The sequence below is a fragment of the Aequorivita xiaoshiensis genome, from assembly GCF_022008395.1.
Classification (GTDB): Bacteria; Bacteroidota; Bacteroidia; order Flavobacteriales; family Flavobacteriaceae; genus Aequorivita; species Aequorivita xiaoshiensis.
In genome coordinates this window covers 288,357-403,699 of sequence record NZ_JAIRBB010000001.1, presented here as the reverse complement: position 1 = coordinate 403,699, position 115,343 = coordinate 288,357, and the positions used below count along the sequence as shown (strand labels likewise).

Annotated in this window: 100 protein-coding genes, 1 tRNA gene and 1 pseudogene (2 of these 102 cut by a window edge); 55 read left to right on the top strand and 47 right to left on the bottom strand. The window is 34.5% G+C overall.

Translation table 11 applies throughout. The features are described from left to right. Positions 1-1,262 carry the 5' portion of a patatin-like phospholipase family protein gene (locus K8344_RS01840; protein ID WP_237606591.1) on the bottom strand. Its footprint begins 973 nt before the window's first position, so the window shows 1,262 of its 2,235 coding nt (coding positions 1-1,262); the start codon lies at positions 1,260-1,262; the stop codon falls past the left edge of the window. 30 nt (positions 1,263-1,292) lie between these two features. Continuing rightward, positions 1,293-3,095: an excinuclease ABC subunit UvrC gene (gene uvrC / locus K8344_RS01835; protein ID WP_237606590.1), complete on the bottom strand. Its 1,803-nt coding sequence runs from the start codon at positions 3,093-3,095 to the stop codon at positions 1,293-1,295. Positions 3,096-3,226: 131 nt separating this feature from the next. Between uvrC and K8344_RS01830 the strand changes: the two genes are divergently transcribed. From K8344_RS01830 to K8344_RS14280, 8 genes are all read left to right on the top strand, one after another. Beyond that, positions 3,227-4,111 (top strand): ATP-grasp domain-containing protein, encoded by an 885-nt coding sequence (locus K8344_RS01830; RefSeq protein ID WP_237606589.1) that lies wholly within the window; start codon positions 3,227-3,229, stop codon positions 4,109-4,111. Between the two features lie 133 nt (positions 4,112-4,244). Then, positions 4,245-4,670, top strand: coding sequence for an ATP-dependent zinc protease family protein (locus K8344_RS01825; RefSeq protein WP_139854078.1), 426 nt, complete (start codon positions 4,245-4,247; stop codon positions 4,668-4,670). Then, positions 4,667-5,539 carry a 30S ribosomal protein S6--L-glutamate ligase gene (rimK, locus tag K8344_RS01820; protein ID WP_237606588.1) on the top strand — a complete coding sequence of 291 codons (873 nt, stop codon included), beginning with the start codon at positions 4,667-4,669 and terminating at the stop codon, positions 5,537-5,539. Before K8344_RS01825 ends, rimK begins: the two co-directional genes overlap by 4 nt. 2 nt (positions 5,540-5,541) lie before the next feature. Next, a complete protein-coding gene (locus K8344_RS01815) occupies positions 5,542-6,555 on the top strand; it encodes a succinylglutamate desuccinylase/aspartoacylase family protein (RefSeq protein ID WP_237606587.1) in 1,014 nt (337 codons plus the stop codon). 228 nt (positions 6,556-6,783) lie between these two features. After that, positions 6,784-7,239, top strand: coding sequence for a DUF4168 domain-containing protein (locus K8344_RS01810; RefSeq protein WP_237606585.1), 456 nt, complete (start codon positions 6,784-6,786; stop codon positions 7,237-7,239). A 187-nt stretch (positions 7,240-7,426) separates the two neighbouring features. Then, complete coding sequence (locus K8344_RS01805) at positions 7,427-7,996, top strand: 5-formyltetrahydrofolate cyclo-ligase (protein WP_237606583.1); 570 nt, start codon at positions 7,427-7,429, stop codon at positions 7,994-7,996. A 51-nt stretch (positions 7,997-8,047) separates the two neighbouring features. Beyond that, entirely contained in the window at positions 8,048-8,332 is a 285-nt protein-coding gene (locus tag K8344_RS01800; RefSeq protein ID WP_237606582.1) for a CD225/dispanin family protein, read from the top strand. Continuing rightward, entirely contained in the window at positions 8,313-8,735 is a 423-nt protein-coding gene (locus tag K8344_RS14280; RefSeq protein WP_420908342.1) for a DUF2752 domain-containing protein, read from the top strand. The genes K8344_RS01800 and K8344_RS14280 overlap by 20 nt, the downstream gene beginning before the upstream one ends. 30 nt (positions 8,736-8,765) lie before the next feature. Here the strand turns inward: K8344_RS14280 and K8344_RS01795 are convergent, their stop codons facing one another. The 4 genes from K8344_RS01795 to K8344_RS01780 all read right to left on the bottom strand — a co-directional run bounded on the left by K8344_RS01795 (position 8,766) and on the right by K8344_RS01780 (position 14,223). Then, positions 8,766-9,365 carry a lipoprotein signal peptidase gene (locus tag K8344_RS01795; protein WP_139854073.1) on the bottom strand — a complete coding sequence of 200 codons (600 nt, stop codon included), beginning with the start codon at positions 9,363-9,365 and terminating at the stop codon, positions 8,766-8,768. A 302-nt stretch (positions 9,366-9,667) separates the two neighbouring features. Next, positions 9,668-10,051, bottom strand: coding sequence for a TraR/DksA family transcriptional regulator (locus tag K8344_RS01790; protein WP_139854072.1), 384 nt, complete (start codon positions 10,049-10,051; stop codon positions 9,668-9,670). A 3-nt stretch (positions 10,052-10,054) separates the two neighbouring features. Next, a complete protein-coding gene (ileS, locus tag K8344_RS01785; RefSeq protein ID WP_237606580.1) occupies positions 10,055-13,486 on the bottom strand; it encodes an isoleucine--tRNA ligase in 3,432 nt (1,143 codons plus the stop codon). Positions 13,487-13,704: 218 nt separating this feature from the next. After that, positions 13,705-14,223, bottom strand: a complete 519-nt coding sequence (locus tag K8344_RS01780) for a hypothetical protein (RefSeq protein ID WP_237606578.1) — start codon at positions 14,221-14,223, stop codon at positions 13,705-13,707. A gap of 404 nt (positions 14,224-14,627) precedes the next feature. On the opposite strand from K8344_RS01780, the gene K8344_RS01775 reads away from it, so the two are divergent. The 13 genes from K8344_RS01775 (at position 14,628) to K8344_RS01715 (ending at position 28,499) form a co-directional block, all read left to right on the top strand. Then, entirely contained in the window at positions 14,628-16,721 is a 2,094-nt protein-coding gene (locus K8344_RS01775) for a protein-disulfide reductase DsbD family protein (protein ID WP_237606576.1), read from the top strand. A gap of 20 nt (positions 16,722-16,741) precedes the next feature. Continuing rightward, positions 16,742-18,232 (top strand): aminotransferase class V-fold PLP-dependent enzyme, encoded by a 1,491-nt coding sequence (locus K8344_RS01770; RefSeq protein ID WP_237606575.1) that lies wholly within the window; start codon positions 16,742-16,744, stop codon positions 18,230-18,232. Positions 18,233-18,290: 58 nt separating this feature from the next. Then, on the top strand, positions 18,291-19,181 hold the full coding sequence (locus K8344_RS01765; protein WP_237606573.1) for a DUF6268 family outer membrane beta-barrel protein: 891 nt from the start codon (positions 18,291-18,293) through the stop codon (positions 19,179-19,181). Positions 19,182-19,288: 107 nt separating this feature from the next. After that, positions 19,289-19,642, top strand: coding sequence for a DNA gyrase inhibitor YacG (locus tag K8344_RS01760; protein WP_237606571.1), 354 nt, complete (start codon positions 19,289-19,291; stop codon positions 19,640-19,642). Between the two features lie 129 nt (positions 19,643-19,771). Then, positions 19,772-20,305: a lipid-binding SYLF domain-containing protein gene (locus K8344_RS01755; protein WP_237606570.1), complete on the top strand. Its 534-nt coding sequence runs from the start codon at positions 19,772-19,774 to the stop codon at positions 20,303-20,305. Positions 20,306-20,470: 165 nt separating this feature from the next. Further along, complete coding sequence (locus K8344_RS01750) at positions 20,471-21,559, top strand: sensor histidine kinase (protein ID WP_237606569.1); 1,089 nt, start codon at positions 20,471-20,473, stop codon at positions 21,557-21,559. 7 nt (positions 21,560-21,566) lie between these two features. Further along, on the top strand, positions 21,567-22,883 hold the full coding sequence (locus K8344_RS01745) for a sigma-54-dependent transcriptional regulator (RefSeq protein WP_237606568.1): 1,317 nt from the start codon (positions 21,567-21,569) through the stop codon (positions 22,881-22,883). Positions 22,884-23,281: 398 nt separating this feature from the next. Next, positions 23,282-24,577, top strand: a complete 1,296-nt coding sequence (locus K8344_RS01740; protein ID WP_237606567.1) for a Glu/Leu/Phe/Val family dehydrogenase — start codon at positions 23,282-23,284, stop codon at positions 24,575-24,577. Between the two features lie 99 nt (positions 24,578-24,676). Continuing rightward, the gene (locus K8344_RS01735; RefSeq protein WP_237606566.1) at positions 24,677-25,093 is read left to right on the top strand and encodes a GreA/GreB family elongation factor; all 417 of its coding nucleotides are present in this window, start codon (positions 24,677-24,679) and stop codon (positions 25,091-25,093) included. A gap of 94 nt (positions 25,094-25,187) precedes the next feature. Further along, on the top strand, positions 25,188-25,568 hold the full coding sequence (locus K8344_RS01730; RefSeq protein ID WP_237606565.1) for a hypothetical protein: 381 nt from the start codon (positions 25,188-25,190) through the stop codon (positions 25,566-25,568). Positions 25,569-25,597: 29 nt separating this feature from the next. Continuing rightward, positions 25,598-26,731: an NAD(P) transhydrogenase subunit alpha gene (locus tag K8344_RS01725; protein ID WP_237606564.1), complete on the top strand. Its 1,134-nt coding sequence runs from the start codon at positions 25,598-25,600 to the stop codon at positions 26,729-26,731. 3 nt (positions 26,732-26,734) lie between these two features. Further along, entirely contained in the window at positions 26,735-27,043 is a 309-nt protein-coding gene (locus K8344_RS01720; RefSeq protein WP_237606563.1) for an NAD(P) transhydrogenase subunit alpha part 2, read from the top strand. A gap of 67 nt (positions 27,044-27,110) precedes the next feature. Next, positions 27,111-28,499 carry an NAD(P)(+) transhydrogenase (Re/Si-specific) subunit beta gene (locus K8344_RS01715; RefSeq protein WP_237606561.1) on the top strand — a complete coding sequence of 463 codons (1,389 nt, stop codon included), beginning with the start codon at positions 27,111-27,113 and terminating at the stop codon, positions 28,497-28,499. Positions 28,500-28,590: 91 nt separating this feature from the next. Here the strand turns inward: K8344_RS01715 and K8344_RS01710 are convergent, their stop codons facing one another. Then, entirely contained in the window at positions 28,591-29,532 is a 942-nt protein-coding gene (locus K8344_RS01710; protein WP_237606559.1) for a YeiH family protein, read from the bottom strand. Between the two features lie 53 nt (positions 29,533-29,585). Further along, on the bottom strand, positions 29,586-30,692 hold the full coding sequence (locus K8344_RS01705; RefSeq protein WP_237606558.1) for a mechanosensitive ion channel family protein: 1,107 nt from the start codon (positions 30,690-30,692) through the stop codon (positions 29,586-29,588). A 198-nt stretch (positions 30,693-30,890) separates the two neighbouring features. On the opposite strand from K8344_RS01705, the gene K8344_RS01700 reads away from it, so the two are divergent. Beyond that, entirely contained in the window at positions 30,891-31,211 is a 321-nt protein-coding gene (locus tag K8344_RS01700; protein WP_338144584.1) for a cation:proton antiporter domain-containing protein, read from the top strand. A gap of 753 nt (positions 31,212-31,964) precedes the next feature. Here K8344_RS01700 and K8344_RS01695 read toward each other — a convergent pair. Both K8344_RS01695 and K8344_RS01690 read right to left on the bottom strand, forming a co-directional pair. Further along, on the bottom strand, positions 31,965-32,744 hold the full coding sequence (locus K8344_RS01695; protein WP_237606556.1) for a glucose 1-dehydrogenase: 780 nt from the start codon (positions 32,742-32,744) through the stop codon (positions 31,965-31,967). A gap of 13 nt (positions 32,745-32,757) precedes the next feature. Further along, positions 32,758-33,504 (bottom strand): SDR family NAD(P)-dependent oxidoreductase, encoded by a 747-nt coding sequence (locus K8344_RS01690; protein ID WP_237606555.1) that lies wholly within the window; start codon positions 33,502-33,504, stop codon positions 32,758-32,760. A 287-nt stretch (positions 33,505-33,791) separates the two neighbouring features. On the opposite strand from K8344_RS01690, the gene K8344_RS01685 reads away from it, so the two are divergent. Next, a complete protein-coding gene (locus K8344_RS01685) occupies positions 33,792-35,885 on the top strand; it encodes an amino acid carrier protein (protein ID WP_237606554.1) in 2,094 nt (697 codons plus the stop codon). A gap of 130 nt (positions 35,886-36,015) precedes the next feature. On the opposite strand, the gene K8344_RS01680 is transcribed toward K8344_RS01685, so the two are convergent. From K8344_RS01680 to K8344_RS01655, 6 genes are all read right to left on the bottom strand, one after another. Continuing rightward, positions 36,016-37,206: a CynX/NimT family MFS transporter gene (locus K8344_RS01680; RefSeq protein WP_237606553.1), complete on the bottom strand. Its 1,191-nt coding sequence runs from the start codon at positions 37,204-37,206 to the stop codon at positions 36,016-36,018. A gap of 103 nt (positions 37,207-37,309) precedes the next feature. Continuing rightward, a complete protein-coding gene (locus K8344_RS01675) occupies positions 37,310-37,948 on the bottom strand; it encodes an HdeD family acid-resistance protein (RefSeq protein ID WP_237606552.1) in 639 nt (212 codons plus the stop codon). A 218-nt stretch (positions 37,949-38,166) separates the two neighbouring features. Beyond that, entirely contained in the window at positions 38,167-39,558 is a 1,392-nt protein-coding gene (locus K8344_RS01670; protein WP_237606551.1) for an NAD(P)-binding domain-containing protein, read from the bottom strand. Between the two features lie 269 nt (positions 39,559-39,827). After that, a complete protein-coding gene (locus K8344_RS01665) occupies positions 39,828-40,244 on the bottom strand; it encodes a DUF2141 domain-containing protein (RefSeq protein WP_237606549.1) in 417 nt (138 codons plus the stop codon). Between the two features lie 228 nt (positions 40,245-40,472). Next, a complete protein-coding gene (locus tag K8344_RS01660) occupies positions 40,473-41,279 on the bottom strand; it encodes an META domain-containing protein (protein ID WP_237606548.1) in 807 nt (268 codons plus the stop codon). 204 nt (positions 41,280-41,483) lie between these two features. Further along, complete coding sequence (locus tag K8344_RS01655; protein WP_237606547.1) at positions 41,484-41,894, bottom strand: hypothetical protein; 411 nt, start codon at positions 41,892-41,894, stop codon at positions 41,484-41,486. 267 nt (positions 41,895-42,161) lie between these two features. Here K8344_RS01655 and K8344_RS01650 point away from each other — a divergent pair, with 267 nt between their 5' ends. Further along, positions 42,162-43,733, top strand: coding sequence for a serine hydrolase (locus K8344_RS01650; RefSeq protein ID WP_237606546.1), 1,572 nt, complete (start codon positions 42,162-42,164; stop codon positions 43,731-43,733). An 87-nt stretch (positions 43,734-43,820) separates the two neighbouring features. Next, a complete protein-coding gene (locus K8344_RS01645) occupies positions 43,821-44,273 on the top strand; it encodes a Na(+)-translocating NADH-quinone reductase subunit F (RefSeq protein ID WP_237606545.1) in 453 nt (150 codons plus the stop codon). A gap of 250 nt (positions 44,274-44,523) precedes the next feature. On the opposite strand, the gene K8344_RS01640 is transcribed toward K8344_RS01645, so the two are convergent. Next, positions 44,524-45,921, bottom strand: a complete 1,398-nt coding sequence (locus K8344_RS01640; RefSeq protein WP_237606544.1) for an NAD-dependent succinate-semialdehyde dehydrogenase — start codon at positions 45,919-45,921, stop codon at positions 44,524-44,526. 119 nt (positions 45,922-46,040) lie between these two features. On the opposite strand from K8344_RS01640, the gene K8344_RS01635 reads away from it, so the two are divergent. Continuing rightward, positions 46,041-46,619 carry a GNAT family N-acetyltransferase gene (locus K8344_RS01635; protein ID WP_237606543.1) on the top strand — a complete coding sequence of 193 codons (579 nt, stop codon included), beginning with the start codon at positions 46,041-46,043 and terminating at the stop codon, positions 46,617-46,619. A 13-nt stretch (positions 46,620-46,632) separates the two neighbouring features. Here the strand turns inward: K8344_RS01635 and recO are convergent, their stop codons facing one another. Together recO and porZ are read right to left on the bottom strand one after the other, a co-directional pair. After that, complete coding sequence (gene recO / locus K8344_RS01630) at positions 46,633-47,352, bottom strand: DNA repair protein RecO (protein ID WP_237606542.1); 720 nt, start codon at positions 47,350-47,352, stop codon at positions 46,633-46,635. Continuing rightward, the gene (gene porZ, locus K8344_RS01625; RefSeq protein ID WP_237606540.1) at positions 47,352-49,649 is read right to left on the bottom strand and encodes a type IX secretion system anionic LPS delivery protein PorZ; all 2,298 of its coding nucleotides are present in this window, start codon (positions 49,647-49,649) and stop codon (positions 47,352-47,354) included. Before porZ ends, recO begins: the two co-directional genes overlap by 1 nt. Positions 49,650-49,945: 296 nt before the next feature. On the opposite strand from porZ, the gene K8344_RS01620 reads away from it, so the two are divergent. Then, positions 49,946-50,746, top strand: coding sequence for a THC0290_0291 family protein (locus K8344_RS01620; RefSeq protein ID WP_237606538.1), 801 nt, complete (start codon positions 49,946-49,948; stop codon positions 50,744-50,746). A 21-nt stretch (positions 50,747-50,767) separates the two neighbouring features. On the opposite strand, the gene K8344_RS01615 is transcribed toward K8344_RS01620, so the two are convergent. Continuing rightward, a complete protein-coding gene (locus K8344_RS01615) occupies positions 50,768-51,910 on the bottom strand; it encodes a cystathionine gamma-synthase (RefSeq protein WP_237606536.1) in 1,143 nt (380 codons plus the stop codon). A gap of 154 nt (positions 51,911-52,064) precedes the next feature. Between K8344_RS01615 and K8344_RS01610 the strand changes: the two genes are divergently transcribed. Next, positions 52,065-52,823 (top strand): DUF3298 and DUF4163 domain-containing protein, encoded by a 759-nt coding sequence (locus K8344_RS01610; RefSeq protein ID WP_237606535.1) that lies wholly within the window; start codon positions 52,065-52,067, stop codon positions 52,821-52,823. 9 nt (positions 52,824-52,832) lie between these two features. Beyond that, entirely contained in the window at positions 52,833-53,192 is a 360-nt protein-coding gene (locus K8344_RS01605; RefSeq protein ID WP_237606533.1) for an arsenate reductase family protein, read from the top strand. Positions 53,193-53,354: 162 nt separating this feature from the next. Here K8344_RS01605 and K8344_RS01600 read toward each other — a convergent pair whose 3' ends face one another. Further along, entirely contained in the window at positions 53,355-53,840 is a 486-nt protein-coding gene (locus K8344_RS01600) for an acyl-CoA thioesterase (protein WP_237606531.1), read from the bottom strand. Between the two features lie 85 nt (positions 53,841-53,925). Here K8344_RS01600 and K8344_RS01595 point away from each other — a divergent pair, with 85 nt between their 5' ends. The 5 genes from K8344_RS01595 (at position 53,926) to K8344_RS01575 (ending at position 58,364) form a co-directional block, all read left to right on the top strand. After that, a complete protein-coding gene (locus K8344_RS01595; RefSeq protein ID WP_237606530.1) occupies positions 53,926-54,888 on the top strand; it encodes a YheT family hydrolase in 963 nt (320 codons plus the stop codon). Positions 54,889-54,958: 70 nt separating this feature from the next. Next, a complete protein-coding gene (locus tag K8344_RS01590; RefSeq protein ID WP_237606528.1) occupies positions 54,959-55,816 on the top strand; it encodes a YicC/YloC family endoribonuclease in 858 nt (285 codons plus the stop codon). A gap of 66 nt (positions 55,817-55,882) precedes the next feature. Next, positions 55,883-56,470 carry a guanylate kinase gene (gmk, locus tag K8344_RS01585; RefSeq protein ID WP_237606527.1) on the top strand — a complete coding sequence of 196 codons (588 nt, stop codon included), beginning with the start codon at positions 55,883-55,885 and terminating at the stop codon, positions 56,468-56,470. Positions 56,471-56,507: 37 nt separating this feature from the next. Beyond that, positions 56,508-57,098: a nicotinate (nicotinamide) nucleotide adenylyltransferase gene (gene nadD, locus K8344_RS01580; RefSeq protein WP_237606526.1), complete on the top strand. Its 591-nt coding sequence runs from the start codon at positions 56,508-56,510 to the stop codon at positions 57,096-57,098. Positions 57,099-57,359: 261 nt separating this feature from the next. After that, positions 57,360-58,364, top strand: coding sequence for an NAD(P)H-dependent glycerol-3-phosphate dehydrogenase (locus K8344_RS01575; RefSeq protein ID WP_237606525.1), 1,005 nt, complete (start codon positions 57,360-57,362; stop codon positions 58,362-58,364). Between the two features lie 52 nt (positions 58,365-58,416). Here the strand turns inward: K8344_RS01575 and K8344_RS01570 are convergent, their stop codons facing one another. From K8344_RS01570 to K8344_RS01550, 5 genes are all read right to left on the bottom strand, one after another. Further along, a complete protein-coding gene (locus tag K8344_RS01570; RefSeq protein WP_237606524.1) occupies positions 58,417-60,360 on the bottom strand; it encodes a T9SS type A sorting domain-containing protein in 1,944 nt (647 codons plus the stop codon). 508 nt (positions 60,361-60,868) lie between these two features. Next, a complete protein-coding gene (locus K8344_RS01565; protein WP_237606523.1) occupies positions 60,869-63,013 on the bottom strand; it encodes a prolyl oligopeptidase family serine peptidase in 2,145 nt (714 codons plus the stop codon). A gap of 118 nt (positions 63,014-63,131) precedes the next feature. Next, positions 63,132-63,512, bottom strand: coding sequence for a DoxX family membrane protein (locus K8344_RS01560; RefSeq protein ID WP_139854027.1), 381 nt, complete (start codon positions 63,510-63,512; stop codon positions 63,132-63,134). Positions 63,513-63,622: 110 nt separating this feature from the next. Continuing rightward, on the bottom strand, positions 63,623-64,381 hold the full coding sequence (locus K8344_RS01555; RefSeq protein ID WP_237606522.1) for a hypothetical protein: 759 nt from the start codon (positions 64,379-64,381) through the stop codon (positions 63,623-63,625). Next, on the bottom strand, positions 64,371-64,958 hold the full coding sequence (locus K8344_RS01550; RefSeq protein ID WP_237606521.1) for an RNA polymerase sigma factor: 588 nt from the start codon (positions 64,956-64,958) through the stop codon (positions 64,371-64,373). Before K8344_RS01550 ends, K8344_RS01555 begins: the two co-directional genes overlap by 11 nt. A 102-nt stretch (positions 64,959-65,060) precedes the next feature. On the opposite strand from K8344_RS01550, the gene K8344_RS01545 reads away from it, so the two are divergent. The 5 genes from K8344_RS01545 (at position 65,061) to K8344_RS01525 (ending at position 73,747) form a co-directional block, all read left to right on the top strand. After that, entirely contained in the window at positions 65,061-66,062 is a 1,002-nt protein-coding gene (locus tag K8344_RS01545; protein WP_237606519.1) for a hypothetical protein, read from the top strand. Between the two features lie 228 nt (positions 66,063-66,290). Next, positions 66,291-68,051 (top strand): T9SS type A sorting domain-containing protein, encoded by a 1,761-nt coding sequence (locus K8344_RS01540; protein ID WP_237606517.1) that lies wholly within the window; start codon positions 66,291-66,293, stop codon positions 68,049-68,051. Between the two features lie 99 nt (positions 68,052-68,150). Beyond that, the gene (locus K8344_RS01535) at positions 68,151-69,143 is read left to right on the top strand and encodes a hypothetical protein (RefSeq protein ID WP_237606515.1); all 993 of its coding nucleotides are present in this window, start codon (positions 68,151-68,153) and stop codon (positions 69,141-69,143) included. A gap of 63 nt (positions 69,144-69,206) precedes the next feature. After that, a complete protein-coding gene (locus K8344_RS01530; RefSeq protein WP_478236161.1) occupies positions 69,207-71,159 on the top strand; it encodes a DUF7849 domain-containing protein in 1,953 nt (650 codons plus the stop codon). Next, complete coding sequence (locus tag K8344_RS01525) at positions 71,147-73,747, top strand: CHAT domain-containing protein (RefSeq protein ID WP_237606513.1); 2,601 nt, start codon at positions 71,147-71,149, stop codon at positions 73,745-73,747. The genes K8344_RS01530 and K8344_RS01525 overlap by 13 nt, the downstream gene beginning before the upstream one ends. Before the next feature lie 15 nt (positions 73,748-73,762). On the opposite strand, the gene K8344_RS01520 is transcribed toward K8344_RS01525, so the two are convergent. The 4 genes from K8344_RS01520 to K8344_RS01505 form a co-directional block, all read right to left on the bottom strand. Continuing rightward, positions 73,763-74,752, bottom strand: a complete 990-nt coding sequence (locus K8344_RS01520) for an aspartate-semialdehyde dehydrogenase (protein ID WP_237606512.1) — start codon at positions 74,750-74,752, stop codon at positions 73,763-73,765. 389 nt (positions 74,753-75,141) lie between these two features. Further along, positions 75,142-75,552, bottom strand: a complete 411-nt coding sequence (gene mscL / locus K8344_RS01515) for a large conductance mechanosensitive channel protein MscL (RefSeq protein ID WP_185099180.1) — start codon at positions 75,550-75,552, stop codon at positions 75,142-75,144. Positions 75,553-75,631: 79 nt separating this feature from the next. After that, positions 75,632-76,741 (bottom strand): alanine racemase, encoded by a 1,110-nt coding sequence (gene alr, locus K8344_RS01510; protein ID WP_237606511.1) that lies wholly within the window; start codon positions 76,739-76,741, stop codon positions 75,632-75,634. Between the two features lie 2 nt (positions 76,742-76,743). Further along, a complete protein-coding gene (locus K8344_RS01505) occupies positions 76,744-77,403 on the bottom strand; it encodes a thymidine kinase (RefSeq protein WP_237606510.1) in 660 nt (219 codons plus the stop codon). Between the two features lie 184 nt (positions 77,404-77,587). On the opposite strand from K8344_RS01505, the gene K8344_RS01500 reads away from it, so the two are divergent. The 3 genes from K8344_RS01500 (at position 77,588) to rsmI (ending at position 79,475) form a co-directional block, all read left to right on the top strand. Beyond that, complete coding sequence (locus tag K8344_RS01500; protein WP_237606509.1) at positions 77,588-78,430, top strand: hypothetical protein; 843 nt, start codon at positions 77,588-77,590, stop codon at positions 78,428-78,430. Between the two features lie 157 nt (positions 78,431-78,587). Next, positions 78,588-78,797, top strand: a complete 210-nt coding sequence (locus tag K8344_RS01495; protein ID WP_237606507.1) for a hypothetical protein — start codon at positions 78,588-78,590, stop codon at positions 78,795-78,797. 3 nt (positions 78,798-78,800) lie between these two features. Continuing rightward, positions 78,801-79,475, top strand: coding sequence for a 16S rRNA (cytidine(1402)-2'-O)-methyltransferase (gene rsmI, locus K8344_RS01490; RefSeq protein ID WP_237606506.1), 675 nt, complete (start codon positions 78,801-78,803; stop codon positions 79,473-79,475). A gap of 61 nt (positions 79,476-79,536) precedes the next feature. Here the strand turns inward: rsmI and K8344_RS01485 are convergent. The 3 genes and pseudogenes from K8344_RS01485 to K8344_RS01475 all read right to left on the bottom strand — a co-directional run bounded on the left by K8344_RS01485 (position 79,537) and on the right by K8344_RS01475 (position 83,206). Then, positions 79,537-80,127: pseudogene (locus tag K8344_RS01485) on the bottom strand (carboxymuconolactone decarboxylase family protein). Positions 80,128-80,215: 88 nt separating this feature from the next. Then, a complete protein-coding gene (locus tag K8344_RS01480) occupies positions 80,216-81,691 on the bottom strand; it encodes a T9SS type A sorting domain-containing protein (RefSeq protein WP_237606505.1) in 1,476 nt (491 codons plus the stop codon). A gap of 69 nt (positions 81,692-81,760) precedes the next feature. Beyond that, the gene (locus K8344_RS01475; RefSeq protein WP_237606504.1) at positions 81,761-83,206 is read right to left on the bottom strand and encodes a T9SS type A sorting domain-containing protein; all 1,446 of its coding nucleotides are present in this window, start codon (positions 83,204-83,206) and stop codon (positions 81,761-81,763) included. Between the two features lie 180 nt (positions 83,207-83,386). On the opposite strand from K8344_RS01475, the gene recJ reads away from it, so the two are divergent. Beyond that, complete coding sequence (gene recJ, locus K8344_RS01470) at positions 83,387-85,078, top strand: single-stranded-DNA-specific exonuclease RecJ (protein WP_237606503.1); 1,692 nt, start codon at positions 83,387-83,389, stop codon at positions 85,076-85,078. Positions 85,079-85,125: 47 nt separating this feature from the next. Here the strand turns inward: recJ and K8344_RS01465 are convergent, their stop codons facing one another. Both K8344_RS01465 and K8344_RS01460 read right to left on the bottom strand, forming a co-directional pair. Further along, positions 85,126-85,893, bottom strand: coding sequence for a UDP-2,3-diacylglucosamine diphosphatase (locus tag K8344_RS01465; protein ID WP_237606502.1), 768 nt, complete (start codon positions 85,891-85,893; stop codon positions 85,126-85,128). Positions 85,894-85,945: 52 nt separating this feature from the next. Then, positions 85,946-86,395, bottom strand: a complete 450-nt coding sequence (locus K8344_RS01460; protein WP_237606501.1) for a 6-pyruvoyl trahydropterin synthase family protein — start codon at positions 86,393-86,395, stop codon at positions 85,946-85,948. 151 nt (positions 86,396-86,546) lie between these two features. Between K8344_RS01460 and K8344_RS14215 the strand changes: the two genes are divergently transcribed. Both K8344_RS14215 and K8344_RS14190 read left to right on the top strand, forming a co-directional pair. Then, a complete protein-coding gene (locus K8344_RS14215) occupies positions 86,547-86,786 on the top strand; it encodes a hypothetical protein (protein ID WP_338144577.1) in 240 nt (79 codons plus the stop codon). Positions 86,787-86,842: 56 nt separating this feature from the next. Beyond that, positions 86,843-87,139 carry a 2OG-Fe(II) oxygenase gene (locus tag K8344_RS14190; RefSeq protein ID WP_338144583.1) on the top strand — a complete coding sequence of 99 codons (297 nt, stop codon included), beginning with the start codon at positions 86,843-86,845 and terminating at the stop codon, positions 87,137-87,139. A gap of 128 nt (positions 87,140-87,267) precedes the next feature. Here K8344_RS14190 and K8344_RS01450 read toward each other — a convergent pair whose 3' ends face one another. Together K8344_RS01450 and K8344_RS01445 are read right to left on the bottom strand one after the other, a co-directional pair. After that, positions 87,268-88,602, bottom strand: a complete 1,335-nt coding sequence (locus K8344_RS01450; RefSeq protein WP_237606499.1) for an MATE family efflux transporter — start codon at positions 88,600-88,602, stop codon at positions 87,268-87,270. Positions 88,603-88,642: 40 nt separating this feature from the next. Next, the gene (locus K8344_RS01445) at positions 88,643-89,149 is read right to left on the bottom strand and encodes a GNAT family N-acetyltransferase (protein WP_237606497.1); all 507 of its coding nucleotides are present in this window, start codon (positions 89,147-89,149) and stop codon (positions 88,643-88,645) included. Between the two features lie 145 nt (positions 89,150-89,294). Between K8344_RS01445 and K8344_RS01440 the strand changes: the two genes are divergently transcribed. Then, positions 89,295-89,368 (top strand) — tRNA-Ala (locus K8344_RS01440). Positions 89,369-89,397: 29 nt separating this feature from the next. Here K8344_RS01440 and K8344_RS01435 read toward each other — a convergent pair. The 5 genes from K8344_RS01435 to K8344_RS01415 form a co-directional block, all read right to left on the bottom strand. Continuing rightward, on the bottom strand, positions 89,398-90,237 hold the full coding sequence (locus K8344_RS01435; protein WP_237606495.1) for an alpha/beta hydrolase family protein: 840 nt from the start codon (positions 90,235-90,237) through the stop codon (positions 89,398-89,400). Beyond that, positions 90,237-92,966 (bottom strand): PD-(D/E)XK nuclease family protein, encoded by a 2,730-nt coding sequence (locus tag K8344_RS01430; protein WP_237606493.1) that lies wholly within the window; start codon positions 92,964-92,966, stop codon positions 90,237-90,239. Before K8344_RS01430 ends, K8344_RS01435 begins: the two co-directional genes overlap by 1 nt. Positions 92,967-93,041: 75 nt before the next feature. Continuing rightward, a complete protein-coding gene (locus tag K8344_RS01425) occupies positions 93,042-94,433 on the bottom strand; it encodes an OmpA family protein (RefSeq protein WP_185099170.1) in 1,392 nt (463 codons plus the stop codon). Positions 94,434-94,555: 122 nt separating this feature from the next. Beyond that, a complete protein-coding gene (gene kbl, locus K8344_RS01420) occupies positions 94,556-95,755 on the bottom strand; it encodes a glycine C-acetyltransferase (RefSeq protein WP_237606492.1) in 1,200 nt (399 codons plus the stop codon). A gap of 112 nt (positions 95,756-95,867) precedes the next feature. Beyond that, the gene (locus K8344_RS01415; protein WP_237606491.1) at positions 95,868-99,005 is read right to left on the bottom strand and encodes a UvrD-helicase domain-containing protein; all 3,138 of its coding nucleotides are present in this window, start codon (positions 99,003-99,005) and stop codon (positions 95,868-95,870) included. A gap of 159 nt (positions 99,006-99,164) precedes the next feature. Between K8344_RS01415 and K8344_RS01410 the strand changes: the two genes are divergently transcribed. Further along, positions 99,165-99,773, top strand: a complete 609-nt coding sequence (locus tag K8344_RS01410) for a superoxide dismutase (protein ID WP_237606490.1) — start codon at positions 99,165-99,167, stop codon at positions 99,771-99,773. A gap of 102 nt (positions 99,774-99,875) precedes the next feature. On the opposite strand, the gene K8344_RS01405 is transcribed toward K8344_RS01410, so the two are convergent. Together K8344_RS01405 and K8344_RS01400 are read right to left on the bottom strand one after the other, a co-directional pair. Beyond that, entirely contained in the window at positions 99,876-101,774 is a 1,899-nt protein-coding gene (locus K8344_RS01405; RefSeq protein ID WP_237606489.1) for an amidophosphoribosyltransferase, read from the bottom strand. A gap of 96 nt (positions 101,775-101,870) precedes the next feature. Continuing rightward, on the bottom strand, positions 101,871-102,794 hold the full coding sequence (locus K8344_RS01400; protein ID WP_237606488.1) for a PfkB family carbohydrate kinase: 924 nt from the start codon (positions 102,792-102,794) through the stop codon (positions 101,871-101,873). A 232-nt stretch (positions 102,795-103,026) separates the two neighbouring features. On the opposite strand from K8344_RS01400, the gene K8344_RS01395 reads away from it, so the two are divergent. The 5 genes from K8344_RS01395 to K8344_RS01375 all read left to right on the top strand — a co-directional run bounded on the left by K8344_RS01395 (position 103,027) and on the right by K8344_RS01375 (position 108,293). Next, positions 103,027-104,160: an ATP-binding protein gene (locus K8344_RS01395; protein ID WP_237606487.1), complete on the top strand. Its 1,134-nt coding sequence runs from the start codon at positions 103,027-103,029 to the stop codon at positions 104,158-104,160. A 56-nt stretch (positions 104,161-104,216) separates the two neighbouring features. Then, positions 104,217-105,350 carry an SPFH domain-containing protein gene (locus K8344_RS01390; protein ID WP_237606485.1) on the top strand — a complete coding sequence of 378 codons (1,134 nt, stop codon included), beginning with the start codon at positions 104,217-104,219 and terminating at the stop codon, positions 105,348-105,350. A 69-nt stretch (positions 105,351-105,419) separates the two neighbouring features. After that, complete coding sequence (locus K8344_RS01385; protein ID WP_237606484.1) at positions 105,420-106,508, top strand: TFIIB-type zinc ribbon-containing protein; 1,089 nt, start codon at positions 105,420-105,422, stop codon at positions 106,506-106,508. Beyond that, complete coding sequence (locus tag K8344_RS01380; protein ID WP_139853993.1) at positions 106,508-107,233, top strand: metallophosphoesterase family protein; 726 nt, start codon at positions 106,508-106,510, stop codon at positions 107,231-107,233. Before K8344_RS01385 ends, K8344_RS01380 begins: the two co-directional genes overlap by 1 nt. 70 nt (positions 107,234-107,303) lie before the next feature. Then, positions 107,304-108,293, top strand: a complete 990-nt coding sequence (locus tag K8344_RS01375) for an acyl-ACP desaturase (protein ID WP_185099162.1) — start codon at positions 107,304-107,306, stop codon at positions 108,291-108,293. Positions 108,294-108,399: 106 nt separating this feature from the next. Here the strand turns inward: K8344_RS01375 and amaB are convergent, their stop codons facing one another. From amaB to K8344_RS01360, 3 genes are all read right to left on the bottom strand, one after another. After that, positions 108,400-109,953 carry an L-piperidine-6-carboxylate dehydrogenase gene (gene amaB, locus K8344_RS01370; RefSeq protein WP_139853991.1) on the bottom strand — a complete coding sequence of 518 codons (1,554 nt, stop codon included), beginning with the start codon at positions 109,951-109,953 and terminating at the stop codon, positions 108,400-108,402. 98 nt (positions 109,954-110,051) lie between these two features. Continuing rightward, positions 110,052-110,588 carry a 3-hydroxyanthranilate 3,4-dioxygenase gene (locus tag K8344_RS01365; protein ID WP_237606483.1) on the bottom strand — a complete coding sequence of 179 codons (537 nt, stop codon included), beginning with the start codon at positions 110,586-110,588 and terminating at the stop codon, positions 110,052-110,054. Between the two features lie 66 nt (positions 110,589-110,654). Then, complete coding sequence (locus K8344_RS01360; protein WP_237606482.1) at positions 110,655-111,134, bottom strand: CAP domain-containing protein; 480 nt, start codon at positions 111,132-111,134, stop codon at positions 110,655-110,657. Between the two features lie 198 nt (positions 111,135-111,332). On the opposite strand from K8344_RS01360, the gene K8344_RS01355 reads away from it, so the two are divergent. From K8344_RS01355 to K8344_RS01340, 3 genes are all read left to right on the top strand, one after another. Further along, positions 111,333-112,397, top strand: coding sequence for an isoaspartyl peptidase/L-asparaginase family protein (locus tag K8344_RS01355; protein ID WP_237606481.1), 1,065 nt, complete (start codon positions 111,333-111,335; stop codon positions 112,395-112,397). 360 nt (positions 112,398-112,757) lie between these two features. Then, positions 112,758-114,266: a DUF4153 domain-containing protein gene (locus tag K8344_RS01345; protein WP_237606480.1), complete on the top strand. Its 1,509-nt coding sequence runs from the start codon at positions 112,758-112,760 to the stop codon at positions 114,264-114,266. 203 nt (positions 114,267-114,469) lie between these two features. Next, positions 114,470-115,343 carry the beginning of an alpha-2-macroglobulin family protein gene (locus tag K8344_RS01340; RefSeq protein ID WP_237606479.1) on the top strand. 4,730 nt of this gene lie beyond the right edge of the window, so 874 of the gene's 5,604 nt are visible here — the first part of the coding sequence; it begins with the start codon at positions 114,470-114,472; the stop codon falls past the right edge of the window.

The window sequence follows — 115,343 nt, the reverse complement described above, 5'->3', positions numbered from 1 at the left end:
AATGCAGCGGTGTGGAATAAATCGTCGTAATGTGCTGAAAAGCGAAGTAACATTGACGATTTGCTCTCCCGTAATTGCAATAGTAAAGTGTTTTCTTGATTGTCGTCTTCTATAAATCTATAGTTAATATCTTGAAAATTACCTGTAGCCGATAGGTTGTTTATTCCTTCATTAAAAGCTTTGAAAGTTACTTTATCTGGAGTTCGGAGTTTTAATTTTCCTAATACATAGCTTCGAGTATAATTGTCAAGACCTTCAATTTTCACTTCTTTTATATAGATAGAATCTCGATTCACAATATTTATTTTCTCTTTTTCCGAAGGTTTTTGTTTTGAAGCTACCTGAAGCAGTTCTTCTCGAAATTTATTTGCTTCATTAATACCAGATTGTACTATTTTTTTTCCTTCGTCGAATGAAACAACCGAGAAATCCTGAATATTTGGATGTATATAAATATCAGTTTTTCCACGTTTTTCAATCATATCATAAATGGTGCGATAGTTATTTATTTGTACTAAAACATCAATAGCAGATTTAAGTCGAGTTCTATCTTTTAGGCTATCCTGAACATCAATCCCAATTATTAAGTCCATCCCCTTAGCTTTAACTTCATTTATAGGATAGTTATTAACCACACCCCCGTCAATTAGAACGCGATCGTTAATTATTACTGGACTAAAAAGCGAAGGTAGGGCTCCACTTGCAGTAATAGCTCTAGGTAGGTAGCCGCGCTCTAGTATAACTTCTTTTCCCGTTTCAACATCGGTAGCAATACAGAAAAATGGAATTGGTAGTTTACTAAAATCTGAAGTCGTGCTAACGTGACTGGTTAATTTTGAAATTAAGTTATATACATTCTGACCTTTAGAAATTCCTGAAGGAAACCCAATTTTAAAATTATCGAAAGGTAGTATCAAGGAGTATTTTTCCGATTCTTCTTTCTCGTAAAATGTCTTCGCGCTTCTCGGGATATTGTCGCGAATTAAGGTATTAAAGTCTGTTTTTTGAAAAATACTGTCAAGCTGGTTTGCTGAATATCCAGCTGCGTATAGAGCTCCAATAATTGCCCCCATACTTGTACCGCCAATATAATCTATACGCACCCCAGCCTCTTCGATAACTTTAAGAGCTCCAATATGTGCAAGTCCTTTTGCACCTCCACCACTTAAAACAACGCCTACTTTTAAATCTTCCTTATCTTTTGTTTGTGAAAATGAAAGCGTAGAAACCAGTATAAATAATATAAAAAGTGCTTTTTGCATTTATTATTTCGATTTTATTAATTAAATATATTAATCCGACTTAGTCTTTTGAAAATGTGTAACTATTTTCTTAGCCCTACTAGCACCTACAACTTTTGAAAGCTCTTCAAAATTAGCTGAAGCAACCCGTTTAGTGCTTTTGAAATGCTTCAATAATTCAACGATTGTTTTTTCTCCAATTCCCGGAATAGTTTCCAATTCTGTATTTAGCGCTTGCTTACTGCGTTTGCTTCGGTGGAAGGTGATTCCAAATCGGTGAGCTTCATTTCGTAATTGTTGTATAATTTTTAATGTCTCACTTTTTTTATCTAAATATAAAGGAATAGGATCGTCTGGATAAAAAAGTTCTTCTAAACGCTTGGCAATTCCTATAATTGCTATTTTTCCACGTAAACCTAATCTGTCTAAACTTTTTAATGATGATGAAAGTTGTCCTTTTCCTCCATCTATAATGATAAGTTGAGGTAAAGGTTGCTCTTCCTCCAACAATCTTTTATACCTGCGGTAAACAACTTCCTCCATTGAGGCGAAATCATCTGGCCCTACCACGGTTTTTATATTGAATTTTCGATAATCCTTTTTGCTTGGTTTTCCATTTTTAAAAACCACACAAGCGGCTACAGGGTTGGTTCCTTGTATATTACTATTGTCGAAGCACTCTATATGGCGTGGCTCTACCGAAAGACGAAGGTCTTTTTTCATCTGTGCCATAATTCGCTTTTCGTGACGATCTGGATCTACAATTTTAGCTTGTTTAAATTTCTCCATTCGGAAGTACTTTGCATTCCTTTCAGATAAATCTAAAATCGCTTTTTTGTCGCCTAACTTAGGTACGTGAACCTTTACTTCCTCACCTAATTCCAAAGCAAAAGGTACATAAATTTCTTTTGAAAGTGAATTGAATCGTTGGCGAAGTTCTATAATAGCTAGTTGAAGTAACTCCTCGTCGGTTTCATCCAACTTTTTCTTTATTTCTAGTGTATGCGACCGTATAATCGCTCCGTGTGAAAGCTGTAAAAAATTAATGTAAGCATAACCTTCATCAGAAATAATACTGAAAACGTCAACATTGTTAATTTTAGGATTTACAACAGTAGATTTAGCTTGATAATTTTCTAAAATATCTACCTTCTCCTTTATGCGTTGAGCTTCTTCAAACCTTAATTCCTCTGCATATTGCTTCATTAGCTTTTTGAACTTGTGTAAGGATTCCTTGAAGTTTCCTTTTACAATATTTCTTATAGCTTCAATATTTTCGTGATATTCTTTTTCAGAATACAAGCCCTCACAAGGTCCTAAGCAATTTCCGAGATGGTATTCTAGACAAACTTTGTATTTTCCATTTTTAATTTTTTCTTCAGATAAATCGTAATTACAAGTACGTAGTGGATATAAACCTTTAATTAAATCTAGGAGGGTGTGTACGGTTTTCATACTTGTGTACGGTCCGAAATACTCCGATCCATCTTTAATTATTCGTCGCGTTGGGAACACTCTTGGGAAACGTTCGTTCTTAATACAAATCCACGGATAGCTTTTGTCATCTTTCAGCAACACATTGTATCGTGGCTGATATTTCTTAATTAAATTGTTTTCTAACAAAAGAGCATCCGTCTCTGTTTGGACAACAATATGTTTAATGTTGGCAATTTTTTTTACAAGAATTCGTGTTTTGTTGTTATCTTGCTGTTTGTTGAAATAAGAAGAAACTCTTTTCTTTAAATTTTTTGCCTTTCCAACGTATAGTAACTTCCCATCCCTATCGTAGTATTGATATACTCCAGGAGAATCGGGAAGTGTGGAAATTTGTAGTGTTAACGAAGCCTTAGCCATAACCCCAAAGATAATAGTTTGAAAATTTTAAATGATACCTTTTCAGCTTCTAAATGTTAATAATAAATTATTTTTTTTGACCATTAAATCTCGTTACCTTTTTGGTTAAATTGCACCGTTAACTGTTATCTATGAATATCGCCATTTTATCGCGTGGAGAGACGCTTTATTCTACTAAAAGTCTACAACATGCTGCTTCAGCAAGAAATCATAATGTGGAAATTTTAGACCCTACTTTTTGCAATCTCGAAATAGAAAACGGAAAGGCAGTGCTCTATTACGAAGGTGATCTTATTGATGATTTAGATGCAATTATTCCAAGAATTGGAGCTTCAAATACTTTTTATGGTACTAATGTTGTCCGTCATTTTGAAGCTATGGGAGTTTTTACAGTGGTTTCTTCTTTGGGTATTACAAACAGCCGTGATAAATGGACGTGTTTCCAAGTATTAGCAAAACATCAAATTCCTATGCCGAGGACTCTTTTTGCGTCTTTCTATGATTTTGAAGAACAGTTAAATACATTTAAGGGAAAACCAATAATCATAAAACTTTTAGAAGGCACCCACGGAGAAGGTGTTATTCTTACTGAAAGTCCACAAAATGCATTAGCCACTATTGAAACTTTAAATGCCGCTGGGGTTAAATTTCTATTACAAGAATATATCGAGGAGGTTAAAGGCGCTGATGTACGTGCGATAGTGGTAGATGGAGTAGTAGTTGCCGCTATGAAACGAAAAAGTAAAGCCGGTGATTTCAGAAGTAATTTGCATCGCGGCGGTTCTTCAGAAATCATTGAGCTTTCTACAGCCGAAGAAAAACTAGCTATTAAAGCAGCAAAAGCAATGGGTCTAGGTTTTTGTGGGGTTGATATCTTACAATCCAAAATCGGACCCTTAGTTTTAGAAATAAATAGCACCCCAGGTTTAGAAGGTATTGAAAATACTTCTGGAAAAAATATTTCTAAAAGTGTAATTGGTTATATTGAGCGAAATATCAGAAAGTTACTACCTTGAGCCGAATAATAACTCGTCTCAATTAATCAAAAATACAAAACAATTTTAATGTATTATCTGCTGTTAAGGATTGAATTCCATTTTAATTTCAAATACGTTTTCATACCTTGCATATGTAAAAACCTGAAATACATTGAAAAGAAACATTGGTAGAATAGACAAAGCTGATTTTCCTTTACTCAATCTGTTTGATGTTGAAGTGAAAATTGACACGGGTGCATATACTTCATCGATTCATTGCAAAAATGTAAAGGTTGAAGATAATTACCTAAAATGCTTGTTTTTAGACGAAGAACATCCAAGCTATCACGAAAAGGAAATTATCTTTGACGAGTACGACGTAAAAGTTGTAAAAAGTAGTAACGGACAATCTGAGGCTAGATATAGAATAAAAACGGAAATCCTTCTTTTCGGAAAAACTCAAGAAATTTATTTAACCCTAAGTGATCGAGAGGAAATGCGTTTTCCTGTGCTTTTAGGCAGAAGTTTTTTGAGCAATAAATATGTTGTGGACATCAACAAGACCAATCTTTCGTATAAATTAAAAACTAAAAAATGAAAATCAGAATACTATCCGCAAATGCTAACCTATATTCTACTAGGCGACTTGTGGAAGCCGCTAAAGCTAGAAATCACGAGGTTGAGGTTATAAATCATGCAAAGTGCGATATAGTTATTGAAAAGAAAAACCCTGTAATAATGTATAAGGGTCAAAAGCTGGATCATACCGATGCCATTATTCCTCGTATTGGTGCTTCAGTTACATTTTACGGAACTGCGGTGGTTCGTCAATTTGAAATGCAACATGTTTTTACAACTACCGAATCGCAAGCATTAGTGCGTTCGCGTGATAAATTGAGAAGTTTACAAATTTTATCTCGTGCAGGATTAGGACTTCCGAAAACCGTTTTTACAAACTATTCAAAAAATGTAAAAGAAATTGTTGATCAGGCAGGAGGTGCTCCCGTAATTGTTAAATTATTAGAGGGTACACAAGGAATTGGCGTTATTCTAGTTGAAACTAGAAAGGCTGCTGAATCTGTAATTGAAGCCTTCAATAATTTACAAGCACGTGTAATTGTGCAAGAGTTTATCAAAGAAGCTGGAGGAGCCGATATTCGTGCGTTTATTGTAGATGGTCAGATTGTTGGTGCGATGAAAAGACAAGGGAAAGAAGGTGAGTTTAGAAGTAATTTACACCGAGGTGGTTCGGCATCGGTTATAAAACTAACAGATGAAGAAGAAACTGCAGCTTTAAAAGCAGCAAAGGCTATGGGACTTGGCATTGCTGGAGTTGATATGCTTCAATCTGCACGTGGGCCACTTATTTTGGAAGTTAACTCCTCTCCTGGTTTGGAAGGAATCGAAACGGCAACAGGAAAAGATATTGCTAACTCAATTATCAAGTATATAGAGCGTAACGTATAATTATGGCCAAAAAAGAAGAACGCGATATAGTTATTTTAAATGAACGTATTGCCCTAGGTGAAAGCCGTACAGTAGATTTTAGTATTGCAAAGCTGTATACATCAACCAAAGTAGAAATACCAATAATCGTTGAACGATCTAAAATCCCAGGGCCAACAGTTTTAATAACAGCAGCTCTTCACGGCGATGAAATTAACGGTGTAGAAATAGTAAGGCAGGTTATTGCTAAAAAGATAAACAAGCCAAAACGAGGTACAATAATTTGTATTCCAATTCTCAATGTTTTTGGATTCCTTAATGGCGATCGAAATTTTCCTGATGGACGTGACTTAAATCGTGTGTTTCCAGGAACTAAAACAGGTTCGTTAGCAAGTAGGGTAGCCTATCATTTTACTAAAAAAGTTTTGCCACACGCAGATTACTGTTTAGATTTTCATACAGGAGGGGCTAGTAGGTTCAATGCTCCACAAATACGTATAAAACCAGATGACGAAAAGTTGTTGGAACTAGCCAAGGTTTTTAATGCGCCATTCACAGTTTATTCCAATACAATAGAGAAATCCTATAGAAAAACTTGCTTCAAAATGGGAATACCTTCATTGCTTTTTGAAGGTGGTAAGAGCTTGGATAGCAATAAAGATATAGCAAGAGAAGGTGTTGAAGGTATTATGCGATTTTTAAAACATTTGGATATGTTAGGTTCTAGACATAGTGTTGCAGTTGCTGAATCTGAAACTGTAATTATCGAAAAAAGTAAGTGGATTCGTGCCGTTAGAAGTGGCCTTTTACATGTAAAAATTGACTGTAATAAACACGTAAAAAAAGGAGAGTTTTTAGCTACCATTACAGATCCATATGGTAAAATGCGTTTTAAAGTTTTGTCTCCTAACGATGGGTATATTATAAATGTTAATCAATCGCCCATTGTAAATCAAGGGGATGCAATATTTCATATCTCTACAGCAATTATTCCAAATACCTCTGAATCTGAAGAAGAAAATCTCGAAAGAGTTTAAACATAAGTAAATTTTATTAGCAAATAGTTTTGTAATACATTATTATTCAGTCGTATGAATCATAAAATACTACTAAATTTAAGTTAATAAAGTGATTTTTATTGGTAGGCTTTAATGATGCAGTTAGCTTTGAAACTTTCGGAATTGACAATTGACATTGATTTCTCATTTAGACCTATCTTATTATTGAGTCAATTCTTCTAATCATTTTATCTTTAAATAACAATTATGTTAAAATCAGTAAAACTTAAAAGTGTATTTTTATTTGTATCAATGTTGGGGACTTTTGGTCTTTTTGCCCAAGATAACCAAGTTAGTGAGGCAGAGTTAACAAAATTTGCCAATGCTTATATCGAATTACAAGTTCAAAATCAAACGGCACAACAAAAGATGGTTCAAATTATTGAAGCAGAAGGAATAGATGTACAACGTTTTAGTGCAATTCAGCAAGCTAGTATGAATCCAGAACTAAAGGTTGAAGCCACAGACGAAGAATTAAAAATGCATCAAAGTGCAATCGAAAAAATACAAAAATTGCAACCAGAATTGGAAAAAGAAGCAAGTCAGAGAATAATTGCTACTGGCTTAACAATGGAACGTTTTGAAGCACTTGCGGGTTTAATTCAAAATGATAAAACCTTGCAGCAACGTGTGGAAGCTATTTTAATGAAAAGTCAGGAATAATATAATATTCTAAATATATATAAAGAGAGAGGTTTTGGCCTCTCTTTTTTTATACTGTTATTTCTATCCAAATTATAAATTGAATAGAGAGACTCCAATCCCTATATTTGTGTACTTATAAATAATTACAGTAAATTTTAGAAATAAAATTTCTGTCTCAAGTTACTTGTATTATATTGTCTGTATTATGCTCGACAAACTCACATTGCGAAAAAAATATAAAGAATTACGCCAAAGTCTTTCTGATGAAGCTATTGATGAAATGAGCTTGCAGATAGCAAATCAGGCCTTAAAACTGCCAATTTGGGATAAAACCAATTATCATATCTTTCTTACTATCACAGGAAAACAAGAGATTAATACGGAGTACCTTTTGCATATATTACAGGGAAAGGATAAAAGCATTATCATTCCCAAAGCTGAGTTTTCTTCAAGTGAAATGAAAAATATATTGTTACAGGAAAATACTGTTTTAAAAACTTCAGAATATGGGATTCCGGAACCTGTTTCCGGAATAGAAGTGCCGGCAGAAATAATAGATGTGGTCTTTGTTCCTTTATTAGCTTACGATAAAAAAGGTAATAGGGTAGGTTACGGAAAAGGTTTTTACGATAGGTTTTTGAAAAAATGTAAGTCTACAGCTGTATTTATTGGACTTTCATTTTTTGATGCTGAATCTGAAATTCCTTACGAAAACACAGATATTCCACTACATTATTGTGTAACTCCCACAAATATCATTGATTTTTTAAATTAAGAGTTTATCTTTAGAAAATAAATTATTTCTAACTAACTCATTTTAATTTTAATGGAAAATCAAATTAATCAACCTCAAGGAAGTCCACCAGATAATAACTTAGTATGGGCAATTCTTTGTACAATTTTATGTTGCCTACCATTAGGTATAGTTTCAATAATTAAAGCGGCAAAAGTTAACGAGCTTTGGGCTCGTGGGGATGTTGCTGGCGCACATAAAGCAGCTAGTGATGCTAAAAAATGGGCAATCTGGGGAGCTGTTATCTCTATAGCTTTCTTAGTACTTTATGTAATATTTATTGTAATCTTGGGATTAGGTGGCTTTTTGGCAGGATAAACTTAAAATTTTTAAAATAGCCCTCATTTTATCACTTATTGGGGGCTTTATTTTTGTATACTATATATACAATCCATCGACAACCTTATTTATTCCATGTCCTTTTTATTACGTTTCTGGTTTTTATTGTCCGGGCTGTGGTTCACAGCGAGCAATTCATCTACTGTTACACGGAAATATTATAGGGGCCTTTAGGTTTAATCCATTAATGGTGATAACAATTCCTATAATGGTTTATGGTCTTGGGGTTACAATTGTAAATTGGATATTCGGTACCAAGCACAGATTTAGGCTTTTTTACAGCAAACTATTTATATTTAGTTTTTTCGGGATGGCATTATTGTATTGGGTGCTTCGAAATATCCCCTATTATCCATTCAAACTGCTTGCTCCAATGGCATGACGTGGCATAACGTTACAGCTTAATAAGTTCTTATTTCTTAGGAAATGCGGTTTTATTAAAAAGAAGTAATAAAATAACCCCAACGCTAATAGCAGAATCAGCAATATTGAATACAGGATCGAAGAATGTAAAATATGTTCCTCCGAAAAAAGGAATCCATTCTGGGAGTGTGCCTCCGTATAATGGGAAGTATAGCATATCTACTACTTTTCCGTGAAAAAGTGTTCCGTATCCACCCTCTTCCGGGAATAAAGTGGCTACTTGTCCATAGCTGTCATTAAAAATAATACCGTAAAATACCGAGTCTATAATATTACCTAATGCCCCAGCAAAAACCAAGGAGATACATAAAATTAAAATCTTAGGAGCGTTTTTTCTAACCGAGTCCCACAGCCAATATCCAATTCCGCCAATAGCTACGATTCTAAATAGCGTTAAAAAAAGTTTGCCGTATTCTCCTGGAATTTTAGCCCCCCAAGCCATACCTTCATTTTCTACAAACAGTATTCTGAACCAATCGAAAACACGAATTTCTTCACCTAACATAAAGTTAGTCTTGATGTAATACTTTGAAATTTGATCTATCAATAAGATCAAAATAATAATGAGAGAGGCTTTTTTAATACTCATATTTTTTCGGCAATTGCTTTTCAGCTATACAGGTTTATAGAACCATTGTTTTAAATCTTTACTTTAAAAAACAGGGTTTTCCAATAGCATATCTTTTGAGAATGACGGCAAAAATAGTAATATTTATCTATACTTAGTACTGAAATACTTTGGTTATTTCTTTCAGTTTCAATAGGAAGTGATTTAAATGGACAATTGACAATTATACTTTATTCAATTGATGATTTTAGAAATTGTATTCCATAGAAAAGCCCCGAATTTCTCGGGGCAATTATGATTTTAAAATAAGTCAGCAGTCTAAATTACTTTTGTAAGTTTTTAGCCTCAATACTCAATGTAGCGTGTGGAACAAGTTTTAAACGCTCTTTGTTTATCAACTTACCTGTAACACGGCAAATTCCATAAGTTTTGTTTTCAATACGCACCAATGCATTTTTAAGGTCTCGGATAAACTTTTCCTGGCGAATAGCCAATTGTGAAGAAGTTTCCTTGCTCATAACCTCACTTCCTTCATCAAAAGCTTTGAATGTAGGTGAGGTATCATCTGTACCATTATTGCTATCGTTTTTATAAGCACTTTGGATAAGTTCTAGCTGTTCAGTTGCATTGGCGATTTTTTCATTTAAAAGCGCTCTAAACTCTTCTAGCTCAGCATCTGAATATCTGGTTTTTTCTGTGTCAGTCATAATCTAATGTTTTATAATACTAATAAGTGTTTCAATTTCATCAAATGCGATTTCTGTACCGTCCTGTAAATTTGGTTGAAACTGCATAACCTCTGTTAGTGTTTCTTCTTTAATATACTGCGTGTATTGTGTTACAGCAGTCTCTAATAATTCGTTGTTTTGAAGTGTAACTTTTATTTTGTCTGTAACTTCAAACCCGCTATCCTTTCTCAGATTTTGAATTCGATTTACAAGCTCACGAGCTATACCTTCATTTTTTAAATCTGGTGTTATGGTAACGTCTAATGCTACTGTGATACCATTAGCATTTGCTACTAACCAGCCTTCTATATCTTGAGAGCTAATAATTACATCTTCAAGTGCCAATTTAGTATTTATTTCGTTAATAAATACAGTTATTTCCCCCTCTTTTTCAATTTCTGCAATTTGTTGTTGGTCAAATTTGGAAATTGCTGCTGCTACAGCTTTCATATCTTTCCCAAAACGTGGTCCTAGCACCTTAAAGTCTGGTTTTATTTGTTTTACCAACATACCAGATCCTTCGTCAATAAGCTCTATCTCTTTTACGTTTACTTCACTTTTTATTAAATCGGAAACAGCAAGTATTTCTTCTTTATCAGAATCATCCAATACAGGAATCATTATCTTCTGAAGTGGTTGACGTACCTTAATCTTCTCTTTTTGTCGCAACGATAATACCAATGATGATATAGTTTGCGCTTTTTGCATTTTGTGTTCCAGTTTTTTGTCAACGAACGCAGCATTTGCCTTTGGAAAATCGGTCAAATGTACGGAAGCTTTTTTATCTTTAGATGTGCCCTCTGTTAAATCTTTGTAAAGCCTATCCATAAAAAATGGAGCTACAGGTGCACCTAATTTAGCAACGGTTTCAAGGCAAGTGTAAAGCGTTTGGTAAGCCGAAAGTTTATCGATGTTACTAGTGCTTCCGCCATTTTGATTTGGTCGAGCTGTTTTCCAATATCTTCTTCTGCTTAATCGCACAAACCAATTGCTCAAATTCTCCTGTACAAATTCTGAAATTGCACGTGTAGCTTTGGTAGGCTCATAATCTGAATAATATTCATCTACTTTTTTAATAAGTGTATGTAATTCAGAAAGTATCCAACGGTCTATTTCAGGTCTTTCCTCAAAGGCAACGTCTTCTTCAAGATACTCAAATTTATCGAGATTAGCATATAAACTGAAAAAACTGTACGTATTATATAATGTTCCGAAGAATTTATTTCGTATTTCTGAAATGCCGTCTTGGTCAAATTTTAAATTATCCCAAGGGTTGGCATTGCTTATCATATACCAGCGTGTAGCGTCTGGGCCGTACGTATCTAAAGTCTCGAATGGGTCTACAGCATTTCCTAAACGCTTACTCATTTTCTGACCGTTTTTATCTAATACAAGTCCGTTTGAAACTACGTTTTTATATGCTACATCATCAAAAATCATTGTAGCAATTGCGTGAAGTGTGTAAAACCAACCACGAGTTTGGTCAACTCCTTCCGCAATAAAATCTGCTTGGCGCCACGTTTTTTCAACTTTTTCCTTGTTTTCGAAAGGGTAGTGCCACTGTGAGTAAGGCATGCTTCCACTATCAAACCAAACATCAATTAAATCTGATTCGCGCTTCATTGGCTTGCCACTTGGAGATACAAGTGTAATTCCATCAACTATGTTTTTATGAAGGTCAACCTTATCATAGTTTTCTTTTGAGAAATCTCCAACTTTGAAATTTTCAAAAATGTCTTTTTCCATCAATCCTGCAGAAACCGCTTTTTGCATTTCGGCTTTCAGCTCTTCAATTGAACCAATTATGATTTCCTCTTTTCCGTCTTCGGTTCTCCAAATTGGTAAAGGAATTCCCCAATAGCGTGAACGTGAAAGGTTCCAATCGTTAGCATTGGCAAGCCAATTACCAAAACGACCTTCACCTGTGGCTTTTGGCTTCCAATTTATTTCTTTGTTTAATTCGTGCATTCTATCGCGGAACTCGGTTACTTTAATAAACCAAGAATCCAATGGATAGTATAAAATAGGTTTGTCTGTTCTCCAGCAGTTAGGATAGCTGTGAAGGTATTTCTCTACTTTAAATGCCTTGTTTTCAATTTTTAATTTAATGGCGATTTCAACGTCAACAGACTTTTCTGGCACATCAGCATCGTCATAATATTCGTTTTTTACATATTTACCAGCAAATTCCTTCATCTCTGGACGAAATTTTCCCTGAAGATCTACTAGCGGTACAAGATTTCCGTTTTCGTCTTGCACCAGCATTGGAGGAACCTCGGGAACTGCATCTTTTGCAACTTTCGCATCATCTGCACCAAAAGTTGGAGCTGTATGTACTATCCCTGTTCCATCTTCTGTGGTAACGAAGTCTCCTGCAATTATTCTAAAAGCATTTTCGGGGTTGTCGTGAGGTTGAGCATAATCTAATAATTGCTCATACTTAATACCTACTAAATCCGAGCCTTTAAATTCCTTTACAACTAAATATGGAATGTTTTTATCCTCTTTATTGTATGCCTCTAACGCTTCAGTATTTGTTACTTTCTCGTATTTATTAGAGAATTGGTTAGCAACTAGATTTTTAGCCAAGATTACGTTTATAGGCTCAAACGTGTATTGGTTAAATGTTTTTACTAATACATAATCAATTTTTGGACCTACAGTTAGCGCTGTGTTACTTGGCAGTGTCCAAGGAGTTGTAGTCCAAGCTATAAACCAAATATCTTTTGACTCTTCCGTTAAAAAGCTTGGAAGGGTTTCAGAAACTGCTTTAAACTGAGCAACAACAGTTGTATCTGTAACATCTTGATAAGTTCCAGGTTGGTTAAGCTCGTGTGAACTTAATCCAGTCCCTGCTTTCGGAGAATATGGCTGAATGGTATAGCCTTTATAAATTAAGTTTTTGTTGTAGATTTCCTTTAAAAGCCACCAAACAGTTTCCATGTATTTTGGTTCATAGGTAATGTATGGATCTTCCATATCTACCCAATACCCTGCGCGTTCGGTAAGGTTGTTCCAAACATCTGTATATCGCATCACGGCTTTTTTACAAGCAGCGTTGTATTCTTCAACAGAAATCTTTTTGCCGATATCTTCTTTGGTAATTCCTAATTCTTTTTCTACTCCCAACTCAATAGGTAAACCGTGCGTATCCCACCCAGCTTTTCTATCTACTTTATATCCTTTTTGGGTTTTATAACGACAGAAGATGTCTTTTATAGCTCGCGCCATAACGTGGTGTATTCCTGGAAGACCGTTTGCCGATGGTGGTCCTTCAAAAAACACAAATGGTTTTGCTCCTTCACGAATGGAAATACTCTGTTCAAAAATGTTTTCATCTTTCCAGAAATCGAGTACTTCTTCCGCCAGTTTAGGGAGGTTTAGCCCTTTGTATTCTTTAAATTTTGTGCTCATAAGTTGGGTGTTGTAATGGTTTTTATGCCCTTTTTGTAGACAGGGTGCAAAAATAAGCAATTTTACAGAATTGAGTAGTAGAGACTAAGGGCAAAATTTGATGTTGAAGTGTTACTAATTCAATTCGTGTTTGTAAAGAGGTGTCTTCAAAAATAATCCAATAAAAAAAGTCGTCTAGAACTAAGTTTTAGACGACTTTTAAAAAGAATAACTATATCTTAGATACGCTCGTAGTTCACTTTAAACGTACCTACAGTAGGAATGTCATCAATCGTTTCGTTAACTTCTTTTTTTAAGTTCAATTTTGTTTCATTGAAAAGAGAAACATCAAAAGTTTCAGCATCCCCGTCAATTGTAATAGTCAATCTCTTTTTATCTGGACTTATCGAATAGGCGCCTTCATCATCTACAAGAATAATTTCTGAGGTGGTGTTGGTGTTACCAGCAGTTGTCACTTTAGTTTCAATACGGTATTGTCCAGAAGCACTATAAGAACCATCAGCACCGAATACCGTTGTCATTTGAAAAGTATCACCAACAACTTTAGTAACAGATTTAACTTCTGTTCCATTTACAGTGTATGTTTCTTCAATATCGCTTGTTAATAAGGTTGTTTTGTAGTTACCTGAGAGATTTGCATTACTAAATACATAAGGTCCTGGTCCATCATCATCACTACTACAGCTAATTGTTGCAAGCGCAAGTGTAAAAAGGAAAATTAATTTTTTAAAATTCATAGTTGTGGTTTTAAATTAAATTGTTTTATAAGTCAAAGTTGAGATATAATACTTTCATCAAAACTTAGATAAATATTATTTATTGTAAAGGCGGCGAAAGTAATACGCATTATCCAAATAATAAAGTGATTAACAAATTTTTTAAGGATATAAAGCTTATGAAATTTGACTCTGAAAAAATCTAAAATCCTTAATTCAAAATTGGGTTTAAATTATGTTAACTTAATGTGCTAATGTTAATACTGTAGAATATTTAAATTTTAGTAATTGAAAACGGAAGTTATCAATATATTTGTGGATTACCTTTTTAGGGTTTAAAATTTTAGTGACTTGTAATAAACTTCCCAATAAAAATACGTAGTTCATTGGCTATCGGTTTTTTGGGAAAAATTCAAAAATTTAAAATGAACAAATTTTTTCTCTACCTCCTCTTAACCATTGTTTCGCTTACTACAGTTCAATCTCAAATATTAGACCCAGTAAAATGGTCTACTAGCGTAAAAAAAATATCAGAAACTGAATACGATTTAATTTCAAAAGCTACTATTGAAGGTGGATGGCATCTTTATTCACAAGTAGTTCCTGAGGGAGGTCCGCTACCAACTGTTTTTACTTTTGAAGAAAACAAGGCCTATAAAACCATAGGTGAAGTAAAAGAAGGGAAGGGAGTTACAGAACTTGACCCTGTGTTCGATATGGTAATTACTTTCTTCTCAAACACTGCTACATTTACACAACGCGTACAGTTAACAGGAGATAAAGGAACAACTGTAAAAGGTGAAGTTGAATTTATGGTGTGTGACGATACGCGTTGTTTGCCACCAAACTATGTAGATCTTATTTTTAAAATTCCTGACCCTAAAAAAGATTCAGATTCAGCAATAGCAGCTGTGAATACAGATGATTCTAAGCCTGATGACATAAAAGAGGAAGAAAATAATGTTGAAGAAATTGTTCCTTCCTCTACCGATTTTCTAGAAAATGTAACTACTACGGATACAATTCAAGGAGCGGCAAAATCATCAAATTCGTCTAAGGCTGCGGTTGAGCAAACTAAAAAACAAGAGAGTAAAGGACTTTGGACGATATTTGTTGTTGCTTTCCTTTTTGGGTTTACTGCATTGCTTACACCTTGTGTATTCCCAATGATACCAATGACCGTTAGCTTTTTTACAAAACAAAGTAAATCTAGAGCAGCGGGAATTAAAAACGCTATTATTTACGGTATTGCAATTATTGTAATATATGTATTCTTAGGTGCGATTGTAACTTGGTTTTTTGGAGCTGATGCACTTAATGCCTTGTCAACAAATGTTTGGTTTAACTTCTTTTTCTTCATATTACTAGTAATATTCGCACTTTCATTTTTAGGTGCTTTTGAGATAATGCTTCCTAACTCTTGGGCAAATAAAGTAGACAGACAAGCAGATAGAGGTGGTATAATCGGAATTTTCTTTATGGCACTGGCATTGGCCATTGTCTCTTTTTCATGTACAGGTCCTATTATTGGAACATTGCTAGTAGAAGCTGCCTCTAAAGGGGGAATTGCTCCTTTTGTTGGGATGTTCGGATTCTCATTAGCGTTAGCCATGCCGTTTGCATTGTTCGCAGCATTTCCAGGGTGGATGAATTCACTTCCAAAGTCTGGTGGATGGTTAAACACAGTAAAAGTATTTTTAGGATTCCTAGAATTGGCATTAGCATTTAAATTCCTTTCAAACGCAGACTTAGTTCTTCAATTACATTGGTTAGAAAGAGAGGTGTTTTTAGCAATTTGGATTGCTGTTTTTGGAGCTTTAACGCTTTACTTGTTCGGAAAATTCCAATTACCACACGATTCGCCTATCGACAAATTATCCGTAGGGCGTCTAAGCATTGGATTAATTGTCGCGGCATTTACTATTTATCTAATACCAGGATTGTGGGGTGCTCCTCTAAAACTAATTAGTGGTTTCCCACCTCCAATGCAATATAGCGAATCTCCTTATGGTGTGGGTTACACAAAATTAGGTGCTGGTGGAAGCGCTGCTACAGCTGAATTCCCTGAAGGAGCTCATCTTGGACCACATGATATTTTGGCATTCCACGACTATGAAACTGGATTGGCATATGCTAAAAAAGTTGGAAAACCTGTATTGGTAGATTTTACGGGCCACGCTTGTGTAAACTGTCGTAAAATGGAAGAACGCGTTTGGAGTGAACCTAAAGTATTAAAGTTGCTGAATAATGACATAGTTCTTATTTCGCTATATGTTGATGATAAAAGACCATTGCCAGAAGGCGAAAAGTATATTTCAGAAATATCTGGAAAGGAGTTGAAGTATATCGGTCAAAAATGGAGTGAATTCCAAATTTTAAGATATAAAGCCAATGCTCAACCATTCTATGTGTTAATGGATCACAATGAGGAAAATTTAATAGACCCAGTAGGTTATACTCCAGATATCGAGGAGTATTACGATTGGCTTCAAAATGGTGTAGGTGCTTTCGATAACTAATAACATTTAAATTTTAGACGGTGAAATCTTCTGAAAAAAATATAGAGGCTAGCGCGCTGGAAAAGTATTTTGAGACTTTCAGAAATAATATTGTTGGTATCGATCAGAGCTTTACTTCGCCATTCGGAAGCAAAAAGATAATTTATACCGACTGGACGGCAAGTGGTCGTTTATACGGGCCTATTGAAGAAAAACTTCTAAACGACTTTGGGCCTTTTGTAGCTAATACGCATACCGAAACATCTGTAACGGGAACGGCTATGACTAGAGCTTACCACGAGGCTAGAAACATTATTAAAAGGCATGTTAACGCCAACCAAAATGATGTATTAATTACATCTGGTAGCGGAATGACAGGAGCTGTAAATAAGTTTCAACGTATTCTTGGATTGAAAATCCCTGAGAATATTAAAAAGTACACTAATATCCCTGATGAAATAAGACCTGTGGTTTTTGTAACTCATATGGAGCACCACAGCAATCAAACTTCATGGTTAGAAACTATAGCAGATGTTGTGGTAATTCCACCGAATGACGATGTTCTGGTTTGTCTAGAAACTTTTGAAGAAATTTTAAAAAAACACGCAGATCGACCTTTAAAGATTGCTGCAGTTACTGCTTGCTCAAACGTAACAGGAATTCAGACGCCATATCACGAAATTGCAAAATTGATGCACGCGCAAGGAGGCCTTTGTTTTGTAGATTTTGCTTGTTCTGCGCCTTATATCTCAATTGATATGCACCCAGAAGAAGAAGGTGCACACTTAGATGCGATATTTTTTTCACCGCATAAATTTTTGGGAGGTCCTGGAAGTAGTGGTGTGCTAATTTTTAATAATAATCTTTATAAGAATTCTATTCCCGATAACCCAGGAGGAGGAACTGTATCATGGACAAACCCTTGGGGAAATCATAAATATATCGACGACATTGAAACTCGTGAAGATGGCGGCACTCCAGGATTTTTACAAACTATACGCACGGCGCTTTCAATCCGTTTGAAAGAAAAAATGGGAGTTGACAATATTTTAAAACGCGAACACGAAATTTTAGATATTGTTTTTGAAAAACTCAATAAAATTCCAAATCTAAACATACTAGCACCAAATATTCAAGATAGATTGGCGGTAATTAGTTTTTATATAGATGATTTACACTTCAATCTTGGCGTGAAAATTTTAAATGATTATTTCGGAATACAATCTCGTGGCGGTTGTTCTTGCGCAGGTACTTATGGTCATTATTTGCTTCACGTAGATCAAGAAACTTCAAATAATATTACTTGTGAAATAGACGCTGGTGATTTATCGCATAAACCAGGGTGGATAAGAATGTCTTTTAGCCCTACAACAACCAATGCAGAAGTATTATACGTCTGTGAGGCCTTAAAACAATTAGCAGAAAACTTTCCAACTTGGAGTAAAGACTATAAATACAATTCTAAGAGCAACGAATATATTCATATTAATGAGGTGGTAGATAATAAAATGGAGGACTGGTTTACGTTCTAGTAAATATTTATTTTATCTTTAAAACGATAAACAAGCTTACCATTTTATTCTACAAATATTGAAAAAACTATTACTTCTCGTTTTTCTGTTTCCATTTTCAGCTTCTGCACAAGAATATGTGGATCTATTCCGAATGGGATATGGACAAACTTTAAATAATAATTTTAAAGATACCGACAGCGATACAAATGTTGAGTTTTTTGATGTTGGCTTCACATTTCCTTTAGTCTTGAATGCAAACCACGCATTAATTATTGGAGCGGATTTCAGCTTTAACAAGGTTCAATTATTTCCCGAATCAGAATTTTCAAATCTTTACAGCACGAATTTAAAAGTAGGAATGGCCTCTACATGGTCTGAAAAATGGAGTACAACAATAGTTTTATTGCCTAAATTGTCCTCAGATTACCATGATATTTCTAGTGATGACTTTTTTCTTGGTGCCTTTGCTTTGTTAAAATTGAAAAAGAATGAAAATCTTATCTATCGCTTCGGGTTTTATGGATCTCAAGAAGCTTTTGGGTTATTTACTACTCCTATTTTAGGATGGTATTATTTAAGCCCAAACAAACGATTTGAAATGGATATGAGCCTGCCAATTACAGCCGATGTTAGTTACAAGCTAGGTGCTACAACCGTAGGAATTGACTACTTTGGAATTGGTCGCAGTTATAATGTTCAATATGAAAACGATAAAACACTTTACGCCGATTTAAGTTCATTAGAATTTGCAAGTTATTTACAATTTAATGCTTTACAAGAAAGTGTGTTGCTACGTGCAAAGGTTGGATATTCTACCAATAAATATGAAATGTATAACGATGGCGAAAAGATTGATTTAGGTCTTTCTGCCTTTAGTTTCGGCGATAATAGAATCCAATTAAACCCTACTTTAAGTGGCGGAGTATTTTTGAAATTGGAAGCTATTTATAGATTTCATATAAAGTGATGATTAATCACAATTATAACCTATAGATTGAGAGATAAATTTTTAAAATAACTGACTTTCAAATTTTTAAATTGGAAATTGATCTTTGAATTTTTTATATTTAGACTATGGAGCGAAAATGTCCAGAATGCGGGGGTAAAATTATAGGTCGCGCAGACAAGAAATTCTGCAGCGACGCTTGTCGTAATTCCTATAATAACTCTCTTAATAAGGACAGTAAAAACTTAGTTAGAAATATAAATAACCGACTCCGTAAAAACTATCGTATTCTCGAAGAGTTAAATAAGGAAGATAAAACCAAAACCACAAAAAGTACACTTCAAAGAAAAGGGTTTAGTTTTGAATACTTCACAAGTACTTATACCACAAAATCAGGTTCTACCTATTATTATTTATACGATCAAGGGTATCTTCCATTAGACAATAACTTCTATCTTTTAGTAAAAAAAGATCTTAAATAAATATTGCTACCCCTCCTTTTTAAATGCTTATTGGCATATAATTATATTTAATCTAACACTCTTTTAACCTATCCTTTTTTGTAAAAGATGTAATTTTAGATATAAATAAAAAATAGAAATAGTAAGATTATGAAAACTAAAAACATATTAATGGTAATGATGCTGTTTTTAAGTGTATCATTATTTGCGCAAGCTGTCGATGATAAAAAGGTAGTTGCAGATGCTGAAAATGCGAAAGCTGCTTTTCTAGAAGTTAATCCAAAACTACAACGTTATTTTGATGATGCAAAAGCCTATGTAATTTTTCCAAATGTAGGAAAAGGAGCTGTAATTATTGGCGCCGCATCTGGTAATGGAGCAGTTTACAAACAAGGTGAACTTGTAGGTATGGCCAGTATGAAACAACTTGATGTGGGAGCACAAATTGGAGGAAAAGCATTTAGGGAAATTATTTTCTTAAAAACGGACAAAGCGGTTGAAGACTTTATGAGTAATAAATTTCGTTTTGGATCGAATTTATCAGCCATTGCTGTAAATCAAAGTCCACCTTCATTTGATGTAACATATACCGATGGTGTAGCCGTATTTACACTTCCGAAAGAAGGATTAATGGCTGAGGTTTCCGTTGGAGGACAAAAATTTGAATTTAGACCTTTCGATTAATCTATTTTCATAATAGATATAAAACTTAAGGCATTTTTTATAAACTGATTAAGACCTCTTTGAAGTCTTAATCAGTTTTTTTATTCGGTTTTTTGAAGTGAAATCACTACTAAAACCCTACGAACCTTTTATTTTGATACCTTTGAAAAAGATCTATTATCTTTTATGACACCAGAAGAAAATCTTACCGAGCGTCTCAAAGAACTCACCTGTTTGTATGAGGTTTCGTCTATAATTGTAAACAACGATTATAACGAATTAGATAAAACGCTATACTCGATTGTATTGAGTCTTAGGAAGTCTTTTCAATTTAATAAACACACTACTGTTGAAATAAACTCGCATCCATTTCATCTTATTTCAAATGCGCTACCTAAAACCAGTGTCACCATTGAAAGCAATATTAAAGTTTTTAACGAGTCGAATGGGTATATTAAAGTGCACTATCCGTCGAATAAATATTCTAATGAAGATTTTTTAAAAGAAGAAAAACAGTTGTTGGATACTGTGGCCATTAATGTTGGTGATTTGTTAGAGCGCGTGTCAATTCGAGAAAATGAAACGGTTCTAAAGCGAAAAATGGAACACGCAGACCGATTGAGTATTTTGGGTGAAATTACTGCTGGAATTGCTCACGAACTCAATACCCCTCTTGCTAATATTCTTGGTTTTGCAGAATTATTAAAAAGTAAAGAGACTGAAAACACTCAAACCAGCAAAGACCTCGATAAAATAATTAATAGCGCGATTTTCTCAAGAGAAGTTGTTAAGAAACTGATGTTTTTTGCTTGTGAAATGCCACAAAACCTAGATCAAACAGACATTGTTCCTGTAATTAGAGATGCCGTAAACTTACTTGATCCTACGTTTAAAAAGAACGAAGTTAGGTGTAAGTTAATACTTCCTGATGAGGCAGTTATGCTTAAGGCCGATACTATTCAGCTTACTCAAGTAATTTTTAATTTAACTTTAAATTCCATTTACTTTTCTCCTCAAGATGGGTTAATTACAATTGCATTGGAACAGAAAAATAAAAGTATAATCTTAAAAATTTCTGATGAAGGTCCTGGTGTTCCAGATGAGAATGTCGACAAAATTTTTCAGCCCTTTTATACTACAAAATCTGTTGGAGATGGTTCAGGACTTGGGTTGAGTGTTGTACACGGAATTATAAGAAGTCACCGTGCTACCATAGACTATCAGGATAATAATCCTAGAGGTGCTATTTTTGTAATTACATTTCAAAAACATTAAAAAACAGATGTTGCATAAGGAAAACATATTGATAGTTGATGATGATATAAATATCCTTGAGCTTATTCAGCGGCATCTACATTCGTTAGGATATCATACGTATAAGGCTGTTTCGGTTAAAGAAGCAGTGGCTATCTTGCGCGACACGGAAATAGACTTGCTCATTACCGATTTAAAAATGCCCGAAGTGGATGGATTCCAACTTATTCAATTTGTTTCAGAACACTATCCTAATATGCCCAAATTGGTGGTTACAGGCTACCCTTCCATTCAAGATGCCCTTTCAGCTATTAAGTCTGGTGCGGTAGATTATTTGGTAAAACCTTTCACCAAAGAAGAATTAAAACAAGGGGTTCTAAAATCACTTTCAGCCAAATCTAAACGAAAGAAAATTACGGAATCAGTTGACACAAATAGATACAATGAAATTATCGGGGAGAGTCAGTTAATAAAGAACGTACTTCAGATAATTGATAGGGTAAAAGACAATAAGGCTACAATATTTATAAGTGGTGAAAGTGGAACAGGAAAAGAGTTGGTAGCTCGTTCTATTCACTATAATGGTAAGTTTTCTCGTGCGCCGTTTATTGCGGTAAACTGTGGAGGAATTCCTGAAAACCTATTAGAATCAGAACTTTTTGGATATGTAAAAGGAGCGTTTACGGGAGCTAATGAAGACCGCGATGGTTTTTTTCAGGCTGCTGAAGGTGGTACTATCTTTTTAGATGAAATTGGAAATGCGCCCTTATCTGTTCAAACTCGACTTTTGAGAGTTTTACAAGAGAAGGAGGTGATGAAAGTAGGTGAAAGAAAATCAGAAAAAATTGACGTTCGTGTAATTGCAGCAACAAATAGCGATTTAAAAGAAATGATTGGGAAGGAGACTTTTAGAGAAGATCTTTTTTATCGATTAACAGTTGTAGAAATAAATGTACCACCACTTCGCGAGCGTAAAGAAGACATTCCGTTATTAGCAGATAAATTTTTATTTAAATATGGAAATGAATATAAAGATCGTTACGTTACTCTAGATTCTGATGCGCAAGCCTTATTACAGCGGTATGATTGGCCTGGAAATATTCGTGAATTGGAAAATGTAATCCAGCGTGCGGTAATTATGTGCGACCGAACAATTGGTGTAAAAGACTTACCTGAAACACTTAAATATAAGATAGACTTTCCTGATAGCGATTTACTTTCTTTAAAAGAAATGGAGAAGATTTATATTCAAAAAGTGCTAGAGGCTACAAATAATAATCAAACCAAGGCTGCAGAAATTCTCAATATCGACCGAAAGACACTTCGTGGTAAAATTAAAGAATAGTAGTTAGAGTCTTTCAAAAAACGTCATACCTTTCTTACCACCTTTTATTTTAGGGTGGGGAATTTCTCCCCACCTGAGAAATTTCTCCTCAGACTATAGCTTAAATTTTTATTGCAAAAAATTGTCTAAAGGCCTGTTCTTTCAAATGTTTGTGTAAATTTATGACTATAAAATAATAGATGGCACGCGCCTTGCCGATAAAATATCTAAGTAATTTATAAGCAGGAGAAAGCATAAAAAATTTTTGTTATCAAACGTTCATACGTTACTTATTTTGTGTTTACGCATAATCCAAGCTTGGTGTTTATCTGTAGCGATTTTGAGAAATTTCAGCAAAACGCACCGAAGCCTTTACTAAAAAGGAAGCCAGAGATGGCGGCTAATTAAAATTATTTAAAATGATAAACGAACAAACAGTGGAAAAACCAAAGCCATTAAAAAGAGGGATGTTGGACAATGTGTTGGAGCAATTCAATCACGCAGCAGATGTTATAAATCTGAATCCAAATGTTCGCAAAATCCTCAGTATTACTAACACCGAAATTATTATAAATTTTCCAGTACGTATGGATAATGGCGATGTGGAAATATTTACGGGGTATCGAGTTCAGCATAACAATGCACTTGGGCCATACAAAGGAGGTCTTCGTTACCATCCTACTGTAGATATTGATGCTGCACGTGCCTTAGCGATGTGGATGACTTGGAAAACTTCGTTGGCAGGTTTGCCTTATGGAGGTGCAAAAGGAGGGATTCAAATAGATCCTTCAAAGTATTCTAAGAATGAATTAGAGCGTATTACCCGTAGGTTTACTTATGCTTTAGGTGAAAATATAGGACCTGAGCACGATATTCCTGCTCCAGATGTAAATACTAACGCACAAACAATGGCGTGGATTGCCGACACTTATATGAGTACTAAAAGTACTAGTGAACGCTCAAAAAACCAGCACGTTGTTACAGGAAAGCCAACAGGAAGTGGTGGTTTAGAAGGTCGTGATCGAGCAACAGGTTATGGTGTTTTCTTAACAATTAAATTCTGGGCAGAAAAGAATAATATTAGTTTAGCAGGAAAAAAGTACATCGTTCAAGGCTTTGGTAATGTGGGCTATTGGGCTTCACATTTCCTAGAAATAGAAGGCGCCAAATTGGTAGGTGTACAAGATGCTTTTGGAAGTGTCCAAAATAAAGAAGGTATTTCTACTGAAGATTTATTTAACTATAGTATTTCAAACAATGGAAGCATCTTAGGTTTCCCAGAAGCCGAACCATTTGATAGTAAAGAATTTTTCAGTATAGATTGCGATATCTGTATTCCGGCGGCATTAGGAAATCAAATTACTAAGCATAATGCACATACTGTAAAAGCAACTTTAATTGCTGAAGGAGCAAATGGTCCTACAGATGTTGAAGGAGAAAAAATATTAATGGAACGTGGAATAACTATTATTCCCGACATTCTATGTAATTCAGGAGGTGTAATAGGAAGTTATTTTGAATGGCTTCAAAATCGTAATGGAGAACTTTGGCAAATGGATGAGATTCTAGAAAAGCTGGAGAAGAAACTTCGTACTTCATTTGAGAAAGTTGTTAATTACACAGAAGAAAATAAAACAGATATGAGAACAGCAGCTTTTAGTATAGCCATTGAGCGTATTGAAAAAGCTTATATACTTAGAGGTATATTTCCATAATCTTTTACCAACTAATAAAAGATAGTTCGTCCTCCTCACATATTGTTTTTTATAAAGCACTGTGATGAACTATCTTTTTTTAAAACAGACAAAGGAACCATGAAATATGGAAATTTGATATTAGAAAAAAAAGAATACGTCTTTTTAAAGCGTCTATTAAATGTTTCCGGTTATTATAAGGACGAAAACACAAAAGAATCGTTGAAAAAATTGAGCACAGAAATGACCGTAGCTCGTATTTGCGATAACGATGAAATGCCTGATGATGTAATTCGCTTTAACAGTGTAGTTACAGTTAAATCTGTTACTTGGGAAAATCAATTTCAACTGGTAATTCCTACCGAACGTGATATAGTAGCAAATAAAATTTCGATTTTAGCTCCAATGGGTGCAGCTGTAATGGGCTATGCACAAGGCGATTCTGTTATTTGGAAATTTCCAAATGGTTCAAAAGAACTGCTGATTACAAGTGTTAACCAAGCAGAAAAACCAATAGATATAGACGTATTGTTATAATAAAAGGCAAGACCTTTAAATAATTTAAGAGTGGTTAGTTGCAAATGAGTTTTTGTAATTAACTGCTCTAATAAACTTAAAAAAAAAGAGTATCATGCAGATTTACAATCACGATTCCCCTGAATCAATAGCTTATAAAAACAATTATGTTGAGCTTGAAAACTGGTTAGATCATTTAAATTACATTGGGAAAGAAATCACTAATCTAGTAGATCTAGGAAAAGCCCAACTTACAACCAAGGAAGAGTCACAAGCTGTGCTAGAGAAATTCCTAAAAGAAAAAGAAGTAAACAATTTAAAGATAATAGAGTTTCAAAAGTACCAAGATGGTTTACCTAGAGCTGCTGAGTGTGAAGATGTTGAATGTGATATGTTTTTTGTGTCTGAACACGAAAAATTTAGAAAAAACTATATGCAACATTTAGCAAACTATAGAAAAGTAAAAGAAGAGTATTTTAGCGTTTTATTAAAATAATTTTTTAAAACCGAAAACTCAATTCACATATGAGCGAAAACACTCAAGCCAAAACTATAGGTATTTTAAAAACCCATAATGATACCCGGGTATGTTTATTGCCTAAAGAAGTAAAACGCCTAACGGCAGAGTTAAAATATAATGTTCTTTTTGAGTCAGGACTTGGTGACTCGCTTCAGGTTAAAGATGAGGAATACGAACAAGCTGGAGCAACTTGCGCGAAGCGAGAAAGTATTTTTGAAAAGTCGGATACCATTATATCTATTAACCATACTTCTAGTGAAGTTGAAATAAAGAAAAATACTTGTTTTATCGGTATTTTTAATCCATTATTTTACGATACTAAATTTGATAATTATAAAAATTACCAAGCAACCGTCTATAGTTTAGATTTATTGCCTCGCACTACCTTGGCGCAATCTATGGACGTACTTTCGTCTATGGCTTCATTGGCCGGCTACAGAGCGGTTATAAAATCTTCTGAAATTTACAATGGAGTTTTTCCAATGTTTACTACAGCAGCGGGAACACTAACTCCTGCTAAAGTTTTAATTTTAGGTGCTGGAGTTGCAGGACTACAAGCTATTGCAACAGCTCGTCGTTTGGGTGCGGTAGTAGAAGCTTTTGATGTCCGCAAATCTGCAGGAGAAGAAGTGCGAAGCCTTGGTGCAACTTTTATAGAAGTTGAAGGTTATACCGAATCTTCTAGTGCTGGAGGTTATGCTGTTGAACAGAGCGAGGAATATCAGAAAAAGCAAAAAGAGCTTATCCACAATCATATTCGAACTGCAAATATTGTAATCAGTACGGCAAATATTCCTGGGAGGAAAGCACCTTTACTAATTGAAACTCGTTCAGTAGAAGCAATGATGCCTGGAAGTGTAATAATAGATCTCGCAGCAGAGCAAGGAGGTAATTGTGAACTTTCTAGAAACCAGGAAACAATTGAACATAATGGAGTGACAATTATTGGGAACTCAAACCTTTCGGCCGATATACCTACAGCAGCTTCAAAATTACTATCCAATAACTTTTTCTCTTTCTTAAAATACAAACAAAAAGCTGAAAATTCAGTAGATGATCCATTGTTATCCGGTTCTAAAATTATGGACAATGGAGAATGGACACACCCACATTTCATCAATAAATTCCAACCAGTCTAAATTATGGATTTCATCAACCAACACATTCAAGAAATTTATTTTGTTATTTTTTGTGTCTTTATTGGCATTGAAGTAATTTCAAACGTACCTGCTATTCTACACACACCACTTATGTCTGGTGCTAATGCTATTAGTGGTGTTATTTTAGTAGGAGCTATTATAGTTATGCTAAAAGTTCCAGAAGACGATTACCTCAATCTTACTTTAGGAGGTATTGCAGTCTTTCTTGGAACATTGAATATTTCTGGAGGCTTCTTTGTAACCGGACGTATGCTTAAAATGTTTAGTCCTAAAAAAGAAAATAGCAAATAGAAGGATTAAACCCTTTTCCTTTAAATCCGATTTCTTTCCAACTAATTCCCAAAAATTAAAAAAACCAATGCAAGCAATCATTGAAATAGGTTATTTATTAGCAACTCTTTCCTTTTTAGGTGGATTAAAATTTATGAGTTCTCCTAAAAATGCAAAAACCGGTAACCTTATAGCTGCCTCGGGGATGACCCTAGCCGTTGTAATCACATTTATTTCGGCTGTAACTGAAACGGTACCCTATACTAACTTAATAATATTATTTTTAGCTATCGCAGTTGGTACTGTAGTAGGTAAAAGGCTTTCAGATAAAGTTGAAATGACAGGTATGCCGCAATTAGTATCGCTGTTTAACGCTACTGGGGGTGGGTGTGCAATGTTATTAGGTTTAGTAGAAGCCAATCAAATGGATGCTGCAACAGCCATATTAGGCAATAAAATTCTTCTTATTTCAGGTTTAATTACGGGAGCTGTAGCTCTTACGGGTAGTATTATTGCCGAGCGTAAACTGGCAGGTAAAGTAAAAGACAGACGTACTAAGTTGGTAATATTTTCAGCAAGATTTCTTTTACTTTTAATGTTTTTGCTTCCAGGGCTTTATTTTATCGGATTTATCCCTGTTGAATTTACTGTGTTTATGTACATCTTAGCTGTTATTGCAATGGTTTATGGTGTGCTTTTCGTTTTGCCAATTGGTGGAGCAGATATGCCTGTGGTTATATCTCTGTTAAATAGTATTACAGGTATAGCAACAGCTTTCGCCGGATTTGTTTACGGTAATAAAGTGATGATTGCAGGTGGTATTTTTGTTGGAGCTGCAGGTATTTTACTTACCTTGTTAATGTGTAAGGCGATGAACCGTTCTTTAATGAAAGTACTTGCTGGGACTTTTAAAAAGAGCAAAGGAGGAGCTGTAGAAGAAGAGCAGGAAATTAAAGGTATAAGTGTTTCAGAAACGGCATTAGCACTTTCGTTTGCTCAAAGAGTAGCAATCGTTCCGGGTTATGGTTTGGCTGTTGCACAAGCTCAACACACCTGCGGGCAACTACAACAGATGTTAGAAAAAAGAAATTGTGAAGTAGATTATATTATTCACCCGGTAGCAGGTAGAATGCCAGGGCATATGAATGTTTTACTTGCAGAAGCAAACGTTGAGTATTCTCGTTTAAAAGAGATGGATGAGGGTAACGAAAATATGTCGCAATACGATATGGTTTTAGTTATTGGAGCTAACGATGTTGTAAACCCAGCTGCCGAAAACAATCCAGATAGCCCTGTTTACGGAATGCCAATTATACGAGCTCATGAAAGTAAGCAAGTTGTGGTTATGAAACGAAGCATGGGAAAAGGTTATGCAGGAGTTCAAAACGATTTATTTGGACTTGACAATTGTAGTATTCTCTTTGGCGATGCGAAGGTTTCTCTACAAGAGATAATAAATCAGCTTAAGTTAATTTAATACTATATATTACTTAAATTTTTCTGCGTCTTTGCGATTTAAATAATTGGAAAGACGCAGAGTCTTTTTATAAAAATTTTTGATGTTGAGGTTACAAACTCAGGATGGCTACTATAGCACTAACCGAAATAAAAACCCATAGACTAAAGCCGAGTATCATGGGCTTCCATCCAGCAGACTTGATTTTATCTATAGAAAGTCCGGCCCCAATTAAGAACAAGGTAAGTACTAATAGTGATTTTGAAATACCTGTGATACTAGTAGTGATTGTTTCCGGTATTGGTAAATAACTATTCAAGATAATAGCCAAGACAAATAAGAATATAAAATAAGGAATTTTCACGCTCTTCCCTTTTCCTTTGAATAAATAAACCGATATTAATGCAAGCGGAATAATCCAAAGGGCTCTAGCAAGTTTTACTGTTGTAGCCACTTTTAAGGCTTCATCCCCAAAAGCATATGCAGCCCCTACAACAGAGCTTGTATCGTGTATAGCAATAGCGCACCAAAGTCCGAATTGATGCTGGCTAAGACCAAGCAAATGACCTAAAGGTGGGAAAACGATTAAAGCAATAGAGTTTAATAAGAAAATCACTCCCAATGAAATAGAGATGTCTTTTTCTGAAGCATTTATTACAGGTGAAACCGCAGCAATTGCACTTCCACCACATATTGCCGTACCTGAACTAATTAAGTGACTAGTTTTTCGATTCATTTTTAAGAGTTTTCCCACTAAATAGCCGACAAATAAAGTGGCAATGATAGAGAAAACAGTCAATAAAAAACCGTCCTTTCCGGCAGCTAAAGTTTCCTTAAGGTTCATTCCAAAACCTAAACCGACAACGGCAACTTTTAAAAGCCAGTTAACTGCTTTACTATTTAATGTTAAAAAAGGATGCCCTAGAAAGTAAGAGAATAGAAATCCACCTACTAAAGCTAATGGACTGCTTACATATCCTGAAATACATAGCACCATAATAATTATAAAAGCAACTTTTACAATAGTCTTTGATTCATTGTGAATTTTTTCCATTACAGGTAAAATGAAATTTACAATTAAGTTTTAGAAATATGAAAATTGAAGTATTAGCCCTCCGGCTTTTTGTTTTTAAACAATTCTTCATCTTTAAAGACAACGGTGGTATGCGGATAGGCTAGGTCTATACCTTCAACATCGAAACGTTTTTTTACTTGTTCTAAAATGTCGCATCTTAAATTAAAGGAGTCACTATAATTTCTAGCCCAGCACCAAGCACGAACAGACAAGGTTGAAGCGTTAATAGAAACTAATGCAGTACGTACAATAGGTTTTCCATCTAAAACATCGATTTCCGACCTGTTGTCTAGAATTAATGGATGTGATTCGCATACCTCTTGCATAATCTTCTTAGCTAGATCTAGGTCGCTTTCATAAGATATTTCAAACTCTATACGTTCACAGATTTTAATATCACCGATATCGTAATTAACAATTTTTTCTTTATTAATAATTGCGTTGGGGATTACTATCATTTTATTTTCAAAGTTCCGAAGTATAGTGTGTCTCAATGTTATATCGGTAACGGTACCTACCATAGTATCGGTAACCTTAATTATATCGCCAATTCTGAAGGGTTTAAACGATATAATAAAAACTCCTCCTACAAGATTTGCCAAAGCTTCTTGCGAAGCAACACCCGCAATTAAAGCAATAACTCCTGCGCCTCCCAATGCTGTTTGTGCCACACCTTTTAAAGAAGGAAATGCCAATAGAGCGATTAATAACCCAAGTGTATAAACAGTGAAAACTACAACGTAACGAAGAAATTTAAAAGCAGTAGGATCTTCATTTTCAACAGTTTTTCGCTCTATTGCTCTTCTAAACCATAGGTTTACAGACGAAGCTGCTACTATAGTGATAACTGCTACAATTCCTAAATAAATTATTATTTTAAAATCGTCTTGAAGCTTTTTATAAGCCTCAGCAAAAAACAAAAATATAAGGGCCATTAGACCCAATACCAACCAAAGTGAATTTAAAATTCTTTTAATTAAGGTAATAGCATTAGACTTCATCCCTGGAAATCTCTTTTCTTCAGCGAGAACTACTCGTTTGTGAAGAACCCCAGTTAAAAAGCGCAAAATAAAAACACCTATAATAACTATAACGGCGTAAATCAATTCGATTTTATTCGACTCAAAAAAATCAAGCATGTCAATTGTATATTTCAAATTCTTACAAGTACTTGTAGATTGCAAATTTATGCCTTTTATTGTTAGGGTCTTGAATTCAATGAGACAATAAGTTAGTAGTTAATTTAAATGTAACTTTATAACAATGTTGAATAGTAACACAATTGCCATGCACAAAGTATATTTATTATTTTATAAGCTTCTGTTGTATTAAACTGAATCAGAGTCCCTGGAATTATGGGCTTGATTGTATTAGGAATTATTATTGGCCTTGAAGGTTTAAATTTATTAGAATATAGTCTGTTTGTATATGTATTTTCAACTATTGGGCTTTTATATATCATTTTTATTGCTGGATCGGAATTGGTTTTAAACGAGTTTAAAGCCACCAAGAATAAAAGTATAATTTTTGGATTTCTCACGTTTTCAATTCCACCTGCCCTTGGCATTCCAGTATGTCATTACTTTTTAGGTTTCGATGTAAATTCGAGGCTGCTTACCGCAACTATGTTTGCTACTCATCCTTTACTATCTAATTGACTAAACTAAAAATAAGAAAAAAACAATGGTAATTCCTGGTGAAACAGGAGGAATTGGAACTGCTTATTCCAAAGCATAGAAAGGCCATAAATTAGTAACTACCGGTTATTCCAATGCTGCTATTGATAAAGCAGTATAGATCCTAACAAAAGAAGGTTATGATACGGTTGTGACAGCTTGTAATATTACTAAAAAAGATGATATTGAAAAGTTGATAAATTACGCTCTTAATCAGGGAGATTTTAGTGGAATTATCGCTACAGCGGGAGTTAGTGGAAGCGGGTAAACGCCAAAAAATGTTTTCACCTATTATCAGCCATACTATTCCGCCAAATGAGGAGTATTGCTATTTCAATAGGATGCTTTTAGAATAGGACAAAAAGGTGCGCAAATTGTCTTAGTATCAACTGTAGTGATTATGACTCCTATGGAACTCAAAGCAGCGGGAAGAACATGCAGACAGAGTAAATAAAATGACAGAACTAACACCACGTTGAAAAACAGGAACTCCAGAGGATATTGCTAAGGTGGTAAAATTCCTTATAAGTGAAAAAGCAAACTTAACTATTGGCAGTTATATCTTAATAGTTGGCGGAATTCTAACTTTTATACTGCAAGAAGGAAAGGTCTAATTTTCTGTGTTTAAAGTAATTTAAAATTAAAAAACCACTTGCTATGCAGGTGGTTTTTTGGTTGACTAGTTTTCTTCTACAGGATTCAAAAAGTTTTGTTTACATAAGCTCCCACTAATTTCTACATATCTAACGTTTGTTCTCCTCCACCATTGATGAAAATAATTTGTCCGCTAGTCCAGCTGGATATTGGGGCTGCGAAATATAAAACAGCACCTGCTATATCTTCGGCTTCCCCGAGCCTGTTAATAGGTGTGTGTTTCAACATTGCTTTTTCCAATTCAGGAGTTAAAACTGTTTTTAAAGCATTTGTTCTTACAGCACCCGGACCTATGGCATTTACTCTAATATTATCTGGACCATAGTCGAAAGCCAAATTGCGTGTCATGTGATTTATGGCTGCTTTTGATGACGCATAGGCGCTTATGGCAGGGCTTTTATTGATAGAAGCCATGGAAGACATATTAATAATGCTTCCGTAACCTGCTTTTTTCATATGCGGTGCAACCAATTGGCACAGGCGCCACGTGCTAAAAACGTTCATTTCAAATACTTTTTGAAACTGTGTTACCTCGATATCGTAGGGGCTTTCTCGACCTGCACCACCGCCACCAACATTATTTACCAAAATTTCAATACTCCCATACTCAGCCATGGTTTTATCTACTAAGTTTACCAATGCTTCATCTTTGGTTACATCGCAATCAATAGCAATAGAGTTTCCGCCCTTGTCATTAATTTCTTTTGAAGTTTTTTTGGCTTGCTCCAAATTGTAATCGGAAACAACAACTTTAGCGCCAAAAGCTGCAAGCATTTCGCAACTCGCCTTCCCGATTCCGTTAGCACCGCCTGTAACTATTGCGGTTTTTCCTTTTAAATTGAATAATTCTGTTGGATTCATATAGCTATACCTTTTATCTCAATTTTATATCTCCACCATCTGCCATCAAAGTTTGGCCAGTCATATATTGACTATCCTCACCTAATAAAAAGGCAATAATTGGCGCTACGTCTTTTTGGGGATCTCCAAATCGATGCATTGGGTTTTTACTGATAATTTCTTCGTATTGTTCTGGGAAATTTTCTTTCCATTGTTTTACGCCATCGGTAAATGCAAGTGGACATACTACATTTACTCTAATACCATCTTCCGCCCATTCATTAGCAGCCACTCGTGATAAACCTCTAATAGCTTCCTTAGTAGCTGCGTAACTTCCTTGGTTTTTTTGACCTAATAATCCTGCACCAGAACCAAAATTTACAATAGATCCCTTGGTTTTTTTAAGTTCTGGATAAGCGGCTTTCATAAAGTTTAAGGTGCCTTTTAAACCAGTATCCATAGATAAAGCCCAATCCTCTTCGGTAAGTTCTAAAAGTGGTTTTTGGCGAGAGGCATGAGCGTTATTTACCAAACTTGTGAGTTTTCCAAATTTAGAAACAGCTAATTCTACAGCTTCCTTTGCAATAGATTCCTTAGAGATATCTCCTTTTAAAAATGCTATTTTCTCCGGATTAGAGGCAACTTTTTCCTTTCCAGCTTCTTCATTCAAATCTACGGCTACTACTGAGGCCCCTCTTTCTGTGAATTCTGTGGTCATTGCTCCACCAATTCCTGCCGCGCCACCTGTAACGATGATTACTTTACCTTCTAAATTTTTCATATTTTATAATTATGGTTTTGAGAACTCGAGTTTTTCTAATTCACTCAAATATAACGAATAGAAGGTCGAAAATTTCTCTGACCGGAAAAACTTAAATATAATTTAACAGATTATTTTCCTTATTCAAATGAGTTAAAAGCATTTCAGAAATAAGAATTTTTGTAGTAGAAAACACCTTATTAATAATAATTGAATTTTGAGAAAGGGTGGGGATTTCTTGGGTAAACTTTTCTTTATCATTAAATTGCAAAATTCAACATTTTAAATCCAAAAAAGCCTAAAAATTGATGATTAGAGCACTGTGTTTTCTATTTCTTTCATTTATTATAGTATTGAGCTCCTTTTCTCAAAGTCAAACTGATGCTAATGGGGAATTGGATATCAGTCTCGAACTCAATAATCCTTCCTCCGAAATAAATAATGGAACTGCTCAAATACATGTTAAGGGTGGTACGCCTCCTTATCAGTACAAATGGAGTAATAAAAGCACTTCATTAATCTCGAAACGATCAAAAGGTTTAATTGAAGGCATGAATCACTCGGTAACGGTATCCGACTCTAAGGGAAATACGGCTTCAAAATCCTTTAAAATTCCAGCAGAATCAATTACCGAAATTTTTAACAGTAAAGTTCAGCCTGCAGTAGATTTTCTAGGAGCTATCCTCTTTTGGGATCCATTTGCGACCTTGGGCGTATATGACCCTACGGTTTATATTTCTCACGAAAATATATCGCCACCAGATACAGATATTGTGCAAAATAACTATTTAGTAAAAAAATGGTTGGTTGAGGATGGTGATGCAGTAAAGAAAAAACAGCAACTTGCAATACTTGAAATTGATGGTGAGGAAACTATATTACAAGCTAATTATAACGGGACACTACATCAAATAATAAAAGAAGGTACAATTATAACCCCGACCTCTTTAGCCTCTTCTGCTGAAGAACTTACTGTGGGTAGGGTGGATTTTAAAAAAGAACAACATCTATTGCATCCTAATGGCGATGTAGTGACAAATACTATCCCTTTTATTGTAATTTGGTTAATCTTTGGAAGTATCTTTTTTACACTTCGATTAAAGTTTATCAACATCCGAGGGTTTAAACACTCTATTGATTTAGCACGAGGAAAGTTTGACGATCCTAATGCTCCAGGAAGTATTACACATTTTCAAGCTATGGCTACTGCTGTTTCTGCAACTGTTGGTTTAGGAAATATCGCAGGAGTTGCTGTTGCCATTTCATTAGGAGGAGCTGGTGCTACCTTTTGGATGTTTATGGCTGGGTTCTTCGGGATGTCTATGAAGTTTGCCGAATGCGCTATGGGTGTGAAATATCGTGTTATCGACTCTGATGGACGTGTTTTTGGTGGGCCGATGAATTATTTACGATATGGTCTTGAAAAGCGTAACCTTAAAGGTTTAGGAAAATTTCTAGCTGCATTTTTTGCCATTTTAGGAGTTGGAGCTTCTTTTGGTGGTGGAAACATGCTACAATCAAACCAAGCATTTAAAATTGTTTCTGAGCAGATTCCAATATTACAAGGACAAGGTTTTTGGTTTGGAGTTGGTTTTGCAATTCTTGTTGGAATTGTAATTATTGGAGGAATAAAAAGTATTGCCAAGGTTACTGAAAAAGTAGTACCATTTATGGCTTTGCTTTATATAGTGGGTTGTTTGGTTGTAATCGGCTCAAATATTGAAGGTCTAGGGGGAGCGTTTTTAGCGATTATTGACGGTGCTTTTTCAGCCGATGCACTTAAAGGTGGATTTATAGGTGTGCTTATAGTAGGATTACAACGCGCAGCATTTTCTAGTGAAGCAGGAGTTGGTTCTGCTGCCATTGCTCATAGCCCTGCCAAAACGAATCATCCAATCGCTGATGGTTTTACTTCTATTGTTGAACCATTTATCGATACTATGGTTGTTTGTACAATGACCGCTTTAGTTTTAATTTTTACAGGGAAACACGAAGGAAATAGTGGAATGGGTGGTGTTGAACTTACAGCCGAGGCTTTTGGAAGTGTGGTGTCTTGGTTCCCAGTTGTATTAGCAATTGCAGTGTTTCTATTTGCTTTCTCGACTATGGTTTCTTGGTCTTATTACGGAATGCGTTCTTGGACGTACTTATTCGGAAGAAGTAAAAAGGGAGAGTTGCTTTACAAGTTTATGTATTGTGGCTTCGTAGTATTAGGGGCCTCAGTAAGTCTAGGTGCTGTACTAAGTTTTGCCGATATGATGATTTTAGCAATGTCATTTCCAAACATAGCAGGATTGTACATTCTAGCTCCAGAAATCTATGCGGATATGAATAATTACCTAGACAAGTTGAAAAAAGGGAAATTGTACCTCAATCCTAAGTTTGTTAAAAGTTCTTCTTAGGCTTAAATGGCAGTTTTAAGTTAGGGGTGAGCAGTTTTTCAAATAAAATTGAAAATATCAAGATTGTTTCTTTTTCAAAAAGTAAAGAGAACCAATATTTATTGAGCAAAATTAAACTGTATGTAGGTTTTTATACCTTTTGAGCTTTTCCTGCTTGTAGTCCCGCTATTAGTTTGTAAATAGCGACTAATACTAATAGTCCTAAAGAATACATCCATTCCTTTGTAAAATCTTGAATTACTCCAATAAGAAAAGGTCCTATGGCTGCTAGAAAATACCCTATAGATTGCACCATTCCAGAAAGTTCTGCCGCTGTTTCGGAGTCTGGAGCGCGTAGAACAATTAGAAGAAGTGCCAGACTGAAAGCACCCCCAAGAACAAACCCAAGGATAGAAACCCAAATGTAAATTGGGATAAAAGTAGGCACCATTAATCCTATGAAACTTATAATTTCGAATACAATTAAAAATACAACTACTGCCCGTTGATCTTTTTGTGAGGCTGCCCATATTGGAATAATAAGTGCTCCGAGAATGCCAGTAACTTGAGATAAGGAAAGCATCCAACCTCCAAATTCTGCATTGTAGCCATAATCTATTAAAATACTAGGTAGCCAAGCTAACATTACGTAAAATGCAAAAGATTGTAGTCCCATATAAATTGCAATCTGCCATACTAGTCTAGAACTACTAAGTTTTTTCATAGCTTCTTTAAGACCTCTAGTCGGGGTGGTGCTTTTTATTTTTTTTACCTGAGGAATCCATATAAAAAATGCTATAACAGCAAGTACTGCCCATACCGAAAGTGAGCCCCGCCATCCGAGATTTAAATTTGTTGCTAATGGGACACTTAATCCTGCAGCCAATCCTGCGCCTAAAGACATTGAAGCTGAATGTAAACTCGTTACTAATCCTGCCTTATTCGGGAAGTTGCTTTTTGTTATCGCAGGAATTAAAACGTTACCAAAGGCTATTGCTATTCCTAAAAGCACAGTTCCAAAATACAAGGCAAAAACACCACCACTTGAACGAATCAATATCCCTAGTGTAAGAAGAACCATGGATGCTAGTAAGGTTCTTCCTAAACCGAATTTTTTAGTAAAAAAAGGCGTAATTGTAGATATAAAACCAAATGCCAATAGTGGCAAAGTAGTTAGTAAGCCTAATAAACTTTCTGTTAGGTTTAGGTCGCGGCCAATATCATCTATTAAAGGTCCAATACTAGAGAGGGCAGGACGAAGGTTGATTGCTAGGAAAAGTATTCCGAACAATAACCAAATACGAGCGGTTTTAGACAATATGGCTTTAGTATTATTAGACATTGAAAAATGTGCAAAATTAGGTATTACTATGAATTTTAAGGTCGAAAAATGGCCTAGTATATTTTCATAAATACATCTATAACCTCCTGAGAAATTTTTATTATTAACTATCCCATTCTTTGCGAATGTCTTCCATTAGGATTGCATAACGATTTTTTAAATCCTCAGAAATTCCTTTAGTTGCCTTATGTATCTTTCTTAATTGGAATGCTAAAAGAATACTGAAAATTCCAGCAAATAGAAAGCTTAAAGCTACTAATACAACTACGCTTAATCCTGCAACAAGTGGATTCCAAATCAATAAGAAAGAAACAATTGCACCTAAAATGCCAAAAACAAGTAATCCTCCCCAATTTTTACTACCATATTTTTTGAGGTCTAAAGCAAAACTTATAGATGAGATAGAGCGAAAAAGAAGTAAAAAACCAATATAAAATGCTAGAACTGTTATTGAAAGTGCTGGATGACTTATTAATGAAACTCCCACAACGAATGTAAGAATCCCAAAAGCTAAGGACCATCCCCAATTGTCTAATCGATCTCTATTGGCAATAGAGAAAATAATTTCGGACAGACCACTAAATAAAAATGATAGCGCAAAAAATATTGACAGAGTTAACATTGATCCTACAGGAGATGAAAACACTACTACACTTAGTATTACAAACAATAACCCAACAAATAATGGGATGTACCAATGTTTAATAGCATCTTTAATAGATTGTAAAAATGAAGTTTGCATAATTATAAATTTTGGTTAATAATTGATATTTTGATGCACTTTTCTTGAATAATGAGGTGAATCAATTTAATAATAAAACAAAATTACGATTAGTTCGGTGTTTTACGAACTAAAATAAACTAATCTATTGTTAAATATTTTTTGACAACCATTTGTATAAACAGAACTACCCATTAAAATGCATTAATGGGTAGTTCTGTAAATGAAATAAGAAAATTTTAAATGTTTTCTGGAATAGCCTCTTCTTCTTCAGGTTCGTATAAATAGCGTTCCTTACTGTCGTCAAGTTCATCCATCCAGTCGGTATGATGTTCGGCAGCCATTGTTCCAGTAACCACACTTTTATATGTTTTATCACGATAGGTTAAGATATTTTCTTCTTTATCTTTCAACCAAGATTTAAACATTTCACCTACAGTATCTACATTAAAATCTGGATAGTCTGAAAGTGCTAATAAATCTTTTATATAATCAGATTGGAAATCTACGTGATCGAAAGAAGTTTCTAATTTGTCATTTCTTTCCAACCATTTATCCATATCTAATCTTCTTTCATTTTCCTCAGGAAGCTTGTAAGTTCCCATCATAAAGTCGCGTGCAACCCATGCTTGAGCATCAAACATATTAAAGGTATAATACTGATCTTGCATACCTAAATAAATTAATTGAGGAAGCTTGTTAAAGAATATCCCCTTGTAGAGGTGATCAGGATAAAGATTGTTTTTAGTTTTTAATCTAAGTTCATCAGGTAAGAATGGAAACTTGTGTTGGTATCCAGTACACATAATTACAGCATCAAACTTTTCGGTAGTTCCATCTTTGAAGTAAGCAGTATCATTTTCGAAGTGCGTTACGAGTGGAAGTTCTTTTATCCCTTCTGGCCATGCAACCCCAATAGGGTTACTTCTATAGCTAAGTGTAACCGATTTTGCCCCGTGTTTATGACATTGTACACCGATATCTTCAGCGGAATAACTACTTCCTATCAAGAGTAAGTTTTGATCCTTAAACTGATCTGCACCTCTAAAATCGTGAGCGTGTATTACTGTTCCAGGGAAGTTCTCTATTCCTTTAAAGTAAGGCATATTAGGCGTAGAGAAATGTCCAGAAGCAACAATTAGATAATCAAATTCTTCTGAATAAGTTTTATCAATTTTTAAATCGTCGAGAACAAGAGTAAACTTTTTTGTTTTTTCGTCATAACTTACCCAACGCGCTGTAGTATCAAAGCGAATGTATTCGCGGGCTTTACTTTTTTTAATTCTTCCTTGAATATAATCGAATAAAACAGGCCTTGGTGGATAAGATGATATAGGCTTTTTGAAATGCTCGTCAAACGAATAATCAGAGAACTCTAGGCATTCTTTTGGTCCGTTAGACCATAAGTATTTATACATACTTCCGTGAATCGGCTCCCCGTATTTACCAACACCCGTTCTCCATGTATAATTCCACATTCCACCCCAGTTGCTCTGCTTTTCAAAACATACTATCTCTGGAACTTCTTCGCCTTTGTTTTGCAATGCTTCAAAAGCTCTAAGCTGCGCTAAACCACTAGGTCCAGCACCAATAATTCCAACTCTTTTCTTGTTCGTGCGTTTCTTATTCATAAAATAATATAATTATATCAAGCACATTACTTTAAGTAACTGCTTAATGTTAATAATCGATTGTGAAAACGTTGCGATGGGCAACTAGAAAGTCTAATTACTAGACTTAAAATAAGTGGTGGTTAGCTAAAGAATATGCTAAAAATGACCTCTTAAAATGATAATTTTAAAACACAATGGCGCGAATATACCATTTTTTTGTGTAATTAGCAATGCTAGGATTGTAGATTGTTGGTTTTAAGAGAGTTGTGGATGTAAAATACTACTCCTTAATTTAACAGAGATATTCTAACCGATTTATCTGAATTCAATTCAAATTGGCAATCTTCAAAAGTCGGGGCAGAAAACTTCGGTCTTATGTTATTAGAGAAGGCATAAGGCTCTTTGGGAATACCAAAAAAGTTTTGATTGCATATTTTATCATCATTAAGATCTTGAAATAGTGAAATTGCATATGTCCCTTTTGGGATATTTTCTATAGTAATAGTTTCCGAGCTATTATTAACAGCAATTGAAATACTTTTATAAGCTTGACCTTTTTCTAAGAATCGATCGCCATTGTTAAAAAGGCCTATTTCAACAGTTCCATTTACATTTTTAATATTATCAACGGTTAAAGTAAGCGTAAAAGTATCGGTTTGGGGTTGTGAAATAAAAAGGTAAAAGAATAAAAGTAAATAATTCATATTGGTGTTTTAATTGAAATCACACAATAAGTTGTTGATTATCAAATTCAAATACTAAATATAATAAATAGAATGAAATAGAGGAAATTAAAAATGTTGATGGAAAACCAGAATTTTAAAAATCGTTAGTTTTCCATCATTTTGATTTAATTACTGTAAAGATTAAACTGAAAAAGCGTCAATTAGAATCACTTTTGTAATTCAGCATAGTTGGGAAGAGGACAAATATTAGTTGAAATAAACGGCCTCAAAAACGGCTAGAGGAGCTCTTCTTCCTACATTTAATGTAAGCGTATCCCCATCGATCGTGTAGTTATCTGCTATTTGAAAGATTTTTAGAAAATCTGCCTCATTAATATCAACATCTGGACAAGCCATCATTGTTGATCCCATATTTAAAAATCGAATTCTATTTCCTTCTTCTAGCTTGTAAGACCCTAAAATTGTGTTACAACCTGCAAAACCAGTTACTCGGTTGTCATCAGTTTTTAACATGAAGTATATTTCTTTTTCTTGGTTTTTAACCATTTCAATATCCTTACCTTCAAGCTTTTTCAATTTCCAATATTTCTCAACAATAGGTTCTGCAGAGGTTTTAGCTTTTTTAAATACAGCCAAAGGTGCTCTTCTTCCCACATTTAATTCCAATCTATCTCCGTTAACTGTATAATTATCGGCTAAATTAAAAATCTTTAAAAACTCATTTTCATTAACAGCGCCTTCAGGACAAGCCATTCTTGTTGCACCTAAAGCCGAAAATCTAATTCTATTTCCTTCTTCAAGATTATAAATCCCAAAAAAACTGTTACAACCAGAGAATCCATTTATGCGGTTTTCTTCAGTGTCTAAGGTAAAGCTTATCTCCTTTCCGTTTTGAAAAGCATCAACTTTTTGTCCCTCTAGTGTTTCAAGAACCCATTTTGTATTAGTGATTTCTTCTTGGTTGCTATTAGCGGACATACTTTTGTTTTGTTTTACACCACAACTGAACAATGTTAGTGCGGCAAATGCAATTGTAAATAATTGAAATTTCATAATTTATAAATTTTTTGGAAAACTACCTTTTAAATTTCATATTGATACTTATCAAAATCTTAAACTAATGTGAAGGTTATGGTAATCTGTAGATGTGCATTTCATAAAGCGAGCCATAAATTTGAAATGTCGCAAAAATTGAAGATTTTATGATAAGTTTCACTTTTTACAGTTAGCATGAAATATAGCTATGAATAGAGGTATTTACTTATTCCACCCTCTTTTATTATAAACTAATTGAATAATTTTCTTAAAACTATCTTCGTGAATATTATAATCGTGTGGGTTTAAAAGTTCTTTCATTTCCTTATTTAATTTCACTACGAGTGCGTCAAACTTAGTTTTTCTTTCAGAATCGGTGTAATTGTATTTCGAAGAACCAAGGCTAGACATTTTGTAGGTATAGTAGTTTAGCAATGAAAGATAACCGTCTCGTTCACCTTCAGTTAGGTCCATTTGTAAAATTTGCTCGTAATGCCAATACTGCAAATAATCTTTGTCTTTTGATGAAAAAATTTCTTCATTTATATTGTCTTCATTCGCAACTTCAGCATTTTGAGCCAGACTTGTGAAATTGATCAATAATGAAATGCCGATAATTAAAAATGACTTCATATTTAAAAATTTTGGTAAGGGTTTGAGATATATTCACCTTAAAAATAATGTTTTAATAGGTATGGATGCGCTAAAAGTCATTAATTCTCAAATATTGTTCTTAAAAATCGTTGATTTAGTTTATAATTTTTAGGAGCTCATAATCAATTCTAACACCCTTATATGAGATCTTATATGAGATGTTGCTAGGGTTGGACCTGGAAAATGACAAAGCATTTAAGAAAATATTCCCTACTTTTAAGCTTTAATTTCAAAATATCATTTTATATGAATCCAATTGCCATTAGGACTTCTGTTCTTTTTATTTTCTTATTATCTTTTAATCTTTCTGTAACCTCACAAGAACTGAGTAGTTCCCAAATAGATAGTTTAGTAAATAAAACCATGAAAACTTTTAACGTTCCAGGTATGGCTGTAGCGGTATTAAAAGATGGAAAAATCTATCATAAAAACACTTACGGGGTTCGTTCGCTAAAAACCAACGAAAAGGTAAGCGAAAACACACTTTTTGGAGTTGCTTCAAATACTAAAGCATTTACAACTGCTGCGCTTGCTCAATTAATAGATCAAGGAAAATTGGAGTGGGATACAAAAGTAACTGATATCATACCAGAGTTTAAATTACACGACTCTTACGTAACGGCTGAATTTACAGTTCGCGATTTGGTTACGCACAGGAGTGGTCTAGGTCTAGGCGCAGGGGATTTAATGGTTTTTCCAGCAAAAAATACCACCACTATGGATGAAATGATTCATAACCTGAGGTATTTAAAACCAGTATCTTCTTTCCGTTCAAAATATGATTATGACAACCTACTATACATTGTGGCGGGGGAAATTGTAGCACGTGTTTCTAAAAAAGATTTCGACACTTATATAGAAGATAACTTCTTTAAGCCATTAGGGATGAATCGCTCCTTGCTTTCAATTCCTGAAATTGATGCCGATAATAACCGTATAGACGGACACGCTCCAGTAGATGGAAAATTAGAAATAACAGGTTATACGTTTACCCAAATTGCTACGCCTGCAGCAGGAATATACGCATCTATAAACGATATGAGCAAATGGGTTCAAGCGCAAATAAATGAAGGGAAATACGGCCAAAAACTTCAAGACAGCCTATTTAGCAAAAAGATGCATCGTGAAATGTGGACGCCACAAACTTTGGTTAGAAGAGGGAGAGGACATTATAACACCCATTTTTCAGCTTATGGATTAGGTTGGTTTTTAAGTGATGTAAACGGCTATTTTCAAGCTACACACACAGGTGGTTTATTAGGAATCGTTAGTCAAGTTACCATAATTCCAGAATTAGAATTAGGGATTATTGTACTTACCAATCAACAAAGTGGCGCTGCTTTTTCTGCAATTACTAATTCTATTAAAGACGGATATTTTGGAATAAAAGGAGAAGACAGAATTAAGGACTACAACGAACGCCGATTAAAAGGAGAGCGCGCTGAGGATAGCATTAATGCTCAGGTGGTATCAGATTTAAAAATTCAATTAAAAAGTAATGCACCAAAACCAAACCCTTCTAATATTTTAGGAACGTATAAAGACCCTTGGTTTGGGAAAGTGGAAATCGGCAAACAAAACGGAAAAATTCGTTTTAAAGCTGAAAAGGCAATAGATTTAGTTGGTTCTATGACTTTTTATAAGGGAACTACCTATATAGTACGTTGGGATGACACTTCACTTAAAGCAGATGCCTTTGTGAATTTTAACCTTGATACCGAAGGGAAAGCCAATGGTTTTAAAATGAGTCCAATTTCACCATTAACCGATTTTAGTTACAATTATCAAGATTTAGATTTTCACAGAATAAAGAAATAAAACTGCTGAAAACTGTAAAAAAAGAACTATTATTTTTGAGGGGTTTTTAAAAATTATTAATTTCATAGTGTTGTAAACTAGATAATTATGAAATTAACCAAAAGATTGGATGATGCTTTAGATAAGCTGTATACTGCTTTTTATAATGGCACTTTAAATGCTGAGTGTTGCAAGAGTTGTGCTGTTGGCACAATTTGTAACAATACTGATAGTTGGAAGCACTTAAGCGATTACCACGGCTCGTTGCAGTTAAATTATGTCGGGTTGGTGAATCAAAAGCTAGGAAGGAGATTCTTTGGATATACACCATTAGAACTTCTAAGCATTGAGAAAGAGTTTCTTAAAGGCTGTGGCTATGTATTGCCATTACATCACAAAAACGCTAAACCTGAATTTACTACTTCTAAAGAAACACTTTTTAAAGGACTGTGTGCTGCGGTAAATTTTTTATGCAGTCTTGATGATGTAGAAAATGTTATGGAGTTTTACCCAGTTTTTGAAAATGTTGAAAAAAAGGATGCACTAAAAATTGTAATCTAAAACTTCGCTATCTATAATTTTCTTAATTAGAGAGGATACTATTCGTAATAATAATACCATCGGTTAGCCCTAGGTGCCGAAAATAACTTTAAATACGTTGATTCTGCTTATTGGTAACATTAGTTTTCCATGCAATGTAAAGCCTAGATGAGCATACATCGTGAATGCTTCAAAACTTCAAATGATTGTTTCTCTACCTTGAAATAAAATTTTGTCGCCCTTATATCATTGTTCTTTAACCTTATGAGCTCTATTTATTTTTTAATTCCATTACGGCTTTATGATTTACGAATTCCATCATTCCAAAGCCTCCGTGTTCACGGCCATAACCAGAATTCTTTACACCCCCGAATGGCATATTGGGCTGTGCAAGTCCGAAACCGTTAATGAAAACCATTCCGGTATCGAAATGTTTTCTCGCAAGTTCAATAGCGTTCTTTTCATTTTTAGAAAAAATTCCACCACCAAGACCGAATTCACTATCATTGGCTATTCGCATGGCGTCATCTTGATCTTTTGCTCGTATTAAAGAGGCAACCGGACCAAATAACTCATCATCATAAGCAGGTTGTCCAGGTTTTACATTATCAAGCACGGTAGCTGGATAGTAAAAACCTTGACCTTCAGGTATTTCACCACCACTCAATATTTTTGCTCCGTTATTAACACTTTCTTCAACTTGTTCGTGTAACGTTTTGCGAAGGTCTTCCCTTGCCATTGGCCCAATTTTAGAATTTTTGTCTGTTGGATCCCCGTGTTTTATTTGCTTCATTTGCTCAACAAATGCATCACGAAATTCATCATAAAGCTTATCTACTACAATAAAGCGTTTGGCGGCTACGCAGGTTTCTCCATTATTGTAAATACGGCCTTGAACACAAGTTTTAACAGCTAGTTCTAGATCTGCATCTTCTAAAACAATGTAAGCATCATTACTTCCTAATTCCAAAACCGTTTTCTTTAATGCGGCCCCAGCTTTTTTAGCAATTACTTTTCCTGCAGCAGGGCTACCAGTAAGTGTTACTCCTCTAATAAGCTCGTGCTCTATAATACTATCACTTTGTTTATGAGATATTTTCAGTACAGTAAATAGATTTTTTGGCAACCCAGCATCTTCATAAATTTTCTGAAGCATTATCCCTGTACCTGTAACATTTTCGGCATGTTTTAATAATATCGCATTTCCTGCCATTAGATTAGCAATGGAATAACGTATTACTTGATAAACTGGAAAATTCCACGGTTGAATTCCGTAAATTATCCCTAGAGGTGAATGGGTAATTATGCCCTTTCCGCCATTTGGTAATTCTCGTTCCTCATCTTTGAATTTTTCAGGACCATTGTTAGCCGTCCAATCGCATATGCTCGCACAAAGCTCTATTTCTTGTTTGCTTTGTTTTAGCAACTTCCCCATTTCTAAAGTCATTAATTTAGATAATTCTTCTGAATTATTTTTTAGACCTTGTCCAATAGCCTTAATTATTCGCCCTCTTTCTTTATGAGAGATAAAACGCCATTCTAGAAATGCCTCTTGACAACTGTTTATTGCATTTTCAACTTCTCCATCACTCATTAAAGGGTATCTCTTAATTTCTTTACCTGTGGTCGGGTTTATGGTAACTAATTCTTTCTTATCTTCTTTTTCCATAACTTTAGCTTTTTGCTGAATATATTGTTTTAGGCAGATATTCTATCTTAAGAAACTGTTATTCTTTTTAAAAGGATGACGGGATTGTTTTACTTTTGCCGTTTAAATCCTAATTAGATATGAAGAAAGTAGTGTCTCTAAATATTCGCGTGGCTAGACCTGAGGACTTCAGGGAAGTTGTACCCTTAATGGTTCAAGCAATGGAAGAATTAGCTTGTGCTTTCGCTAATGCTAATAAGGTTGAAGATACTTACGAACTATTTGCACATTTTTTTCAGAAAAAAGAAAATCAATACAGTTTCGATCATACTCTTGTTTATGAAGAAGACGGTGTGATAATGGGCTCTATTACAACCTATGATGGGAAATTATTACCCATATATAGAAAACCATTTATGGAATATATAGCAGAAAAGTTTGGTGTGGATGACTTGGTGATAGAGGATGAAACTGCTCCTGGGGAAGTATATATCGATACAGTAAGTGTTTCACCTAATTATCAGGGGAAGGGAATTGGTAAAAAACTAATTGCTGCAGCAATGGATAAAGCAAGAGTTGAGGGTCATGAAAAAATAGGACTTCTAGTAGATTTTAATAATCCAAATGCAAAAAAGTTGTATTCAAAATTAGGCTTTCAAAGTGTTGGAAGAAAAAAACTTGGCGATGGCGATTACGAACATCTTCAGCTTAAACTTTAATCAATACTAGGCTCTAATTAAATAACTCGTTTAATATAGCCAGAGATTTTGGTTTGTGATAACCTTGCACGTGAAAACTATAGTAGGTTAAGATTAATTTTAATACTAGTTTCCTATTGACTTTGGTAAGTTTAATGTCATGTAGATTTTCAGCATTTACACTGAAAAATTTTTTAAAACTTTCAACTTGTGACCCCTCAAAACAAATATTTTCATAATCTGTTGCTTGAAAAACACCTGCTTCAATGTTGAAATATTTCCCTTCTATGTTAGAGGTGTCAGGATAAAAACCTAAATACATACTTAATTTTAGTAGGAAGTAAATATGGAAGTTCGCAACTTCATCATTCTGATCGAGCCATATAAACGAGTTTTCTAGAAAAGAATAGAGTTCCTCGTTTACTTCCTCTTCGCGAATACAGTTTTTAAGCATTTCAGATAAAAACATCACAAGACTAGACTTTACAATATCTGTGTGTAATGTTTGATACAGATAAAATACTTTGGCGTCCTTAATATATTCTAAGGTGCCTTTATTTTTGTGGTCGGCTATTATTTCTAATTGAGTAAGAGGCTGAAAGAACGAAGTTCTTAATTTTCCTTTTTTAGACTTAAGAATGTTGCGTAACAAATAGGTTTTAATGCCTGCTGCTTCAGTATAACAAACAGCAATCAAATCGGCTTCAGAATACTTTATAGCTGAAAATACAATGGCTTTTGTTGCGACAACCATTATCGAATTATCATTATTTTAGAAACTTTAGTTTCCACATAATCGTCTGTGGTTACAAGCACAAAGTAAACTCCAGACCTCACCTTATATTTTCCGAACGCAGTAGTGTCCCAAAGAATGCTTCCCCCTTCAGAAGTTTGTTCGAATACAAGGCTTCCGTTAATATCTGTGATTTTAACATTAGCTCCAGCCGTAAGTCCATCTATAGTGACATTTCCATTGAATCCAGGGCGTACAGGATTCGGAAAGGCGCGTAAGTTATCTAAGTTTTCACTTGGTGCAGTAGCACTTCCTTTATAGGCTAATAATCCTTGGGCAGTTGCAAAATATACAACTCCGCTGTTTGGATCGATAGCTATGTCTTGTACGTTATTTGTTGGTAATGGGGAATTGTCTTTGTTAAATCGCAACAACGTTTCCTGTCCATTTGGGGAGAGATAAAATACTCCTGAAGTGGCAGTTGAAATCCATTTATTGTTTGAACCGTCAACTTCAATATCTGTTATGGATTGTTCGTAGAGCAATTCTTGGGGAACTTCGTTTTCTAAAATAATTATAGCCTGAGACTGTGGAATTGTTCCTTCATCAAAAAAGCTTCCTGGACTGTACAGCACTCTAAGTCCCTTTAAGGTTCCAATCCATAGTCTGTTTTGATTGTCCAAAGCTAATGCCCTAACACTTAAGTTGGGTAAGTTTCCAGACCCCGTGCCTTCACCAATTTTGTTGAACTTGTTTGTTGTAGGATTATATCCTACCATTCCACTGCCATAAGTTCCGAAGAAAATATTATTAGCCCGATCGACAACTAATTTTGTCATGGCAAAATCGGATACAGGATTAATAATGCTTGAAATATCTATTTTTTGAAATTGTCCTCCAGGAGATAGTTTTACAAGCGCATCATCTGTTCTACTTTGCAAAAACCAAAGATTACCTTGACGATCATAATCTGAGCCATATATTCTTATCCCCGCGTCACTTCCATTTAGTATGGCTTTATCTAGAGGGCTGTTATTTTCATTGTATAATATTGATGGTATTCCTTCAACCATTTTAAGCAATCCGAATTGAAAACTACTCATAAATACTTCGTTGGGGTCTTGTGGATTTATAGTTACGTTTATTAAATCTGTTGGTTCGCCATTTACAGCAGTGCTTAATTCTTCATAAGGAGTATTAATCCAAATGGAGTCTTTAAGCTGACTAACACCATATCTAGACAATGGGTATGGGTTAAAGTGTACTGTAACATCTCCAAAGGTTACCCAAAGTTGATTTTCACTTGCATCTAATGCAAAAGGTCTATTTCTTATAGGGCCATTTGGTAATACTTGAGTAGCTTGATTGCTTCCTATTGGCACTATAAGCAATCCGTCTTCGGTGGTTCCTAAGTAAACGTTGTTTCCAAAAACGAGACCGGATTGAAGTTTTAAATCAAAATCAATAACGTTGTTTACCATGGCTTCTTCTATAAAACCATCAGAGAATGCTTGAACTGAATTACTTGTTGTTATGGTAAGTAGATTGTCTGCCTTTCGAAAACTTTGAATAGAAGTACTGAAATTTCGTACTGTTGAAGTCCCGCCTTGAGGAGTAATCTTTAAAACAGTATTTGAAGCGTTGGCGGCATAAATGCCTGAACCTAAAGTTTCTATTGCTTTAAATCCACCGCCAACAATAGTAGTCCATTGCCTGTAATCTATTAAATCGTCGTTATCAACTAATGCTCTTTTTATACCGTCGGTAGATGAAGCAGCATAAATATAAGGCTCTTGAATAGTGGTTTGTACAATATCAATTTGGGTGCCCAAATCTCCAATAAAATAAGTGTCTCCAAATTCTAAACGCGAGAGATCATACACAGAAATCCCATATTGTGTGGATAAATACAGCTGGCCGTTGTGCTCTCGAATGTTATTAATTCGTTTTTTATTAGGAGGAATGGATTGTTTTTCAATGATATCTACCACTTTTAATACATTCTGATCGTCTTTTTTTACGATTTCAATAAGTCCATTTTCATATCCAATAATCAATAAGTCAAAATCATCACTGTAGTGAATGGTAGTTATAGAATTCCCAGAAAGACCATTTATTGAAGAAATAGTTTTTATTTCGTGTGTATTGAGGTTGTAGGTAAATACAGCGTTTTCAGCACCGACAAAAATAGTATTATCTCCTTGGGAAATATCTTTTACTGAAACATAAGAAAAATGACCAGTCCATTGGTCTTCATAGTTCTGAGCAGTCGCCAGAATGGGAATTAACGATAGGAAAGCAATGGCCCACCACTTCATAAAATAGGTTTTGTATATTAACTTGCTAAAATACCATTTATTGCAGTATCAAAATAAATACAAGTATAAAGTTTTCTCAAACTTTAAAAATTTGACATTCAGAAAATATAGATAAATTGGCCATTTTTCAAATTTTAATACAAACAAAAAACACAACAAAAAAACTTGATTTTTATTCATTTAAACAAAAACATATCCCTTGAAAAATTATTAATTAACTAATTAGTAGAATAAAATTCAGACCTTTAACAAGTTTTTATATATTTGTTATAACACAATTTAATCCCATATACATAATGAACATAAGAACTTGGCTTTTGGTAATTTCCTTTTTGGGACTATTCCAACAAGCAGTATATGGTCAATTCGGCTTTTCTAACGAAGTAGGAATTATTGCTGGTCCGGTAGCATTTTACTCAGATTTCGGTCAGCGTCACGATTTTGAAACAAACTCAAATAATATTGGTTTTGGTGTAGGTATCGTTCATTATCTAAATTTTGCCTATAGGGGTGATTTTAATATCTACACAAGATATACTTATTTTAACGATCACTTCAAAGTAAGGTCGGAGCTTGATTACCACGTAACTAAACTTGAACATTATGGTGAGTGGGTAGCTCCAGATAAAACATCATTATTTGCCGATCAGCTCCGCGCTATGTCTGGTGAAGTTACGGTTATAGATATTGGGTCTCGATTAGAATATTATCCATTAAGCATTCGGGCTTTTCAGGCAAATGGCTATAAGCTCATGCCGTATATAGGCCTAGGAATTCACTGGGTGCATTACAAACCAGAAGTACGATCTTCATTGGGAGATTTAAATAGCCCAATAACAACTCCTGTTAAATACTTTAATGCATTTCAGCAGCAAGCTGGTTCAACTTTTTCGGTAGTAGGAAGTGTAGGGGTTAGATATAAAATTGGTCAATTTAGCGACATTATGTTAGACAGTCGTTGGCAACAATACTTTACAGATTGGGCAGATGGATTAAATCCTTCTTTAGAAAATAATGGAGAACGACCAGTTCCAGAAAACAAATCGAATGATTGGATTTATTGGTTAAATGTGGGATATATTTATTATATAAACTAATTGGCGTTACATTTTAAAATCTTAACCAATAGCTTGTTTTAAATCAGCAATTAAATCTTCTACATCTTCAATTCCCACAGAGAGACGTATTAACGAATCCACAACCCCTAATTTTTCTCGCTCCTCTTTTGGAATACTAGCGTGTGTCATGCTTGCAGGATGTCCCGCCAGACTTTCAACACCACCTAAACTTTCTGCTAATGTGAAAATTTTTAGGTTTTCCACAATTCTAATTGCCTCATTATAATTGTTGCCCTTGGTTACAAATGAAATCATTCCTCCAAAATCTTTCATTTGCTCTTTTGCTATTGAATGATTTGGGTGAGTTTCAAATCCTGGCCAATAAACTTTTTCAATTTTTGGGTGTTGCGCTAAATATTCTGCGATAGCTTTTCCATTTTCACAATGGCGTTGCATACGAATATGGAGTGTTTTTAAACCACGTAAAACCAAAAAGCTATCTTGTGGGCCACATACTGCACCACTAGCGTTTTGTATAAAATACAATTTGTCTGCTAATTCCTTATCGCTTACAATTAAACCACCCATTACTACATCGCTATGACCTCCCAAGTATTTTGTAGCGCTGTGCATAACGATATCTGCTCCTAAGTCTAATGGTTGCTGAAGATACGGAGATGCAAAAGTATTATCCACAGCTAAAAGCAATTTGTGTTTTTTAGCAATTGATGCAACTTTTTTAATGTCTACAATATTTAAAAGCGGGTTTGTAGGAGTTTCTACCCAAATAAGTTTAGTGTTTTTGTTTATGTATGTTTCAATGGTGTCGGCATTGTTCATTCCAACAAAATGAAAAGCAATACCAAATCCTTCAATAATTTTTGTAAATAGTCGATATGTGCCGCCGTAAAGATCGTTTGTTGTGATTATTTCATCTCCAGGTTTAAAAAGCTTCATCACAGCATCTATTGCAGCAAGCCCACTACCAAAGGCTAGCCCAAATTTTCCATTTTCAATACTGGCAAATGCAGCTTCCAAAGCAGCGCGCGTTGGATTTGCACTACGCGAATACTCAAAACCTTTATGTTTACCAGGTGTAGTTTGTGAAAATGTTGAGGTTTGATAAATTGGAGGCATTACAGACCCATAAGCGGGGTCGATATTTTCTTGTCCTCCGTGAATAGTTTTAGTGTTAAATTTCATAGTGTATTTTAAAACTTGAAAACGTGATATAATATTCTGAAATAATTATATATCATTTAATAAAAATTTTGCAATAGCTGATTTTAAAGTTATTACTTTTGAAAGAATAAACCTACCCCATTGGGGAAACAAATTAACCAATTCTCAAAATAGCATGTATAAAAAATACGCGGTAGTAATTTTAGTTTTAATTGCTCTAACTAGTTGTACCCAAGATAAAAGTATAGAGTTCTCGTCTCAAAGTTTAACCGAAAAAGAACTATCGTATTGTGAAGACAAAGACTGTCCTGAAGTTACAATAAACTATGTTGAAGTTTTTGGAAATGAAAGTATTGCAGAAAGGATTAATAACAAAATAAATTCATTCATCTATCAGTCGCTTTTATTAGGTGAAGATACAACTCCAACAGCCAAGACTATTGAAGAGGCAGCAACTGGATTTATAGAGGTGTATTATGCCGACAAAGAACAGTTTCCTGATATGGCCGGTAAGTATTTTGCTGAAATTTCGGTAAATGAAATATACAACACTGATAACCATATTTGTTTTGAACTGCGCCAATATTTATATACTGGTGGTGCTCACGGTTATGGGACTACAACATTTTTAAATATCGACCCAAGAACTGGAGAAGAACTTTCGGCAAATGAGCTTTTTAAAAACAAAAATAAATTTGTGAATTTCGCGGAAGAAAAGTTTCGTGCACAGCAAGAAATTGATAAAAATGAATCAATAAATGCTACGGGATTTACCTTTGAAAATGATAAGTTTAGTCTCCCTGAAAGTTTTGGTTTTATAAAAGACAGTTTAATTTTTGTCTATAATCAGTACGAAATTGCAAGTTACGCCGATGGTCCAATCGAGCTAAAAATTGCTTTAAAGGAAGCAAAACCATTTTTAAAGATTGATTAAATTTGAATTATGCAGAAAGTATATTATTTATCCACTTGTGACACCTGTAAACGTGTAATGAATGAAATTGAAATCCCTTCGTCGTTTATAAAGCAAGACATAAAGGTTCAGGGCATTTCAGAAGATGAGTTAACAGAGCTTTTCAACCTTACAAACAGCTACGAAGATCTTTTTAGTAGAAGAGCAAAGCTCTATCAAGAGCGTAACTTGAAAAACGAAGAACTTCTAGAGGAGGATTTTAAAAATTTAATTCTAGAACATTATACGTTTTTAAAGCGCCCTGTAATTGTTAATAATGACAAGATATTTATTGGCAGTAGTAAAAAAACTGTTGCAGCAGCTAAAGAGTCTATTCACTCTAATAAATAAACACTTTACACTATATGCTAATACAATAGGTGCATTCATTTATTTAAATAGTGTAGATGTTATAATCTTACTTATTTAATTAGATAAATGCACCTATGTTTATATAGCCTAGTGAAGACTTTTTTAGAATTAATTCAACACGTAAAATCAAAGAGATTTATTTTAGGCTTGTAATTCTAAATCTCTTGGACGTACATTGTTTTTACGTGTATCTTCCTTCGAAATTACCTCGAAGTCGTCTGTTTTTTCAAAAGCATTGAATTTCTCCAATATTTCTTCTGGCAGTCCTGTTAGTTTACGAGCATTTAAATCTATCCAACCGCCCATCATTTCACAGCTTGCAAAGTTTTTACCGTTTTCATCATAAAAATTGTGAAGGAATTTGAAATACATCCCATCTTCTGAAAGTCCTTTTAGTTGAAGAGAAACTGAAACAGGTTTCCCAGGAAAAACTTCTCTGAAATAATACATATGTTCATAAAATGCAACTGGACCTAAATTGTGCCTCACTAAATGTTTTTGGTCTAAGCCGTTTTCAATCATAAAAGCCATACGAGTGTGACTCATGTAATCTATATAAGCACTGTTACGTAAGTGACGATTAGCATCCACATCACTCCAACGTATTTCAAATTGTTTTATATACATCTGTAATTTTTTCTGCAAATTTAAAGTACTTTTACTATGCAAGCATAATAAATTTGTTTAGATTGTGTTAAATCTTCTTTAGCAAATGCCTATTCTAAAAAGTTCATATAACCCTAAATTTCCTTTTAAAAACGGACACTTTTCGACTATTTACTCTTCGAAGTTTCGTCCAGTGCCTCAATTGTTGCAGCATCGTGAAAGATTAGTTTTACCCGATGCCGATTTTTTAGATATTGATTGGTCTTATTCACAAGGTAATTCGAGTAAAGTAGCAATTCTACTTCACGGATTAGAGGGAAACGCACAGCGTACTTACATTGTAGCACAAGCAAAACATTTGGTTAATGATGGGTGGGATGTGGCTGCAGTAAATTTTCGAGGCTGTAGCGGGGAGCCAAACCTTTCATTTCAATCTTATAACGCTGGAAAAACAGACGACTTGGAGGCTGTTGTTAAACTAGTTTTAGACAAGAATAAATACAATGAAATAGCCCTAGTGGGATTTAGTCTTGGAGGTAATTTACTTCTGAAATATTTAGGGGAGCGTGATACTTTTCCAAAAGAAATTAAAAAAGCAGTTGCAATTTCAACTCCTGTTAGTTTAAGAGGATCCTTAGAGTCGCTAAATAAGCTTTCCAACTGGATGTATAGAAAATCTTTCTTGATAAAACTTCGAGAAAAGTACAAGGTGAAAATGAATGATTTCCCTGAAAAAATGAGTCATTTAGATTACAAGAAAATCACCACTTTATTAGACTTCGACAATGTTTATACCGCCCCAGCACATGGGTTTAAAGATGCTTATGACTATTACGAAAAAAACAGTAGTCTTCAATTTCTGCCGAATATTACTATTCCAGTACTTATTTTAAACGCTCAAAATGATAGTTTTCTCTCTTCAGAATGTTACCCGATTCAGTTAGCAACAGAAATGAAGAACCTTTATTTAGAAATTCCCAAATATGGGGGTCACGTGGGGTTTCATCAATCTAATTTACGCTATTACAGTGAAGAGAGGGCTTTAAAATTTTTAAATGAAGTTTTTTAAAAACAGCTGCACTTTATCGACTATCCGCTAAAGACTATTTTATTACCTTTGCCGTCAATAAATTAAGTATATGATTCAATCAATGACGGGCTATGGCAAGGAAGTTGTCCAATTGCTTTCCAAAACTATTACCATAGAAATTAAGTCGCTTAACAGTAAAGGTCTAGATATTAACACACGTGTGCCTTCAGCATACCGCGAAAAAGAATTAGAAATACGCGATATTCTTGCAAAATCTTTACAAAGAGGAAAAGTAGATTTTTCCCTTTATATTGAAGTTACTGGACAAGAAGTTGCTACTCAAATTAATGAGGATGCTGTAAAACAATACATCAACCAATTAGCAAAAGTAGTAAATGGCGATCCAGTTGAGCTTTTAAAAATGGCAGTTCGCATGCCTGATGCATTAAAGACAGAACGAGAAGAAATTGACGAAAAGGAATATGAAGAAATTGTAAAAGGTATCAATAAGGCCTTAGATGCAATAAATAAATATAGATCGGATGAAGGTTTAGTACTTGAAAACGATTTTATTGAGCGTTCAAAAAATATATCGAAGTTACTCGATGACGTTGTAGCAATAGACCCAGAACGAATAGATGCCGTTAAAGAAAGATTGCGAAAGGCAGTAGCAGATATCAAAGAGAAAGTTGATGAAAATCGTTTTGAACAAGAACTTATCTACTATTTAGAGAAATACGATATCACAGAAGAAAAGGTTCGACTTAAAAACCACTTAGATTATTTCAATGAAACTCTAAATTCAAGCGATTCTAATGGTAAAAAACTTGGTTTTATTACTCAGGAGTTAGGTAGAGAGATAAATACTATTGGAAGTAAAGCAAACTACGCACCTATGCAGCAAATTGTTGTACAGATGAAAGATGAGTTAGAGAAAATTAAAGAACAAGCATTAAACGTACTTTAATATTTAGCGTTAAAAAAATAACTACAAAGCGTTCTACGCTAATTGGTTTTAAGTCAATACAATTTTATGAATTCAGAAAAAGGGGGTAAATTAATAGTGTTTTCGGCACCTTCAGGAAGTGGAAAAACCACTATAGTTCAACACTTATTAAAGCAAGAAGATCTCAACTTAAAATTTTCGGTTTCTTGTACTTCTCGAGATCCAAGAGGTGATGAAAAGCACGGAGAAAACTACTATTTCATTTCGTTGAAAGAATTTAAACAACACATAAAAAACGATGATTTCCTTGAATGGGAGGAGGTATACCGAGATAATTTTTACGGAACTTTAAAATCTGAAATAGAACGAATCTGGGAAGAAGGAAAAAATGTTATTTTCGATATTGATGTTGCGGGAGGGCTTCGTATTAAAAAGAAGTTTCCAGACCGTACTCTTGCTGTTTTTGTAAAACCACCAAGTATAGACGAATTAAAAATCCGTCTAAAAAAGCGAAAAACTGAAAGTGATGACCGTATAAATATGCGAATTGCAAAAGCCTCTGTAGAGCTTGCAACGGCACCTCAGTTTGATAAAATTATAAAAAACCACGATTTGGAAACGGCTTTAAATGAAGCTCACGATTTAGTAAAAAACTTTATCGTTTCCGACAATTAACATACGTAAGAACATTGCCTAGCAAGGTCTCAGCGATATGAAAAAACAAAAAAGAATAGGACTCTACTTCGGAACTTTCAACCCCATCCATATGGGGCATCTGATTATTGCCAACCACATGGTAGAGTTTAGTGATTTAGATGAAGTTTGGTTTGTAATTACACCTCATAATCCGCATAAAAAGAAAAAGAATCTTTTGGAAGATTACCACCGTATGGCAATGGTGGAATTAGCGATTGATGATTATGATAAATTGCAAGCTAGTAATATTGAATTTGGTTTACCGCAACCCAATTATACCGTTAATACTTTAGCTCATTTAGAAGAAAAATATCCGTCAAGAGATTTTTGTTTGATAATGGGAGAAGACAATTTAAAGAGTCTTCATAAATGGAAAAACTATGAAGTAATATTAGAACGTTATTCTATCTATGTATACCCACGTATTTCTGAAGGAGTAGTAGAAACACAATTTGACAATCACGAAAAAATTATTAAAGTTGACGCACCTATCATCGAATTGTCTTCAACATTCATTAGAAAAGGTGTAAAAGAAAGTAAAAATGTTCGTCCAATGCTTTCACCAGAAGTTTGGAAATATTTAGACGAAATGAATTTTTATAGATAAAAAAAACCGCCCCACTAAATTAAGATGGGACGGTTCTCAACTAAATAACCAACCAATAATTTTTCAAACTATCTCCATTGTATGGAGCTCTCATTTCAAAAATCACAACTATAACGCAGGACCTTCATTAAAGATTGCAATAGCTTTATTAAGGTAGTGTTAAAAGTTTCGATTGTAATTATGTACTTTTGACTTAAGAGAATCGATAGAAGATAAAATCTTTTTAGGTTGTAAAACCAAATCAATTTCTAAAACAAGAAAATGTCAGATAAACCAAAATTTGCAGTCTTTGGTGGCGGAAGTTGGGCCACAGCAATTGTAAAAATGCTTAGCGAAAACCTTGATGAAATCGGTTGGTATATGCGAAGTGAACAGGCTATCGAACACATAAAAGAACACGGTCATAATCCAAATTACTTGAGTTCGGTTGAGTTCCGTTTGGAGCAACTTAAACTCACTAATTGCATAAACCAAGCTGTTGAAGATGCAGACTACTTAATTTTTGTAATTCCCTCTGCTTTTCTTCATCAGGAATTACAGAAACTAACAGCTTCATTAGAAGATAAAGTAGTTTTTTCAGCAATCAAGGGTATTGTTCCTGAAACAAGCTTGATTGTTGGCGATCATTTTAATACACATTATAAAGTTCCTTTTAATAATATAGGTGTTATTTCCGGTCCATGTCACGCTGAAGAAGTTGCTTTAGAGAGATTGAGTTACCTAACAATAGCCAGTGCAGACGACGAAAAGGCACAGATTGTAGCAAGTGTGTTAAGCAGTGATTATATAAAATGCACAACTAGTGATGATGTTTTAGGGACAGAATACGCCGCTGTGTTAAAGAATATTTACGCTGTAGCAGCGGGAATAGCACACGGATTAGGTTATGGCGATAACTTTCAAAGTGTCTTGATGAGTAATGCTATTCGCGAAATGAAAAAGTATGTAAAGAAGGTTCATAAAATGAAACGCGATATAAATGATTCGGCATATCTAGGAGATCTTCTAGTTACTGGTTACTCTATTTTCAGCCGAAATCGTTTGTTTGGCACAATGATAGGGAAAGGATACACTGTAAAAAGTGCTCAAATAGAAATGAGCATGATTGCCGAAGGATATTATGCCTCAAAAAGCGCATATCTGCTTAACCAGCAAAGAGGTAAGAAAAAAGCTAAAACCCCCATAATTGATGCTGTTTATGGAATTCTTTACGAAAATAAAGATCCTAAGAAAACGTTTAAAAAACTGACAGATAAATTAGATTAAAAGAAAAGCCTCGCAATTTGCGAGGCTTTTTTATAGTTGTATAATTTCGATTTTAATTTTTAAGTACTTTATGAGTACTAAGCTGACCCTTAATTAACACTTTCATAATATAGGTTCCTGTACTTAGTTCGGATAAATCAACTTGTGAATTTGTTGCATTTATAGAATGTGAAATTAACTGTTGACCTAAAACATTGAATATAGTTACATTTTCAATATTGTCGATACTTTTAAAATTCAATATTCCGTCGGTTGGATTAGGATAAAATGAAAGTTCTTGGTTTGAGTGCTCATTTATACCAAGGGATGTACAGGTTACATCTGCTTCCCATCCAGGATATATTCCTAAATCGCTACTTAAAAACACAAAAGTTAGAGCACCGCTCGAATGGGTAGAAGTAAATGGACCTGGATTTTCAACTCCATAATAACCTCCTGCAGGAAAACCACTATACGTAGCAGGATTTCCGCTAGCTATCATTGGGTAACTGGTGTCGGGACCATCATAAACATACAAGGCATCAAATTCATCCTCTACATCAAAATTGATAAAGGTTACGGTAACAGCTTCTTCAGAAGTTTCTGGATGAATTACAGTGGTTATATTCTCATTATCACTATAATTGTAATTAGGTCCGCCACTATCATAAAACTTACCTCCACAAGTTGGAACAGTTGAAAACTTTATTGGTCCCGCTAATTGACTCACTCCATCTGAATCGCAGTCGGCACGGACATAAAAATCGAAGGCTAATCCGTTGGCCAAATCTGTTGCTGTTGCCGTCGTTATGCCACTGGGTGTTGTTCCCGTTGCAATTGGAGTTCCTGAAACAGGATTCTCACCTCGTTCAAATACGTACCAGATATAACCATTACTTGCATTAGGCTCCTCCACCCAAGATAAGTCTACCGAACTCGTCATAATGTTCGATACGGCTAAATCGGTTGGTCTTTCACAAGTAGGTGGGGCAAGTGTTTCTCCAAATGATACCCATGCAACCTGTGTAACTTCGGAAGGAGTTACTATTGGTCCAATTAATGTTGTCATTCCTGTTGACACGTCAACAGTACGCCATTCTGCGGTGAAAATATCATCATTAAATGCAGATATATATACCATATCTGTAATTGGGTCATAAGTCATTCCTTGGCTATAATTAGCATTATAGTCAATATTACCAATATAAGTAGTGGTTGCAGTTGCCAGATCTATAGCGTAAAATCCCTTATCCACCATTTCAAAGGTGTATCCTACTCCATTCCCATCTATGGCAAGGGTAGCTGGAAAGTTTTCGGCTGGTATTCCCACCAAAGCACCTACTTCTGTGGCAGTTACGGCTATTGGATCTATAGTGTAAAGCTTTCCTTCTGAAATGGCGTAAAGAATACCTGTATTCCTGTCATATTCCATATCGAGCCACCAACCTGGAATATTGCCTAAATGGGTGTAAAAACCAGATTCTACATCGAAAGAGTAGAATTCTCCCCAGTCGTCTATTACATATCCCGTAGTTGGATTCTGTGGATCAATTGCACCAGCATCTTCAAAATTAAAGACTATAGGAGACGATCCAAAAACTTCCACATTATCTGGAGTTGTTGGTTCAAATCCTATAAGGTTTGTGCTTGAATTGTCTACGCCATAAACTGTCGATAGCGATTCTAAACTGCTCGGTACCCCAAAATTTTCGGTATTGCCATTTTGAAAGGCCTCTGGGATTACAGTTTTGTTATTAGTAGTTTGTTGTTGATTGCTTAAATAGGACCTCAGTATTTTCTGCTCCTCAATAGAAAAATGTTCGGACACAGGTCCCATTTGTATTCCAATATTGTTGCGTCGTTTCAATAATTCATCAACAGAGGTAGTTGCAGTTTTTGTGGCTTCTATACTCGATGAATTCGATTTTATATGTTTCGTGGAAGGCCGAGAGGTTTGAGCGCTTAGAGACAGCGTGAGAACGCTTAGAAAGCATCCAATAATAGTAGATTTATTCATTTTTTAAAGTTTAATTTAATTTTTAAATATACTAAAATTATGTTTGCAGCAGTGAATAGAGTTCAGTAGTTACCCTATATAAATGCAAGAAAAATTGTGCAATACGATGCATGTATTAAAATTCTTTATTCTTGATTTTCTCACCTATAATTATGATCTAAAATACCCTGAATAATTCATAGAATTAATTCGTCAGGGCATTTCTGTAGGACAAACCACCAACTGTTTTTTAGGTAAGCTTTTTAAAAATTAGTGAACGTATAATCTTAAAAGAGCAATTAGAATTACATAAAAATTTTGCTAAATTGAAATAAAAATTAAGCGCTAACAGTAGATACTTATAGTTAAATTCCGAAAAATGAATGGCATTGCATAAAAGAATAGTTTTTATGACAATTCAATTGTTTCTTATTGAATCACTTCTCTATTGGAGTAAAATGTTAGTTAAAAAAAAAGCCACTCCCGTTGAAATATGGAAGTGGCTATAACGATAATTAGTCGGTCTGTGCTACTCTTTTTTCGATAGGCTAGTATACCCCATGTTGTATAATGTAAATCCAAAGATATCTGCATATTGTTCGATGGTTTTACTTACAGGAGTTCCAGCACCGTGCCCGGCGTCTGTTTCAATTCTAATTAAAACTGGATTGCTACCTGATTGCTTAGCTTGAAGTTCAGCAGCAAATTTAAAACTATGTGCTGGAACAACTCTATCGTCGTGATCACCAGTTGTTATTAAAGTAGCAGGATATTCTACTCCTTCTTTAACATTGTGTAATGGTGAATAACCTTTTAAGTATTCAAACATTTCTTTGCTGTCCTCAGCAGTACCATAGTCGTATGCCCAACCTGCACCAGCAGTGAAGGTGTGGTAACGTAACATATCTAGAACACCTACAGCAGGAAGTGCCACTTTCATTAAGTCGGGTCTTTGAGTCATTGTAGCTCCAACAAGTAATCCTCCGTTAGAACCTCCGCGAATTGCTAGGTAGTCACTAGAAGTGTAATTGTTTGCAATTAAATATTCAGCAGCAGCGATAAAATCGTCGAACACGTTTTGTTTCTTCATCTGGGTTCCTGCATCATGCCATTTTTTACCATATTCACCACCACCTCTTAGGTTTGGTACAGCATAAACACCGCCTTGCTCCATCCAAACTGCATTTGCAATGCTAAAGCTAGGAGTAAGACTAATGTTGAATCCACCGTATCCATAAAGGATCGTTGGATTTTTGCCGTCTAATTTTAATCCTTTTTTATGCGTGATGATCATCGGAATTTTTGTTCCGTCTTTAGAAGTATAGAAAACTTGATTGCTTTCAAAATTGTCAGGATTGAAATCAATTTCTGGTTTAATAAATGATTCTGATTCTCCAGTTTCAATATTAAACTTATAAATGCTTCCTGGAGTAACATAGTTAGTGAAAGAATAGTAAAGCTCTTTTTCTTCTTTCTTTGCTCCAAAACCACCTGCAGTACCTACACCTGGAAGTTCAATTTCACGGATTAATTTTCCGTCATAATCATATTGTTTCACCTTTGAAACAGCATCAACCATATAGTTGGCAAAAATGCTTCCCCCACCTGTGCTTGGAGTAAGAACATTTTCCGTTTCAGGAATTAAATCTTTCCAATTTTCTGGAGTTGGATTTGCTGCATCAACAGTTACAATTTTTTTATTTGGTGCGTTTTTATTTGTCACTATGTAAAGCTTAGAGCCTACATTTTCTAGCACATAAGAATCTGAATCTGTATCATTTAAAATGGTAACAAATTTTGCGTTTGGATTTTTAAGGTCTTTTATAAATAGTTTATTTCCTGAAGTTGATGTGCTAGCGCTAATTAATAGATAGTTATTGTCTTCAGTAACTGATGCGCCAATGTAGCGGTGTTTTTCTTCTGGAGTTGCACCAAAAATTACTTTGTCATCACTTTGTGGAGTTCCCAATTTGTGATAGTAAACTTTATGCTGGTCTGTTTTAGCAGATAATTCACTTCCTTTTGGCTTATCGTAGCTTGAGTAGTAAAATCCATCTTCACCATTCCAAGAAAGTCCACTAAACTTTACATCTTTAAGAGTATCGCCTACTATTTCCTTGGTTTCAGTATTCATTACGATTACTTTTCTCCAATCGCTTCCCCCTTCAGAAATAGCGTAGGCTAACTTACTACCATCTTTTGAAAAGCTCGCTTGCCCTAGTGAAATAGTTCCATCTTCCTTAAACGTGTTTGGGTCTAAGAAAACTTCGGCTGTGCTTGGGTCTTCTCCAGTTTTATATCTGTAGATTACATATTGATTTTGTAATCCATCGTTTTTATAGAAATAAGTGTAGTCTCCTTCTTTAAAAGGTGCTCCTACTTTTTCATAGTTCCAAATATCGGAAAGACGTTTTTTTAATTCCTCTCTAAATGGAATGTTATTTAAATAATCGAAAGTTACTTCATTCTCAGCTTTAACCCATTCTGCAGTTTCAGCGCTGCGGTCATCTTCCAACCAACGATATGGATCTTTTACCTCAACACCAAAATAAGTGTCTACGGTGTCTACTGTTTTAATCTGTGGATATGTCACTGTTGTTACTTCTTTTTTAGGCTCTTCCTTACAGCCAACCAGAGCGAGTAATAAAACTGCTGGAACGATTGATAACTTCATATTTGTTGATTTTTTATAAGATGTGTAAATGTACAATTTTTTAAGATTGCAGGAAACTATATAAAAAGTGAAAAGCTTCCATAATTGAAAGCTTTTCATTTTATAATTTTTACGGTGATTAAGTAAATAGCGGCCTATATACACTCCAATATTTGTAAATTAAAACTACATTTAGAAGGATGACAATAATTGCGATTAAAAGTCCGGGAGTGTCTAAGAATAAATGAAATAAAAGAATATTAACCGAAATTGGAGCTAACAGTAATAGCGCAAATGGAACCCATTTTCCAATCACAAGCATAAGTCCAATTGCAACTTCAAACACGCCTACTACATACATAATATAACCAGAGTCGCTAAGTGAGTCTATAAAACGGGCGGCGTCATCAGTATAAATATGAGTGGGTAAAAAACTAAAGTGAAATAATTTGCTCAGTCCAAAAAAGAGCAAACCTAAACCCAAAATGGTGCGGATTATTTTTGTAAACGAGGAATTCATAACTTATTGGTTTTAAGGTTGGTTCCTTAAAGATAATAAAAATAATCTCGTTAATTGATAATGAAGTGTTTAAAAATTAGCATATAAATTACAAATGTGAAATTTATTGATTATAACTTTGACAGTAGCTTTTGAGCTTTTTGATATTCGGGGTCCCTTGAGGTAATAGAATTAGCGACTTCCTTAGCCTCCTTATAGCGTTTTTGCTTAAGATAACTTAATGCACTAATCCATTTGGCTTTTGAGGCGTAAACAGAATTGTTTTCCTGAATTTTTTTCAATAAACTATCTGCTTCATCATATTCACTTAATTCAACTAAAACAACCGACTTATAATACTGCAGTTGTAAATTATTGGGTTCTACCTTCAAAAGTTCGTTAAAATATATTAATGCTTTTGCGTACTCTGCTGAATTAAATGCTACTTCAGCATTTTTAGTAGTTTCATTTCCGTCGCTTCTTACAGTTAATGAAATAGTTTCCTGAGTTGCGAAGTCAGAATATGTAGGTTTACTGAAATTATTAAAGATGAAAATTCCGATTGCCAGTAAAATAGATGCGGCAACTCCGTATTTCCAAGGCTTAAATTTAATTACTTTTTTCTCTGTTTTCTCTGATGTAACTTTTGATGATTTATAATTAAAATTTGAGTTAGATTGTTTGATGGTTTCTAAAACTGAAGCTCGCTGCGGAGATAGTCTATTTTCTAAAATGATATAAATATTTTTAAATTCTAAAAACTCCGCTTCAAACTGTGAATCTTCATTCAATTTTCTTTCAAAGGTTTCGCGTTCGGAACTTGACAGTTCGTTTTCTAGATATGCAACAAATAATTCATGGGCTTCACTTTCCATATCACTAATAGTCATTTTTAAGCTTTCTATATAGAGAGCTTTCTTTAATTAATTGGGTTAATTTGCTAATGCAAAGCGACTTTTTTTTGCGGGCGTAAGCATAAGTTACTCCTAATTGGTCTGCCACTTCTTGCATAGACATTGCTGAAAAACCTAAGGTAATTATTTGTTTACAGGTTTCTCCCATTTTTGAAAGCACAGACATATAAAGATTCTGTTGCTCTTCAAATTGCTGAGTTTTTTCTGCGTTTTCATCAGCATCGTCTTTAATAGATAAACGTTCCTCCTCAATTGTTACCTCTTTACTACCACTTTTTTTAAGTGCATTAAGCCATTTCCGTTTACAAATCAGAAAGAAATAGGCATCAAAAGGGCAAGTAAGCTTTAATCCTTTTGTTTTTGCCTGATCGTAAATTGTGATTAAAGTTTCTTGAATTATATCTCTTGCCGCTGTTTCATCTCCACTGTTTTTACAAACATAAGCAATCACTTTGGGGGCAAATTTTTCATAGATTTCATTTATAAGAGTATTGTTGTTAGCAAGAAGTGCCTCAACATATCGCTGGTCTGAATGTATCTTTTTTGTTTCCAAAGTATGGTTTTAAAAACTTAAAAATAATGAAAACTAACAACTGATGGGTAACAATATTTAATACTATTGATATAAGGGTATAATCTTAAAAAATTAGAACTCATGAAAAATGTAATGAACAAACAAATGAAAACACCCTTTTCAAAACTTTTAATAGTTGGCTTACTAGCTTTAGTAGCTATAGGGTGTAATAAAGAGGAAGAGGTAGATACAATACCAGATGTGGCATTCGTGCCTCCTTCTTCAGCTCAGTTTCAAGGTTTAAGAGAAATTGCTCTGACCGATCACATAGAAACTGTGAATTTTAATGCTGAAGATGGTCTTTCTTTTACTTCAAATGATGGAACTGTTTTAAATATTCCAGCAAACTGTTTAACGCTAAATGGCAATTTAGTAACTGGAGAAGTTGAGCTAAGTTTTGTCGATATTTTCGAAAGTGGAGATATGTTACCTACCAATAAGCCAACTATGGGGCTAAATTCAAATGGAGATAAAGCAATGCTAATAACTGGTGGAGAGTTTTATATAGAAGTGACAAAAGATGGCGTTCCTCTAGATTCTGGATGCGTGTTGCAGCTTTTAGTACCTGGAGAAAATACTGGAGGGGCAGATCCAGAAATGATTTTGTGGAAAGGAATTATTGATGAGAAGGGAGATCTTACTTGGGATGAAGTTGAGCCAGGTACACATAATGAGCTATTTACTGAAGGTGAAACTTATATTGTGTTTTTAGACGAATTTGGATGGACAAACATTGATAAGTTTTACAATGATCCTAGACCTAAAACTACATTAAAAGTAAAAGCTCCTGAAGGTTTTGATTATGATAATAGTGCAGTATATCTATCTTACGATGGTGAGCCAAATGCCTTGGCTCAGCTAGATACCTTTGATGAACAAGCAGGATTGTTTTCTGAACATTATGGACAAATTCCTATAGGGTTGAAAGTGCATATAATTTTTGCAACCGCAGAAGGAGACAATTGGAGATACGCCATTCAAGGAGTTACAATTGCTGAAAATGATATTTATGTATTCAATCTTGAAGATACTCAAGTAGATACACACGAGAATATGGTGGCGGCTATTAATAATTTACCATAGTATGTTGGTGTGTTGATTAGTTGTTTAATTTGATAGCCAGAGAAGGTCACTTTTATAGTGACCTTCTTTTTTTATAAAATAATACTTTCAATTAAGCCACATAGAGGGTTAGACGCGCTTCGTGTTTATTTTTTTTGAAACAGGGGTAACATTTTTAAAAGCTATTGATATAAGTATGAAGCAACAAAAGGTTGCTGAATTTTAAATATTAATTAAAGACATTTTATTATGAAGACAAAATTATTTTCACTCGCATTAATCGGATTATTTTGCATAACAATTCAAGCGCAGCCTTTTCAAAGAGAGGTACAACATAATTCAGATATCTATCACGATCTTAACATCGAGGTTATCGATGACGGCAGCACAGACTTTATTGTTGCCAGCAATATATTTGATTCTACAATGACTAGCTCTGTGGTTAGTCTAAAACGAATGGATGAAAATGGAATGATTATTTGGGCAAAAGAATATTCAGACAGTTCTTTACAGAACGCAAGAGTTTTTGATGTTGCAAATATGTTAGGTGTTATAGCCATTACAGGTGCTATAGATGTAGGAAGTACAAAGCGAACTTTTATCGCAAAAATTGATGCTGCTTCAGGAAATGTAATAAATGTAAATTACTACGATATTGTTGGGTCTAGCTTCAATTCAACAGGACTTAATATTGCTTACACAAATACAGATGCCGATAACGACGGAACTACAGATCCAGGTTTTGTAGTTGGTGGATTTGTTAGTAGTTGCTATAACTTGGACAACCAGTGTTCATTTAATATGGGGTATGTACTTAGAGTCGATGAATTTTTAAATGTAATTTGGACTACAGAGGTGGATAGTGTAGGAACATCTGGAGCAAGTAGCGACTACGATTTTATCAATAATATCACCGAAACTAACAATGGGTTTTTCTTAACTGGAAGTGCTACAGGTATTACTCAGCAAGGTTTTGAAAGACAGGGTGTATTGGCTATGCTTATAGATCATCAAGGTAATGCACTTTGGGATAAAAGTTATATATACGGAAATTTCAGAGATGTAAGTGTTGATGCATATTACGAAGCTAGTACTGGAAATATTTACATGTTATCTAATTACTCGTCAATGCATAATTTCGGAATTACCGTTTTTGATACTTCTGGAAATATAATAAGCAGCCTTTCTTGGGTAATTAATTCAGGATATTTAGATCGATATGGATTTACTTTAAAAGAATCTGTTCTTAATCCAGATAACTTAGTGGTCTTTGGATATAATCGAGAAGAGTATTGGACAAATGGAGCTGGAGATGTAAAATATGGACAAAGCAATGTGTTTACCTACGAATTTGAAAAAGCAACTGGTAATCAGGTTTCTATTGCTTACCAATATTTAAATACTCATGTTGAAGCTCCTGGAGATGAATATAACTTTTGGAATGGGCAAATGCCTTTAATTTACTATCCAGATATGGCTACGGTGCTGAATTTAAATTCTGGATCTCAAAACGACTACATCACTGTAGGATATCAAACCCCAGAAGGAATGCCATTTACTTTTGCCGAAATCACTAGAACTTCAGATAAAAGAAATATTTGTGATAATATGAATCTTACTTTATCGCATACATCTATTAGTGTTTATGAAATCCCAGTTAGTTCTGGTCTTGTATCCACTACTGAAAGCCCGATAAATTTTAATGATACCGCATATTCTTATACACTTACCAACTGTGATGGTACAATGGGAGTAGGAGATAACTCTATTAATACAGGCGGATTGTTTCCTAATCCAACACATGGTGAGCTTACAGTTTTCCTAAGTAATAACACAATAAAATCTTTAGCTATTTATTCAGTTTTAGGAAAAAAAGTGAAAGAGATTAATCTTAACGGAACAGGAAATACTACAACTTTAAATGTTTCAGACTTACAGAAAGGAGTTTATTTTATTAACATAGAAGACGACTTGTCTAAAACCCAAGTGTTTAAATTTATTAAAAGCTAATTAATACCTTCAATTTTGATAAGCTCCCATTTTAGTTAATTCTAAAGTGGGAAGCTTTTTTATAAAAGTTGTATCTTGTATACTGTTAATAGCTTAAATATGAAGAAATTATTTATTTGTATTTGTATAGGTGTTTTCTTATTGGTGTCTGGCTGCAGTTCCAATACTGAAGAGTGTGAAATTGGAGCTGTTGAAAACCCAAATCAACAAGAACCAATTGATGGGGCAATCTATAAACAAAGTGCCTTAGACTGCCGAATTCCAAAGCTACAAGTTTTTCAATTCAACAATTATACAAGTACTGAGATTAAGGCTAACCAAAATACAATTCTATATATTTCTGAGGGGACCTTTCAAAATTTGGATGGAACCATAATAGACGGTGAAATAACATTTTCCATACTTGAAATGTATAACCCTGGGGAAATTATTGCTTGTCAACTTTCTACAAATGGCATCAATAGTAGCCAAGCAATAGAACCATTACTAAGCGAAAGCATATTCTACATAAATGCTGAACACAATGGAAATCCAGTATTGATGAATGGGGAAATACAAGTGTTTATCCCTTCAGACAATGAAAGTTTAGACCTATCGCTATTTGTATCTCCTACTTGTAATGCAATTGATTGTACAGTGCTTTGGGAGATCGTGCCTCAATATAGTGTGTTTGAAGAACCTTATCAAGATGCATCAGGGAATATAATTTTAGGATATCGCGCTATTATAGATGAGTTAGGCTGGTATAGTTTTGCACGATTCAATCCTAGTACTGAAGAAAGAGGTATTTTATATAACAAAGCTCACTCGCCATATTCACTTGCAAATAGCAATGTTTTTCTTAAGTACGATTCCAATAGCATCGGGGTTGGTATGTTCTCAGCATATGATTCAGAAAACGAGGTTTTTAGTGAAAAGTTTAGCCAGATCCCAAAAAATACAACTGCGAATGTGATATTTGTAAGTAAACCTGAATCAGAGTTTTTATTTGATTCTTCTCCAATAGTTACTAAAGATGGTAAAATAACCGTCACTCGCAACACCAAAAACGGTTCGGAGAGAAATCTAGTTGACTATATTAACAATTTATAAACTATGGTGAACCTTTTACGCCCCTTCTTGTCTGCACTAGCTGTTATTTTATTTTCAATAAATATGGTAGGGCAAAGTCTAGTTCAAGATACACTTACGCGAACTGCCCCTATTTTTTATGATGTAATGGGTAACAAAGTTGACTTTTCTCCAGAAATGCCTCCGTTGAATCAAATAGCAGGTGCGCCCAAAGCTTTTTACACTTACCATTGGGAGTTTGGTGATGGGAACTATAGCAATAAAAAAAACCCGAAACACACTTACAAAAATAAAGGTGAATATACTGCTAGGCTGTGGAGCACCAATAATTACGACAATGGGAAACCGCCCAAAAGCCGACCTGAAAAAATTAATATTACCTCAACGGGGATAGATGGTGCAAGTGCCTCTCTAGATTCTTCTGAAGCTATTCCCTCAATTTTTCCTGAAGATGAACACTTAATTATACGCTCAAATCGCGATCCACTTCCCGACGAAGAAATGGTGCTAATTACTAGTTACAAAAACACAAAGGATTATGTAACAAGTGGAAGTTTATATCTTTATTATAACGACAAAAAATTTAAAGACGACAATTTTATTCTTGAAGATACTCGTTTACATCACGGTGAAAAAATAGTTCCAATAGATCCAATGTTTGCCGCTCAATTTGATGCTGATGAATCCGATTATTATATGGCTGGAACAGAAGTTATTCCTCGTATTCGTACAAAAATAGTTCAGGATTCTACTAAGAGATTGGTGCTGCCAGTAACGCTGGAAGAATCAAGAAAACTATACAGGAATCACCAACTTATAGAATTCGAAAACATGCAACCAGGGGAGGAACGACACATTTTTAGAACTTTAAAGACCACCCCCGAAATGCTAAAAGATACTAGTGCTCTAGTAACGCTTAGAACTATATATGTGCCTGATAATAATTACGGAAACCATACTGTAAAAGATACCGAATTGGAGATTGTAACATCGCACGACCCTAATAAAATGTCGACTAACGGTTTCTTATTAAACTATCGCTTGGTTCGATATAAAAAAGTGAAGTTTAAAGTAAAATTTCAAAATGACGGGGAAGGCCCAGCAAACACAATCCGTTTAGAAGTAGACACTCCAGAGATGTTTGATAAAAGTACATTAGAGGTAATCGATATGTATCCCGAATGTCCCATTTGTCCTAAAGAAAAAGAGGTTAATTATTCATGTTTAGACACAATAGCAGAAAAGGATAAACTTATATTCACATTTAAAAACATTTATCTTCCTGGTACGGCACAAAAAAATGTTATGGAACGCGACTCTACTAAAGGTTTTGTGAAATATGCTATGAAATTTGGTGATGACTTTCACAAAAAGAAAACTAAGAGTCGAACCGCAATATATTTTGATAAAAATGAACCTATAATCACAAATTATAGTACAACCCGTTTTATGCCTGGAATTTCTATAGGTGCAAAAGCTGGGTATATTTATACGCCTTCGGTAGATGAAAGTCGGGAGGTATTTGCTGGAGTAACAGTTTCCCCTTTTAAATCGTATCGTGGGTATTGGCAAAGTGAATTTTTTATTTCAGCAGCATCCTTCGAGGAGTTAAAGAGGTTTGAGTCCTCCGACCTTAATGATATCGGAATTGAGAGTCTTCAACGTTTTACAGAAAAAAATAAAGAAAATAACATTACAGCCTATCTCGTGCCTATTTCCTATCGCTATAACTTAAATAACTTCTTGGCTTTTGGAGCTGGAGTTCAACTTAAACTCGATTTTCAAAGTAAAATTTCTACCGAAACAACTGGAGAGGCTTATTTGAATATTCCAGATGAAGGAATAATTAGGGATGAAACGAATGATACATTTCAAAAAACCGAATGCACCGAAAATTTTACCAATTTTAATAGTGGAGTTTTTATAGGTGTGAATGCAGGTGGTGTTAGAATCGGTCCGAGTGTGGGAGTTCGATATGTGTTTAACTTTAACCAACCCACTTCTCAATTTCAAGCCTATGCAATTTGGAAATTTTAAAAAAACACATAATTGGAACTTTATTTTTCCTGATTTGTATCGGAAGTTCCGTTGCACAAACACAGGAAGTTGAGGCTATTTATTCACGCTTAGATTCCTATTTAGAACAGCCAGATTCCGATAATCAATCCGAACTTTTAAATGTAGTGGAAGCTACACTCTCAAACGACAAAGAAGTGCTGTTGGCGAAAACCATTGCATATTGCAATATTGGTTATATAGAAACTCAAAACAAAGCACTTCAAAAAGCTATCGAAGTTTACGAAAAAGCAAAGCAAATGTTTTTTTCTGAAAATCTTAGTAACTACGATATTATAGAATATTGTCTAAAGCCTCTTGGTAATCTTTATATAAAAACCCAAGCTTTATCAGAAGCAGAAAATACTATAAAACATTACATAATTTATGCTAGGGAAACGGGACAAACTAAACAACAAGTTAGTGGTGTTTTAAATCTTTCTGTATTATATCACAATCGAGGAGAATTTCATAAAGCGAAAAATATCCTGCTACAAGCCCTAAAAGAGTCACCAACCAATCATGATTTAAAAATTAATTTAGCAAGTGCATATTATGCTCTTCATCAGATAGAAGAAACTAAAAATCTTTTAAATGACGTTTTAAAATCAAATTCTAATAACCCAAAAGCTTATCAACTTTTAGCGCAAGTTAATCTTTCAGAAAAAGAAAATAGTAAAGCTATCCTCAATCTAAGAAAGGCTATCAAACTCCTTCATAACGCCTCTTATATAAATTTTCGAGAAGTGGCGAAAATGAAATTATCATTGGCAGAAACTTATTTTGTTTCAGGACAAATAGAAAGTTCTCTTTCTCACATTCAGCAAATTTATAAGTTGTTAATTCCTTCGTATAATTTAGAACAGTATCTACCTAAAAATGATCAACTATATGCGGAAACGATTTTAATGGATGCCTTGGACTTACAGGGAAACGTATTCATCAATCAAAGTAATTTAGATGAAGCACTAGAAGCTTTTAGCCTCGCTTCTGAAGTTAGCGATTATCTTTTTGCAGAACTTTATGTTCAAGGCAGCAAATTGTTAGCTCAACAAGACGTAAAACGTAGAAGCGAGATGATGATGGAAGTTTTTTATAAGCAATATCAATCAACTAAAAACAAAGAATGGATTGCTAAAGCAGTACACCTCGATAACAAGGTGAAAGGGAGAATTGTAAGTGAGGCGATGTTTTTAAAAGCCAAACTGAATTCGTTAGAAAATAAAAAGTTTTCAGAATTTCGAAGGCTTCAAAAGGAATTCGCTGTTATAAATGATCAAATTCAAAAACAGATTTTAAACAATAATCTTGAATATGATAAGTTAGCACATCTCCAAAAAGAATACAGTGCGCTACTAACCAAGCAAAGAATAGAATATTCTAATATTCAATCTGAAATAGCGAACTCTCTAATAACAAATTCTATTGTTGACCTTGATGAAATTATACATAAGGCCACAATTTCTAATCAGACCTTGGTGAGTTATTTCGTTGGTTCCGAGATGGTTTATCAGATTGTTATTTCAAAAGAAAAACTAATATTTCAGAAAATTGTTGGTTCAAAAACAGAGCATTTACAATTTACAGAAGCAATCCGTTCTTACAGTCGATTTTTTGATAGCCCAGCAACTATTAACAATGATATACCGCTCTTTACTGCTTCGTCATTAAAGCTTTTCAAAATACTGCAGTTACCAGAAGCAGAAAACTTGATTATTATTCCCGATGGGATTTTATCATTTATTCCTTTTCAAACATTATTAACTTCAGAATCATCGATTTTTAAATACGCTGAAATGCCTTTTTTAATTTTTAAAAGTACAGTTTCTTATACAATTTCATTTACTGAATACTTAAGGAATACCTCATCTTTAGATGAAAAGCAATCTGTTTTAGGGGTATTTCCTGTGTTTAAAAACTCAGTTCAGGAATTAGAATATTCGGTTAATGAAGCAAAAGCAATAACCGAAGTATTTAAGTCTGATTTGTTAATGGAGACTCAAGCCACAGTTAAAAACTTTGTTACAAGTGTCAATTCTCATACAATTTTACATCTGTCTACTCATGCAACCGGAGGTAGTTTTAGTAGCGGACCATCAATTAGTTTTTTTGATCGAACATTTTCGGTAGAAGAACTTTATGGGCATCAATTTTCTAATCAATTAGTGATTTTAAGTGCTTGTGACACCGGAGTTGGAAAAGTAGTAAAAGGTGAAGGTGCTTTGAGTTTAGCGCGTGGATTTCAGTATGCGGGTGCTTCTAATGTGTTGTTCTCTTTGTGGCAGGTAAATGATAAAAGTACTGCCGAATTAATGGAGTATTATTATCAAAACCTAAGTAAAAACCGTTCTCGAAATCTTTCACTTCATCGCGCTAGCATAAATTATCTCCAAAACAAAACTATAGACAACACTCGTAAATCACCTTATTATTGGGGTGCATTTGTTTATTATGGTGCTACCGATACCCCTCAGGAAAAAAGGAATATAAGTTCGTTATCCTTTTTAATTTTTTTAATTCCTTTAATAGGAATAGGAGTTTGGTATTTTAAAAAGAGAAAGAAAACCTAAGTATATTCAAAAGAATTAAATTAAAGAATTAGCAACGAGATATTCCGCAATTTGAATTGTATTTGTAGCTGCACCTTTTCGTAGGTTGTCACTTACAATCCACATATTTATTGTGTTTTCTTGGGTTTCATCTCTACGAATTCTCCCAACAAAAACCTCGTCTTTATCGTGTGCGTAAATTGGCATCGGATAAATGTTTGTGTCTATATTATCTTGCAATGTAACGCCAGGAGTTTCGTGAAGCATTTTGCGAACATCACCCAATTCAAATTCGTTTTCGAATTCAACGTTAACCGATTCACTATGTCCGCCAGAGGTTGGAATTCGTACTGCTGTAGCCGTAATTGAAAATGTGCGATCGTCTAATATTTTTTGAGGTTCTCGAGCAAGCTTCATTTCTTCTTTGGTGTAACCATTTTCTTCAAAAACATCACAGTGTGGAAGTGCATTCTTATGAATAGGGTAAGGGTAAGCCATTTCACCCTTTATTCCAGCCATTTCATTTTCCATTTGTTGCACTGCCTTTAATCCAGTTCCAGAAACCGATTGATAGGTGGAAACAACAACGCGTTTCATTTTGTACTTTTTATGAAGTGGTGCTAATACCATTACCAATTGAATGGTGGAGCAATTAGGATTAGCTATAATTTTATCCTCCTTAGTTAAAATTTGAGCATTAATTTCTGGAACAATTAACTTCTTGTCGCGATCCATTCTCCAAGCGGAAGAATTGTCGATAACCGTTGTACCAACTTTAGCAAACTTTGGAGCCCACTCCAATGATGTACTTCCGCCTGCAGAAAATAAAGCAATATCAGGTTTTGCTGCAAGAGCGTCTTCCATTCCTATTACTTTATAGGTTTTGTCTTTAAAAGTTATCTCTTTTCCAATAGATCTTTTTGAAGCTACTAAAAGCAGTTCATCTAATGGGAAGTTGCGTTCTGCTAACACTTTAAGCATTACTTCACCAACCATACCAGTTGCACCAACTACAGCTAATTTCATATTCTGAAAATTATTATTCGTTATTCTAATTCTGCAAATACACTAATCTAACGTACTCGAATTATCTACAAAGGTCGGAAAGATTTTTACAAAGCATGCAATCCGTTTGAAGTTAAATTTAACTTAAGAGGAGAGCCTTAGCACAGAGGAAAATTAATCATAAATGGACGCTACGTTTTATTATATTAAATGATTATAAATTTTTAATTTTTCCGCTAACAATGTTGTCAAATTAAAATAAAGAAAAACCCTCTATCTTTTTGTTGATAGAGGGTTAAAGTTAGAATATGTAGTGTAGCGGTAACTCGATAAAATTTCAATAAAATCCTTAGATAATTTATCAGAACCACTAAGTAACCTTTATCGATAAAGTTACTTAAGTACGAAAATCATTTTTTTCTAAGTTCGTCACGAATTTCTAATAAAATATCTTTTTCAGATGGTCCTGGGTCTGGAGCAGGAGCCTCTTCTTTTTTCTTACGTACGTTTCCGTAAGCTTTTACTATCATAAATAAAACAAATCCTACAATTATCAGGTTGATGATGGAATTTACCCATTTACCCCACATAACTGCGTTTTCTGGTTCTACAACTTCGCCATCTGGACCAATTACAGCTGGATCTAATACATACTTAAGATCGGCAAAATCCATTCCGCCTGCAAAATGCCCGACGATTGGCATAATCATGTCATTAGTAAATCCTGTAACTACAAGGCCAACGGCACCTGCTAGAATTACAGCAACAGCAAGGTCTACGACGTTGCCAGTCATAATAAAGTCTCTAAATTCTTTTAACATGTTGATTAGTTTAATGTGTTAGTATTTCCAAATTTAACAAAATATTTATACAATATATCACAATAAACTTAGCATTTGATTATTTACGACAAATCACTCTTTTAATACGTTGTGAAATTGCAGTTAGTAATTCATAAGGAATAGAGTTAATTGCTGCAGATAATTCTTCCGCAGTATTTGTGGAACCAAAAACAATAACTTCATCCCCTTCCTTACACTCAATATCTGTTACATCAACCATAATCATGTCCATACACACATTTCCGTGGATAGGAGCTTTTTTATTATTAATAACTACCCAACCTTTGCCTTTGCCGTAAGAGCGTGGAATTCCATCGGCATGACCCAGCGGTAAGGTGGCAGATTGAGTGGTTTTCTCAACAATTATACCTCTGTTATATCCAATGCTTTCTCCTTTTTTAACTGTGTGAATTTGTGAAATAACCGTTTTTAAAGTTGCTATTGGTTTAAAGTTTTTATTCTCTACTTTATCGTTACCAAAGCCATAAAGTCCTATACCCGAACGGACCATATCAAAATGTGCTTCAGGGTAATTAATTATCCCAGATGTGTTTGCACAGTGCAGCAATGGCTTGTATACAAGTTCCGCGGTTAATTTTTCAGAAATTCTTTTAAAAGTATTAATCTGTTTAAGTGAAAACTCTTTTTCTGATAAATCTTCGGAAGCTCCTAAATGTGAAAAAGCCGATTTTACTTTTACACTTTTTGTAGCTGCTAGTTTTTTAGAAATTAATGAAATTTCGTCTTCTGTAAATCCTAATCGGTTTAATCCAGTGTTGAATTTTAAGTGAATTGGATAGTTATTTTGGTTCGTTTTTTCGGCGTAAGCGATGAATTCATCTAATATTTTAAAAGAATAAATACTAGGCTCTAAACATCGATTTACAATAACATCAAAGTTTACAGGAAGTGGATGTAATACTAAAATTGGCGTTTGTATTGCTGCATCTCTAAGAATAACTCCTTCAATTGGATAGGCTACAGCAAAATAATCTGCACCTAAATTTACAAGTTCCTTGGCAATAGCAACTGAGTCGCTTCCGTAAGCATAGGCTTTTACAACAGCCATGAACTTGGTGTTGTTTTTTAACTTCGAAGTAAGGTATTTATAATTATTGCTTAAAGCGTTTAAGTCAATTTCTAATATTGTTTCTGTGGCTTTGGGCATGGTTATGCTTTTTTTCCTGTATTTTCAGGAGGAATTTTATCGTTTAATTCTTCAACATCTTTCACTTCTAGTTTTACGACTTTGTCACGTAACTGTGCTTTATAAAATGCAGCTCGACTCAAGGGTTCATATTCATCTGTTTCTCCGAGTAAAACAAGCGATTCACTTTTCGCTTTGCGATAGCTATAGTGAGCAAGATTTCCTGTTCGGGTGCAAACAGCGTGTACTTTTGTAACATATTCTGCAGTTGCCATTAAAGCAGGCATCGGCCCAAAAGGATTTCCTTTGTAATCCATATCAAGTCCTGCAACAATTACTCTTACACCTCGATTGGCTAGGTCGTTACATACTTTTACAATTTCATCGTCAAAAAATTGAGCTTCATCAATCCCAACTACATCGCAATTATCTGCCAGAATTGGAATATTTGCTGCTGCAGGGACTGGTGTAGACCTAATTTGGTTGCTATCGTGACTCGTAACTGCATCTTCGGCATAACGAGTATCAATAGAAGGTGTAAAAATCTCTACTTTCTGACGTGCAAACTGAGCTCGTTTTAGCCTTCGGATAAGTTCTTCGGTTTTTCCTGAAAACATGGAACCGCAGATTACTTCAATCCAGCCAAATTGTTCTTTCTGATTTACGGTATTTTCAAGAAACATAGTTTAAATTTACACGCAACATTCAACATTAATAATTTTACTAAAAGGATATTCAACTTGCGGTTTGGTTGAAGCCTTTGGATAGCAACGTATTTATATAAGTATATAAAAATAGTTGATGTTTACACAAAGGATGCGTAAATTTATAAAAACAAAATAGAAATACGGTTTAATTTAATAAGATATGAAGAAGAAACTGCGAGAGCAATTATCGACAGTCGCAAAGAAAATAATAGCTAATGAAAGTACCTTTGAAACCACATCTGTTAAGGGATTAGTCAGAGAACTTTACGATAAATTGATAGTGCTTGAGTATTTAGAAAAACAACTTGATGGCGATTACGGAATAGCGCCAGAAAAAGAGGTGGAACAAGAAGAATCGTTAGACTCCAAAAGTTTCCGTGAAGAAAATTGGTTTACTGAGCCTGAGCCTGTGCCACAACCAGAACACAAGGAAGATCTTATTGAACCTTTAATGGAGAAAATTAAGGATATAGTAGCTCAAATGCCTGAAGAAAGCGATAAGATAGATGAAATGCTAGACGAATTGCTTCCTAAAGTTGAGGAGCCAAAAATTCCTGAGGAATCTGCTCCAGATACAGCATCTTCAAATCATATAAAAAATGAATTAGAAGAGTTTGCTTCTACCTATCAAAGAATGCCTGAATTTGAAAGAAAGCAAACAAATTTATTTTCAAATCCAGTTGAAGTTTCAGAACCTGTGGAGGTAAAAGATATTGAAGAAAAGAGACAACCTGCGCCTGAAACAAAAGTGAAATCTTTAAATGATGTTGTAAATAAAGGATTGAATGTAGGATTGAATGATAGGTTGGCATTTATAAAGCATTTATTTGATGGGCAAATTGAAGATTACACTCGTGTGTTATCGCAAATAAATACTTTACAAAGTTATGAAGAGGCACAATCCTTTATAAATGCTCAAGTAAAACCAGACTATAATCAATGGGAAAATAAAGAAGTTTATGCCGAAAGGTTTATGAATATAATCGAAAAGCGATTTAACTAACGCTTAATTTGTGAGAGCCTAAAAATCAGTTTATGGTATTGCAACTGGGCTGCAAAGCGCTCTGTTTTTATATGCTACATTTAAGTATTTAACGAATACAGCGGTTATTGAAAGTAATTATCAAATTTATCAATCTCCTACTTATTTAGCTATACCTATGGCAATTGCTAAAATAATTGCCATATTTTTTATTTTATATCGAAAACCAAAATGGGTAATGGAATGGGCTTGTGCAGGTCTATTTTTTAGTATTGCATTAGCTTCTTTTGCTCATTATTTTATTAATGATCCGGGAATAACAATTACACTTATTGGAAATATATTATTACTAATTTCTTATTTCTTCGGAAAAACAGTACGCTCATAAACTATGAAGGGAAAACTCTACCTTGTGCCTACACCAATAGGTAATTTAAAAGATATGACTTATCGCGCTGTTGAGGTGCTTAAAAATGTAGATTTAATATACGCAGAAGACACGAGAACAAGTGGAAAACTTCTGAAGCATTTTGAAATAAATACTCAAATGTATTCTCACCATATGCACAATGAACACAAAACTGTGGATGGAATTGTAAAGCGTATTAAAAGCGGTGAAAATATAGCATTAATTAGTGATGCAGGAACGCCAGCTATAAGCGATCCAGGATTTTTACTAACGCGCGCCTGTGTTGAAGCTGGTATTGTAGTGGATTGTTTGCCTGGAGCGACAGCCTTTGTTCCTGCTTTAGTAAACAGTGGGTTTCCAAATGATAAATTTGTATTTGAAGGCTTCCTTCCTGTTAAAAAGGGAAGACAAACTCGCTTTCAACATTTAGCTGAAGAAACTCGAACAATCATATTCTATGAATCACCTCATAAATTGCTGAAAACACTTGCACAATTTGTTGAATATTTTGGTGCCGATAGACAAATATCGGTTTCACGCGAACTCACAAAACTACATGAAGAAACCGTACGCGGTACTGCAGAAGAAGTTTTAAAACATTTTGAAAATAAACCTCCGAAGGGGGAGATTGTTGTGGTTGTTTCGGGAAAAAAATAAGAATTTTTTTTAAAAAAACTCAGAAATTGGCAATCAACAATCGTTAATCGTTGATTCAAAATCAAACATGTTTCCCTTTATTCCAACCATGCTTCCCCAAATACTGCTCCCCGCTTTCAATGGCTCCTTCTTCTATAGTAGTAGCCATTGAGTCATTCCAACGATTTAAATATCCAAATAGAGAGATAACCCCTAGCATCTCTACTATTTCACCTTCATTCCAGTATTTGTAGAGTTCTTGTTTTATTTCATCATCCACTGCATTTGGCACTTGACTCGCCGCTAATGAAAAGTCTAATGCGGCCCGCTCAGCCTCCGAAAAAGCAGGATGGGTTCTATATTCCCATATGTTATCGAGTTGCTCCTGCTCGGCTCCATAGCGTTCTGCAGCTCGAATGGCATGGGCTTGACAATAGCGACAGCCTGTGGCATTGCTACTTACCCAAGCAATCATTCTTTTTAAAGCGGATGTAACTCGTCCTTAATTCGCCATTACGGCTTTGTTCAGGTTTATAAACGCTTTGCTAATCGCAGGGCGGTGTTGCATAGTGAGCACACTATTTGGGCAAAAGCCTAATGTTTCATTAAAAAATTCGGCCAATTGTTTTGTTTCGGTATCGTGGTTTGGGGAAAGGGGTGTAACTAATGGCATAGCTTAAATTCGTTTGAAATCCGAAAATACAAAATGCATTCGCAAATTCTAAATAACAAGCTCCAAAAACTGAATAATTTTTAAAAAACTAATTCTTCAATAACCGATAACCGCTGTTTGAAGTTTTTAGGAAATAAACACCGCTTTGAGCTGAGGAAAGATCCAGCTGTGTCTGCTTCTCATTTAACTGGCCGGTTGCAATTATTTTTCCTGTAATGTCTGTTATTTGATAGTTTTCTTTTTCGGAAAAGAAATTGCGCTCAATTATAAAAATTCCATTGGAAGGATTGGGGTAGACTATTACTTTTTGATTTTCAAATTCATCAATGGTCAGAGGGTTATTGTTATGACGTAGTAAAACAATATCTTCTGGCCCATTATACCAAAATGTGTTTCCAACACTTAAAATATTTCCATCAGCTTGCATAAAGGAGGTAATATAATTAAAGTCTACACCACCCCCGATAAATGAATTATCTTGTGTGCCTCCAGCAAAATATCGTACTATACCATAAATACTACCTTCAAAACAGTCTAAATATTGTCCTCCGACAATCAATCTTTGGTTGTCTTGTATAATTAACCGCGAAATGCTGAAACCTGAAACTGGCAGTAGAACCGTGCCATCACTACCAAAATTGGCATCTGGTGATCCATCAGAGTTATACCTTAAAAAATAAGGTTGAAAAACAGGTTCAAAAAGATCTACGCAAGCACCGCAACTTCCCGCAATAACTATTTTATTATCATTTGTGAAATCAAGGCTTGCAGTACTGGAATTCATGGGATCAAAAGCAAGAAATTTTGTAGTTATTCCATTGCTTCCAAAACTTGTATCCAAATAGCCATCGGGATTGAATCTCATTAAAATAATATCGGCACCGGCAATGTTGTTGCGTTTGCCCAAGAAATAGATGTTATTGTTGGCATCCGTTTTAATTTCAACTCCTTGAAAACTTTCACCGCTATAACTAGAAATTGCAGCGCCATCTACACCAAAATTTAAATTTAAAGAACCGTTGTTTAAAAAATGGTTTATTGTGATAGTGTTGTTATTTGAAAATTTCAATAACAAAAAAGAGCCATCAGACAAAAGTGTCATTCCTTCATAATTTCCATTAGGAATAATCTTTATGCCATTATCAGCGAAAGTAGAATCTAAATTTCCGTCATCAAGATATTTAGCAACTACGAATGTTGAACTTTGATTTTTAGGGCCAGCGGCAATGATATTTTGAGAGTCATCAAAAAACAGATACATGAAATCATCAAAACCATTATCAGTGCTTAATACCAAACCATCCGTACCAAAAGTTGTATCCAATGTGCCATCAGGCATAAATCTTACTAAATATGGATAAAAATTTTCATTGTTTTGAGCCATAGCTCCGGAAACAATTATTTTATTGTCTGCCTGTTCCACAACATTCCACACCAAATCCTGACTGTTGTTCAAATCCATAATTACAACCCCGCCATCTCCGAATGAAAGGTCTAAACTGCCATCCTGCCCAAATGATATAAGCGTAATTAACAACGCAAAAAAGAGTAAAATTTTGTTCATATTTTTGAACATTTAGAGGTTAGGACACGAATTATTCCATAAGATACTAAATAATCAAATTTTAAAAAACTAATTCTTCAATAATCTAAATACGCTGTTTGAAATTTTTAGGAAATAGACACCGCTCTGTGCAGAAGAAAGATCAAGCTGTGTTTGCAGTTCATTTAACTGGCCGGTTGCAATTATTTTTCCTGTAATATCAGTGATTTGATAATTTTCTTTTTCATAAAAAACAGAAGACTCGACTGTAAAAATTCCGTTGGAAGGGTTGGGGTAAACTTTAAAGGTTTCTTTCTTAAATTTCGGCGTTTCTAATAGTGTATTATTAAATTTTTGTAAAACAATTTCTAAAGGTTGGGGATTATTATAATAATCTGTGCCCACGGTTAAAAGCTTTCCACTATTTAAAATGATAGAATAGTTACTTGAAAGTGATCCAAAATTAGTGCTAAATTGAAAAGTTTGATCTTGTAAACCATTATTAAAAAATCTTGCGTAATGAAGTAAGATACCGTAATCCCAATTTTCAGTATTTGCATTTGCAATAAAACGCTGGTCTGGTAATATATGGCTACTTTCAAACCCTTCAATTACTCCATCTATTCCAAAATCTAAATTTAAAGAAGCATCTGCGTTCAACTTCACAGTTTTTTTAATATATAACTCAGTTACAGGATCTATTTGTCTTGCTCCAATTAAAAAGCTTCCATTATTAAATAAATTAAAAGTAGTATTGAAATTACTAACACTTGGTATGGATGCTGTTCCATTTACGCCAAAATTGCTGTCTATTATTCCATTTTCTGAATATTTAATTATAGCATTCTCTAAAACGTTTTCTTCTTTATAATTAACTAATATATATATTGAATTATTTTTTACAATAACTTTATTCGCTTTTACCTCATCAAGATAATGAACTGGTAAATCAATAGTTCCCTGATTGCCAAAATTTATATCAAGTACTCCATTGCTATCAAATTTTAAAATCTCAATATCTATTGGTCCATAGCCTGAGAATCTTGCCAATAAATAAATGTTTCCAAGTTCATCTATGGTAAAAAAATTAGAATTGCGTAAGACTGCAAATGGTTGAATGCGTCCATTATCCCCAAAAGCGGTATTAATAGAGCCATTTAAATTATACTTGGTGATATTATAATAAGAATCGATAATACTACTTACTAGTAAGGTGCCATCTGGCATGTACTGTATCTTTAAAAGGTCTTCATTTTGGGAGGGAATGATAATCATCCCGTTATCAGCAAAATCTTCATCAATAGATCCATCATCATTTATTGCCATTATAAAATTATCGGAATGAGTCATAACTCTTCCTCCACCTACAAAAACACTATTATTCTTGCCTTCCGTGATTGTTTCAACATAACTGGTTCCATTGTACACAGTGTGTGTTACAATTCCATCAACTCCGTAACTTAAATCTGGACTTCCATCTTGCGCAAAACAAATCGATGAAATAAATAGTGAGGAAACAAGTAAAAGTGTTTTCATAAACATATAGTTTTAAGTTGAGGAGAAATGTTTGTCTAAGATAGTATGTTTTCATGTAATATGAATGAGTGTTGCAATTCGAAATTTCGTAAATTTACGGCATTCCCTAATATATAATAAAAACAACTAATTCAAATTCTTAAGAATTTGGAATTTTAATCATTGGAATTTCCGAAGTAAATGCGCTGGACATTAAAACCTATACCTGATTCTCAAAAAGTTAATGCACTTTCAAAAGATTTGAATGTAGATCCATTAGTTGCCTATCTTCTGGTACAACGCGGAATAGAAACCTTTGAAGAGGCCAAAAGTTTTTTCCGTCCAAGTCTAGAGGAACTTCACGATCCGTTTTTAATGAAAGATATGGACAAAGCTGTCCAACGAGTTCAAAAAGCTATTGAAAATGGAGAAAATATTCTGGTTTATGGCGATTATGATGTTGATGGTACTACTAGTGTTGCTTTAATGTCTTCCTATTTAAAAACATATTACCCAAATGTTTCCACTTATATTCCCGATAGATATGATGAAGGTTATGGCGTGTCTTATAAAGGGATAGATTTTGCATTCGACAACGATTTCACTTTAATAATTGCGTTAGATTGCGGCATTAAGGCAATCGATAAGGTGGCATATGCTGCTGAGAAAGGTGTAGATTTTATTATTTGTGACCATCATCGGCCAGGCGATGAAATTCCAAAGGCCGTTGCTGTTCTCGATCCAAAAAGAGAAGATTGTGAATACCCGTTTAAAGAACTCTGTGGTTGTGGTGTTGGGTTTAAATTAATTCAGGCACTTTCAGAAAAAAGAGGGCTAGGTCTCGATAATATTCTACTTTATTTAGATTTGGTTGCTACTGCAATTGGAGCCGATATTGTACCTGTTACTGGTGAAAACAGAATCCTAGCGTATTATGGATTAAAGGTGATAAACAGTAATCCCCGCACTGGATTTAAAGCAATTCTTAGAGAGGTGAAAAAGAAAACACTTACCATTACCGATGTAGTTTTCATAATTGCTCCACGTATCAATGCAGCAGGTAGAATGAAGCACGGTAATCACGCTGTATCCTTACTCACTGAAGAAAATCAAGAGGCTGCCGAGAAATATGCTGCAGAAATTGAAGCGTTTAATAGTGATAGGAGGGAAGCCGATAAAAAAATTACAGAAGAAGCACTCCAACAAATAATTGAAAATGATGAAGTAGATCGAAAAACAACTGTAGTTTATCACGAAAGCTGGCATAAAGGGGTTATCGGGATTGTTGCCTCTCGATTAACCGAAACATATTATCGCCCAACCCTAGTGTTTACAAAAAGTGGCGAAAAGTTAGCTGCCTCAGCTCGTTCTGTAAAAGGTTTTGACGTTTACAATGCTTTGGAAAATTGTGCAGAGCATATTGAACAATTTGGAGGACATAAATACGCTGCGGGCCTTACTTTATTAGAGGAAGACTTCGAAAATTTTAAAAATGAATTTGAAAAAGTTGTTTCTGAAACCATTACACCACAGCAATTAATTCCTGAGATTAGTGTTGATGCTATGATAGACTTAAACGATATAACTCCAAAGTTTTATAGAATCTTGAAACAATTTGCTCCTTTTGGTCCGGGGAATATGACTCCAGTATTTATGACTGAAAATTTAATCGATGTAGGTGTGGGTAAATGTGTTGGTAAGGATAAATCTCACTTACGACTTGTGGTAAAACAGGAAAATTCCAATCAATTTACTGGAATAGGTTTTGGTTTGGCCGATAAGGAAGATATTGCTTGTAATGGCAAGCCTTTTAAAGCGGTGTATTGTATCGATGAAAACGAGTGGCAGGGGAATGTTAGCTTACAACTCCGTCTTAAAGATATAAGAGCATAGTATCACAGATAAAGTGCTTTATATACCGCTATGGCCTGTAGCAGGATTTATTTTTTGGAAGTATTAAAATTGTGCAACTCGAACTTTTCTCCGTCAAAAACACCATAAGAGTAATAATTTATCCAATCGCCTAGGTTAAAGTAAGTTGAGTTTTCTCCAACATTAATTTCCATAGGCAAATGACGGTGCCCGAAAATGAAGTAGTCGTAATGTTTACTTTCTAGTTTTCGCTTAGAATATTGGGCTAGCCATTCCTTATCTTCTCCAAGAAATTCTTTATCCTCATCCCCAGATATCAATTTATTTTTAACAGAAAGATGTTGTGCTAAGCGTACTCCTAGATCGGGGTGTAACCATCGGAAAAGCCATTTAGAGAACGGATTTGTAAACACTTTTTTCATGCGTTTATACCCCTTATCTCCTGGGCCTAGTCCATCACCGTGCCCTATTAAAAAATGTTTGTTGTTAAATACAAACTCCTTAGGTTTATGGTAAACAGGAATGTTTAATTCCTTTTCAAAATAATCGTGCATCCACAAATCGTGATTCCCCACAAAAAAGTGAATTTGAATACCGCTATCGCGAAGTTCGGCCAATTTTCCTAGAGTTCGTACAAACCCTTTAGGTACTACAGTTTTATATTCAAACCAAAAATCGAATAGGTCACCTAGTAAAAAAATTACTTCAGCATCGTGCTTAATACTGTCTAGCCATTTCACAAAAATCTTTTCACGTGGCAAGCTTTCTGCATGAGTGGGCGCGCCAAGGTGATTGTCGCTAGAAAAGTATATTTTTTTGCCTTGTGGAATTTGCATATTCAAAGATATAGAAAAGACATTTTGACTAAACTCGGGTTACATTCAAAATTCAATTATCTGCTGCAAACCATTCAGCATAGCTGCTATCAGTTTCTTGAAGCCTTAAGGAATGAAGCTTAATGTTCTCAGGCAGACGATTCTTAATCTTGTTTGAAAAGTCGATTACCATCATTTCACTTGTAGGCTGATAATTCACTAAAAGTACACTATGCCCACGATCGCTTAGTTCTTTCGCTAATTCGACGTGAGGTGTGTTCTTATTGAAAACCGTAGCGTGATCAAAAACATCGACAATTTCTTCTTTTACAATTTTCTTGAGATCGCTAAAATCTATTACCATTCCGAATTTCACGTTATCATTATCCTGGATTGGACTGCCAATAACTGTAACTGAAAGTTTGTAGCTATGCCCATGAACATTACGGCATTTGCCATCGTAGCCGTATAAAGCATGGCCAGTTTCAAAGGAAAATATCTTAGTGATTCTAATTGTCTGCATTGTCTTAATTTAAGAAATCAAAGATACAGTTTTTGAAAGGAAAAATATTTTTGAAAATCAGAATCATTTGTAACCTATATTTGCCAACTTTTTTAAAATTACATAACTGACCGAAGAAACAAATGAACAACTGGAATTCATTAAAAACCCATTGTTTGAAACCAGTATTTCTGACTTAATAAATCAGAAATACAGTGTTGTAAATGACTTTTTTTCTTCAGAAGAAGTTGTGTTACTCCGAGAATCATTACTTGCCAAATATGAAGCAGGCAAGTTTAAAAATTCTGTCTTAAGAAACCGTGTTAATGATGAAATTGATAAAACAATTCGCGGTAATTTTATTCTTGGGATGGATGAAAAAACACCAATGGAACAGAAAACATATTTTTAAAAAGATAACCGAATTTGTAGGCTACTTAAACTAAACGTGTTTTTTAGAAATTTTATATAAAGAATTTAATTACGCTGTGTATCTATCCTAAAGAGACATTTTACAAGAGACGTTTAGACACCCTTCGATACGATGACCGTCGGAAACTTTCGATTGCTTGGTACCTGAATGAAGATATTTGGTTAGTGAAAAATGGAGGTGAACTTACAATTTACACCGAAAACAACGAACTAGATATTTTACCACTTTCATGTAGCGTAGTGATTTTTGAAAGTCAGATTCTAGAGCACGAGGTAAAGGTGTTAAAAGAATCAGAGCGCTTGAGTATTACGGGTTGGCTTAAAACTCGTTAATTACTTATTTTTTATTTTGTTATAGATAACAACAGCAACCACCAAGAGTGCTAAAATTAAAAATAGGCCTGGACCACCTAAAAATTTTAAAATATCCATAGTTTAGAATTTTGTTGGTCGTAAATGTATTAACTTCCTATCAATGGAATGTATTTTCTTCGGAATTTGACAAGTAAAGCCACTCCTCTATATGCTACCCATACATTCATTGCAATCCAGATACCCAATAACCCCCATCCCATATATTTCGAAAAATATAAGACGGGTATAAATCCTAAAAATGTGGCACCTAACAGTACATTTCGCAGGTATTTCATTTCTCCTAATCCTTTGAAGATAGAATCCAAGGTAAACGCTAGCGCATTCAAAGGAAGGCTTATTAAGACCATAAAGAACATCCCGTATAATATCGTCAACACCGTTTCATCTTTATTAAAAATAAGTCCTAGAGGTTCATAAAGTAATATTCCGATAACCACTAAAGCCGTTGAGACTAATAAATTGTAGAAACTCACTTTTTTAGTTAATTTCCACAGAGATTTATAGTTGCGTTCTCCCAAAAGTTTTCCAGATAAAATATTGCCTGCCGCGCCATAACCATCCAAGAAGAATGCAGTAAATATCCATATATTAAATGCAATAGTATGTGCTGCAACATATTCTTTTCCTAAATCGGCAGCTTCACGAGTTGCTAGAATTAGCGCTACATTTAAAGAAACAGAGCGCAAGAATAAATTCAGGCTCATCGATATTAATCGGTTAATTTCGTGGTGAAGAGGCATTTTTAGCTTAAGAGAAACATTGGTTTTTTTCATCAAAAATCCAAAAGCTAAGATTGCCATCATTATTTGTGAGATTAAACTAGCCCAGGCTGCTCCTTTCACTCCCATCGGCTGTATTAGCCCTTCAATTCCGTAAACTAGAGTAAAGTCTAATCCTATGTTTAATCCAGCTCCAAGTGAAGCAATTATCATTGGCCAAAAAGTGTTTTGTAAGCCACGAAAGATTCCAAAAACTGCAAATGTGAATAGCGTCAGTGGAAATCCCCAAACCCGGATATTGTAGTAGTCAATACTGAAATCGAGAACAATGCCTTCTGCATTCATCATCGAGAATATTTCCTCAACGAAGAAATAAGTAGAAAAAAGTACAATTATACTTAACCCAATATTAAAATATATGGCTTGTGCTGGAAAATTTTCTAGTTCGCTTATTTTTCCTGCTCCTAGGTTTTGTGCTACTATAGTTGAAATTGCACTTCGTGTTTGTCCTAAAATCCAAATAAGGGCCGATAGGAAAGAACCTACAATTCCGACAGCTGCGAGAGATTCTATACCAAACTCTTTAATATTTCCAACCACAGCTGCATCTGTAGCAGAAAGTACAGGTTCGGCAATTCCAGAAATTATAGCTGGAATGGCTAGTTGTTGAATACGTTTAAAAGAAATATCTGTTGTACGCATATAACCTGCAAAGCTACAAAATAGGATTTGTTAAGCTTTGTTATTTCTTCAAAGGAAGTTCATAACAGTAAAAAGGAAACTCACTTTGGTTTGGAAAATAAATGTTTTCTAACTGCTTATATCCACGCGCCTTATAGAATTTTTGATTTCGAATGTTTTTGCTGAAAGTGTCAAGTCTTACTGAAACGAAGTTTTTTTGAACGGCTAATTCTTCAGCAAAATCCATCATTTTTCTTGCAATTCCCTTTCCTTGATGCTTCGGATGAACTGCTAGCCGATGTATGTAGTAATTATTTGAATTCGGTGTAAGCCATTTCACACTTTTATACTCTTCATCCATTATTGTTGAAATAACGATACATCCTAAAACAATATCTTCAGATATATAAACATACAATTCACCTCTTTCAATATCTTTTTGAAAAGCTTCAGCATTCGGATAGGTTTCATTCCATTGAAATATACCATCTTCTTTCATTCTTTCTCCACAAGCTTTTGTAATAGCAAGAATTTGGTCTATTTCAGAAATATTTGCTTTTCGAATCATGGAGTTTTTGAGTTTAAGCACAGCTTTAGAAAACGCGATTAGAATATAAAATTATTGAAAGTTTTTAGTGTTGAGCACACAGTCTTTATAAAAAAATAGATGTATATTAAAAAAAGTAGTACTTTCGCAATCTATATACTCCTATGGGGGATTAGCTCAGCTGGCTAGAGCGCTTGCCTGGCAGGCAAGAGGTCACCGGTTCGACTCCGGTATTCTCCACAAAAAACCACTGCTTTTCAGTGGTTTTTTTATTTCAGAAAATCGATAGTAAGTGTTACTGTTTGTGATAAAACTTCAGGCAAGCTATTTTCATTCCAAGGATGTTTTGCATTAAAAACGTGATCAGCTCCTTCTATGATAGACAATTTGCTGTTTTGATTCCAAGAATGAATTGCTTTACCCTCTTTTAATGAAACTGTAGGGTCTTCACTTCCATGTATTATGAGAAGGGGTTTTTTCAAATTTCTTACTGCACGATTAATTGTAAACCTTTCTTCATTTTCTTTAAAATTCTTGTAAAATTGAAAATTATGAGGTAGCTGTTGTTTAGTACGGCTATTTTCGACGTGTATAACACCTGTTTCTTGCCATTTGTAGAACTCTGGGCTTCCTTCTTGAAATCTCGCTTTAAAATCGCTAACACTAGCCCAAGTAACAACCTTATCAATTCTCGAATCTTCCTCAGCTTTTATTAAAACAATGCCACCACCACGACTGTGTCCGATTAAGAAAATCTTAGAAATATGTTCTGGAAGATTTTCGTTTCCATTTTCAATCTCATCTAATACTCTATTTAAGTCATCCATTTCTTTACTGAAGTTGTTTTCAGCGAAAGCATCTAAGTCTGGAAAATCGATAGGTTGTTTTACTGTTCCACCATTGTGCGAAAAATTGAATTTTAAGAAACAAAATCCTGCATCAGCAAATTTTTCAGCTACTAAATGCCAAGCTCCCCAATCTTTAAAACCTTTATACCCATGGCAGAATATCACGATAGGTTGAGGTTTTCCCGTTTGCTTATAATAAACGTCGTAAAGGATTGGTTTTTTGCCTTCTGAAGTAAGTATTTGGTTTTTTCTAACTATCATTATTTTATCTCTTTTTCTGTAAATGGAATATTTGGATCGCAAATTTCTAAAATTAGCTTCTTTAATTCAATTGTAAAATTTTCTAAGGTATCTTCGGTGATTAGTTGTGTTTTATTTTTGCTTCTAGGTTTATCTTTTTTCCCAAACTTAAGAAATCCACTACCTAGATTTTTAAAAGAAATTATCCCAGCCTCTGCATTATTCACAGGTATTTCTTTATTCATCATTAGAGCATAAGTAAGTACTTGGAATGCCTTGCTGTATTTGTAGTCTTCATTAATTTCTTCCCATTCGGTAATCTCAACATCGCCTTGACTTACTTGTCCTGATTTATAGTCTATGATTCTTAAATGTCCGTTATACTCGTCAACACGATCAACTTTTCCGTGAATATTTATCGGAAACTCAAGTTCAGGTATTGGCACTTCTAATGTTAAATCTGTTTCAATCTTTAAAATTTTTATAGTGTTTCCAGCTTCAACATCGGCTATTTCTTTATCTAAGAAGTTTGATATATATCTTTTAGCCACTTCAAAAATAATGAGGTTTTTTCCTTTTGAGAATGTACCCCCTTTAAAGGTCCTTTTGAATTGAGAAGTAACTTCTTTATCAATTTTCGACTTCATGTCAATAATATGTTGGGATGTAAGAACTCCTCCTTCTAGAGGTTTATAGAATTTTTCTAAGGTGTCGTGTACAATAGTTCCTAAGGTATTAGCAGCAACGGTTTCTTCAACTTCTTCAAACTCGTTTAACCTTAAAATTCTCTGAAAATAAAAGTCTAACGGATTTCTAATATACCCTGTTAAAGCCGAGGGAGAGAAGCCTTTTAAAGCAATTTCTTTAAGTCGCGTCATTACTGCTGCGGTCTTTGCAATTTCTTTCAGGGAATGTGGCTTAACCTGTATTTTTGGAGACAGTATTCTTCTTTCAATACTGTGGTTTTCACATTTATCAATTGTTAATTGTCGTATAAAACGACTTTTCTCACCTGTATTAAGCCCTTCTGAATTATTGTTATAAAGTAACGCTACATTGTTTGCGCGTTGTAATAACCTATAAAAGTGATAGGTGTATATCGCATCCTTTTCGGAAAAGCGAGGAAGATTAAATTGCTCTTTTAGATCGTACGTAATAAAAGAGGCATTTGACTTTCCGGAAGGAAAAACGCCTTCATTCACTGATGTGATTATTACATTTTCAAAATCCAAAACACGGGTTTCTAATACTCCCATTAGTTGAAGTCCGTCATATGCATCCCCTTTAAAATCTAATGAAGCCGTGCTTGTTAATTCGGCAAAGAGGGTTTGAACGCTTTTAATAGTGTTTAAATAGGGATATTTTTCGTTTAAAGTTTCAATTTTATTAAATACCAATTTTAACTCTTGAAGAACAAGGTGTTCAACACTATTAACTTTGTTTTTGTCCTGAATTTTTTTAATAATTATTAAAGCTGAATTAACAGCTTTTGAAACATCATCACTCCAATTTTCAAATAGAACTTTTAATAGGTCTTTGCCTTTATCTTCTGATAAACTTAATATTGTTTCACTTGAAAGATGTGTAATATTTTCTTTTACTAGTTTTTCAGAAATACGTTGTGCATTCGGTAAAAACTTAGATGCTAATGGATGATTTAATATGGAAAGAATGTCTTTGTAATACAGATTATCTGTATCTCGAAGATGAATAGAAAATAGCAATTCAAAAAATACTACTGCGGGAAAATTTTTCAATGCAACCCCCATCGTTACATTAATGTTTTTTACATTTTCCGGTAGGGAGTATAGAAGGGGGACGAGTAAGTTTTCATCGCCTAAAACTATCGCAGTTTTATTAATCTCTTCATCTGAAAGTTTCGAAAGTAATTCTCCTACATATTTAGCTTGCCCAATATTTTTTTGTACTTCTACTAATTGAATGTGTTTATGTTGTTTAAAATTATCAGAATGTATACTTGGTGGATTGTCCTGAAAATACTTCCATTCCTTGATGTACTTTCTGATAAAATATGAAGCGCTGTGTTTTGGATCTTCATAAAATGATAGATCTGTATCCCAATAAATTTTACTGTTACCAGTTTCTAGTAGTTCTTGAAAGATGTATTGTTCAGCAGTATTTAACGCGTTAAACCCTACAAATAGATGTGTTTTATTTCCATTACTGTTTATATAGTGCTCAATATTTGCAGCGGCTTCCCTATATACCATTCCTTGGTAGCCGATATTTTCTTTTAGTAGTGATTCTTGGATATTATTATACAACAAGGGTAGGCTTTCCCAGAACTTTATATAGTTTTCAATTAATTCAGTTTTTTCATCTGAAACTCCCCATCGTTCTAAGGTTTTAATACTTGCCAAATACCCGAAAAAAGGAATTGTTTCAACTAAATAACGGTCAATCTCATTGAAGTCGTTTAACAGTGTAGTCGCCCAGGTAGCGTAGGTTTCAAAATCATCTTTTTGTTTTATCTCAGCTGTATTTTGGTATGCCTGATAACTTTTAAAAAGTAATTCTGTATTATCTATTATAGAAAGGTTGGATAATTGTTCTATAAACTCTTCTATACTTAATATTTTAGGAGCAAATTGTGTGTGTGAAGCTTGTTTCTTCAATTCGTTCAAAAGAAAGCCACCAGCTCTCTTACTTGGTAGAATAATGGTTACTTCGGAAATATCCGAGTAAGTATTTTTTATTTCTGTTAGGGTTTCTTGAATGAATGTTACCATAGCCTAAAAATAAGAAACGCCCCCGAGATTCGGAGGCGTTTCAAAAATATTTATTTAAAACTTATCGGCTGATAATTATTTCTTTAAAGAAATTTCAACACGACGGTTTTGCTGTCTTCCAGCTTTAGTTTTATTAGTAGCGATTGGTCTAGATGGACCGTATCCTTCAGAAGTTAATCTGCTAGCGTCCATACCAATTGTAGTTAAGTAATCTTTAACTGAAGCAGCTCTTTCTTTAGAAAGTCTTTCGTTCAATTTTAAACTACCAGTACTATCAGTGTGACCTTCAATCTCGAACTTCGCGTTTGGATATTCTTTCATGATATCAGCGATGTTCTGAAGAACAGCATAAGATTCTTTACGGATAGATGCTTTTCCAAGATCGAATAAGATAGTTTTAGAGTAATCGTTCAATTGCTTGATGATTTCTACAGAAACTTCTGGACAACCTTTGTTAGCTACAGTACCAGCAACATCTGGGCACTGATCGTCTTTGTCAAGAACACCGTCACCATCTCTATCTGGCCAAGGGCATCCGTTGTTTTCTTTAGGACCAGCTTCGTTTGGACAAGCGTCGTCTTTATCAGCGATACCGTCACCGTCAGCGTCTGGACAACCGTTAAGTTCCTTAAGACCAGCTACAGTTGGGCACTCATCTTTATGATCTGGCACACCGTCACCGTCAGTATCAGGACAACCGTTGAATTCAGGTAAACCTGGAGTTTCTGGGCACTCATCAAGTCTATCTTCAATACCGTCACCGTCAGTATCAGGACATCCGTTAAACTCAGGTAAACCTGGAGTTTCTGGACACTCATCATCTTTATCGTAGATTCCGTCACCGTCTGTATCTTTTCCACCAAATTGGAAAACAACACCAGCAGAGTGCTGGAAGTGAGAGATACCGTAAGCTTCTTCGAAAGCATGCTTATAAGTAGACTGTAGGTTAAGACCTAAGTTTTCAGTAAACCATACTTTAATACCAGCTGTTGCGTTAGCAGTTCCAAAACCGATGTCGTCAACCCAAGTATAACCACCACCAATACCAAGAGATGGGTCAAACCAACCACCTGGAGCGATAGCATTTCTGAAGCTGTACTTAATAGCACCATCAGCACCGTAGTAGCTAAGGTCATTTGCAGCTACGTCACCTAGTCTGTCAATTCTGTTAATAGAACCAGCAGCAGTAAATACAAAACCACTACCTACATATCTACTGATAGCAAGTCTAGAAACAGATGGTAAAATGTTCCAGTGGTCGTTTGCATTAAAATACTCGTCAAAGATCTCCCCTCTCATTCCAGGAGCTTGTAAACGTAATTGATCCTCATTTTGACCAGCAGGGTAAACGTCAACAGCGTTTACACCAACTTCAACAGCCCAAGGATTGTTCTCGTCTTGTGCATTTGCTACTCCAATTCCTAAGAAAAGAATAGCAGCAACTAAAAATCTGTTAAGATGTTTCATATTCGATTGTTTAATTTTTAAGTGTTAATTAAGAGCAAAAGTAAGTTGTTAAATATTATAAACAAAAGCAAATCTAATAAAATTTTCCTAAAATGCTTGCTATTAAAGAAGAAAGCGGGCTTTTAAGATGGGATCACCTCTAATTCTTTTCCAATCTTAATAAAGGCATTTATAGCTTTATCTAAGTGCTCCTTTGTGTGTGCTGCTGATAGCTGAACGCGTATACGAGCCTTGCCTTTAGGTACAACAGGGAAAAAGAATCCAATTACATAAATACCCTCTTCTAAGAGTCTGTCTGCCATTTTTTGCGATAATTTCGCGTCGTACAACATTACTGGTACAATTGCAGAGTCTCCATCGATAATATCAAAACCTGCTTCTTTCATTCCATTTTTGAAATACAAAGTATTTTCAGCAAGCTTATCACGTAAAGATGTATCTCTGGAAAGCATTTCAAATACTTTAAGCGATGCACCTACAATAGCAGGAGCCAAAGAATTGGAGAATAAATATGGACGAGAACGTTGTCTCAACATATCTATAATTTCTTTTTTACCAGTAGTGTAACCACCCATAGCACCACCTAAAGCTTTCCCTAATGTTCCTGTAATAATATCTATACGGCCCATTACTCCTTTCTCTTCTAAAGTACCTATTCCTTGTTCTCCAATGAAACCTGTTGCGTGGCACTCATCGATCATAACCAAAGCATCGTACTTATCGGCTAAATCACAAATTTTATCAAGTGGCGCTAATAAACCATCCATTGAAAATACTCCATCGGTAACAATTAATTTAAACCTTGCTCCATTTTCATTTGCGGCAATCAATTGCTTTTCAAGATCCTCCATATCATTGTTTTGATATCTGTATCGAGCAGCCTTACAAAGTCGAACACCATCTATAATAGAAGCGTGGTTTAATGAGTCTGAAATAATAGCATCCTCTTTACCTAATAAAGGTTCAAAAACTCCTCCATTTGCATCGAAACATGCAGCGTATAGAATAGTGTCTTCAGTTCCGTAGAAATCGGCAATTGTTTGCTCTAGTTGTTTATGTATATCTTGAGTACCACATATAAAACGAACTGATGACATTCCAAAGCCGTGTGTATCCATTGTGTCTTTAGCAGCTTGGATTACCTCTTTATTAGCAGAAAGACCTAAATAGTTGTTTGCACAAAAATTTAAAACTGTTTCTCCAGTAGAAACTGTGATTTCGGCATCTTGAGGAGAAGTGATAATTCTCTCCCTTTTATATAAACCGTTTTCTTTGATTTCTTCTAATTCTTTCTGTAAGTGTTCTTTTATTTTTCCGTACATATTATTTATAGTTTTTAAGACGTTTGTGCATTCTGAAATTTAACCCTAAAAAGTTTAAAGGGTTTATTAAAGCAAGGTCAAAATGCTTAACCAGCTTTTAGAACTTTCAAAATTAAACTTTATTTATTACTATTTCACCTTCGTTGCTATAGATAAGTATTTTTTGTAAAACCTCAATATCCATTTGCTGTAACGCATTAGCATATTCTGTTAACTGATCGGCATGCCAAATATTTTGAGAACCTGTTTTGTAATCTATTATTACAGCAGTGTTGTCTGAGCTGATATTGATTCTATCCGGACGAAATACTAATCCCGTTTTTGTAATTACACTGCGCTCATTGTAAACTTTGTCATTACCTTCGAATAAATTTTTTAAGGCCGCATGATTTATAATTTGATTTACAATATTACTCAATACTGCAAATTCTTCTTTAGGGATAATTGCACGTTCTTTTAAATTGGTTAGTACTACTTCGGCATCTTGTTTCGTATAAATCTTTGCCATTGTTTCGTGTAAAAGATTCCCGGCAGTAATTGCAGCTTGTATTTCTTCATCCTGAATTAAATTTTCTGATGAAACTATATTTAATCCGTGTTTTTTAGGACTACTAGATAGATATATAGGTAACTGCTGCGAAACTATTTCTTTATCTTTTGAAAGCTTAGGTAAGTTTTTTCCAAATTCATAAATCATTTGATCGGAATTCCACATTCCTTTATTTTTTAGGAACTCCATAAAAAGTTGGTTGTAACTATTTGGTGTTCCATCTTTAGTCTCGGTTGGCGTTTCAGCATAAACATAAAGTTTTTCAACTGCACGGGTTAAAGTAACATAAAGCAGGTTTAGGTTGTCTAATTCTAATTGACTTCTATGTTCATTGTACATTTCTTTCCCGATTTCTCCATAATTTTCAATTTCCGACTTAAAATTAATTTGTGCTTGATTAAAACTGAATTCATCATTTAAGGGGTACCAAAGTTTATCGTATTTGGCATCGTAAAGTTGAATGTCTGCAAACGGAAAAATTACCACTGGAAACTCTAAACCTTTAGATTTATGAATGGTCATTAATTGTACTGCATTTGCTCCTTCGCTAGAAGGGATTGAAGCATTGTCTTTCTTGGTTTCCCAATAGTCTAAAAATGAAATTTTATCGGCTTGAGGTTGTTGTTCAAACTCATAAACTAAATCCATAAACCCGAATAAATACGCATCGGCAACTTGTTGCATTTTGAATTTATCGATACAGTACTCGAATGCCTCGTATAAAGAAACAGATCGCATTTCTTTAAATTTAAATTCTATGCCGTATTCCGATAGGTTTTCCGAGAATTTTGCTTCTGAAATATTTAGGAATTTCGTAAAAAAACTGTGCTTCTCCTCTTTAAGGTTTAAATGGTCTTGTAACAAGTCTAACAGATTAACTTTTGCTTCGTCATTCTTAGGATACAAACAAAGTTGCAATGTGAAAACTAAAGTTTGCACTAATGAAGAAGACTGAAGTAAAAGTGTTTCAGATGATATAACAGATACTTCTTTTTCCATTAAAAAAGTACTTAAAGCAATTCCATCTGCTTTTCTGCGAGTTAGTATGCATATGTCACTTTCTGAAAAGCCCTTTTCTTTTAAATCAAGTATAGTATTATATACAAGCTCACCGTAATCTTTTTGTTTCTCTTCCTTTTTCTGTTTCTCAATAAATTCAAATTTTATATAACCTTCTTTCTTGTTGTTTAACTTTTGCTTGTTGCCTAATTCATAAAGTTTTGCGTGGGTTTCGTTAGAAAAATATGAAGCGGCAAAAGTAAAAAACTGATTGTTGAAGTCTATAATTTCGGCACTACTTCTATAATTTGTGTCGAGTGAAAGCACTTCTTTTTCACGTTGAAAAGGATTGTTGTTGCCATACAGACCCATAAATTGCTCGGGAAGTCCACCACGCCAGCGATAGATAGATTGTTTAGCATCACCTACCAATAAAAGGCTTCCCGAATTCGGGTCTATCTCTTGCGAAAGCGCATTATCTATTAAAGGAATTAAATTGTCCCACTGCAATTTTGAGGTGTCCTGAAACTCATCAATAAAAAAGTGTCGATACTTTTCGCCCATACGTTCATATATGAAAGGGGCGGGTTGATTTTTAATTTCTTTATTTATAATCGAGTTAAATTCTGAAATAGGAAGTATAGTTTTTTCTTCCTTAATCTTTTCAATTTCTTGGTTGACAAGATTTATCACAGAAAGAGGAGTGATATTTTTTAAAATTGAATCGTATAAATTAAACTTATTTACCATTTCCTTTATTTTCAAGTAATTTGAAAGAAAGGTTGGAGTTAAACTATCGATAATAGAGGTTATCGAAGGATCTTCTGTAACTTTATAAAGACTTTTTCCTGTTTCTAAATTTTCCTGAAGTTTGTTGGCGTACACATTATATTCTCCAGATTTCAGTTTTAAAAAATGATTTGGTAATGTAGCTCTGGTGAAATCGGAGTGTTCTAAACCACTTTCATCTATAAGTTGAAGCGTCTCGCTGGCAATTTTTTCAATTTCTTCGGAAAGGTGTTTTCTTTTTAGAATTAGTTGCTTCTTAAATTCAAGAAAATCTTCAAGTGATTTTTGTTTTAACACCGAAACCTGATCGGCATCATTTTCATTAAAAAGTAATTTTGCAGCATTCGCTATATCACGTGATATATCCCAAGATTTATCGTCGTCGGTTTTTTCTAGTGCGAATTCGAGTAAAACTTTAGTGATTTCCTTGTTTTCTCCTGCTTTGCTTAACAACAAATCTACAGCTTCAGCTAAAAGCTCGGGAGTATCTAGAGAAACTTCAAAATTATTAGCAAGCTTTAAATCTCTTGCAAAAGTTCGAATAAGTCTGTGGTTAAAACTATCAATTGTTTCAACACTAAATGCGGCATAATTATGAAGTAAATTTTTTAGAATTCGTTTCGAGCGTTTTTGAATTTCTTCAATAGACATTCCAGTTTCCTCTGCAATAATAACTTGCATAGGTAAGGGGCTTGAAAGGCATTTTTCATCACTGAAAGCAACAAGAGTTTCTACAATGCGTTGCTTCATTTCGGCCACCGCTTTATTTGTGAAAGTTATTGCTAATAGATGTTTGAAGTAATCATCTTTTGTTGCAGAAAGAATTTGCTTTAAGTACTCTTTTACAAGCGTAAAAGTTTTTCCGCTTCCTGCAGCGGCGTCATATATAGAAAAGGAGGTTTGTTTTGTCAAGATTTTCACATTTTGCACTAAATTACTGTTTTTATCTCTTCTGAATCAAATTAATCTATGGCAGTATAGAAATCTTATAAAACCTATAACACTTTTTGATAGAGATAATGATTAAATTTGAGTCAATTTAGTAATAACCAATAAAAAAACGATATAATTATGTCTTTTGAATTACCAAAATTACCGTATGCACACGATGCATTAGAGCCTAATATTGACGCTCAAACTATGGAAATACACCACGGAAAACACCATCAAGGTTACACCAACAATCTAAATGCTGCGATTGAAGGTACAGATATGGAAGGAAAGTCTATTGAAGATATCTTAAAGAATTTAGATATGAACAACAAAGCTGTTCGTAACAACGGCGGTGGGTTTTACAACCATAGTCTTTTCTGGAAAGTAATGTCTCCAAATGGAGGTGGTAAGCCTTCAGGTGACTTGGCTAAAGCTATTGATGATGCTTTTGGAAGTTTTGATGCTTTTAAAGAGAAGTTTTCTGATGCAGCTAAAACTCAATTCGGTTCTGGATGGGCTTGGCTATGTGTACATAAAGGTGGAAAAGTAGAAGTTTGCTCAACTCCAAACCAAGATAATCCATTAATGCCAAATACTGGATGTGGTGGAACTCCAATCTTAGGATTAGATGTTTGGGAGCACGCTTATTATTTAAAGTACCAAAACAAGCGTCCTGATTATGTAGGAGCATTTTGGAACGTAGTAAACTGGGACGAAGTTTCAGCTAATTATTCAAATAACAAATAATAGCAAGTTTTTAAAAAACGACTATAAATAAGAAATCCGCAATCAATTTGATTGCGGATTTTTTTATGGTGCTAAGTTTTAAAATCTTAAATGGGTTCGTAATTAATAAGCACGACCTAAATTCCCTTCATAGAAATTTATGTAGGCGCGATTTACCACTCTATTTCCTCCTGCTGTAGGATAATCACCAGTAAAATACCAATCTCCTAAGTTTTTAGGACATGCTTTGTGCAAGTTGTCTACGCTTTGGAAGATTAATTTAACCGGAGATTTAATAGTTTCTGAACTAATTATTTCAGCAATTTTATCTGAAATTTCTTCATCGGTAAATGGTTCGTATAGTTTCTTTACTTGGTTTACTACCTCTGCATCTTTTAGCGTTGACTGTTCAATACATTTGCTGTAAACTTCTTCAACTACCGAATAGGTGCCGCGTTCTTTGTGTAGCGCTAAAGCTGCTTGGAATGCTACTAAGTCTTCAAGTCTCGCCATGTCTATTCCGTAGCAGTCTGGGTAACGTATTTGTGGCGCCGATGAAACTACTACAATTTGTTTTGGATGCAGCCTATCAAGCATTGTTAAAATACTTTTTTTCAAGGTTGTACCACGTACAATACTATCGTCGATTATCACTAGATTATCTTCTGGTTTCACAACTCCATAAGTAACATCGTAAACGTGAGCAACTAAATCATCTCGACTGCTATCGTCAGTAATGAAAGTTCGAAGTTTAACATCTTTAATTGCGATTTTTTCAGTTCTTACTTTATGTGCTTGTATCTGCTGAAGTCTTTCTGCGGTAAGATTGTCTTTTTCACGAAGAATTACTTCGTTCTTCTGTTTGTTTAATTCATCTTGTGCCGCATCCAGCATTCCGTAGAATGAAGTTTCGGCAGTGTTCGGAATAAATGAAAATACTGAATTTTCTGTATCGTGGTTGATGGCTTCTAACACCTTGGGCATCACTAGTTTTCCTAGCATTTTGCGCTCTTGGTATATTTCTGCATCACTTCCACGTGAAAAGTATATACGTTCAAATGAGCAAGATTTTCTTTCTAATGGAGCAAGAATTTCTGGAGTACTTAACTTCCCGTTTTTCTTGATAATTAAAGCGTGACCTGGTTCAAGCTCTTTAACTGATTCAAAAGGAACGTTGAAAGTAGTTTGAATAGCTGGTCTTTCTGAAGCTACTACAATAACCTCATCATCTTGATAGTAATACGCTGGTCGTATTCCTGCCGGATCTCTTAATACAAAGGCATCTCCGTGGCCTAATAATCCGGCCATTGCATAACCACCATCCCAATTGGATGCCGATTTACGAAGGATTTTGGCAACCTTTAAATTTTCTGCAATATAAGGGGAAGCTTGCTGCTTGTTAAAACCTTTTGTTTTAGCTTTTTTATAAAGCTTGCTTACCTCACTGTCAAGAAAATGTCCAATACGTTCCATAACAGTAACTGTATCAGCTTTTTCTTTTGGATGCATTCCTAACTTAATAAGATTGTCAAAAAGATCGTTTGTATTGGTCATATTGAAATTCCCCGCAATAATAAGGTTGCGATGCATCCAATTATTCTGACGAAGAAAAGGGTGAACGTTTTCAATACTATTTAAACCGAAAGTTCCATAACGAACGTGACCTAAAAACAATTCGCCTATATAAGGAATGTGTTTCTTTTGTTCTTCAACACTATTTTTTAATTCAGGATTATTTTTGAATTCTAAATTTATTCGTTCGTTAATTTGCGAAAAAATATCCTGAATAGGTTGTGCTTGATTAGAACGCACTCTGCTAATATAGCGTTCTCCTGGTGATACATCTAACTTAATACTTGCAAAACCAGCACCATCTTGACCTCGATTGTGCTGTTTTTCCATCATAAGATACATTTTGTTTACCCCGTAAAAGGCAGTGCCGTATTTTTCCTTGTAATATTCTAAAGGTTTTAGCAATCTTACCATTGCTATTCCGCATTCGTGTTTTAAGGCGTCGCTCATTTTTTGAAGATACTCGTTAAAGGTTAAGAGTTTTTAAGTTGTGTTATTTTAAATATTTAAAGTATAAAAAACGCCCTGAAATTTCAGGGCGGGTATTTATGTTAGTTTTATATCAAACTGCGTTAGGCTTTTAAATTGTTGGATTCGTTCGTAAACTTCTTTATTGGATAAATTCAATAATCTTTCTGGTCCAAACTTTTCTACACAAAATGAAGCTAATGCTGAGCCATTAATAATAGCATTTTTCATATTTGTATAGCTATAATCACCTGTTTTTGCTAAATATCCTGTAAACCCTCCTGCAAATGTATCACCAGCTCCAGTTGGGTCAAATACTTCTCGCAATGGCATAGCGGGTGCAAAGAAAACATCGTCATCACCAAATAATAATGCGCCGTGTTCGCCTTTTTTAATTACTACGTAATCAGGCCCCATTTCCATAATCTTGTGAGCTGCCTTTACTAGCGAATATTCTCCTGAAAGCTGTCTTGCCTCTTCATCATTAATTGTAATTACATCAACCTTAGCAATTACTTTCATCAAATCTTCTAGTGCACTGTCCATCCAGAAGTTCATTGTGTCTAACACTATCAATTTAGGGTCGTTCATTTGTTCAATAACACCTAATTGGACGAGAGGATGAAGATTTCCTAACATAACTACTTCAGCATCTATATAATCTTGCGGAACTTTAGGTTCAAAATCAGCTAAAACGTTAAGATCTGTAATTAATGTATCGCGAGTGTTCATATCGTTGTGATATTTTCCACTCCAAAAGAACGTTTTTCCTTCCTTAACAATTTCAAGTCCAGAAAGGTTCATTCCTTTATCTTTCAGCATTTCTAAGTTTTCTTCAGGAAAATCACCTCCCACTATAGAAACGATAGCGCCATCAGTTTTAAACTGCGAAGCTGCTAATCCAATATAAGTGGCAGCGCCTCCGAGAATTTTTCCGGTTTTCCCAAAAGGAGTTTCAATGGCGTCAAAGGCAACAGTACCTACAATTACAAGTTTACTCATAGTTTTATGCTGAACAGTTTAAGTTTATTTAATCATTTCTTAACCTGAAAACCATAACTTGAAGGCTTCAAATTAAGAAGGTGCAAATTTAGTAATAAAATGCTGTATTATACACGTTTTTGAAATCAAACATATTCACAAGATAACTTCAGGTTTTAATATCTTTGAGATAACCCATAATAAAGTTGTGCTATTTTTAAATTTCCTAGTAGACTGATAACGAGATTGAACAATGATTAACAAACGACTTCTTATTAAAAACTTACTCGCCCATAATGATGAGAGTAGTTTCTATGATAAGAAACGAAAAATTGATCTTAATAGTAAAGAAGGAAAAGCAAAATTCTTGAAACACATCTGTGCTTTAAGCAATAGTAATCCTGCAAATAATTCATTTATCGTTATAGGTGTAGAGGATGAAACTAACGAAATTAGAGGTGTAGACTTTTTCGATGATAGTAAAATTCAAAATCTTGTAAATGCTTATCTCACCAACCCTCCATTAATTATTTACGAAAACGTTGCTTTCCCAAGTTTAACCGATAAAGTTGTTGGCTTGGTTACCATCAGACCTCACGGAAAAATCACTTCGCTGCGAAAAAATATATGGAAGTATTGGGGTGGAAGCATATTTATGCGTGATGGCAGTATTTCAATGCCAAAAGATTTCGAAATTGAGATTAAAGATGTGAACTCTGAAATCGTGAAATCTATAGAAAATGCAGCTAAAAATAATATTAAATTAACGCTAGATGGTGTTATCGATTTTATTAATAATAGACACAAAGACTTAGAAAGTCACTACAAAGTATTTAAAGAACAATTTGTAGTTTGCTGGGCAGGGACACCAAAAAAACTAAAAGATAAAACCTACTATTCTAGAGTAGATATTGAATTAATCAACGAACAAGTACGACTTTTTTATTCTGCCTTAGATGAAATAAGCATCGACTTTACTGAGGATTATTTTAAGATTGTTGAATATGTACATTTAGGTTTGAATGAACAGTTCAAATATTATCCTTTAGAAGAAGTTACCATTCATTTTTACGAAAATGGATCGTATAATATTGATACAAAGTTAATTTTTGAACCACCTCAATTTAATAAGAAAACACTTTATCATATTTTTAATGCAAACAATGCGGTATTGGAAAAAATAAAACATAATATTCCGCTAAACAATTCAGAGAAAAAAGATTTGTCTCTCCTTCCTTCAACATATCTTATATGCTATTTAAACAATTTTGAAGATGCCAGACATAAATTACAAGACGCCAAGGAGGTTTTAAGAGATTATGATGTAAAAGCTTATCAGCTTTCTAAAGAATCGTTGCGAATTTTAAGGAAGGTAAGTTATAATTAAAAACATCTTACGCCTAATTTTTATATCTTTAAACCACATTAATAAATTTTAATCCTATGGGCATATTCGATACTATCAAAGAAAAATTAAGCAATGAATTTATTGACATCATTGAGTGGTTGGATTATACAGATGATACTATATGTCATAGGTTTGAACGCTACCAAAATGAAATAAAAAACAACGCTAAACTCATCGTTCGAGAAGGGCAGACAGCTGTTTTCATCAATGAAGGACAACTTGCAGATGTTTTTAAACCTGGAACATATACCTTAAACACTCAAAACCTACCGATTTTAACTACTTTAAAGGGATGGAAATACGGTTTCGACAGTCCGTTTAAGGCTGAAGTTTACTTCGTAAATACACATCTTTTTACCGATGAAAAATGGGGAACTAAAAACCCGATTACACTAAGTGACGAGCGTTTTGGTTTGGTTGAAATTCGCGCTTTCGGAACTTATGCCTTCAAAATTAACGATCCTGGGAAATTTATAATTGATATTGTGGGAACAGATAATAATTTCACCAATTTTGAAATTAACGAGCACCTTAAAAGCTTAATCGCTACAAGATTTACAGATACTGTTGGGAAGGCTAATCTTCCTATTGAACTTTACGCTGCAAATACTACCGAGCTATCTGAAACTTGTAAAGAGGTTATGAAGCCCGAATTTAATAGTGTAGGTATTGCTTTAGAAAAATTCTACATCGAGAATGTTTCTATGCCGGAAGATTTGAAAAAGGAAATTTTTGAGTACAGCCGTATCGATAAATTAGATCTTGATAAATTAACCAAATTTAAAACTGCAAAAGCTATTGAAGCTGCTGCTACAAACGAAGGTGGAACAGCTGGCGCTGGTATGGGAATGGGAATGGGCTTTGTACTTGCACAACAAATGGGTGGAATGATGAACCCACAAATGGGACAACAGCAAGTTCAGCAACAGCAAGGTGGAGTAATGCCACCGCCTATGCCTACAGCGGTTCAATATTTCTATGCTTTAAATGGTGCACAGGCTGGCCCTGTTAGTATAGAGCAACTAAAGGGCTTGTTTGCTAATAGAACAATAAATAAAGACACTTTAATTTGGAAAGCAGGTTTGTCTGAATGGACAAAACTTCAAGAAGTGGAAGAGCTGAAATCCTTCTTAGGTGGAAATACACCCCCGCCTTTACCACCCCAATAGGCTTCGATAATTTTTTAAAAATGTTGCTTTATAACTTTTTAAAAATGGTTCCGAACCACAGCGTAATTTATGGAAGAATTTTCACCTAAAAAATCTGAACTTAAAAAGTCCTGTGTCAATTGTGGTGCAGAACTCATTTATGCACCTGGTACAACAGAGCTTAAATGTGAGTACTGCGGTTATACAGAAGAAATCGAACCTTCACAAAGTGAAATTCAAGAGTTAGAGCTTAAATCTTATTTAGAAAAGATGGGCTCTTTGAGTCACAGTGAAGAAATTTCTATGCTTCATTGTAAGAACTGTGGGGCAAATCAACACATTGAAGAAAATTACAAATCTCTTGCCTGTGTATATTGTGGTTCACCCTTAATTATAGAAGATGCTTATACTGAAGAATGGATATTGCCGGGAGCAGTTCTGCCATTTCAAATAAATCAACAAAAAGCGCATCAAATTTTTAAAAACTGGGTAAACTCACTCTGGTTTGCGCCGAATAATCTTAAAAAAGCAACAATAGACCCGCAAAATACTAAAGGTTTATATGCTCCATTTTGGACATTCGATGCACAACTTTATGCAAATTATTCAGGGCAAAGAGGCGAATATTATTACGTGAGTAAAACTGTAGGAAGCGGTAAAAACAAACGTAAAGTTCAAGAAAGAAGAACGCGATGGTATCCTGCTTCTGGAAGCGTTTCAGGCTTTGTAGATGACACATTAATAAAAGCTTCAAATCAAAAGAATGGAGTGATCCCAGCTAAAATAGCACGATGGAATTTACAGCTTTTAAAACCTTTTGACAGTAGTTACTTATCAGGATTTATAACTGAAAAATATACTATTCCTTTGTTAGAGGGACATAAAGCGAGTAATGAAGTTGCTGAAAGTATAGCTCTAACATGGGCGAAAAGAGATATAGGAGGGGATACTCAGCGAGTTTCATCAATTGATGTAAAGCTAAGTGATGAAACCTTTAAACATATTTTATTGCCAGTTTATATCAGCACTTATAGATTCAAAGGGAAGCGATATAATTTTTATGTAAACGGACAAAGTGGAATTATATCTGGAGACCGCCCATATTCATTCTGGAAAATATTCTTCTTGGTATTATTTTTAATTTTTGTAATAGCAATTATTATTTTATTTTCATCCTAATGAGAACAGTTGTAATAGGAGATATTCACGGAGGTTTAAAAGCTTTAAAACAATTGATTGAAAAGGCAAACCTTCCAAAAGACACACAATATATATTTCTGGGTGATTATGTAGATGGTTGGAGTGAATCGGCAGAAGCTATTGCGTACTTAATAAATTTTTCTCAAGAAAATAAATGTATCCTTTTAAGAGGAAACCACGATGAACTGCTATATAACTACTTGAAAACAGGTGAAAAAAATTCAATGTGGCTAAATCAGGGTGGTGAAAGTACTGTAAAAAGCTATTCAGGTTTATCAAAAACTGAAAAAGGAATTCACATTCGTTTTCTTGAAAACCTCACTAATTATCATATCGATTCAGAAAACCGCCTTTTTCTCCATGCAGGATTTATGAATTTACACGGTCCTCAACACGAATATCATCCACATTTGGTGTATTGGGATAGAACTTTATGGGAAATGGCTTGTTCGTTAGATACTAGAATTTCAATGGACGACGATAGATATCCTAAGCGTTTAAAACTCTTTAAAGAAATATATATAGGCCATACACCTGTAACTCGAGTGGGTTTTGATGTCCCAGCTAATTTCGCAAATGTTTGGAATATCGATACTGGAGCTGCTTTTAAAGGAAAGTTGTCTATGCTTGATATAGATTCTAAGGAAATTTGGCAAAGCCAAGCTGTTCATTCTCTGTATCCTAAAGAATCAGGAAGGAATTAGCACTTCTTTATTACAAAATACATTTTACAGTTCTTATATTTGTATAAGTAGTTTCCCCAAAATAAATATCATGGCACTCAAAAATATACGTCTCGAAGTAATGCAAACCATAGAAAAAGAAGTTGATAATTATATCGATCAATTTCTTATTCCTGTTGAAAAAATTTGGCAACCAACCGATCTTTTGCCAGATTTCCAGAAAGAGGATTATATGGATGAAGTAACTCAGATTCGTGAAGAAGCAAAAGAACTCGGATACGATTTTTGGATCGTATTAGTAGGTGATATGGTAACAGAAGAAGCATTGCCAACTTATGAAAGTTGGTTAATGGATATGGAGGGAGTTGATCAGCACGGTCGTAATGGATGGAGTAAATGGATTCGTCACTGGACCGGTGAAGAAAATCGACACGGAGATACATTAAATAAGTATTTGTATTTATCTGGAAGGGTAAATATGAGAGAAGTGGAGATAACAACACAGCATTTAATTAATGATGGTTTTGAAGTTGGTACTGGTCGAGATCCTTATAGAAACTTTATTTATACAAGCTTTCAGGAGTTAGCAACCAATATTTCGCACAGCCGAGTGGGAAAAATCGCTAAGAAAAAAGGAAACAAATCACTAGCAAAAATGTGTACTCTCATTGCCGGAGATGAAATGCGTCATCATTTAGCGTATCGTCAATTCGTAAAAACTATTTTTGAATACGATGCTAGTGAAATGATGTTGGCATTTGCAGACATGATGCAGAAAAAAATTATAATGCCAGCCCAAAACCTCCGACAAAGTGGTGGAAAAATGGCTTCAGCTTTTGATGATTTTAGTAATGCTGCACAGCGATTAGGTGTTTATACAACTTATGATTATATCGATATTCTTGAAAGATTAAATTCTCACTGGGAAATTTCTAAAATTTCAGGACTTACAGATGAAGCTGAAAAAGCTCGTGATTACCTTATAAAATTACCTTCAAGAATGCTTCGAATTGCAGATCGAATTAAAATACCAGAAGACGCAAACCGTTTCAAATGGGTTGAGCCTAACGGAATTATATAATTACTACTGATTTTAGAGCATTAAAAAACCCCAAAGATTAATTAATCTTTGGGGTTTCTTTTATTTAATAAGACAAATGAATCTTCAGTTTGTCAAATTTTAAATATTACAAATCAAATTTAATACCCTGAGCTAATGGAAGCTCAGTTGTATAGTTGATTGTATTTGTTTGTCTGCGCATGTAGATTTTCCAAGCGTCACTTCCACTTTCGCGTCCGCCACCTGTTTCTTTTTCACCACCAAACGCACCACCAATCTCAGCACCTGACGTACCAATATTTACGTTTGCAATACCACAGTCTGATCCTTGAACAGATAAGAAGCGTTCAGCTTCACGTAAGTTATTAGTCATTATAGCAGATGAAAGTCCTTGCACAACTCCATTTTGAAGTTCGATAGCATTTTCAACATCACCACTATACTTCATCATGTATAATACAGGTCCGAATGTTTCGTGTTGAACGATTTCGAAGTCGTTTTCTGCTTCAGCAATAGCTGGTTTTACATAGCATCCACTTTCGTATCCTTCACCTTCTAGAACGCCACCTTCAACGATAATTTTTCCGCCTTCTTCTACAACTTTTTCTAAAGCGTGTTGGTAATTCTTAACAGCATCTTTGTCGATAAGCGGTCCAACGTGATTTTTTTCATCTAGTGGGTTACCAATACGAAGTTGCTTATAAGCAGCAACAACAGCATCTTTTACTTTATCGTAAATACTTTCGTGAATAATTAATCTTCTTGTTGAAGTACAACGTTGTCCAGCAGTTCCAACAGCACCAAATACAGCACCAATTACAGTCATTTTAATATCTGCATCTGGAGTAACAATAATTGCGTTGTTTCCACCAAGTTCAAGAAGTGATTTTCCTAAACGTGCGGCAACAGCTTGAGCAACTATTTTACCCATTCTAATAGAACCTGTAGCAGAAATTAAAGGAATACGCTTATCGTTAGTCATTAATTCACCAACTTTATAATCACCGTTGATTAAACAAGAAATACCTTCTGGCAAATTGTTATCTGCAAATACCTTAGCAGCAATTTTTTGACAAGCAACACCAGTTAAAGGTGTTTTTTCTGATGGTTTCCAAACACAAACATCCCCACAAACCCAAGCTAATGCTGTATTCCAAGCCCAAACTGCCACTGGGAAATTAAATGCAGAAATAATTCCTACAACTCCAAGTGGGTGGTATTGTTCGTACATTCTGTGTCCTGGACGTTCACTGTGCATTGTTAATCCGTGAAGTTGACGAGATAAACCAACTGCGAAATCACAGATATCAATCATTTCTTGTACCTCACCTAAACCTTCTTGGTAACTTTTTCCCATTTCATAAGAAACTAGCTTCCCTAGAGGTTCTTTCAATCTTCTTAATTCTTCACCAAATTGACGTACAATTTCTCCTCTTTGTGGTGCTGGCTTTACTCTCCATTCTTTAAAAGCTGAAGCAGCAGTTTCTATTACCTTTTCATAGTCTCCTTTTGAAGATGTGGATACTTTTGCAATTACCTTTCCATCAACTGGTGAGTATGAGGTGATTTCTTCACCTTCAGAAAACCATTTACTACCTGTAGAGGTACCAAGGTTTGTGTCTTTAATTCCTAATTGTTCCAATGCTTCTTCAATTCCGAAGCTAGTGGTTGTTGCTTGCATATATTTTTTATTTTTAATCTAAAATTTTACGAAGTGCAAAGGTACACAATGCACCGTAGAATGTAAAACGAAAGTGTATGTGATTGATAAATAAGATGTTAATCTTGTGTGAAACGAGAATCGACTTCCATTACAGTACCGCATTTATCGCAAGTGCGTAAATCTTCGTCGTTGTAGAAGAGGTTAAAATGTTTTAAAAAATCAGTTTCGATATTATTCAATGGAAAATAAACTTCGTGTAACTTATTGTTACAGTTATCACAGAACCACAGCAAACCATCCTTTCCTTTAAGATCGACGCGTTTTCTTTCAATAACTAGTCCAATTGACCTTTCGCTTCTACTGGGAGAGTGAGGCACTTTTGCAGGATGAAGATACATGTCTCCTGGCCCTAGGTCCATTATTTTTTTCTCTCCATCTTCCTGAATTGCAACCTGAATATTTCCTTCTAACTGATAAAATAGTTCTTCGGTTTCATTGTAATGATAATCCTTACGAGCATTAGGTCCAGCAACAATCATGACGATATAGTCATCCGACTCTACGTATAAATTTTTATTGCCAACAGGAGGTTTTAGCAACTCTCGATTTTCTTCTACCCACTTATTTAAATTAAACGGTTTCTTGATTGCCATAACCTAACTTTTTGTGTTAAATAGTAAAAGTACGGCAATTTGAGGGAATAGAAAAGGGATGTAGAATTACTTTTTATAAAAGATTTGTGTAAAGTAATTACGATCATTCTCACTTTTTAATACTCCAAATCCAGTATGAGTAAAATCACCTTCAATTATTACTTTATGACTTGTACTATTTAACCAAGCATTTACAACTTCTTCTGCAGTATCATAGCCATATCCAACTATTTCATTAACGGTTTGAGCCTTTTGATAAAATTTTATAGCTTCTGAACGATATCCAAAATTATCGTGATTTAATTCGTTTATATCAATCATGTACAACGAGTGGTCTACAGCCAGGGCAGATGAGTATTGATTGTCTAGCTGCAGTGTGTTTAATCCTAAAGAGTCTCGATGAATGTTAATAATCTCTAAGATGCGAGAGGACAACTCCCTGTTATTCATTTTAACAAGTTCTAAGTCTATTTCGTATTTTACTTGTTGATGATTTATTGAATTGTCTTTTGAGCAGGAAATTAAAACAAGGCATAGAAATGCCATGAGGAGGCTTTGTTTTATTCTAATCATTATTGTGGGGATATAAGATTTTGTTCAAAAGTAAAAATATATTTGAATCTACAAGAGTGTTTTTGAAAAATAATTTGCAAAATGATAATTTTGATGAGAATACTGTCGTTAAATTAAAGATAAATTAGTATTATTATCATAAATATTGTCTGAAATAATAAACTCCATATCATGAATAAAGTTTTATTACCTCTCCTGTGTTTTTTATTATTATTAAGCTGTAAAAACCCTAATAAACACAATGCTGAAGATTTTAAAGTTGATGAAATTGCAGGTAGTAAAGAGGATGTTTTTGGGATTGTAATTCATGGTGGCGCTGGAACTATTCTTAAAGAGAATATGAGTGATTCGTTAGAAGCGGCTTATAAAGAGAAGCTAAAGGAAGCAATTTCTATCGGACATGAAATCCTTAAAAATGGGGGTACTTCTTTGGAGGCTGTTGCAAAAACTATTAACGTATTGGAAGACTCCCCACTTTTCAATGCAGGAAAAGGATCTGTTTTTACTCATGATGCAACAAACGAGCTCGACGCTTCTATAATGGACGGTGCAACTCTAAAGGCAGGTGCGGTAGCGGGAGTAAAACACATAAAGAACCCAATAGATTTAGCGAAAGATGTAATGCAAAAAAGCGAACACGTTATGCTATATGGCGCAGGTGCTGAAGAATTTGCTCAATCTTTAGGTTATAAAATGATGGATACAACTTATTTCTATACAAAAAGTAGATACGAATCGTTACAAAGGATTTTAGAAAAAGAAAAAACTATAAACACTGAAAAAATTTCCTTTCAAGATCCCTACATAAAGAATTCAAAATTTGGTACTGTTGGTTGTGCAGCACTAGACAAACACGGAAATCTCGCTTCGGGGACATCTACGGGAGGAATGACAAACAAGCGCTGGAATCGAATTGGTGACGCCCCAATAATTGGAGCGGGAACGTATGCCAATAATTCAACATGTGCTGTTTCTTCAACTGGATGGGGTGAATTCTTTATTCGGTCGGTAGTTGCTTATGATATTTCTGCTTTGATGGAATATAAAGGAATGAGTTTACAAGATGCTGCAAAAGAGGTTATTCATAAAAAAGTGCCTGCGCTTGGAGGAGATGGTGGCATTGTTGCAATTGATAAAGACGGAAATGTAGCAATGGAGTTCAACACCGCAGGAATGTACCGGGCATCAATGAATGCTGAAGGAGAATTGGAAATTGGGATTTATAAAGAGGAATAAATGGAGCCCTATTACATAATAATATTTACATCAATCCAAACTGAAAACAACAAAAGTTACTCTGAAATGGCCGAATTAATGGATATATTGGCAAAAAAATAACCAGGATTTTTGGGCATGGAAAGCAAACATAGATCATTTGGTTGCGCAGAAAAAAGGAAAGGAAAAATGGTTTACATATTGTAAAGTTAGGATTTGTAAAGTTGAGAGGGAGTATGAGTTTTTAAAAAATAAAATGTAGATGCCTAACAATTAACGCAACCTTTTTTTATTTTCTCTATCTATATAGTATTACTACTAAATTTCCTAAAAAAGCGAACCATAGATAAAACTACATCTAATCCTTAAAATAATAAATAGATGTGGGTAAAAAACTTACTTCCAGTAACCTTTCTTAGTGCAATACTTTTTTCAATTTTATTCTACAACCAAGATTTGGGTCTTAACCTAATAATCTTTGAAACCTCGTTTATTATCTTTTGGATTTTCACTAAACAGTTTAACTTTTCAAATCAAGTTCAAGTTATTACTACCGTAGGATTCTTATTAACTTCTGTATTTACAGTGCTTACGCATTCAGTTTTATCATATGTAATCCATTTCATAGCTGCATTTATTTTCGTGGGAGTTCTAAATTATCCGTATGCAAAATCAATTATAACTGTTGCCTTAATTTCTATAAAATCAATATTTCAGGCTCAAAATGAATTTTTAAACAGTGTAACAAAATCAAAAGTAAAAGGGAAGAGTATTGGAAAAATAATATGGAAGTTTAGAATTTTCATAATACCTGCAGCGGTTATTTTTGTTTTTGTGTCAATTTACAAAGCTTCAAATCCAATTTTTGATGAGTTGACAATTAATCTGGCTGTAAAATTTCAAAGTGTATTCAACTTTATTTTTAAGGATATTGAATTTCTATTTATAATAACACTTTTGTTAGGCTTGTTAATTAGCAATATTCTCTATTTCAGAACGAAAAACTTTTCAATAAAAAAGGCAGATACTAACGCTAGCGATATTTTAATTAGAAAGAAACAAAAAGGACAAAGAAACTTTAAAACATTAAGTTTAAAAAATGAATTAAAGGCGGCTTTGTTCCTGCTTTTCATCCTCAACTTGATTTTATTAATATTGAATATTGCTGATGTCTATTTGGTTTGGTTCAATTTTGAGTGGGATGGACAAACCTTAAAACAATTTGTACACGAGGGAACTTATCTTCTAATTTTCTCTATTTTAATATCAATTGCGATAATACTTTACTTTTTTAGAGGAAACATGAATTTTTATGCCAAGAATAGAGTCTTAAAAAATCTAAGCTATTTATGGTTGTTCCAAAATGTCATTTTAGCAATCTCAGTAGGTGTTCGCAACTATTGGTACATAGAACATTTCTCATTAGCCTATAAAAGAATAGGTGTAGCAATATTCTTGATTTTAACTTTGTACGGATTATATTCAGTTTTTATTAAAATAAGAAATGTAAAATCTGGGTTTTATCTTTTTCGTACAAATGCCATGGCATTGTATATTCTTTTGGTGATAAGTAGTATGGTTAATTGGGATGGTTTAATTGCCAAATATAATTTTGCTCACGCCGATACAGCTTTTCTACATTTTGATTATTTGGTAGATTTATCTGATAAATCCTTACCCTATTTAGACAAACCTATTTCAGAATTAACTAAAATTGAAAACATACAATCTAAAATATTTCCTTACGATGCAGATTTTATGAATGCCGAAGAATATCATAAACGAATCGAATCAAAGAAAAGAATATTTAAACAGGATTGGGAATCTAAAAGCTTTTTGTCCTGGAATTTTCCTGAATATGTAGCCTACAATAAATTGTTTAAAAAATAAATGGGAAAACTAACCTGCGACTTCTTGTTAATTCCCTCCCAAATGTTAAACTCCCAAATACGATTTCAAATCAGTTTTACGTTTCAAATTTAACCTCCCATCCAAAAAACATATTTCATATTTTTTTTCGAATCAAAACAAATTGGTTTTGCTTTGTAAGCCAATCAATTTAACTTATTTTTAAAAATTTATAACCGTCCCGTATGAAAATTTCACTCAAGGTTTTTTCCATCGTTTTGATTCTTCTCGTTTTTTCCTGTAAAGACAAGAACAAATACGCCGAAACAGACAACCTCTTCAAATTCAAGGAATATATTTCCTATAACACTTACGGAAATCAATCTGTTACAACTGATATTCGCGTTGAGCTTACGAAATCATTGGAGCAGTTTGAGATGACACAGCAACTTTCTGCTGATGATTACTTAAGTATTTCTCCAAAAACAAAAGGGAAATTGGTAGTTGAAAACGGCAAAACCCTAATATTTCAACCTTCAGAATACTTAAAACCAGACACCGAATACACTGTAACGGTAAAGCTGAATAAGTTATACGAAGACATTGCTAAAGACTTCAAAACATATACCTTCAGTTTTCATACAATCACGCCAAATTTTAAAGTTGACATCGGCAACCTTCAAAGTTATGACAAACAATGGCAATACGTTGAAGCATCTGTGGAAGCCTCAGATGTAATTTCTTTAGAAAAAGCCAAGCAATTGGTTTCAGCTTCACAGGAAGGCAAAAAGCTAAATTTGAAATGGCCGGCAGAAACAACAGAAGCTCGTTATTTCAGTTTTACAATCGATAGTATTAGCCGTGAAATGAACGATTCTGAAATCCTAATAAAGTGGGACGGAAAGCCCATCGGTGCCGAAAATAAAGGTGAAAACAAGTTTGCAATTCCGGGGCAAAATAACTTTACAATCGTTGATATTAGTAGCACATTGGCACCAGCTGCGTTGTTGAGCATCAACTTTTCAGATCCCTTAATGGAAAATCAGGATTTCGCTGGCCTGGTTACTATCGAAAACACAGCAGATCTGCGTTACGAAGTAAACGGAAATGTGTTGAACG

Bases quoted from the DNA above. Each gene is read 5' to 3' on its own strand.
- K8344_RS01670 (WP_237606551.1), bottom strand. From the start codon at position 39,558: ATGAATAAGAAACGCACGAACAAGAAAAGAGTTGGAATTATTGGTGCT.
- K8344_RS01575 (WP_237606525.1), top strand. From the start codon at position 57,360: ATGTCAGATAAACCAAAATTTGCAGTCTTTGGTGGCGGAAGTTGGGCC.
- K8344_RS01810 (WP_237606585.1), top strand. From the start codon at position 6,784: ATGTTAAAATCAGTAAAACTTAAAAGTGTATTTTTATTTGTATCAATG.
- K8344_RS01505 (WP_237606510.1), bottom strand. From the start codon at position 77,403: ATGTTTCTTGAAAATACCGTAAATCAGAAAGAACAATTTGGCTGGATT.
- K8344_RS01795 (WP_139854073.1), bottom strand. From the start codon at position 9,365: ATGAGTATTAAAAAAGCCTCTCTCATTATTATTTTGATCTTATTGATA.
- K8344_RS01830 (WP_237606589.1), top strand. From the start codon at position 3,227: ATGAATATCGCCATTTTATCGCGTGGAGAGACGCTTTATTCTACTAAA.
- gmk (WP_237606527.1), top strand. From the start codon at position 55,883: ATGAATTCAGAAAAAGGGGGTAAATTAATAGTGTTTTCGGCACCTTCA.
- K8344_RS01755 (WP_237606570.1), top strand. From the start codon at position 19,772: ATGAAAACTAAAAACATATTAATGGTAATGATGCTGTTTTTAAGTGTA.
- K8344_RS01465 (WP_237606502.1), bottom strand. From the start codon at position 85,893: ATGCAAATTCCACAAGGCAAAAAAATATACTTTTCTAGCGACAATCAC.
- K8344_RS01640 (WP_237606544.1), bottom strand. From the start codon at position 45,921: ATGGAAAAAGAAGATAAGAAAGAATTAGTTACCATAAACCCGACCACA.
- K8344_RS01380 (WP_139853993.1), top strand. From the start codon at position 106,508: ATGAGAACAGTTGTAATAGGAGATATTCACGGAGGTTTAAAAGCTTTA.
- K8344_RS01410 (WP_237606490.1), top strand. From the start codon at position 99,165: ATGTCTTTTGAATTACCAAAATTACCGTATGCACACGATGCATTAGAG.
- K8344_RS01495 (WP_237606507.1), top strand. From the start codon at position 78,588: ATGGCAATTGCTAAAATAATTGCCATATTTTTTATTTTATATCGAAAA.
- K8344_RS01425 (WP_185099170.1), bottom strand. From the start codon at position 94,433: ATGAAACATCTTAACAGATTTTTAGTTGCTGCTATTCTTTTCTTAGGA.
- K8344_RS01345 (WP_237606480.1), top strand. From the start codon at position 112,758: ATGTGGGTAAAAAACTTACTTCCAGTAACCTTTCTTAGTGCAATACTT.
- K8344_RS01560 (WP_139854027.1), bottom strand. From the start codon at position 63,512: ATGAATTCCTCGTTTACAAAAATAATCCGCACCATTTTGGGTTTAGGT.
- K8344_RS01475 (WP_237606504.1), bottom strand. From the start codon at position 83,206: ATGAAAACACTTTTACTTGTTTCCTCACTATTTATTTCATCGATTTGT.
- K8344_RS01800 (WP_237606582.1), top strand. From the start codon at position 8,048: ATGGAAAATCAAATTAATCAACCTCAAGGAAGTCCACCAGATAATAAC.
- K8344_RS01445 (WP_237606497.1), bottom strand. From the start codon at position 89,149: ATGATTCGAAAAGCAAATATTTCTGAAATAGACCAAATTCTTGCTATT.
- K8344_RS01675 (WP_237606552.1), bottom strand. From the start codon at position 37,948: ATGCAAACTTCATTTTTACAATCTATTAAAGATGCTATTAAACATTGG.
- K8344_RS01460 (WP_237606501.1), bottom strand. From the start codon at position 86,395: ATGCAGACAATTAGAATCACTAAGATATTTTCCTTTGAAACTGGCCAT.
- recO (WP_237606542.1), bottom strand. From the start codon at position 47,352: ATGGTTGTCGCAACAAAAGCCATTGTATTTTCAGCTATAAAGTATTCT.
- porZ (WP_237606540.1), bottom strand. From the start codon at position 49,649: ATGAAGTGGTGGGCCATTGCTTTCCTATCGTTAATTCCCATTCTGGCG.
- kbl (WP_237606492.1), bottom strand. From the start codon at position 95,755: ATGTACGGAAAAATAAAAGAACACTTACAGAAAGAATTAGAAGAAATC.
- K8344_RS01535 (WP_237606515.1), top strand. From the start codon at position 68,151: ATGAAGAAATTATTTATTTGTATTTGTATAGGTGTTTTCTTATTGGTG.
- K8344_RS01805 (WP_237606583.1), top strand. From the start codon at position 7,427: ATGCTCGACAAACTCACATTGCGAAAAAAATATAAAGAATTACGCCAA.
- K8344_RS01570 (WP_237606524.1), bottom strand. From the start codon at position 60,360: ATGAATAAATCTACTATTATTGGATGCTTTCTAAGCGTTCTCACGCTG.
- K8344_RS01730 (WP_237606565.1), top strand. From the start codon at position 25,188: ATGCAGATTTACAATCACGATTCCCCTGAATCAATAGCTTATAAAAAC.
- K8344_RS01790 (WP_139854072.1), bottom strand. From the start codon at position 10,051: ATGACTGACACAGAAAAAACCAGATATTCAGATGCTGAGCTAGAAGAG.
- K8344_RS01690 (WP_237606555.1), bottom strand. From the start codon at position 33,504: ATGAAAAATTTAGAAGGTAAAGTAATCATCGTTACAGGTGGCGCGGCA.
- K8344_RS01715 (WP_237606561.1), top strand. From the start codon at position 27,111: ATGCAAGCAATCATTGAAATAGGTTATTTATTAGCAACTCTTTCCTTT.
- K8344_RS01375 (WP_185099162.1), top strand. From the start codon at position 107,304: ATGGCACTCAAAAATATACGTCTCGAAGTAATGCAAACCATAGAAAAA.
- K8344_RS01360 (WP_237606482.1), bottom strand. From the start codon at position 111,134: ATGGCATTTCTATGCCTTGTTTTAATTTCCTGCTCAAAAGACAATTCA.
- amaB (WP_139853991.1), bottom strand. From the start codon at position 109,953: ATGCAAGCAACAACCACTAGCTTCGGAATTGAAGAAGCATTGGAACAA.
- K8344_RS01545 (WP_237606519.1), top strand. From the start codon at position 65,061: ATGAAAAATGTAATGAACAAACAAATGAAAACACCCTTTTCAAAACTT.
- K8344_RS01665 (WP_237606549.1), bottom strand. From the start codon at position 40,244: ATGAATTATTTACTTTTATTCTTTTACCTTTTTATTTCACAACCCCAA.
- K8344_RS01480 (WP_237606505.1), bottom strand. From the start codon at position 81,691: ATGAACAAAATTTTACTCTTTTTTGCGTTGTTAATTACGCTTATATCA.
- K8344_RS01530 (WP_478236161.1), top strand. From the start codon at position 69,207: ATGGTAGGGCAAAGTCTAGTTCAAGATACACTTACGCGAACTGCCCCT.
- K8344_RS01705 (WP_237606558.1), bottom strand. From the start codon at position 30,692: ATGCTTGATTTTTTTGAGTCGAATAAAATCGAATTGATTTACGCCGTT.
- K8344_RS01540 (WP_237606517.1), top strand. From the start codon at position 66,291: ATGAAGACAAAATTATTTTCACTCGCATTAATCGGATTATTTTGCATA.
- K8344_RS01720 (WP_237606563.1), top strand. From the start codon at position 26,735: ATGGATTTCATCAACCAACACATTCAAGAAATTTATTTTGTTATTTTT.
- uvrC (WP_237606590.1), bottom strand. From the start codon at position 3,095: ATGGCTAAGGCTTCGTTAACACTACAAATTTCCACACTTCCCGATTCT.
- recJ (WP_237606503.1), top strand. From the start codon at position 83,387: ATGCGCTGGACATTAAAACCTATACCTGATTCTCAAAAAGTTAATGCA.
- K8344_RS01725 (WP_237606564.1), top strand. From the start codon at position 25,598: ATGAGCGAAAACACTCAAGCCAAAACTATAGGTATTTTAAAAACCCAT.
- K8344_RS01660 (WP_237606548.1), bottom strand. From the start codon at position 41,279: ATGAAATTTCAATTATTTACAATTGCATTTGCCGCACTAACATTGTTC.
- K8344_RS01555 (WP_237606522.1), bottom strand. From the start codon at position 64,381: ATGACTATTAGTGATATGGAAAGTGAAGCCCATGAATTATTTGTTGCA.
- alr (WP_237606511.1), bottom strand. From the start codon at position 76,741: ATGCCCAAAGCCACAGAAACAATATTAGAAATTGACTTAAACGCTTTA.
- ileS (WP_237606580.1), bottom strand. From the start codon at position 13,486: ATGAGCACAAAATTTAAAGAATACAAAGGGCTAAACCTCCCTAAACTG.
- K8344_RS01650 (WP_237606546.1), top strand. From the start codon at position 42,162: ATGAATCCAATTGCCATTAGGACTTCTGTTCTTTTTATTTTCTTATTA.
- K8344_RS01590 (WP_237606528.1), top strand. From the start codon at position 54,959: ATGATTCAATCAATGACGGGCTATGGCAAGGAAGTTGTCCAATTGCTT.
- K8344_RS01685 (WP_237606554.1), top strand. From the start codon at position 33,792: ATGATTAGAGCACTGTGTTTTCTATTTCTTTCATTTATTATAGTATTG.
- K8344_RS01655 (WP_237606547.1), bottom strand. From the start codon at position 41,894: ATGAAGTCATTTTTAATTATCGGCATTTCATTATTGATCAATTTCACA.
- K8344_RS01735 (WP_237606566.1), top strand. From the start codon at position 24,677: ATGAAATATGGAAATTTGATATTAGAAAAAAAAGAATACGTCTTTTTA.
- K8344_RS01610 (WP_237606535.1), top strand. From the start codon at position 52,065: ATGTATAAAAAATACGCGGTAGTAATTTTAGTTTTAATTGCTCTAACT.
- K8344_RS01780 (WP_237606578.1), bottom strand. From the start codon at position 14,223: ATGAATTTTAAAAAATTAATTTTCCTTTTTACACTTGCGCTTGCAACA.
- K8344_RS01620 (WP_237606538.1), top strand. From the start codon at position 49,946: ATGAACATAAGAACTTGGCTTTTGGTAATTTCCTTTTTGGGACTATTC.
- K8344_RS01365 (WP_237606483.1), bottom strand. From the start codon at position 110,588: ATGGCAATCAAGAAACCGTTTAATTTAAATAAGTGGGTAGAAGAAAAT.
- K8344_RS01395 (WP_237606487.1), top strand. From the start codon at position 103,027: ATGATTAACAAACGACTTCTTATTAAAAACTTACTCGCCCATAATGAT.
- K8344_RS01355 (WP_237606481.1), top strand. From the start codon at position 111,333: ATGAATAAAGTTTTATTACCTCTCCTGTGTTTTTTATTATTATTAAGC.
- rimK (WP_237606588.1), top strand. From the start codon at position 4,667: ATGAAAATCAGAATACTATCCGCAAATGCTAACCTATATTCTACTAGG.
- K8344_RS01605 (WP_237606533.1), top strand. From the start codon at position 52,833: ATGCAGAAAGTATATTATTTATCCACTTGTGACACCTGTAAACGTGTA.
- rsmI (WP_237606506.1), top strand. From the start codon at position 78,801: ATGAAGGGAAAACTCTACCTTGTGCCTACACCAATAGGTAATTTAAAA.
- K8344_RS01400 (WP_237606488.1), bottom strand. From the start codon at position 102,794: ATGAGTAAACTTGTAATTGTAGGTACTGTTGCCTTTGACGCCATTGAA.
- K8344_RS01750 (WP_237606569.1), top strand. From the start codon at position 20,471: ATGACACCAGAAGAAAATCTTACCGAGCGTCTCAAAGAACTCACCTGT.
- K8344_RS01430 (WP_237606493.1), bottom strand. From the start codon at position 92,966: ATGGTAACATTCATTCAAGAAACCCTAACAGAAATAAAAAATACTTAC.
- K8344_RS01775 (WP_237606576.1), top strand. From the start codon at position 14,628: ATGAACAAATTTTTTCTCTACCTCCTCTTAACCATTGTTTCGCTTACT.
- K8344_RS01760 (WP_237606571.1), top strand. From the start codon at position 19,289: ATGGAGCGAAAATGTCCAGAATGCGGGGGTAAAATTATAGGTCGCGCA.
- K8344_RS01745 (WP_237606568.1), top strand. From the start codon at position 21,567: ATGTTGCATAAGGAAAACATATTGATAGTTGATGATGATATAAATATC.
- nadD (WP_237606526.1), top strand. From the start codon at position 56,508: ATGAAAAAACAAAAAAGAATAGGACTCTACTTCGGAACTTTCAACCCC.
- K8344_RS01520 (WP_237606512.1), bottom strand. From the start codon at position 74,752: ATGAAATTAGCTGTAGTTGGTGCAACTGGTATGGTTGGTGAAGTAATG.
- K8344_RS01615 (WP_237606536.1), bottom strand. From the start codon at position 51,910: ATGAAATTTAACACTAAAACTATTCACGGAGGACAAGAAAATATCGAC.
- K8344_RS01405 (WP_237606489.1), bottom strand. From the start codon at position 101,774: ATGAGCGACGCCTTAAAACACGAATGCGGAATAGCAATGGTAAGATTG.
- K8344_RS01710 (WP_237606559.1), bottom strand. From the start codon at position 29,532: ATGGAAAAAATTCACAATGAATCAAAGACTATTGTAAAAGTTGCTTTT.
- K8344_RS01595 (WP_237606530.1), top strand. From the start codon at position 53,926: ATGCCTATTCTAAAAAGTTCATATAACCCTAAATTTCCTTTTAAAAAC.
- K8344_RS01740 (WP_237606567.1), top strand. From the start codon at position 23,282: ATGATAAACGAACAAACAGTGGAAAAACCAAAGCCATTAAAAAGAGGG.
- K8344_RS01600 (WP_237606531.1), bottom strand. From the start codon at position 53,840: ATGTATATAAAACAATTTGAAATACGTTGGAGTGATGTGGATGCTAAT.
- K8344_RS01450 (WP_237606499.1), bottom strand. From the start codon at position 88,602: ATGCGTACAACAGATATTTCTTTTAAACGTATTCAACAACTAGCCATT.
- K8344_RS01385 (WP_237606484.1), top strand. From the start codon at position 105,420: ATGGAAGAATTTTCACCTAAAAAATCTGAACTTAAAAAGTCCTGTGTC.
- K8344_RS01390 (WP_237606485.1), top strand. From the start codon at position 104,217: ATGGGCATATTCGATACTATCAAAGAAAAATTAAGCAATGAATTTATT.
- K8344_RS01815 (WP_237606587.1), top strand. From the start codon at position 5,542: ATGGCCAAAAAAGAAGAACGCGATATAGTTATTTTAAATGAACGTATT.
- K8344_RS01500 (WP_237606509.1), top strand. From the start codon at position 77,588: ATGAAGAAGAAACTGCGAGAGCAATTATCGACAGTCGCAAAGAAAATA.
- mscL (WP_185099180.1), bottom strand. From the start codon at position 75,552: ATGTTAAAAGAATTTAGAGACTTTATTATGACTGGCAACGTCGTAGAC.
- K8344_RS01435 (WP_237606495.1), bottom strand. From the start codon at position 90,237: ATGATAGTTAGAAAAAACCAAATACTTACTTCAGAAGGCAAAAAACCA.
- K8344_RS01680 (WP_237606553.1), bottom strand. From the start codon at position 37,206: ATGTCTAATAATACTAAAGCCATATTGTCTAAAACCGCTCGTATTTGG.
- K8344_RS01695 (WP_237606556.1), bottom strand. From the start codon at position 32,744: ATGAATCCAACAGAATTATTCAATTTAAAAGGAAAAACCGCAATAGTT.
- K8344_RS01565 (WP_237606523.1), bottom strand. From the start codon at position 63,013: ATGAAGTTATCAATCGTTCCAGCAGTTTTATTACTCGCTCTGGTTGGC.
- K8344_RS01635 (WP_237606543.1), top strand. From the start codon at position 46,041: ATGAAGAAAGTAGTGTCTCTAAATATTCGCGTGGCTAGACCTGAGGAC.
- K8344_RS01645 (WP_237606545.1), top strand. From the start codon at position 43,821: ATGAAATTAACCAAAAGATTGGATGATGCTTTAGATAAGCTGTATACT.